This window comes from Bacillus sp. T-10(2022), from assembly GCF_056502895.1.
Map to the genome: position 1 here is coordinate 3757092 of NZ_CP113518.1, position 115343 is coordinate 3872434.

Sequence of the window (115343 nt, forward strand, 5' to 3'; positions counted from 1 at the left end):
TCCCTTTTTTTTATTAAGGAAGGCTTTCAAATTTTTAGGATGTTGCACTGTTCTGTATCAGCGTTCTGTATGTGATTACTTTTCCGGTTGGAAGTCGACCACTACATTTTGCGCATCGCTCACTTCTTTCCTTACGAGGCGGATAATGTTATTAGCCTCTGTTTTCGTTTGTTTATCGGCCTTGACACTCACCTTTACATCCGTTCCGTCCACCCGGACCAGTGCGGCATTGTAATCCATGGCAACAATTAAGTTTTCGATGATATTTTCTTTTACTTTCGTTTCACTTAATTGTTCGATTTTTGCATAAGCCTCGTCTCGTTCTTCAGCTGATAATTCTGTATTGCCCATCTTTGCAGTCAATTCTTCATTCAGCTTCGCCCGTTCATCTTCAATCTGCATCCTTAAGGATTCGAACTCATCTCCAGACGCAATGGTTACAGAGGAACCTTCTGTATTCTTGGACGTTTCTTTTTCACTTTTAGTTTCCCCTTTTGTATCCGCTTTGTTCTCTGTTTTGCTTTCAGTTTTATTTTCTTCCTGTTCCATTTGCTCTGTTGACGTCATATCGGCGGCATTTTCTTCAGGAGCGGTTAAATAATAGACTGAAAGCACAACGACCAAACTTAGCATAGTCAATAACCAAACGGTTTGTTTTTTTAATAACATGTAGATTTTCCCCCTTATTTTTTAGGCATGACAGAAACCCTGTGACTCGGTACATCAAGTGAGCGTGTGACAGCCTCGATGATCCACTTCTTTATTTGAATGTTTTCGGCCCCTTTTGCAACTACCAGTACTCCTCGTACACTAGGTTTTTTCGTTTCCGAAATGATCGGTCCTTCTTTCTCACCGCTCTTGACCAAAACGAGCTGTTCATCAACCGATGTGTCTTCGACCGTCCTTTTGCCGCCTTCCTGGTCGGTTTCTTCGGTGACTTGTTTTTGGGTGACTTTGTTTCGTTCATATACTTTCTTCTCGGATGCATCGACGTAGATTACGACTTTTACATCCTGGACGCCTGCGATGGATTCAAGCGCTTCCTTCATTTCATTCTGTAGATATATTTCATAGTCTTTTGTAGTCTTGAATTCTGATTTCTTCTGACCGAATGTTTCAACATCCTCTTCATCATTTTGCTGTTTATCATTATTGAATACAGTCGTCACTTCAGATGTTTGTCCCGTCTGGTTGGTGGTTAACAAATTCCCGGCCATCATGATTCCCGATCCCAAAAGGACAACTATTAGAGCATAGACATACAGGGAAGGTTTTTTTTCCTTAGGCTCTTTTTGGTCAGGGTCTTTATTTAATAGTTTTTGCAGCCAGGATAATGGACCTTTGTCTTTGTTCAATACTCAGTCACTTCCTTTCCCCGGCGATTTCAATGATCTCTTCATCAACAGACCAACTTGTTGCCAGAAACCTTTTGACAGCATCCAGATTGGCATCATTTGAAGTGGATGGGCTATCTGCATTGATATCAACCTTCGCTACTGCCTCTATCTCCGAGTTTTCTTTCCCTTCTGCCTTTTCCAATGAGATGGTTATGTTCTGCAGATCATCAACACCAGGTTCTTCCTCATTCTTGACCCCTACATCAATTGAACTAATCTTCATGTTATAATCCACCATCAGCTCCTCTTCCACTTCTGTCTGTAATTGGACAGCCATTTGTTCTAAAATATATGCACCCTGTGCTGCTTGTATTTCTTTTTTCTTCATTTCTGTCAAATTTCCTAAATCTTTTTTTTTCTGATCTTCAAATTCACTAGTAGCCGCAGTGAGAATATCATCGAAATCCTTATTGAATAATCCCAATATAGGAGTGATGATGATCGCAATCAATAAAAGCCCGATAACCATTTTGGCATACTTCTGTAAAGCTGAATTCGGAAGAAGCATATCGATCACAGTAGCCAGCAATACAAATATGATGATGTTGGATACCCAGCCAGCTAAAAAACTCACCAAGCCCTCCTCCTTTCTAACGAACCATCAAAGTAATGTTTCCAGAGGCGATAATTACCGTGATACTTAAAAAAAACATGAGTGAGACAATGGCCAATGCAGCGAAAATATAAATCATGCTTTTACTAATAATGTCAAGGCATTTTATTACAGGTCCTCCGCCAAGCGGCTGCAAAAGACTGGCTGCCAATTTATAGACAAAAGAAATCATCAGGATTTTTATGGCGGGAAACGTGGTAATGAGCAAGAGTATGATGACGCCAGACAAGCCGACTGTATTCTTCAAAAGAACGGAGGCACTTATGACCGTATCCGTTGCATCGGTAAACATGCGCCCTATTATCGGTATAAAGTTACCTGTCACGAATTTGGCCGTCCTGATCGTCACTCCGTCAGCTACAGCAGATGATGCCCCCTGAACGGATATCACACCAAGAAATATGGTCATGAAAGCCCCAAGGATACCGATAGCAAAATTACGGAGAAGCTGTGCCAGCTGTGTCACTTTATAATGTTCGGTCAGCGTGCTGACGATGCTTAAAATCGCTGCAAAGAATAATAACGGAAGGACGACAAACTGGATCAAAATGCCGCTTGTATTCATCAAAAACATTAATACCGGGTGAAAGAAAGCTGCTGATACAAGTCCCCCTGAAGCTGCTATCAATGCCAAGAGTAAAGGGATGAGCGCCATTAAAAAGGAAATCATCAAATCTATCGTATCTTTTGTATATTCAATCGCCACATGAAAACTGTTAAGTGCCAAAATGATCAGCACCATATAAACGATTGCATAAGCGACCTTACTCACGGAGCTTTGCTCGAACGCATTCTGCAAAGACTGAAGGAACATGCTGAAAACGGTTAATAAAATGAGTGATCCCAGCAGCTTTCCATTCACGAGCAGTTCATGAAAAATGAATTTTGTCATTCCCTTTATCCATTCGTCAAATGAAAATTTCTTATCGCCGCTTACGAAGTCCATAAAGCTCCCTTTCTGGCTTTCCGGTAGAAATCCTCCATATTCCGTAACGATGTCATCCCAATATTGTTTGAGCTCATCAACACCCAGCCTTTCTATTTGGCCTTGTACCAGCTCGGACTGCATGATCGGCTCTTGTTCGATTTCACCATTTTCAGGATTTTCGGCAGCTTGTCCAATAGATGCATGCAAAAAAAAGAGTAAAACGAATAGAATGGATAAGTAAGGCATCCGCTGCTTCATACATTCACCTCATTGACTAGTAGGAGTAATCCGTTAACTTGGGAGCATCTGTAAAATCGTTTCGATAATGACAGTTAAAATCGGAATCGCCATGGCAAGAATCAAGATTTTTCCGCTTAATTCTATTTTGGAAGCGAGGGAACCTTGCCCTGCATCTTTTGTAATTTGAGAAGCGAATTCTGCAATATAGGCAATTCCGATTATTTTTAAGATGGTCTCTAGATACACGGTATTTACATTCGCATTAACCGCGATTTTTTCTAACATTAAAATAATTTCGTATATTTTGTCAGCCAAAAAAAGAAAAATGGAGCATCCTACAAAAACGACAAGCAGGAAGGCAAAATTTGGTTTTTGCTCTTTGACGATCAGTGCCAAAAAGGTGGCAACTAGGGCAATGGCCACGATTTTTATGATTTCAATCGCGAATCCCTCCCTTACTGAAATAGAAATACAGATTTAATTTTTTGAAATAAATCCTCTACTACAGAAGCTACCATGAATAAAATATAGATGAATCCGAAAAGTGTCACCCACTGGGCATATTCCTTCTTCCCAACCTGATCGAGTATCGTGTGAAGAAATGCCACTACTAGCCCCACACCCGCTATTTTAAATATGATGTCCACATCAATGCCCATTTTCATTCCCCCCACATATTCCTACATCAGCAAGATGATCAATAATAACCCTGATAAAAAACCAAGACTTTTCATCATTTTTTCATATTTCCCCTGTCGGTCGAGTGCATCGCTCTCTTCCCGTTCCAAGTGTGCCATCGTTAGCATGATTTGCTTTTGCTGATGATATTTATCGCTTTTTCCAAGCGTCTCCCCAAACTGTGAAAGAATCTCGAATTCTCCCTGTTTTAAAGCAAGGGATTGCCATATTTTCTTCAAACTATCATCCCATGCTTCCTTGACGGTGGTCTCTCCGGACTCGAGTCGGTTTGCAAATGTATCGAAAAAGATGGATAAAGGTTTGGCCATCTGTTTAGAAAGTTTCCTTGCCGCTTCTTTCAAAGGTGTATGACCAAACATGATTTCAGCTTCAAGCGATTGCATGGCGACTTTCAGCTGTCTCAGTTGACGAGGCCTCATACTTAATTTTTTCGCAGCTTCAAAACCTGCCCATGTCGTCGCAATAATAATTATCGCTGCTCCTATTAACTTAAACATGCGGGTTCACACTTCCCCCCAAGAAAATGGGAACTCCCGCAGCATCAAGGACATTGTAGCTCCTCTTGCCGGATTTACTTCTCTGTAATTCTATAAACCGTTCAAAGATGTTTTGCTTTAATATTTCGGCGATAAAAGGTCGCTTCTTAATTTCATCCAGTGTATGGCCATGTGTAGTTATCATGAGTTTAATACCTGCGTTCACGGCTTCCAGCACAGCCTGCGTATCCGCTGCGCGGCCTATTTCATCCACGATCAATACATCTGGGGACATCGAACGGATCATCATCATCATCCCTTCCGCTTTAGGACATCCATCGAGCACATCAACCCTTGTTCCAAATTGGAGCTGCGGTACTCCATGGACACATCCGGCAATTTCCGAGCGCTCGTCCACTATCCCCACCTTTTGAGGGGCAATGCCGTGTTTTTCATTACCACTGGATATCAGTCTTGCAATATCACGTAATATGGTCGTTTTTCCCGTTTGCGGAGCACCAATCAACATTGTATGCTGCCATTCCCCGTCATATAAGTAAGAAGTGAGCGGTTCAGCTGCACCTATTTTTTCACGTGCAACCCGAATATTGAAGGAGGAAATATCCCTGATCGCTTTGACCGACCCATTTTCCAGAATCACCTTGCCAGCAAGCCCCACCCGATGTCCGCCCGCTATGGTTATATATCCTCGCTTTAATTCTTCCTCAAGTGTATATAACGAAAATTGACCTATTTGATTCAATAATTGATCCGCATCCGAATGGGTCACTTCATATGAAAAGAAGTATGGCTCCCCTCCTACAATGACCTCAAGCGGCCTTCCAACCCGAATTCGCAGCTCTTCCATCTTATCGATCATCATCGGTGTCATACCCCGGAGTTGCTCGTATAATTTTTTCGGTAAAAAAGAAAGAATCGTTTCCATTTTGACAATCCTCCTGTATACACCACTTTCAATAAAATATATGCCGTCCAGCCTCCAATGATGACAGGCTATTAAAGAAACAGACCATTTATTGATTTTTTTATGACTTCGGGGATCTAAAAAACACACAAAAAAAGGCCGAGAAATTAATCTCGGTCTCAGGCTGTAAAAAAAATTCGAACAAAGCGAGTTTGCCTACAGGATGGCTTGTACAATTTGGACGTTGATTGGAACGTAGGGCACTCGCTCCAATCAACTTTGTTTTAACTTTTAGATAGAACCCTTTTGCCTAATAGAATTATTAAAACTTGAGGTGATGAGGATTCTTTCTAAACATGATTCTATTCAGCGAGATCAGCTTGAAATGTTAGGCCAACTGGTGCCAACTTGTAAAATGGAGATTTAAAGTACACAACAACAAATAAAAAGGTCTAAAGTAAAGACCATCAGATAGTGGTGACACGCCATATTCGGCAAGAATATATGGAATCATCTGCGTCATCAAGTCAAATCCACTAAAAAATCAAAAAGGTTTCGGAATGAGTCCATTCCGAAACCTTTTTGTCTACAAACTGAAACCGAGGTCTTCACCTCGGTCTTCTTTCATTTATGCACGTGATACGTAAGAACCTTCATTTGTATTGATCAATAGTTTGTCACCTTGGTTGATGAAGAATGGGACTTGAACCGAAAGGCCCGTCTCAAGTACGGCTGATTTCGTGCCGCCTGAAGATGTATCGCCTTTAATTCCCGGCTCAGTCTCCGCCACTTCTAGTTCCACTGTGTTAGGAAGCTCGACCCCAAGTGTTTCCGCTTGGAAAGTCATGATATGTACTTCCATATTTTCCTTAAGGAACTTAAGTTCACGCTCAATGCTTGATGCAGGCAGCTCGATTTGGTCATACGTTTCGTTATCCATGAATACATGGCTGTCTCCACTTGCATAAAGGTACTGCATCTTGCGGTTTTCGATATGTGCTTTAGCAACTTTTTCACCAGCACGGAATGTTTTCTCCTGGATTGAACCCGTACGAAGGTTACGAAGTTTAGAACGTACAAAAGCTGCACCTTTACCAGGTTTAACGTGTTGGAACTCGATAACCTGCCAAATTCCGTTATCTACTTCAATCGTAACACCCGTGCGAAAATCGTTTACAGAAATCATAAATTTGTCCTCCTACATGTACATGTTTACAGAATGATTAACTCTTTGGTTGAATGAGTAAGTGCTTCGTTACCATCAAGTGTAACGATTGTATCATCTTCAATCCGCACTCCGCCTACCCCAGGTAAGTAAATGCCCGGTTCAACGGTTACGGCCATACCTGGTTCTAAAATGATATCAGACCTAACGGATAATGCTGGACCTTCATGAACTTCAAGACCGATACCATGTCCAGTCGAATGTCCAAAATACTGCCCATATCCCTTTTCTTCAATTAGATTTCGAGTTAGTGCATCCGCTTCCCTGCCAGTCATACCGGGTTTGATCCCAGCCATTCCTCGCAGTTGAGCTTCCAAAACAATGTCATAAATATTAATAAGTTCTTCACTTGGCTTGCCAACCGCTAATGTCCGAGTGATGTCAGACACATACCCATTATAATATGCCCCGTAATCCAATGTGACGAAATCGCCTTTTTCAATGATTTTATCCGTAGCAACTCCATGCGGAAGTGCGGACCTTAAGCCGGATGCCACAATAATATCGAAGGAAGAAGAAGTTGCCCCTTGTTTCCTCATAAAGAACTCAAGTTCATTGGATACATCCAGTTCCGAGATCCCTGGACGCAGGAAATCCAGAATATGTGTAAACGCAGCATCAGCAATAGCAGCCGCTTCCTTTAATATCTTAATCTCTGATGAAGTCTTTATCAAGCGTAAATTCTCAATAACCCCCGACACCGGCAAAAGCTGACCATCAATGACCGCTTCGTATGCCTTATATGTAGCATAAGTCAGGTGCTCTTGCTCAAAGCCCAGCTTGCCGATATTCATCGCTTTAGCCTGCTTGCCGACTTCTTCGATGATGGTTCCTTTGTGTTGAACGACCTCATAGTCCGGTGCCTGCTTGCTCGCTTGTTCCACGTATCTGAAATCAGTGATGAATTTAGCTTCTTTTTGGGAAATAAGTACAACGCCTGCACTTCCCGTAAAGTTGGTCATAAATCGGCGATTATATGTACTGGTAATCAAAAAACCATCAATGCCCGCCTTTTCCATTGAGGCTCTTAAGCGCATTAGTTTATTCATTTAATTTCTCCCCTTTGCAATCTTTGTGATCGCCTGCAACGCCAACTCATATCCGTGTATCCCCAAGCCGACAATCTGTCCCGCCGTTACCGGTGCGGTCACTGATTCATGCCGAAAGCTTTCACGGGCATGTATGTTCGAAATATGCACTTCCACCACTGGAACATCAATTCCGGCTATTGCATCACGAATCGCATAGCTATAATGAGTAAAAGCCCCAGGATTAATGATAATCCCGTCGATCCCATGATCCTCTGACCAATGGAGCTTGTCGATAATCGCTCCTTCATGGTTAGTTTGAAAAGAAGTCAATTCCACATCTAACCCTTGAGCTTGCTGCATTAATTGCGCTTCGACATCCGCAAGCGTCGAGGATCCATAATGCGCAGGTTCCCGTTTCCCCAAGCGATTTAAATTCGGACCATTGATTAGTAAGATTTTTGTCATCATCAAACACCTGCTCATGTTAAAAGAATGCTTTCCATGACATTCTATCATAATTCCAAATTGTCTTACTACTTTTTTACAACCAAGAAGCAATCAGCTTTCCGTATGCTTCTCGGCTTTGTTTTTTTGACGTATATATTCCTGATGATCGTATGAAATAGAAAACCCTACAAAAAGACCGTATATAATAAAAATGCATACACTTGTTATAACCGTATTTGCTGACATTTTATAAAAGGTTGGCAAATCGATGAACATCGGTTTCAGGACAAATACCAGCAAAGCCCAGCAAACCACCCCCAAAATAATACCCGGAAAAATACCCTTCATCCTTTTAAAAAGACTATAGTAGATAAAAGCGATCCCCACGGATAGAATTCCGAACAAAATTATGGTCATTACCGTACCGAGCCAATGATCGATCCAGGTCATATTGGACCACGAGGTAAGTATGAATTTTGGGCTAAAATCCATAAAGTTAATATAATGGGCTATGATTCCGATAAAACTGGCTAAAGCCCCCCCAACAAAACCGACAGCAAGTACATTGTAGATTAACATGCTTTGATATTCCTGTTGAATTTGTCCTTTTTCATTAGAAGACATATCAATCACCTCCGCTACGTAGTATGCCCTTTGTTAAATAGAACTATTTTTTTTTATTCTTAGGAAGGAGAATCACTAGAGGTTTTGTGATTTATTCTGTATGATTAAATCATAAATAATCTGCTTTTTTCAGAGGAAAATACCCATCCTCTGTTGAAGTTTATAATGTACACAGGATACTACCTTCCTGTGATTCAACATTCATAAAGTACTTGCAGGGTTAAAGCTTCCATTCAATTTTGGAGGGGCGCCTTTACCCATGTGATGCTTGTTAATAAACATGTTAGCACCCTTGAGAGAGCTACGTGAATAACTATTAGGTTGGTGTAGAAATGTCTGAGGTTCAAAAACCCGTTTACGGAGGGCAGGCTGTTGTGGAAGGCGTCATGTTCGGCGGCAAACATCACACAGTCACTGCGGTACGCCGCAAAGATTCGACGATTGTATATTATCATCTGCCTCGTGAATCGAAACCTGTCGTCAACAGCTTAAAAAGAGTACCGTTTCTACGGGGTATCGTATCACTTGTTCAGTCAAGTGCCACCGGCTCGAAACATCTGAACTTTTCAACTGAACAGTATGAAGAAGAAGACGGGGAAAAGCAGGAAGAAAAGAAAAATGAAACGAAAGAATCTTCTAAAATGAGTGTATGGCTTGGAGTTGCCGTAATCGGCGTTCTTTCCTTCCTATTCGGGAAGCTGCTTTTCACTTTGATTCCAGTCTTTCTTGCTGAATTGACAAGACCCATCTTCAGCGGCCATATGGCCCAGGTTTTAATGGAAAGCTTGTTCAAATTGATATTATTGCTGGTATACATTTACGTAGTATCCATGACGCCATTGATCAAGCGGGTCTTTCAGTATCACGGAGCAGAGCATAAAGTGATCAATTGCTTTGAAAGCGGAAAAGAATTGACCGTAGCAAATGTGCAGGCAAGTTCACGCCTTCATTATCGCTGTGGCAGCAGCTTTATTTTATTTACAGTCATTGTAGGCATGTTCGTCTATATGTTGGTTCCGACCGATCCATTATGGCTCCGTGTCGTGGATCGCGTTTTGCTTATCCCCGTCGTGCTCGGCATAGCATTCGAAGTCTTGCAGTTGACTAACAAAGTAAGGGATATTCCCATCCTGCGTTACCTTGGCTATCCCGGCCTTTGGCTTCAATTATTGACAACCAAAGCCCCGACAGATGATCAAGTCGAAGTCGCATTAGCCTCATTCCAAGAACTGTTAAGGATGGAAAAAGAGACCAAAAAAGGTTTGGAATCGGATGTAATTGTGTAAAACATCTATACACATTTTGATTATGAAAAATCATATACTAAACTAAGGGAATGACCTTCATTTTTTTCAAATATTTTACATGAAGAATGTTTAAAATAAGCTAAAAATGCTTATGATGCTCTTAAGGAGGTGTCTTTGTTGAAACGTTTCATATCTTTCATGATATACGGAATCATCGCCCTCGGAGTCCTCGGACTATTGAGCCGACTATTTAATGACCCGATTGGCTTTTTTAGAAACATTCTCATAATAGCCATTGTCGCAGGGATTATTTATATGATTTATACCGGATTAACAAAGGGAAAACCAGTTAAGAAAGAGCAGCAAGCATTCCGAAAGGCTGCCCGCCAATCGAAAAAAAGGCTAAAAAATCGAACTTCGAAAAAAGATAATGTGGCTAGCTTCTCTGCAGCAAAATCATCTAAGAAAATAAAATGGAGAAAGAAAACGGATAGTCACTTAACCGTCATCGAAGGGAAAAAGAATAAAAAGAAAAATCGGGCTTCTTTTTAAGAGCCCGATTTTTTTATTCATCATCAATAAGTCCAATTTTTAAGGAATTCTTTCGTGCACTGTCTGCCCCGTTTCATCAATTCACCCTTTTGTTCATCATTCAGATTGAAATCCATTGCAGAAATTCCCTTCATCGGGATAAATACAATATTATGGACGTGTTTCTTGGAGATATATCGTGCATCATGGGAATCTTTCATCGTTTTGAATAGTGCGGAAAATAATTCAACCGCATTATCCACCTCATGCGGTTTCCATATCTCATCGACACTCAGCCGCAAGCCTATGACCGGCCGTTCCTTCCTTACATGATCTGAATTGAATAACCACATAGGAAAATTGCTTAAAACACCTCCATCAACAAAAAGTAACTTGCTTTTTCCGACATCGAGTTTGACTGGCTCAAAGAAATAAGGAATGCTACAACTCATTCTTACTGCCTTTGCAACTGGAAAAGTGATCGGATCAATGCCATAGTTCGGTAGATCATCAGGCAGAACCACCAATTTCCCATTTGTGATGTCAGAGGTTATGATACGAAGGGATTTCGGTCGAACATCCTTAAAGGTGACTACATTCCTTTCGGCAAGTTTACTGGCAACCCAACCTTCCAATGCATCGCCTTTATAAAGGCCAAGTCTCCAGTATACAAGAAGCCATTTGGCAAGCGGGATAGGCAAAAGACCACGCCTTTTATCCAGCAGGCCGCTTAAATCTATATCAATAAATAGCTTTTCCATTTCTTTTCCGGTGTACCCAGCTGCCACGAAAGCTGCAATTATGGATCCTGCACTTGTACCGGCTGTCCGATGGAATACAAATCCCCGTTCTTCTAATTCCTGCAGGGCTCCCACTAAACCATAGCCTTTAATCCCGCCTCCGGAAAAAACGCCGTCAATAATCATAGCTGCCCTCCCCTAATCCGGTCTTTACATTTCTAAGCAGGATTAGAGGAATTTATGACAGTTTTAGATAGAAAATTGCCTTAATCAGGTAAAATACTGAATTTCCGCTTTCGGGAAAAATTCCGCGATATACCCACGAATGGTCGTTTCCAGTTCTGCGGCTTCTTCGGTTTGATAAACATATTTACCAATGCCATATCGGCCCCATTTATATTTACGCTTCGTTTCGTCCAGTTCCAATTTTGTTTTCGGGTAGTTTTTTTGAATCACTTTTTTTGCTGGACCAGTGAACCGATGCTGGATTAATTCAAAAGTCAAATCCGGTATATCCACCCCTTTTAACGCCTCACTCAATCGTTCGAATAATTCGTGATAGCCCTCCTTCCATGCTTCATGACGATATATTGGAGCTACGATAAAACCCAGGGGATATCCGGCACCTGCCACTTTGCGTGCCGCTTCCATCCTTTCCTCGAAGCTCGAAGTGCCTGGCTCGAAATTCTTTATCACAAAACGCGAATTTATACTGAACCGAAATCTCGTTTTTCCATTATGTTCAGCATCCAACAGATGGTCGACATGATGAAATTTAGTTACGAACCTTAAAACCCCATATTCACTTTTTCCAAAATATTCTATGGCCCTTTTTAAAGAATGTGTCAAATGGTCAATTCCGACGATATCCGATGTACAGGCTGCCTCAAAACGGGTAATTTCAGGCTTTCTCTCATTTATATATTTTTCGGCTGCCTCGAAAATTTCGTCAAGATTCACATATGTCCGAATATATGGTTTCGATCCGAGAGTCGTCTGTAAATAGCAATAGTGACAATGCCCCATACACCCTGTAGCAAGAGGGATGGCATATTCAGCAGATGGCTTTGAAGAATCGAATTTCAATGTTTTTCTTATTCCTACCACAAGCGTCGATTTGGCGACACGATATTTTTGCAAATCATTTTCCCCAGGAAGATCCCTAATTTGGTTATGCGATGTGGTCTCACGGATTTCAATGTTCAAATCTTCGAATTTCTTTTTCAATTCCCGGCCAAGCGGGTATTCCAGTGCCCTGGGCTCGATATATACTAACTGTGGCATAAATGGTTTCATTTCGATCTCCATTCTTTTTTCGATTTGTTCATACTTTCAATCGAACTACACAATCTAATTCATAAGGATAGTTTTTCTTTATTCTTTTATCCTCATGATTGTTTTTACTTGGAAATTCAAAATGAAGGAGATGCGATATGGCTAATAAACGAGACTTCTTGACAAATGGAATGGGAAAACAAACGATCACCGTCCAAACAGATAATAAATTTCCAAATCCAAGGAATATACCTGGAGACTCGGTCGATGAATTTTCGGTATTGAAAGATGGCAACCAATATCTAGCCGAAAAGGAAATAGGGCAGCAAAATGAAAATGGTTGATTGAACGCAAAAAGAAGACCGAATTTACGATGATTCGGTCTTCTCTATTGGCATGTAATTGAACAGACTGTCAATAACAACTTTTAAGACACTAAAAAAGCCGTTAAGATAGCTTTGCAGCATACTTAACGACTTCCCTTACATCAGCTTATAGCCCGCATTTTAATTGTGCTCCGCAATTCGTGCAAGTATTGCATCCGCCCATTTCCTGGACTTCGCCTTTACGGCACACCGGGCAAGTGTTGCCCACTTCCGACCCAATCGTAACGTTAGTCGAACGCAGTTCATTTATCGTATCGACCAATACGACTTTTTTCTTTACTTCCACATCTGTCAATTCATCCATTTCAAGCTGCTCGTCCATTTGGTTTTCTTCCGCTTTGAGCGTAAGAACCTGACTGTCACGGCTGCCATCCACATATACAGTACCGCCTTTTGCTCCGCCTTTGTATAGACGTTCATATACTTTTTCAACTTGTTCGACAGTATATCCTTTTGGAGCATTTACCGTTTTACTGATTGAGCTGTCAATCCAGCGTTGAATGATGCATTGAACATCAGCATGTGCTTCTGGAGCTAATTCCATAGCGGAAATGAACCATTTTGGAAGCTCTTCTGTATCGGCTTCTGGATGACGGTCCAAGTATTCCTGTACAATGTCAGCCTTCACTTCAATGAATTTACCAAGACGGCCGCTGCGGAAATACGTGAAGGAGAAATATGGTTCAAGACCTGTTGATACCCCAACCATCGTTCCTGTGCTTCCTGTAGGAGCCACTGTCAATAAATGAGAGTTACGGATGCCATGTGCAGCAATACTTTCCCTGATATCTACAGGCATTTTTTCCATAAATCCGGTTTGTGTGAAACGTGTTCTTAGCTCATCGGTTTCTTTGTCCGTTGACCCGATCAGGAACGGGAAACTGCCTTTTTCTTTAGCAAGTTCCACGGAAGCCCTGTAAGCTGTCGTCGCAATCGTTTCAAACACCTTGTCAACCAGGATATTTCCTTCCTCAGAGCCATATTCCGTCTCACAGTAGATCAAAAGGTCATGCAGACCCATTACACCAAGTCCAACCCGTCGCTCGCCCAGTGCCTGTTTTTTGTTTTCATTCAAGAAATAAGGAGTTGCGTCAATGACATTGTCCTGCATACGTACACCGACTTCGACAGTCTGCTTAAGTTTCTCGAAATTAACCGTTTTGCTTTCTTTATCAGCCATTTCAGCCAGATTGACGGCCGCAAGGTTACATACTGAATATGGGGCCAATGGCTGTTCTCCACAAGGGTTCGTGGCTACGACCTGTTGACCGTATGCTTTGGCATTCGTCATTTCATTAGCATTATCGATAAAGAAAATACCTGGTTCAGCAGAATATGTTGCACAAATGTTTATTAAATTCCAAAGCTCTTTAGCTCGGATTTTACGGTAAACACGGACTTTGTGACCCATTTTCTCCCATTCGCGAACATCACCGACATTATGCCATTCTTCATTGTAAATGGCCATTTCTTCGGCATTATAGCTTTCAACATCAGGAAAACGCAATTCGTATTCCGCATCTTGTTCAGCCGCTTCCATGAATTCCTTAGTCAGGCAAATCGAGATATTGGCTCCAGTCAGAAAATCAGAATTATGGACACTGTACGTTCCCCCTGTACGGAGCTTTTCCTCTGCATCCCTAATGATTTTCTCGCTAAATCCGCCTTGGCCAGGAATCTCCTTATAATTGATGATCCCTTGATACATAGCCGTTTCCTGTTCCGTGTGCGGCGTGAATTTCAATTTATCCGTCGCATATTTCTTGATGGCTTCATCTTTAGTATTTTCCACTAGGTAACGCAAAATCCTCGGATTTTGCATTTTAGAAATGATGAACTCTGCAATATCAGGATGCCAATCAGCAAGCATGATCATTTGCGCGCCCCGTCTGCTACCGCCCTGTTCAACTAGATGCGTCAGTTTTGCAATATCGTCAAGCCATGAGACTGAACCGGAGGATTTTCCATTTACCCCTTTTGCCAGAGTGTTTCTAGGACGCAGTGTCGACCCGTTCGTTCCCACTCCGCCGCCGCGGCTCATGATTTCCATCACTTGTTTCCTATGTTCTGAAATCCCTTCACGTGAATCCGGTACGAATGGCATTACATAGCAGTTGAAATAAGTAACATCCGTATTGGAACCCGCACCGTATAATACTCGGCCTGCCGGGACGAAATTAAGGTTCTTTAATTCTTCATAGAATTTATTGAACCATTCCGTTCTCTTTTCTTCCGTGGTTTCCACTGATGCCAATCCCGTTGCATTACGTTTCGCAATTTGTTCATAGTATATTTCAAGCGGCTTTTCGATTATATCCAACGGACGGTTTACAATTCCCGTCTCCACTTCTTCCGGATTATCCAATACGCCACGGAATTCTTCATCCACCAATACCTTGGCTTTTTTGGTTTCCCAATCAATTTCAACGATGTAGCCGAGACCCCTTGCCGGGAATTTCGGATCTTCCTTAATCGTCAACACGACGAAATCGCCTGCCGAGAGTGTGATTTTTTCAGTATCCTTAAAAGAATAGCGGTCAAGCATGACTAGACGGGACACTCCCTTATGCGCCATTTTCATATCAGCCGTTACAGGGTGAACCTGGGGAAATAAAGAAATATCCTTATTCAACCTTTCTAGATCAACCTTTAAAGCTTCTTTTATTACAACCGACATAATTCCCTCTCCTTTATATGTTTCAAGATCCGTTCTTGCTGCCGCAAAAATCTTTATGTAGCCTTACATGTCCGTTTCGCTTAACAAGTACCCTAAATTTATCATAGCGAAACTCAAAAATCAACATATAGTGTTGCATTAAATATTTCAACTACTATATATTGTGTTTGTTTTGAATGACTTTTAATTTTGTCAAACGGTAAATCAATTAATATAGTTAGCAAAAGGGAGGAAAATGTCGATTTACAATAATTTTTCATCAGATTTCAATTAATTTGGACCTTGCTTTTTCCCCATCCCTTTTAGGGCTTATCCCTGCAAGGGATGTGTTATTTGGTCAAACAAATCTGAAAAAACTTTTTTATTATCCACTCTAATTATGCTTCCTCTATCTCATGAAATTCCATTCATCGCTTTCATATTTGCTTTCTGCAATGGCCTTCACTTCCAGCAATTGCTTTTCGGTGAGGACGTATGGCTTTAAATCGACCGAAAGTCCTTCGGCAAACCCTTTTTCAAAAGCTTCTTTCGCTTCAGGGATGGTAATCTTTCTCCCGGCAATGTCATTTATGGCCACAGCTTTGTTTTTTAGGTTTTTTTGCATTCTTTCTTTTACCCTGTCATTTGAGAATTTAAATACGCTAAAGAGCTTATCATCATCAAGTTCAAGCAAAATGGACCCGTGCTGAAGGATGACGCCTTTTTGCCTGGTTTGAGCGCTGCCAGCGACCTTCCTGCCCTCAACGACCAGTTCATACCAGCTTGGAGCATCAAAGCAGACGGAAGACCTGGGCGATTTTAAAGCCGCTTTTTCCTGATCGCTTCGAGGCACTGCAAAATAAGCATCCAATCCCAGGTTCCTGAACCCCATTAATATTCCTTCAGAAATGACACGATAAGCTTCTGTAACGGTAGTCGGCATTCCCGGATAGGATTCTGGAACGATTACGCTATAAGTCAATTCATGCTCGTGCAGTACCGCTCGTCCTCCTGTTGGCCTGCGAACAAACCCAAGGCCCTGCCTTTTTACCTCTCCCATATCAATTTCCGCTTCTGCCTTTTGAAAATAACCGATCGACAATGTCGCTGGATCCCAGCCGTAAAAGCGTATGATCGGCGGAATTTCCCCTTTGCTTTGCCAGTTTAACAGGGCTTCGTCCAGCGCCATATTAAAAGCCGGTGAACAATACCCCGAATCTATAAAACCCCATTTTTCTTTAGTCATCCTTACCCCTCGTTTCGATAGACGTTTTTCAATCCCCCACAAAAAACTCACATGTAGTAGTTTAACAGACTTTAACACTCTAAAAAAGAAAGTGCTATCAAGTCATGAAGAATTTGATGAAAATTCTTTTTGATTATTGGGTAAAGCAATTATATAATAAAGATTGTCTGTATTCGTTAAGGTAGAAGGGAGTTTTTATGTTTGGAAATATTATATACACTGCTCATCATCTTAGGAGTGGTTATTGCGTATTCACTTTTTAATTGGTACCGCCAGCGTAAAATCGTTAAAACACTAACACAGGACGAATTTATCGCTAACTACAGAAAAGTGCAGCTAATCGATGTGCGGGAACCGAATGATTTCGATAATGGTCATATCTTAGGCGCAAGAAACATCCCTATGACTCAAATGAAAACACGCTTGGTCGAAATTAGGCCGGACAAGCCTGTATATTTGTACGCTCAAAGCGAAATCATCAGCGGCAGAGCTGCAGCCATGCTATACAAAAAGGGCTACAGGGAACTTTTTCACCTAAAGGGCGGTTTCAAAATGTGGACCGGGAAAATCAAAGCAAAGAAATAAGACCCCATCTCCGCATGGGCTCTTTTTAATTCAATAGCTCAAGGAAAAGAAAGTTAACTGTTGGACTTTAATGAAATCTTACATAAACATGAAAAATCCCCGCCGGCAGGCAGGGATTTTTTTCGTATAAGCTATCAATCTAGGCTTGATAACGCAGAACAGGTTTTCTTGCAGCAAGAGTTTCATCAAGCCGCTTTATAACGGTTGTATGCGGAGCTTCCTGGACGATTTCAGGAGTTTCTTCCGCTTCCTTGGCAATCTGGATCATCGCATCGATGAACGCATCCAGCGTTTCTTTTGACTCGGTTTCAGTCGGTTCTATCATCATTCCTTCTTCCACGTTCAACGGGAAGTAAATGGTTGGAGGATGATACCCGAAATCCAGCAATCTTTTGGCTATATCGAGAGTCCTTACCCCCAATTTCTTTTGCCGGCGTCCGCTTAATACGAATTCGTGCTTGCAATGACGATTATATGGAAGGTCAAAATAAGGTTCCAACCTGCGCATCATATAATTGGCATTGATGACCGCATTCTCGGTGACGGCTTTAAGGCCATCCGGACCCATTGAACGAATGTACGTATACGCCCTCACATTTATCCCAAAATTACCATAATAAGGTTTTACCCTGCCAATCGATTGCGGACGATCATAATCAAGAACGAATTGCTCGCCTTGTTTGACCACAAGCGGTTTAGGCAAGTAAGGAATCAAGTCCGCCTTCACCCCTACTGGACCGGAACCCGGACCGCCGCCGCCATGCGGACCTGTGAATGTTTTATGGAGATTTAAGTGAACCACATCAAAGCCCATGTCACCCGGGCGTGCTTTTGATAGGACTGCATTCAAATTGGCTCCGTCATAATAAAGCTTCCCACCTGCATCATGGACAAGTTGTGCCATTTCCAAAATGTTCTCTTCAAACAATCCCAATGTATTGGGGTTCGTCAGCATCAAGGCCGCCGTATCAGGTCCGACAACACGCTTTAAATCTTCAAGGTCGACTAATCCATTTTCATCGGATTTCACTGTAATCGTTTCAAGTCCGGCAACAGTGGCAGAGGCAGGATTCGTACCGTGTGCAGAATCAGGTACAATCACTTTCGTCCGTTCTGTATCGCCATTCGCTTCGTGAAAAGCGCGAATCATCATTAACCCTGTCCACTCACCATGAGCACCTGCTGCAGGCTGTAATGTCACTTGGTCCATCCCGGTGATTTCCGTTAAGTGTTCCTGCAAATCAAATAATAGGCCCAATGCTCCCTGTACGGTAGCCGGATCTTGATATGGATGGATATGGGCAAAGCCGTTGAAGCGTGCCACGTTTTCATTTATTTTCGGGTTATATTTCATCGTGCATGAACCCAGCGGATAAAAACCCGAATCCACCCCATGATTCCGTTTGGAGAGTGCTGTATAGTGACGCATGATATCCAGTTCGGACACCTCAGGCAGCTCTGCCTCTTCTTCACGGATGTAGTCGGCAGGAAGAATTTCTTCGAGCGGAATAGTTGCAACATCCATTTCTGGCAGACTGTACCCGATTCGACCGGAAGTACTGATTTCAAAAATGAGTGATTGATCTTTATTATTCATGTTGATCCCCCAATTCCTGCGCAAGTGCATCAATTTCTTCTTTTGTTCTAAGTTCAGTTACCGCAACCAGCATATGGTCTTTCAGCTCAGGATAAACCGTCCCTAAATCAAAGCCGCCGATCATCCCTTTTTCAAAAAGGTTTTTATTGATTTCTGAAAACGAAGCAGGCAGTTTAATGACAAATTCATTGAACGAAGGACCGTCGAATATCACTTCCACCCCTTTTGCCATAATTGCTTTTTTCGCATAATGCGCCTTTTGAATATTTTGCACGGCCATTTCTTTGACACCCTTTTTACCAAGCGCGGTCATTGCAACAGAAGCTGCCAAGGCATTCAAAGCTTGATTGGAACAAATGTTGGATGTGGCTTTGTCACGGCGAATGTGCTGTTCACGAGCTTGAAGCGTCAGTACAAATCCCCTTTTTCCATTTTCATCCACCGTTTGACCGACGAGTCGGCCCGGAACTTTCCGAACAAGTTTATTAGTAACGGCAAAATATCCACAATGAGGTCCACCGAATGCCGCTGGAATGCCGAATGGCTGAGCATCCCCCGTTACGATATCTGCACCAAGTGCACCAGGAGATGTCAAAGCTCCCAATGCAAGCGGATTACTTGAAACGATAAACATCGACTTGACTCCATGAATGATTTCTTCCATTTCTTTCAATGGCTCGATGCGGCCAAAAAAGTTTGGATATTGCACGATCACTCCTGCAATGTCCTCATTCGCCAATTCCCTTAAAGCAGCTAAGTCCGTCACACCGTCTTTATAAGGAATTTCGATCACTTCCACGCGTTGCCCTTTCGCATAGGTCTTCACGACTTCTTTTGATTCAGGATGAACGGCTCCTGAAATGAGAATCTTCTTGCGTCGTGTCTGTCCTGAAGCAAGCATGGCTGCTTCAGCCAGCGCTGTTCCGCCGTCATACATGGAGGAGTTAGCCACATCCATGCCCGTCAATTCACATATCATCGTTTGATATTCAAAGATGGCCTGAAGCTCGCCCTGTGAAATTTCAGGCTGATAAGGTGTATACGCCGTATAAAATTCAGAACGGGATAGAACATGATCGACGATGATCGGTGCATAATGGTCATAGACACCCGCACCAAGGAAGGAAGCATAGTTTTTAAGATCCGCATTCTTGGCAGCAAGCCTTGATAATTCTTTCATTAATGCAGGTTCCGATTTAGCAGGCTTGATATCGTATTCTCCTTGAAAACGAACGCTTTCAGGGATATCATTGAAAAGTTCTTCAGCAGTGGATACACCTATCACTTTCAGCATTTCTTGTTTATCTTGCTCTGTCATGGGTAAATAACGATGTTTCATCTAATGACCATTCCCCTCTATTTACGTGGTTTTTTATAAAAAGGTGTTTGTATTATAACGGCTTTCAAACGTTTGGAACGGATTTCCACTTCGACTTCCGCATCCAGCACCGAAAATTCCTTATGGATAAGTACCAAACCCACGTTTTTCTTCAACGTTGGTGATTGGGTACCGGTCGTGACCTCACCAATGACTTTATCACCGCTGTAGACCTTATACCCATGACGTGGAATGCCACGGTCAATCATTTCAATTCCCACAAGCTTGCGGGGAGCTCCTTTCTCCTTTTGCTCAGCAAGAACGGCTTTCCCGAAAAAATCAACTTCCTTATCCACTTTTACTGCAAAACCAATCCCGGCTTCTATCGGGGTGATGTCCGCTGAAAGCTCCTGCCCATACAACGGCAGTTTCGCTTCAAAACGCAGGGTATCACGAGCACCTAAACCAATCGGCTGAACCCCCTCTTCCTTTCCGGCATCCATAATCGCCTTCCAAAGGGCAGGACCATTTTCACTGTCACTATATATCTCAAAGCCATCCTCACCAGTGTATCCAGTACGGGATACCATCGTGGAGATACCGTTAATCATGACATTTTCCTTGAACTTGAAAAATCCAATTTCATTTAAAGCAGTATTTCCCGATAGTTTTTGTAAAATCTTCTCTGCAGATGGTCCTTGAAGTGCCAGCTGTGTATAGTCACTAGATACATTCTTAATTTGGACATCTTCCGTTAAATGAGCTTGCAGCCAATTGAAATCTTTTTCTGTGTTCGCTGCATTGACCACGAGCAGATAGTCATCCTCAGCCCTTTTATACACGATGAGATCATCAACCGTGCCTCCGTTTTCATAACACATGGCGGTATATTGGGCACCACCCTGTTTCAGCTTTGATATATCATTAGTCAGCATCTTCTGTAAAAAGGAAAGGCTCCCGGGACCCTTAACATCGACTTCTCCCATATGGGAAACATCGAATAACCCCGCTTTTGTACGTACGGCTTCATGTTCGTCCTTTATACCCGAAAATTGGACAGGAAGTTCCCAGCCGCCAAAATCAATCGTTTTACCTCCGTATTCACGATAAACCTCAAATAGTGGTGTTCTTTTTAAATTGGTCAAAAAATGACCCCCTTCAGATTTTTTAAAATTAATTGGCTTCATTATCAAAAGCTTCTTGTCATTACGCATCAGATATCCTGATTCATGATGTGAAAAAAGCACAAAAAAGGACAGAGAAAGCCCGTTTGAGCTTTTTCTCTGTCCTGAAACCTGAAAGTTTACCTATGTAATAGGTTTTCCCCTTTGGTGGCCGTCCCAAAATGGGCGGCGCTCTCCAGAGTTGCGTCCAATAAGAGTTCTTTTGCCTGAGAGATTCACTGCTAAGTTTGCTCCTTCGGCGCTACATCCGTAGTCTCTCCCCTTATCTTCACCCGCATATAAATGGTCTACCAATGAAAGGAAGCCAATAAGCCACCAAGCATCGGTAAAACCCCTGATCATCGTGGAATGCATTCTCTGCCAATTCTCCTGAAACTTCAGAAACCGTTTGATCGGTCTCCTTCAGTAATTTTGGATAAATTAGGAGCCTAAAGCCCATACTAAGAAAACGCGAACTGCAAAATCGATGTACAAAGATTCTTTGTAGCGTTTGGAAATTGGAATTTTCTAAATATACTTATATCCTACCCTAAGAAACTTATCTCTGCAATATCTTTTGAAGAGAAATATTTTTCTTACTTCACATATGAAATGTTCGGGTTTTGACCTTTTATTAAGGAAATTATGATTTAAGAGGGAGTTATTTCTATGAAAATCAATATATCCTTTAATTCTGAATGGAATGACGAGTTTCTGCAAAAGATGGAAAATGACGGTCCATGGGGAAATTGGGAGCTTTATAAGCTGGCGGTTCAAATGGAGGAAAATCTTATCATCCCTGATTTTGAAGGTTTACAGGCGCCCAAGCACCTTCCGCAGTTAACCCCGCTTCCGCATCAATTGGAAGCAGCCAAGCAAGTGGTGGAAAAGATGAATGGAAAGGCCATTTTAGCTGATGAGGTAGGGCTCGGAAAAACAATTGAAGCTGGATTGATCCTAAAAGAGTATATGATTAGGGGCCTTGTAAAAAAAGTTTTGATCCTTGTTCCGGCTTCCCTTGTCACACAATGGGCTTTTGAATTGAATACCAAGTTCCATATACCGGCAGTCGTTCAGAGAAAAAGTTATGTTTGGGACTCCTGTGATGTGGTCATTTCATCCATTGATACAGCGAAACGCGCTCCACATCGAGATATCATTTTCAAGCAGGAATACGACTTCATCATTATTGATGAAGCTCATAAACTTAAAAATAATAAGACGAAGAACTATGAATTCGTCCAAAATCTGAAAAAGAAATTTTGTTTACTCCTGACAGCCACTCCGATTCAAAATAAAGTCGAGGAAATTTTCCACCTAGTTTCGTTATTGAAACCGGGCCACTTGGGAAATGCCTCACTTTTTTCGGAAAAGTATAAAGGGAAAGGCCGGAACATAATTGAAGATGAACACCTAAAGGAACTTGTCAACACTGTCATGATTCGAAACCGGCGGGCCGATACTGGCATTGAATGGACAAAACGGCATGTGGAGACCATCACCATTGAATTTTCTCCAACGGAACAAGCATTGTACGATGCAGTTTCCAAATTCAAACCTATTTCGGATGGTTCTAAAGGAAGCGCCTTTTCGGCTCTCACTCTCCAAAGGGAAGCATGCAGCAGCAGAGAGGCGGTCTTTTATACATTAAAGAATATGAAAAATAAATATGATCAGCCTTCCCCTGACTTTTTGGCAAAGCTTGATGATTTATTTTCTAAAGTGAATGAAACGGTTCAGAACTCCAAGGCTGAAAAAGCTTTGGAACTGATCAAGAAAATTGATGATAAAGTCATTATCTTTACCGAATATCGGGCAACTCAGCTATATTTACAATGGTACCTACAGCAGAATGGAATTTCTTCAGTTCCTTTCCGAGGCGGTTTTAAGCGTGGAAAGAAAGATTGGATGCGAGAATTATTCCAAAAGAATATACAGGTATTAATTGCAACAGAAGCTGGCGGGGAAGGGATAAACCTTCAGTTTTGCCATCACTTGATTAATTTTGACCTGCCATGGAACCCGATGAGGCTCGAACAGAGAATTGGACGAATACACCGCCTTGGTCAGGAAGAAGATGTGATGATTTATAACTTTGCCACGAAAAATACAGTAGAAGAACATATTCTGAAGTTATTATATGAAAAAATAAATTTATTCGAGAAAGTAATCGGCGAATTGGATGATATTCTAACCAAACTGGATATTAACAACATTGAAGAATATTTGATTGATGTGGTCGGCGAATCCAAAACAGAGGGCGAAATGAAAATCAAGATGGATAATTTTTCATCGTTAATCCAATTCGCTCAATCAATGAAGGAAGGTGAGGTTCATGCAGCAACGGGAAATTCATGATTTTTTAATAACTTACTTTAAAGCCAATGATTGTGAAATACTGGATAATGCACCAACCCACCTTACAGTCCAATTGACGATTGATATGGATAAAGAATTAATGAACAGACCCTTTTATTGGCATTATCTAGAAAAAACAGGTGGCGTTCCGAACCCAGCACAGATGACTTTCATTACCGATCCAGAACAAGCTCCATCCGATTTAAAGGGAGAAATGATTCATTTTGGCTCCCCTCGCCTTCACCAGATTATTCAATCTACCAAAAAGCTGGCTGGGTATACTAGACTTTTTGAGGATACCCCTCCATCAAAAGGGGGAAATAATCCTTTGTTTCCTTGGCTGACACTGAACGTGAAAATATCCTATCAATGCGACCGTAAAAAGGATACCTTCATGTCGATCGGACTGAATTTAATCTCAGGTGAGATCATGGAAAGGTTTCACCATCGGGTTTTACCGATAAAGGTCACCCCAAAAATACCGGATTACTCCTTTACGCTTTCACCGCTCATCATGCCCAAGAGCGGATTGGCAAGACTCGATACATACATCAGGACCAGTTTCGAGGATGATGACCATTCCTGGGCAGAGGAAGCAATGCTTCGCTGGCAGAATGACTTGAATTTATTGGAGCATTTTTACAAGGATATGGACGAAAAAAGTGAGAGCTATTTTACCGAAAAAGATGCCTTAAAAGCTCAATATGAACCCAACATCCGAATATCCATCATCAACGGAGGATTATTTTACCTTTCAGATAGGGCATTGGGATAAGTAAGAACAATAAAAAAACAGATGCCCTAAGTTCAGGACATCTGTTTTATTTTTTGATATTTTTCCTTACGAACATCGACAAAGCAAAAGGGACAATGCCAAACCAATGGGACATACCATGATTTTTATCCTCTTTTCTGTGACGGCGCTTTTCTTTTCGTTCTTTTTTCGTCAGATTAAAATACTCGACAAGTTGCTGAGTCAGATATTTAATATAAGCGTTTGTAGACATATAAAATCATCACCCTATGCAAAGTATGCCCCGTTTACGCTTCTTTTATTCCTTCGCTTGTTCCCTGAACACGTGTACCTGTCGCTTTCCATTATGAAAGAGTGTTGATTTTGCGTATTACACAGCCTGCTTTTCCAACCATTCTTTCACTTCCCCCACTTCTTTATCGTATTGAATGATGACCCTTCCCTCACGGTCATTTTTAGTCGTGGAAGAAAACTCGATATAGACGTAAGGACCTTCTTCTTTCATTAAGGTATACCGCACCACACCATTAGGGTATGAAATTTCCCCCTGGATGATTTTGGGGATCTCTTCGCCCCACTCTGCCGTCACATCCTTGATCGCTAAATGGACAAGATGGTCGGCCACAAGCGATTCTTCCACTTCTTTATAAAACTTTTTATCGATGATAAACTGATCGATCATTAGTATCGTGAACATGATGAAAACACTCGCTACAATCATGACCATCGGGAAAACGACTCCTTTTTGATTATTCATCGACTTTCGTGACATTCCTAAAGAAAGGATGAAATCTTCGACTGAAAGTAGTCCCTGCTTTATCCGTTATATTTATAACAATGACACTGCCATCCTTCTCAACCCCGAATTCCGAAATGTTCTGTAAGATGACCTCATGCCCCATACCATTCACTCGTCTTCGGACCTTATTTTCATATTGTTCAAACGATGATAATTGTTCATCTGAAAGCAGCAAATATAATTTATTTCCCATTACATCCTGAGCTTTGGAACTCCGGACCTCCTGCTTCATTTGCATGGTAAAGACCTCCCACTCTTTAGGATGTAATTCATCAACGGACCCCATCTGGGTGTGAATGATTGAAAAAAGCTGTAGAACAAAAAGGGACGTCGTCATTAATATCATTAAAGAAAAAAACATTTCAATCATCGTAAAGCCATCATTTTTTCGCAGCATCACAAATGGATTCAAGATTACCCGATTCATCTTCATAACGTACACACCCTTCAATCATCCCCGGGAAATCCCCATGGTCCTTCCAAACCAATTCATAGGATTTTTTTTTGTAGAAGATTTCCTGACCAATTGCTTGTATCTCCCCATCCATGAACGCCGTCAATCTTTCATATAATAAATGGTGGGCTTCTGTCCTTACGGCAATATCTTTCCGATGCGTCATTAACTCTTCAAGAATCGGTAAAATGGCAAGGACCAGGAAAATACAAATGGAAAATGCGGCCATCAGCTCAAGGTAAACGTAACCTTTACAATTTCTCAATCCTGAACCTCCCTTTACCGATATTGAGGACTAATTTGTACATTCCTTTTGACGTATCAATCATAATCGTCCCGGCTTTTGAAGCATTTCCATACTGATTAAAATGGAAGCTGAACCCCAAAGTGTCACTTAAAAACTGAATATCCTTTGGTATGCTTCTCTCTAGAACGATCCCCTCCGTATAAGACGAAACGGTATAAACCTTTTTGGCATTATCTATATGGAGGTAAATGAAGCTCTCATGACTGATGGCATACTGTTGTGCATAGAAGAGATCTTCATGGAATTGAGAAAGAAATAGCCTATTTTCCATGCCTTTAGTGAAGCTAGGAAATAGATTAGGACCGATGGAAATCAGGAGTACAACAATAACGAGGACAATAAGGGTTTCAGATAGTGTATACCCCCCATCGGAATGCCGTATATTCCCTTCTCTCCTACTCAACGACCGTTATCTTTCCTTTACTATCCAAACTAATATCATCCCCATTAGGACAGGATGTCTGTTTGAGATAGCCTTGACTTTCCAATTCCCCGATACTTCCGGGCAGTTTAGCATTATCAATCTCATAAGCCTGTACCTGTGCTTGGGCCATCTTCACGAATGCTTCACATCCTTTGGACTGAATCGTAGATTGGTTCTTTGTGATATTGGGGATTGTTATAATCAAAAGGATGGAAATTACCAGTAAAACAATAAGCATTTCAATTAGTGTAAAACCACGTTCATTCATCACTTTCTTCAACATATCCATCATGCTCCTGAAACCACCTGAATACCAGATGGCCTTCGAGCATTTTCACCTCCGGAATACAATAATAAAATTCTATATACTTTCGAGCAGTGAGAACATCGGCAGCAAAACCGCCAAATAAATGGACACGATCAACAGACCTATCAGTGAAAACATGAGAGGCTGAATGATTTTTAAGATTACATTCATTCTCTCTTCAATTTTCTCCAGTATAAAACGACTGTAATGAAGTAGCTCCGCATCAAGTCTGCCGTATTTTTGACCATTTGCAGCGACCACCGGCAAATTACCATCAAAATATGGAAGCTCCCGAAAAACCAATTCAAGTGATCTGCCCTCGATCAGATCATCCTTAATGATATTGCATAGTTTTTGGTAAAAAGGCTGCTGTTGATTTATCGAGAATAATTTAATGCTATCGTTAATCGATAGCCCTCCGGAGAGTAAGCCACTTAATTGGCTTGCAAAAAAATAAGTTTCGTATAATTTGATGAAAGTCCCGAATATCGGAATTCCCATCAAAATCCTCCGCTGCCTTAATGGGCACAATCCGTTAAACCAAAATCGTTTGAGTACATACAAGAATAGGAGCAATCCGAGTAAAAAGAAGGGGAGTGCTGGAAGAATGAATGTGAAAGCTGACATTAATCTCAAGAGTGTATGCTGATCGACATCCATCGTGATATAGATTGTCTGGAATTTAGGAAGGAGAACACTCTGAAGAATATAAAAAACGATACCTACAAAAAAGACTAAGAATACAGGATACACCATTAACTTTTTTACTTTATCCATATCCTCGGTTCTTTTCTTCCAATATCGCCCGCCTTCTTTCAACGCCCGTTCCAGGTCGCCGTATTGTTCTCCATAAAATATATAACTTACAAGCTGCGGATGAAAATTCAGATGGGTCAGCACCAAGTGCAGCGGGAAACCGTTCCTTAAATCGGCTTTAGCCTGAGTGAAGCCTTCCGCTTTCTTCTTTGATTCCTGAAATTCAAGAAAATGTAAAGCCTCCGCCAAGGGATAACCATGCTTCAATAATTCACCTAGCTTCGAAATAAAGACCGCCTGCTCTTTTACCCTCCATTTACTTTTTGGTTTCATGGTATACCAGCCGTTCATATTCCTCTGAATCCACATAGCCCATCGCAACCGCTTTTCCGATTTCATCCTTCAATTGGCGGTAGCCTACCGTTGCCATTCCTTTTTCATCTCCCATTATCCTGAGAACCTCAGCCAGGCTTTTTCCATAGAGCAATTCATATACACTGGCCCTTTTATTCCTGGCAGTCATTTTGCAAGCAAAAGCACAGTCCCCTTTACATGGAAGACATCGCAATTCAACCAGCCGCTGTGCTGTCACGCCAATCAAACTCTGTTCAACCTCAAGCAAGCTGACACCAAATTCCAGTAACCTGGAGATGGCTCCCTTGGCATCCCTTGTATGCATGGTTGTAAGTATCAAATGACCGGTTAATGCGGCACGCACTGCAATTTTGGCAGTTTCTGCATCCCTGACTTCCCCAACCATAATCACGTCGGGGTCATGTCTCAGGACAGCTTTTAGACCTACAGAATACGTAATGCCCGCCTTTTCATTGATTTGGACTTGCAGTACCTTTTCGGATACATTTTCAATGGGATCTTCAAGTGTAATGATATTTCGATTGATCATTTCGTGGGCATGGTGAAGCAGGGAATATAATGTCGTGGTTTTTCCACTGCCGGTCGGGCCGGTAAAAATAAGCATGCCATGGGAATGCTTCAGGAGTGCAATCAATTTTTGGACGGTGTTTGGAAATAAGGATAACTGTTCGAGAGGGAGGATATTCTGTTGGGGTATTAAACGGATGACCAAACTTTCGAGATGGGCAGTGGGTAAAGTGGAAAGGCGGAGTCCGACAACCTGGTTAGCCAATTTAATGGTGAGGGCACCACTCTGGGGCCTCCTTTTCTCCCCTATATCCATCGAGGCAAGGAACTTCAAATGAGCGATCAGCCTCTCAGCTTCAAAGAATGATAATGTTTCCTGGGGTACAAGCTTATTGTCTATCCTGAATTGGATGAGAGGTCCCTCCCTCCGAAAAAAAATGTGGATATCCGATGCAGATTCCTGAATGGCACGGGTTAATATTTTTTCTGCGGTCTTTTCAATCGATATCAATTCATTCATCACCTCCTATATTTCTTGTTGTAAGGATTCGACAATCCACGACAAATTCCTGCTCCAGAATAAAAAAAATTCCCGAAAAGAACTTCGAGAATCATTTACATGCTAACTTTCAATTCAAGCCTTTGGGAAACCAAATTTCTTAAAGCGTCTACATTATGACCTATCACCAGTTTTTCCCCGTCTATGAGGATGGGCCTTCTTAATAACTTCGGTTCTTTTGTTAATAATTGGATGACATCAGAAAGCATCATTTCGTCAATATTAACTTGTAAGTCTTTGTAAGCTTCACTTCTTGTAGCTAATACTTCATCAAGTCCTTCCGTTGTCAATTCAAGGATTCTTTTTAACTCTGCTGCAGTTGGAGTTTCTCTGAATAAATGTCGTTCATCGAAGGAAACATGATTGGCCCTTAACCATTTTTTTGTTTTACGGCAAGATGTACAACTTGGGTACGAAAAGAAAGTTAACTGTGCCATACTAATCACTCCCCGTTCACATTTTGTATACAATTATATTTTATATAATGATTGTATAACATTTGTACAATTAATGTATATTTTTTTGCATTATAAAACAGTTTAATTTGTGAACTTTTTTTAAACTAAAGGGAGTTAGCGCTTTCTATTATTCCATTTTTTTCTGCCTGCATTATAATGGACATAGGTAAACTATGGAATACAGGAGGGGTGTAATGGAACAAACGTTAAAAATAACAAACGTGTTAGCAGATCCCACCAGGTATTATATATATCAGCATATTGTGAACAACCATGGCGCTGTATCGGTACAGCAAATTGCCGATTCTTTTAACATCCATCCAAATGTTGCCCGTCTACATTTGTCAAAACTTGAAGATATCGATATGTTGACCTCGGATGCCCGAAAGACCGGTAAAGGCGGTCGACCGAGCCGGCTTTATCGATTATCTGATAAAGTCATTCAGCTTCATTTTCCATACAGGAACTATCAGCTGCTTTCCAGAATTGCAATCCAGACGATGATGACATTAGGGGAACAAGGAAAACAGGCTTTTTATGAAACGGGAAAAGCTTTCGGGGAGGAACTGATCAAGCAGCAACTAGCCCTGAACTCGAAGTCAATCGATCGAATTGCTTTTGCAGAAAAAGTCAGCATGCTTAAAAATGCGGCTACCATCGCAGGGTTATCTCCTGAAATACAAGCAAGCGAAGAAGAAAATAAAATATCCTTCCGTATCTTCAATTGCCCGTTTAAGGAAGTTACTGAAGTGGATCCAGGGACAATCTGCTCCATGCACAATTCATTTATAGAAGGTATGTTCGAAGCCTTGTTTGATAATGTCAATATTGTGGAATTAGAAAATATGATGTCCAATTGTGCAGCATGCTCATACCAAGCTTCGGTTCTCACATAGAAACAAAAGGCATCCTTTACATTACCTTACAATTTCATTTATAATTATTTAGAATGTACACGACTAGACATAAGGAGGGATTCGGATGGAACGCATGTTCAGAGTATGTGGATTTTGGACAGGAATTATGGCAATTTTCTTTTATCTTGGCCATATGCATCAAACGTCTTTGCTTTTCTTTGCACAAACGATCTTTTTTGTACTTTTAAGTTATTTGAAATTATCTGAGCGCATGTATATTTATGTTTTCGGCGCCTATCTTACCGTTTTCTTTGCAGGATTTTCCTACTGGAGCGTATTTATGATGACTCCTGGTACTGCGCATTAAGAACAAGCAATATTACATAACCCATGAATTTTGATTCATGGGTTTTTACTTGTCACCATTCAGGAAAGATCCTTACATCATTTGCTAAATTCTTCAATTGAAGCAACACTTTGAAATGTTCACTAACTCCCCCTGGAACGATAAGTCCGCGAATTGCACGATTACGCTTCGCCGTTTTCGAGAATGGATCAGTTCCTTGATGGTCCCTCAGTTCCTCTAATATCCCTGCTTTAAGCAAGAATTCATTTTGAAGAAAAAGCCCCTGATTGGAAAGACCCTTTCTTTTTCCAATCTCGATTAATGTGTCAAAATGGATATGTGTCGTCAGATCCATATCACCAGGATACATAAGTGGATCTTTAATCATTTGGTGCTCATAATAGCCCCTCAAGCTCCCTTGAAGATGAGCTGGCTCCTTCCATTCCTTTTCGGTATAGCCATAATCAATTGTAAGGAGTATACCCGATTCGATACAGGAAACGATCTTCTCATATTCACGGACCATTTTTAACGGAACTTCATATCGTTGTTTTTCATTTAAGGTGACAGTTCGTTCTGTAAGGTAAGATAGAATGTCAGGGTTGTCCAAAGGTTCCCTCACCTCTACCAACTCGCCTTCCTTTTCAGTGACGAATACCTCTACGAGGGCTCCCTTATACTTTTCAATCACATGTATAGGCAACGCGTCGAAAAGTTCATTTGAAAAGAGGATACCATTTACCTTCGTCCATTTTTCCAAACTGGCAGCAGAAACTGCCTGTTTGAACATCCCTATACGTTCTTGCTGAAGCCTTCTATGAAATGGACTTTCATCCACAAGGATATAAGTCAAAGAGTCCCATATCTGCGGTTCCATTTCCTTCATGGAAACGAGGATATCATAAGCGAGCTTACCGTCCCCTGCGCCGACCTCGATGATTTTTGGTGAAACTCCGCAGTTTTTTATTAAATAAACGAACCATCTGGCCAGAGATCTCCCAAATGCATCCCCAACATTGCCAGACGTATAAAAATCCCCTCTGGAGCCAATCTTCTTTTTTGCGCGTACATAGTAGCCTATATTTGGCGCATATAAAACAGCTTCCATATAGTCATGATAGGAAATTCTTTTTTGGGGGCTTCCTGCAATCAATTCCTTTAAGTGATTTTTCAACACAATGCCTCCGTCTCCATGCTTCCATCAAATGAAAATTAAATGTCCTTTCTTTACAAAACACATAAATAAGTTTTTATCGACAATCATACTCAAAACAAAATTTAAAGTTCACAAAATGTTCAATTTTTTCATCTCGCAGTCATAAGCGTGCCATGATTACAAAATGAATGTTTCCAAATCTTAGTTCAGAGCCGAATTAAAGTCTGCACACAAGGCAAGGTCCCGGTTTCTATTTTCAGTATAGTTTGGGAAATGACCCATTTCAATATTTTTACATAATTAAGAACTTAAAATAAAACAGGTGCCAAACGGCACCTGCAAAAGTCATTATCTCAAAAAGGGATTAGTATTCTTTTCATCCAGAATGGTCGTGACAGGCCCATGACCAGGAAAAACGATCGTATCATCAGAAAGTGTCAGCAGCTTCGTTTCAATGCTATTTAACAGCACTGCCTCGCTTCCGCCTATTAAATCGGTTCTGCCTACGCTTCCTTGGAACAAGACATCCCCTGAAAAGAGGAGCCGTTCGTCCTTTACATAATACGAAACGCTCCCTGGTGAGTGTCCGGGGGTTTCGAATACTTCGAAAGTGAATCCCCCAATAGTAAGTTGTTGCTCATTTGCCAGGAAGTGATCGGCAGGCTTCATGCGCATTGGATTTTCCGGGAACCAGTTTTGAGAACCATTCAATGCGGGATCAAGTAGCCACTTGGCCTCTTTTTCATGAATATATGCAGGTATCCCATAATGATCCCGAATAGCATCAAGAGCACCGATATGGTCAAAATGTGCATGTGTCAATAAAATCGCCAAAGGCTTTAAATTTTTTGTTTGTATGTACTGTATGATTTTCTGCGGCTCTTCACCCGGATCGAAAATGATGCAATCCTGTCCATCAGAAACTACATAACAATTCGTTTGCAGCGGGCCTAGAGGTATTTGTGTCCATTTCATTTCCATCAACTCCAATATGATTTTCTATCTTCATCTTACACTAATTAAGCTGCTAATGTTAATCCAGTTTACTCAAGTCATAGAAGTGTCACCTATTAAACCTCGACAAATTATTGAAAAAATATTAAGATATTAACAAATGCAATCTTTTCTACATATTTTTGGTAGTTGCTTTATTCTCTGGGTATATTATTAAGGATTAAGTATTCATTACGAAAAAGGGGGTTTTGACATGATATTAATGGTAGTTTTCGGACTTGTGGCTATATTAGGAGTAGTAGCTGTGTTTACCTCATTAAAAAAGAGAAACTTCTTAGGATTCATTTTTGCTGCCGGCAGTGCAGTCGTGTTTGGCTGGTTCACTGTCATGACTGTCATCAACAGCGGTTTTCCAGTTGCCCATTGAAGAAAAAAGCTCGCCAATCCGGCGAGCTTTCAGTTTGTAGACAAAAGGGGTGTAGAATCGACGAATACGCATTCTGCGCTTAACTTTCTATAAGCTGCTGTCTTTAAGAGTGCCTGGAACGGAAATCAACGTCCAATTGTACAAGCCATAAAAAAACTGTAGGCAAACGATTTTCATCGAGTTTCCTACAGTCTGAAAGCTCGCCATCCGGCGAGCTTTTGTTTTAGGTCATCATGTTTGTTTGAACAATCTTTGTATTTGATGGGTTTTCATATCAATGATTTTCTCAAATTGATATCCATATAAGCAGAAGTTGCCATCAAGCGAACAGCTTAATGGTTCATTTTCCATGTCCTTCATCAATTCTTCTTGTGTGCCTTTTTCCCAATTTAATTTAGTTAAGGTAAACCTTCCCTCATATTGGTCCGCATCTTTTGATTCATTAGGAATAAATGTTATCAATTCCTTGTCTTTTTCAATGAAATCATAGGAGGGAATCATCCAATCTGAAAAGCTTTTCAATAGTGGTACGGAAAAAGAGTGGATCGGCTTGTTTGTTGGATCATAAAATGCATATGTACCCCGATCTTGTTTTTCTGTCTCCACTTGAATCGTCATTAGCGCTTGTTTCATTTTTTTAAAGTGAATGACATCGAGCATAAGGCTGTCCGTTCCATCCCCATTAAGCGCTTTTCTTTCTAGGGGTGCCGTCAAAGCAGGTTCTTCCCTGTCCCAATCGAGAAACATCAAATCTTTTTCACTTGCCCATTGAGCAAAGGGCTGTGGAAAGTCCAGAGTTTCCATTGTTTGTTCATCTGGATTCAACACATAACTGTTGTATGTCCAATCTTCATAAAAACTCGATAAAAACAACTGGCCATCTTTAAATGAATTCCACTCATAAGCTAATTCATAGGCTGGGATCGCCACGGAATAAAGTGGATCTCCCGTTTTATCGAGTATTGTGATTGATGCTTTACCCGAAGAGGTGAAGGACGATAACAAAATATGCGTTCCAGACGGACTGATCGATACTTCAGAAAACTCAAAAGCCGGCTGATAGAAAACGGAAGTATCATTCGTTTTCAAATTCCATGCCATCAACTGGGATAATTCATTACCATCCCGCTTCACAGAATATAAAATGGTTTTAGAATCCAGCCATCCAACAACGGCTTCGATTTTATCCGTTTCTGCAGTCGGGACCTTTAGATTGCTTACTGAAGTTTCCAGGTTTGATTGGGAGTGTTCTTTTTCCGTATCATTTACGGGTTTACTAAGGTCCTTGGAAGGCTCACAAGCCGAGATAAGAAGGATAGTGGAGATAAATAATGGGATGAAACACAACATCTTACAAATGGAAAGCCGCATACAAAGTGCTGCTTTGGATACTTTAATCTCCACACACCTCCCACTTCAAAACTAAAACGCCTGGCATATGTGAGCGAGACATTAGAAAGAGAGTAAGGATTAACCAATCGAATCCTTACGACTTTCATTATAAAGTAAAAAAGAGAAAATGTGGCGAATAATGATCTTATATTTTTTTGGAAGTATATCCCTTAGGGGGAAATGTATCACATATAAAGGCCTGCCACCAATATCTTGACGGTATCTTCATATATACCAGGCAAATGGGAAAGCGGAAGCGGATTGATGCCCTTTCCCAATTCGATTGTGAAACCGCCGCGTTTGAATTCCTGAATGAACCAATCTTTATACCCGGCATGGCTGTCAACGTATTGTACTGCCCGATATCCGCTGCGTTCCTCAAACTCCCTTGCAACATTCGCTGCATCTTCAGGTTCATGTCCCTCATATCCCCAATAGAATTCTTTTCCCTGGGTGTGAAGTGCAAGCACTCTTTCAAAATTCCGCTTGATGGCCAGCTCCTTCATGGCCAATGCTTCTGGTTCTGATAAAGCGGTCTCTCCTGGGAAATCTCTTGGGGCAGGTGCTTTTGGAATCTTTCTACGCTTTTCAATTTCCCAATTGGCAGGATATTGATTATTCAGATCTATACCGCGTATATTGGCTTTCCAAGCATAAAAGGCAGGATTGCCATTGTTTATTTTTAAAACATCGACCTTCCCCTCTGCCGCCTCCTCCCCCTTTAGGACAAGCTCGACTCCATCCGGATTCACCATTGGAACCATCGAAATGGTCATATCCCGATAAAAGGGCATACAATCCATTCCGCAAAGTGTACAATCATTCGTTACTGCCAGCAGAAAATCATTCAGCCATTTCATCAAAACCGCCGAAGTGATCCATTCATTAGCATGGAATGAACCGTTATAATGTATGATCTTATCGCCTTGACCGATCCTTACCTCAAGGAGTTCTTTTCCCAACACACTCCTCCCAATCGATTCAACCTTAATAAAGGGGTAATGAAAAGATAGAGTATCAAGATCGTCAAGAAGTGATTGATAATCATAGGGCTTGTCGGTGACAATCATGGGATTCATGACCCGGACGGGTACGGAAAAAGGTTTTTCTCCACCTTGATTCAACAATGATACCCCATCGATGGGCAGGTGATATTGTAAAGCGATTTCGGCAAAATCGATATCTAACCGGGACTCTTCCTGAACAATGTATCCAGGTATCTGTACTTCCATGCCATTTGGCAAAACCCCGCCAGTAATGGCGGGATTGGCATCCTCTATCAAAACCCGGGGAATTTGGAACAATTGACTGTAATATGCCAAATCATCCCCGCTTCTGCTCACGACTTTCATTCAGCCTCCGCCCCTTTCATTGTTTTATCTTTATGAAGGGAAAAACAGAAAGATGTTCAGGAAGTCTCTTGTTTCATAATTGTAATGGGTACTGATTCTCCTGAAAAAACGAAAAAACCTGGATTGCGCCAGGTATCAGAAGACAAACTCGATGAAAATCTCCTACCGTTTTTTTAGGTTTTGTGCAATTTGAACGTCGATTTCCTCTTCAGGCACTCGCTTTCCGCGGGCGGTCCGGGACCCTCCTCGGCGCCTTTGCGCCTGCGAGGTCTCCCCTAGACTCGCTTTTCTAAGCAGGAGTCTCGTATTACGTTCCAATCAACTTTGTTTTACCTTTTAGATAGAACACTTTTGTCCACAGTCTTTTTTGTTTAGTATTAAAACTTGAGGTGACTATAGATTCTTTCAAAACATGATTGTATTCAGCGATATCGGCTTGAAATGATTACTTTAGATAATTGATCCATTTAAAACGTTATTTTTAGCCAGTACGATCGTAACACCAGATACCACCTCAATACCTTTTTATCTACAACTGAAACCTGGATTGCGCCAGGTTTCTTTTTTCAACGCTGCTCATAAAATCGGAGCAAATCCCCGTAAATGATTTTGTCGGAGTAATCAAGCTCTTGTTTCGCCTTTTCCAAATACTTCTCACATGAAACTTTTTCAGTCGCCGCTCCAGTCTTTTTATCATAGCAGGTATCCATCGTATAGAGATAATCCTTCGTGATGAAACTGCTATCGCGAAGAACGGTGAATTCTAATTTCTCTTCAGAAAATAGATCTTTGCCGAATTCGATATAATCATCATTTTCAATCCCCAATAAATGAAGGAGTGTCGGCCTTACATCAATTTGGCCGGAAACGGTGGAAATCGTTTTTCCCTTCTGACCGGGGATATGTATGATGAGCGGGACACGCTGAAGTTGGATGGATTCGAAAGGCGTGATTTCCTTCCCAAGGAACTGGCTCATGGCAGAGTTGTGATTTTCCGAAATTCCATAATGGTCCCCATATAGCACAATTATGGAATCATCATATAATCCATCACGTTTCAAATCGCCGACAAATCGTTCCAAGGCTTCGTCCGTATAACGTACGGTCGGAAAATATTGATTCAATGTTTTGGAATTGGAATCGTATGGCTCCAATGTCCGGTCTTCCTCATTCAAAGTGAATGGGAAATGATTGGTTAACGTTATGAACTTGGCATAAAAAGGCTCAGGCATCCTCTTCAAGTGAGAGATTGATTGTTTGAAGAAAGATTTATCATTCAAACCCCAATTGATGGAATTCCCTTCAGAGACATTGTATTCATCACTGTCATAAAACCGCTGGTATCCAAGAGAATCATACATTATGTCACGATTCCAAAAGCTTTTATTATTGGCATGCAAGGAAGCCGTATAGTAACCTTTTTCCGTTAAGATTTCGGGGGTGGCTTTGTATTCATTTTGGGCATGAGTGAAAAATACTGCACCTCTACCTAAAGGATAGAGGGAATTCTCAATAATGAATTCTGAATCGGATGTTTTCCCCTGGCCAGTTTGGTGATAAAAGTTATTGAAATAATAGCTCTCTTTAATGAATTCGTTCAGAAAAGGAGTGATTTCTTCACCGTTGACAGTTTTATTGATGACAAAGCTTTGAGTGGATTCCAATGATACAAGTATCACATTTTTGCCTTTTGCCAGACCATAGAGATCATCATTAACCTCTTTTTGATTGGCACGGACATAATTTTCAATTTCCGACAATTCACTGCCGTCCGCAAGGGCACGTTGAGCTGATGATTTCGTCTGTAATATTGCATCATAGAGGTGATAATGGTACGTACCGATATTCTTAACGAGGATTTCGCGGTCAAACGTTCTTGTCAATAGTTCAGGACGCGCCGCTTCAGCTAAAGCTAAGTTAAAAAATGTTACTCCTAAAGCGATTAACATAAAGAATTTACGATCCTTTGGATTGTATCGACAATCATGGAATGTTTTTGGTTTGTATTTCACCAGCAGCAGCAAGAAAAGAATATCGGCAAAATACAATAGGTCACTCAGATTGATCAATTCATGTACACTGCTTCCAAGGTCGTTCATATTGCTCGTTTGAAAAAGAACGGGAATGGTTAAAAAGTCATTGAAAAAGCGAAAAAAAACAAGATTGGCAAAGAGGATGAAGGTGATGGAAAAACTCATGATCAATAAATATGCTGTCCTTCTATTTTCTTTTAAAAATATATGCACGCCAAGAGTAAGCAATAGGAAACTGACAGGATTGATGAATAGTATGAATTCCTGGAGCCAATTATCAATATCTATCTCAAAACTTGTTTTATAAGCAATATATGTTTTAAGCCAAAGTGAAATGAATACGGCCCAAAACAATGAATACCCCTGTTTTTTGAAGACCCTTTTCAATCCTGGTCCCTCCTCATCGAAGAAGCGCTGGAGCCATGGTCCGGAGCGCCTCAATCATGGGTCATGGTTCTCCCCTCTATATAAATGCAGGAACGATTGCCCCCACCCCTCAAAACGGGGAACTTTTTTCAAGATTCCATTATTTTCTTATACCCCTGTTACACAGGGCAGCAAGGTATCACGTATTCAGTTGGCTTTTAATGAGCCAGGCTCCACCTATCACTCCTGCATCATTGCCTAGTGTGGCCAAGCTGATTTTCGTTGATTTACTAACCCGTTTGAATGCATACTTTCCGAAGGCAGTGCGGACAGGATCAAGCAAAATGTCCCCAGCTTGTGAAACTCCCCCGCCAATGACGATTTTATCTGGATTCATGACATTCCCAACATGTGATAGTGCCAGCCCCAAGTAATTGCCGACCTTATCCACCACTGCTTTGGACAAAGGATCACCTGATGCAGCGCACTGGAATAACAGTTTGGAAGTAACCGCATTTCCCTCGTCGACTTTCTGCTGAAGCAATGACTTTTCATCAGCGGTATTCAAGGCTTCTAAAGCCATACGGACGATTCCCGTTGCCGAAGCAACCGTTTCCAGACAACCAGTCTTGCCGCAATTGCATGGTGCCCCTCCGTCCGTTACGACCGTTATATGCCCTATTTCTCCAGCAGCCCCACTGGTACCATGGACGATTTGCCCATTATGGATGATTCCGCCGCCTACACCCGTTCCCAGAGTGACACAAACGAGGTCTTTGGCACCATTACCGGCGCCTTTCCACATTTCTCCCAAAGCTGCCATATTGGCATCATTATCGATCACAGCTGGAAGAGATGTCTCCACCTCCAGTAAATCTTTTAAAGGATAGTCCTTCCAGCCTAAATTGACGGCTTCATATATGGAACCGTTAACAAATTTCACAGGGCCTGGAGCACCCATTCCTACCCCTACTATCTTACTCTTCGATTCATTAAGTTCCACGAGCTTCGCATCAATTGCTTTGGCTATATTAATCGTAATGAATTTTCCCTTTTCGGAGATATCCGTGCTGATCTCCCATTTATGAATAATCTCTCCGTATAAATTGATCAGAGCCAGTTTGGTAGTTGTACCGCCTAAATCCACACCCATCAGCCACTTTTCCATCATTCTCACCTTTTTTATCAATTTTTTTTCTGTTTTTCCCTTTCAAGAGACAATTGCTGTCTAATTAAAAGGATCGCCATTTGATAATCTTTCGTATCCATCATCTGCATACGGTGGATTTCCCTTATTTCGGCTTCCATCATTTCAAGCTCGGCTAAGCGATCACCAATATAGATAAATGTACCGAATCTTTTCAAGTATTGTTGAAGATCATAATATGTTTTCATAGTAAACCTCTTTACTCTTTTCTTTAGGAAAGTATATCGAATCAGCCTTTTTGTAACAAGCGACCAATTCCCCTTTTGATAATTTCCCCCATCCCCCTCATACATGTCCAACTGTATTCATATGATGAAATATCAAGAATGTGGACTCTTTCGATTTGATTCAACAGCTTAATGTTTTTAACCACTCATCACGCGCGAAAACGGAGGGGAAAAATGAAAGTACAATTGAAGTATACCGTCTTTTTGGTCTTGACCACCATTTTTGTCATCCTATATTTATCAAATCATAAAAGGGCAGAGGAAACCATCATTTTTTTTCCCATCGATTCCTCGCTCCATTTTGAACATGCTTCCACCCACCTGACACCGGAGGGTACCGGGGATTCAACCTATACCATCACTTGGAAGGTGGATTCTTCATTGGACCAGACAGCTTACTTACGTCAGGACGTATCGCTTTTATACAAAAATGGAAAATTGGCAGGAGCTTTAAAAAATTGGCGCCAAAATAAACAAGAACTCTCTCAAAAAGCGAAAACTAAAGAAACCGATAGTGGTCTTTATGAGGCGGTAACATTTCATTATGCCGAGGTTCACCCAAGTGACACAATTTTCACCAGTGCCCAGCAGCTCAGTAAAGATAAACTCTATACAGTAACGACACCGGTTTTTCAATATTTCCACCGTCCCCTTTCAGAAGAACAGTTTCAGTGGAAAAAAACGCTGGACGGCTTGACAGATCAAACGGTTCGAAATGGTTTGGAAAAAGCCGGTCAAGCATTTCAGGTTAATCTGGATCAGTACAAAATCATCTCTTTAACAGATCTGCCGTCAAAGAAAAATCAATGGCTAGCTGACTTCCCCCAATTCAAACGGGAAGAAATTGTGGGAAAACTGTGGGAAGGACTTTACAAAAATTACGTGTTGGGAATAAAAAAGGAGGATGGATCCACTGTGAGTCCACAAGGCAGCACCATCCCCCTATTACTTATGGCGAAGAATCAAAGTGAAATACTTGTCTTGTTTACCCTGAAAGACGGTTCCCCAATCATGCTGCGTCAAAAGTTATAGTCGCTTTTCAATTTCTGCCAGCAGTTTAGTATATGATTTATTATCCGGGGCAAGCTCAATAGCCTGAACAGCTTGCTCCTTAGCTTGATCGAATGATTCGAGATTCATGTAGACTAAGGCAAGATTGTAATGGGCTTCATGCAAATCCGGATTGCTTTCAATCGCTTTTTCATAATAATCCCTGGCTTTATATATGTCCTTATTATCAAAAGATAAATTTCCCAGCATAAAAAGCGATAGCGGTGCATCAGGATTTGCATCAACATAATTGTTTAGCATCTCTACAGCTTTATCCTCTTCATCATCATCAATATACTTTTGGGCCAGCATGGCCATCGTATTATCATCTATAGCTGCACTTTCCTGATGATTGAAACCAAAGTGAAGCAGGGCATAGGTCAGTATTGCCGACCCGATCAGAAAAGCCAGCTGCCGAAAGATATTCCTGGATTTTGGCAGATGCACCACTCCAGCAGCCAAGAACCCTCCGATCAAACCTCCGATATGCCCTGCATTATCAATTCCCGAAACGGTGAAACCATATATTAAGTTAATGATGATCAACACAATCACCGATGAGCCCATCGAGCGCATGAATAATTTCGGATAGACGATGCCGAAGTACAGAAGTGCCCCAAAGCAGCCAAAAATGGCTCCGCTCGCCCCTGCGGAAAGGTTCGGGGTCATGATGAAGCTGCCTAGAGTTCCAGCGAAACCAGCGAATATATAGATGAAAAGGAACCTGGCATTACCGTAAATCCTTTCAACTTCAGCTCCGATTAAATACAATGAAAATGTATTCATCAATAAATGAATGAACCCAATATGGACGATCATCGGTGTAAAGAACCGCCACCATTCCCCTTGTATGATATAAGGGGAAAATTTAGCGCCAAACTCAATCAAAGTTTTGGAATTGGTGCTGCCCCCATTAAACACCATCAAGATGAACACAGCTATTTGTAACGCCATGAATATATATGTAAAGAATGGCTTATTGGCATTTTGAAATACCTTCTGCTCAGCCTTAGCCTTTTTGACTGACTCCGAGATGGCGTCTTTCTTTACTGCGAGAATCTTTTCCTCATCTATTTCATTATCTTCAAGAACTTGAATTGAAAGTGGTTTTTTCAAAACATGTTCAAGGTTTTGCAAAGAGTCATGAAAGTTTTCACAAGTTAAAAGGAACGTGTTAACATTCGTTTTTTTAAAGGAAGCCACGCGTGAGCTAAAGTCATGATCATCCACCGGGGCGAATTTACTAACATAGATACTTAATATGTTAATGGGCTTTTTATACAATTTCCTTCTGATCCTTTCCCCATTCTGTAAAGTTCGGTCGATATCGCGTTTCAGCCAATTAGCCCAATCCAAATCATGTCGAATGAGTCTTATGACAGGAAATTCTTTATTCTTATCGCTTTCAAGCCAAATCTCCTGATGGTTTTCCGTGACAGTGATCATTCGATAATCATAATGGGCTGACAACTCCCTTATGGTTTCCCAAAACAAATAATCCTCTTTAAATCCCAATGCCTTCCCCACTTTCCAATGAAACTTAAGCTTCTAAAATTCCTGTTTCTTAATTAAAACTATAGACGAAATCATGAAAAAAGTAAAAAAGGAGACTGCTTTCCCGGTCCTTAAAAATAAAAAAGGAACCCCTGATCAGGTTCCTTTTTAAGATGCCGGCATTCTCATTTGGTCTGACTGAACATGCTTTGCATCATTTTATCCCTGAACATTGGCATATCCAAGGATTTAGTCACTAGAAATCTTCTTAAAATGCCGTTGGACAGCGCAACATTTATCAGGCGGTACCGGTTTTTGTAACCTGCATAAACAGCTAAACCAACCAAGAAGATTTGAATAATTAATCGAAGCATAGCAATCCCTCCTATCAATAGTGTGATACAGGACAGGATTTTTATGAGCTAAAAGTGATAATTAATAAACTTCTTCTAATGGGCGTACGTACGTATTACCCTGGATGGGGTAATGAGTTTGCCTACCGCTATATCATGGACTTCTATCGGGAGTTCATCCATTAATTGAAGCTCGTATGTAAGTGCCAATGTATCTCCTCGGTAATAAGATAGGAAACGGTCATAATAGCCGCCTCCAAAGCCTAGGCGATACCCTTCCTTGGTAAAAGCAAGACCGGGTACGATCAATGCATCCAATTCCTCTTTCCGAGCCTTGGCTGTTTCAGCCACTGGTTCAAGCAACCCGTAATAAACAGACTCCAGCTGATTGAAGGACGAGATTTTCTTGAATTCCATTGTCTTTTTTTCAGGATCACATTTTGGTACTGCCACTTCTTTTCCTTCACTCCATGCTTGTTCGATGATCCGTACAGTTGGAACTTCGGGCGGTATGGAGATGGTGATGCCTATGGTTTTTGCTTTTTTCCATTCCTCCAGTGAAAATAAGTTTTCAGCAATTCTATTCGAAAGTTCTTCATGTTCCTCTTTAGTCAGCTCCATTAAACGGGACCTAACTTCTTGGCGGAGCTTATTTTTGTTTTCTCTCATCTCTTCTGACTCCTTTAGTCTGCTTCTATCATTATCTCATAATATTTGTTCATATACGAAAAATACGGTGTCGGAAATCGCCGAACCATTAATTCATCTGAAAATATCCACTAAAGGAAAGAGAGGAAGAATGGATTAAAAAAATGTATAAAAAAAACAACAGGAAAAATCCTGTTGCTTACTTTGTTTCACGGTGAGTCGTGCTGCGTTTTTCTCTTGAGCAGTATTTTTTAAGCTCAAGACGGTCTGGATTGTTACGTTTATTTTTTTTAGAAATATAGTTACGGTCTCCACATTCAGTGCAAGCTAATGTAATATTTACGCGCATTGTGTATTTCCCTCCAAACATATTGACTTTTTCACATAGGACTTTTCTATAATAGCATTATTCAATGCGAATTGCTAGTATGTTTTTTGGGAAATCCAACATTAACTTTTTTGAATTCTTAATTGTTTACGTTTTGCATCGTCAGGAGGAGCTGATTATTTATGACTTTCGCTTCTTCTTTCGTTTCAGCATGAATGACCCAGGCCACAGCTTCCACACATTCCTTCGGCAAAATTTCAGTCTCTAGCGTAAACACGCTGGTAACTTCCCCTTTGGCGAGCGGTGAATAAGCCAGGAGCCCCTCCTTCAATGATTTGAAGCACCCCTCTTGATAAAGGCTTCCCTTACCTTGGATGCAATATTGAGAGATGCTTTTTCCTTTCACCAATCCACCCAATAAGGCAATCGATTGGGGGGCTACATGTAAAATCGCCCGTTCATTCGGGCTGTAAAAAGCCACCGCCTGCCTTTCGAAAGCGTTTTCATAGTGAAAAAACACTTTTGGGCGCTTCGTCTCGAATGAGGTATTTCTAATCGTGAACTTCGAAAAGGTCACCTGCCCTTGGGTATATGTTTGTGAAAGTGTCCGGATCTCTCCATTAGGATGACTCATCATATCTTCTTCAGGATACCAATCAAAACTCTCATCCATCCATAACCCAGCTTTTAATCCCTTACGAAATATATCCTGGTTATCCTGCGGCATATACGCGAATAGCGAATTCATATAATCATCCCTTCCCCTTCTTTATCCTTATATATAGCTTATCGTTAGGCGCTGACAGTGAGACTATCCACTTTAGAAACTGCACACCATTTTCTTATAGGTAAACGATTTTTAACTATTCAAAATATTTTGTTTTTTTCGATTTATTCTATCTTTATGTTAGCACTGAATTGGCTGATGGACAATAAACACATTTTGTCGAATTTTATGTATGTTATCTCTTAAAGGTTTTTTTCCCATTTTAATGCCTAATTTTTTTTCTTCATCGACTGTTTTAAGGATTTTCGACAATATCTGAAACAAAACAGACAATAAATGAAGTTGAAGGCCCACTTCCGAAAATATAAAAATATGAAAATCTCCAATTTTTCTTAAATATGTGTAAAATATAAGTATATTGTCGAAAATTATCTTCTGAGGTGAAAACATGGAAACACTTATCATCCTTCTTTTTTCATTAGCGATCGTCCTTCTCATCATTTCCTTTTTCGGTAAAGATAAAGTTGCCAAATTAGAGGAAGATTTGGAGCAGATGACACTAACGTATATGCAGGATATCTACCAATTAAAGAAGAAGGTGAAGATTCTTGAAGAGGAATTCGTTATCCCGGACGAACCCGTTCCCCCTGAAAAGGTTAAATCAACTGTCAATTCCAATGATAGCGAACCCATTCATGAAATTCTAAAAAGCCAGGTTCTATCTTTATATAGTCAAGGCCTTTCTTTGGACCAGATCGCCAGACAATCCTCGTTAACGAAGGAACAAACCATTGCAGTGATCGAGCAGCAAAGATTGCGTGGTGAATGAGAATGAACAAAGCAAGACTGCAAGGTCTTTCCGCCGGTATCATTTTTACAACAACAATCTTTGCTGGCTTTTATTATGGCACCGGATTATTCGAAGGCACCACTCCGACTGCGGAGGAAGCTAAGGAATTGCTCGTGAAGAAAGGATACGTCGTTACACTCCCTATGGAGGAAACTAAAAAGACCGTCCAACCAAAGGATCCGGATAAGGATTCAATGGAGAAAGGGGCTTCAAAAAAAGATCCCTCCATCGTCACCTATACAATTAAAGTGAAAACGAATATGACCACAACCGAAATTGCCGATAGCCTTGCCACTGAAAAAATCATCGATGATGCTGCTGAATTTGAAGCGTACATGAATGACCATGATTTCTCAAAAAAAATACAAATCGGTGAGTTTGTTGTTACGAATAATATGACATATAGACAATTGGCCAATACTTTGACCCATTAATGAATAAGAGAGACTTTTAAATGGACGATGTCCGAGAAAAAGCCTCTCTTTTTTTTCAATCAGGATGGGTTCATTCATTCCTGCTGATATATCTCCCTCTTACCAGGAAGTAAATATTCTCTGCAATATTCGTTGTATGGTCCGCTGTCCTTTCCAAATATCGAGCAATTAAGGAAAGCTGTGTAACCTGCTGAAGGTTTTTTTCATCTGAAAGGCGAAGGAGACTCCGAATCATATCTCCATAAAAGCGATCAACCTCGTCATCCATTTCAATGATTTCTCTTGAAAGAACAACATCTTCCTTCTCAAATGCTTCTATTGAAAGTTGAATCATCTTTAATGTAATATCATGCATCTGCTTTAATGGTGTTAAAGGCAGAATAAATGGCTGGTCACCGATTCGGATGGCTGATTTAGCAATATTCACACCAAAGTCCGCCATCCTTTCAATATCAGAGGCGATTTTTATGGCAGCAATGATACGCCTTAAATCAATCGCAACCGGCTGCTGCTTAGCAATCAGCAAAATCGCAAAGTCATTAATTTCCTCTTCCAGTAAATCAGCGATTGTATCATCATCAATAACTTCAAGAGCATCATCCACATTATTGTTTTCCAGTGCGGCATATGATTTTGATATGGCACTTGATGCTAAATTAGCCAACTTCACGATTTTCTCCTGTAACTCTTTCAATTGAAGCTCGAAATTTTCACGAACGATCATTATCGCATCTCCCTTTCTCTTTAACCGAAGCGTCCGGTAATGTAATCTTCTGTTCTTTTATCATTCGGATTAGAGAAGATGGTGTTTGTATCAGAATATTCGATGACTTCCCCATTTAAGAAGAAGGCTGTTCTATCAGAGATACGTGCTGCCTGCTGCATGTTATGGGTAACGATGATGATGCTGAAATCCTTTTTCATTTCTTGGACCAATTCTTCTATTTTCAAAGTGGATATCGGGTCAAGGGCAGAAGTCGGTTCATCCATTAATATGACATCAGGTTCGATTGCCAAACATCTGGCAATACAAAGACGCTGTTGCTGTCCACCTGAAAGTCCATATGCATTTTCATGCAGTCGGTCTTTCACTTCATCCCAAATGGCTGCCCCTTTTAAACTCTTTTCGACGATCTCATCAAGAATTTTTTTATTTTTAATTCCATGGATTTTTGGTCCGTATACAACATTTTCATAAATTGATTTAGGAAAGGGATTAGGCTTTTGGAAAACCATTCCCACCTGTGTCCTTAAATCTTCCACCTTATAGGACTGATCGAGGATATTCCTGTTTCTATATTTAATCTGACCTGTCGTTTTCACATCCGGGACTAGCTCTATCATTCGGTTCAATGTTTTGATGTAGGTGGATTTCCCACATCCTGAAGGACCAATGATGGCGGTCACTTCATTTTGGTGCATATCCAGATTAATATTTTTCAAAGCATGGTTTTCTCCATACCATAAATTGAGATTGGATGTTTCATACACCTTTTCCGTCAAGGCAGCTGATCCGACATTTTCGATTCCGATTGCCGGTGACTCTTTTTCTCTCGTTAAGGTCATATTCATGCTTCCTTCCTCCTATCAGTATCTTTTCTGGAATTTATTTCGAATTATAACCGCTATTGAATTCATGAATATTAACAGGATGAGTAAAACGATGATTCCCGCGGCAGCAACCTGCTGGAATTCCTCCTGTGGACGGGATGTCCAATTATAGATTTGCATTGGCAGCACTGTGAATGTATCCATGACCGTTTGAGGTAAAAAGGCGATGAACATTGGTATGCCAACCACCACCAATGGAGCCGTTTCACCGATTGCACGTGATAAAGCAAGTATCCCCCCAGTTAAAATGCCAGGTATCGCTGCAGGCAGGACCACTTTCAATATCGTTTGCCACTTTGTTGCACCCATTCCAAATGAAGCTTCCCTTAAATCACGAGGTACGGCACGTATGGCCTCTTGGGCAGCTACTATGATGACAGGAAGAACAAGTAGGCTCATCGTCAAGCCTGCTGCCAATATGGACCGGTCCAAAGCTAGAGCACGAACGAAAACCGTTAAACCCAAAAGCCCAAATACTATTGACGGCACACCCGCCAGATTGGAAATATTCACTTTGATAAAAGTGGTGATCCAATTCTTCCGGGCATATTCCTCTAAATAAATGGCCGTTCCAACACCAAGCAGCAGGGAAACCGGGGCCACCACTACCATCAACCAAATTGAACCGATCAACGCTGCCTTTATACCAGCCTCTTCAGGTTTCCTGGAAGCGAAATTCTGAAGGAAATCCCCATTCAGACTGCCAATTCCTTGAGTGAATATCCGATAAAATAAGATGGCCAATACGAGGAGGCCAACCAATGTTGCCAAGAAGAATAATCCTTTACAAATCGTGTTAACAGCCAGCCTAGCAGGCATTTTTTTTGCAACATGACTTTTGTTTATCAGTTTCATGTCTTAATATTCCTCCCTGAACTTGCGAGAGATGAACTGCGCCAGTAAATTCATGATAAGCGTAAAGACGAACAGTGTCATTCCAACCGCATAAATGCTGTAGTAAATCGTTGTCCCATATCCTGCATCTCCCGAACTTACCTGTACAATATAAGCGGTCATCGTTTGAATCGATGAAGTTACATCCATGCTCATATTTGGGGTCGAGCCACCGGCAACACTCACAATCATGGTTTCCCCGATCGCTCTGGATAGAGCAAGAACGATGGATGCCACAATTCCTGAAAGGGCTGCTGGCAATACCACTTTAATTGTCGTTTCGAGTTTCGTTGCTCCTAAGGCATACGCACCTTCGCGAATCGACTTCGGTACTGATACAAGGGCATCTTCCGACAAAGAGGCTATCATCGGCATGATCATGATTCCTACAACGATTCCAGGACTAAGAGCATTGAACATGTCAAGGGAAGGAAATAAATCCCGTAAAACCGGTGTTACAAAAGTTAAGGCAAAGAAGCCGTAAACGATAGTAGGAATTCCAGCTAAAACTTCTAAAATCGGCTTGATGATTCTGCGTGTTTTCTCTGATGCATATTCACTCAAGAAAATGGCTGTTGCAAGCCCTACTGGAACTGCAACCACCGCTGCTATGACTGTTATCTTCAACGTTCCCACGATAAGCGGCATAATCCCATAGGACGGTGTAGATGCAAATGGCAGCCATTTAGCTTCTGTAAAAAATTCGACGATAGATACTCTGTCAAAAAAGATAAATGTTTCAAATATAAGGGTCAGGATGATCCCGATTGTAGTAAAAACGGAAATTGCCGCCGTAAGGAACAAAAGCTTAGGGATGACTTTTTCCATATTCATTTTTTTCTTACTTTTCTTTTCCAGAATCATTTGCTGTACAGAATAGGTTTCTGTTTTTCTAAGTTCCAACTTGCATCCTCCATTTCAGACACACAATATTTGGATTTACAAGCTGTTACCCCCGCCTTAATCGAGTCAAGGCGGGATTTCAGTAGCCTGTAATATCGTTTATTTTTCCAGTTCTTTTAATTTATCAAGATCTTTCTGGTACTCTTCTTCCGGCAGGCTGATATAACCCACTTCTTCAGCAAGCTCTCCTGCATTTTCAATGACGAATTGAGTATAATCAGCAACTTGTTCTTTTTCAGCTACCGACTTATTAGCTACATATGTGTAAAGTGGACGTGACAATGGTGCATACTCCCCACTTTTAATCGTTTCATGTGTTGGCTCTACAGCACCTTTGCCGTTGTCGATGGAAATGATCTTTAACTTATCTTTATTTTCAGAGTAGTAAGCATAACCGAAGAAACCAATCGCATTTTTATCACCTTCTACACCTTGTACAAGGACATTGTCATCTTCTGAAAGCGTAGCATTTTCCACCATCGGTTTTTCTTCAAGGATTACTTCATTGAAATAATCATATGTGCCTGAATCTGTTCCCGGAGAGTAGAATTTAATTTCTTCCTTCGGCCATTCAGGACGTATATCAGACCATTTCTTCACCTTTCCATTATCAATCCACAGTTTTTGAAGTTCTTCAACTGTTAGTGAATCGATGAATTCATTATCTTTATTGGCGACGATTGAAATACCGTCAAATGCCAGTTTCAACTCTGTATATTTAACTCCCTTTTCATCAAGTAAGGCAGTTTCTTCTTCTTTGACCGGGCGGGATGCATTGGCTAGGTCCGTATCACCAGCGATGAATTTCTTAAATCCCCCACCTGTTCCTGACGATCCCACTGAAACCTTCACATCAGGCTGTGTAGCCATATATTCTTCGGCAACTGCCTCCATGATCGGAAAGACCGTTGAAGAACCATCCGTAATTACTTCTCCCTGCAGTTGGCCAGATCCTTTTCCTTCACCGCTGCTTGTCTTAGTGTCATCGGATCCACAACCCGCCGCTACTGCAATTACTCCACCCATCATTACAGTCATTGCCATACCTTTGAAACGTCTCATTTGTAAATCCCCCTAAGAATTTTATATGAATATTTTGTCCTACTCTCACATCATACTTTTAGACTGTAAACTCCGTTTGAAGCAAATGTAAATATTCAGTAAATAATTGTGTGTTAATTGTAAAGACGAAAGAACTGTACTGATCTTGGTTTTAAAATGCAAAAAAACACGTTTCCGGTTTTACCCAAAAACGTGTTTTTAATCTTTTATTCATTTTCCTGGCTTTTTCTAACTTCAGCCTGGTCCTTTTGAACGTCTTTACCATTCTCCACTTTCAAATCAGTCGAGGTTTCGGTATTTTCCTTTTTAGCCCGTTCTTTTTTCAGTTCGAAATACTTATCCATAATCTCTTCGCCAATTTTTTTACTCATATCATGACCCGAATGGCCCTGATACGCCCACGGGACAACAACAGAAAAAGCAACTTCTGGATTTTTAGCAGGGGCATAGCCGACCAACGTGATATTCATCGTTGCTTGGGGCTCGCTATAATCCATCCGGTTCGGGCCGTCATAGAATGCTTCCGCCGTCCCGGTTTTAGCTGCCACTGTATACGATTTTTTCCCAAAATAGGTATAAGCCGTTCCGCCTTGTTCCATCGCAACTTTCTCGAAACCGCTCTGCACACGTTCTACCCATTCTTCCTTCATATCAAGACGATTAAGGACAGTCGGTGCAACGTCTTCGGCAACAGGACCCAATTCCTCATTATTATCAACCGGATCACGGATTTCCTTAACCATATGCGGCTTCATGCGGTTTCCGCCATTCGCTATCGTGGAAACGTATTGCACAAGCTGCATCGGTGTGTACGTATCATACTGTCCGATTGAAAGGTCAAGCAACTTACCCGCTAACGTTTCTGAACCTTTGAATCCACTCATCTCATTCGGGAGATCGATTCCCGTACGAACACCCAAGCCAAACTGGGCGAATGAATTCCGGATGGTTGAGAAGGCGCTTGAGCTAATATTTAAAGGTTCATTCGGCACATAATGCGCACCTGCAATATTAATCGCCGTTCTGAACATATAAACATTGGAAGATACTTTTAAAGCCGTTAAATCATTAATGTTCCCAAAGTTTTTATATGAGCCTTTTTCCTTTGTCCCCTTAATCTTCAGCTTTGTATCATAAAAGTATGTCCCCGGCTGGATTGCGCCTTGCTGATAACCGGTCAAAACAGTTGCGCCTTTTACTGAAGAGCCCATTGTATAGGAAGTCGTGATATTCCCTAATGCAAAGTCCTCTATGGAAGATTTCCCTGTTTTTGAATCCTTCTCATATTTCTTACCCGCCATCGTTAAAATTTCCCCTGTATTAGGATCCATCATGACGACAAAAGCCCTATCCAAGAATTTGGTGTTACCCATTTTTTTCTTGGCAATCAATTCCTTTTCAATGATTTCCTCTGTTGCAAGCTGTAAATCCATATCAACTGTCAATATAAGATCTTTTCCTCGCGAACCTTCAGTAATCACTTCGGAATCGACGACATTTCCTGATTTATCGGTCACATTCCTTACTTTCGCTTTCTGACCTTGGAGGACATCTTCATATTGCGCCTCAATATAACTCTTACCTACACGGTCATTCCGGCTATAATCGCGTGCTAAATAATAGTCCAGACTTTCACTAGGCAGGCCTTCTTCAGATGAGGAAACTTTACCCAAAACAGATTTAAGTGTTTTATTATATGTATAAAAACGATCCCAATCTGTAGATATATCGACCCCTGGGAGCGAATCAAGGTTTTCACTCACCTTGGCGAATTCTTCTTTTGTTACTTTCTTGTTTTTCACAATTTGCGGGGTAAGGGCATATCCGCTTGCAAATTCCCTATAGATGGCAAGAACTTCAAGATCTTTTTCCGAAAGCTCTGTTTCTTCTTCAGTAATCCGATCAAGCTGAAGCTTATACAAATCACTTTCTTCCATCTCGCCTTCTTCCACTTTTTTCCTCTCTTTATCGGTAATCTTTTTCTCGGCCAGCTTTGGATTCTTCAAAATCCAAAAATCCTTTTTATCGCGTTCAGTCACTTTGTCTGTTTCCTTTTCGATCAACTTCGCGAGTTTCTCAGCCGTTTCCACCATTTCTGTTTGTTTCGTACCTTGTTTTCGTGTATATGTAATTGCATCCAGTGGTTGGTTATCGACCATCAGTTTCAAATTCCGGTCATACATTTTCCCACGGGGCACCGAATTATTCACGGTCACTTCCTCTGTTCTTTCAATCTCACGGCGGTAATCATCACCATAAACAATCTGTACAACACCCAAGCGTAAAATTAAAGCGGAAAACAAAACAAACACTAAAAAGAAAAGAATATTCAATCTGAAAGGCACATGCGTCTTTTTCTTTTTCTTTTTATTCACACTAAGCCACACATCCTTTTTACATAGTCATAATAGTCCTATACTATTCTATAGAACATTTATATTTTTTTCTACCTTAGTGTTCTAGAAATATTAAACATCTAATGAACTTTACATAAAAAGTGACTTACGGCTCATCAATCCTAAAACCGCAAGTCCTGATAATTGGAAAAGAGGCCCTCTGGCCTCTTTTTTTTCAATCTTGGTCAATGATATCGATTTTCCGTACAAACCAATATATCACGGTATGCCCTGCCCCGACGATTAACAGGTAGATCGGCAGTACTTCCTTTAGGTCGAATAACATGACCGAAAGTATGAATCCTGATATCGATACAATCCTTCCAATATGAACGAACAATTCCCGGACAACGATATATTCAATCCTCATTTCCGCTGCTTTCCAAGCACGGCCTATAATGTCATACGTCAACGATATATAAGGGACCAAAAGAATAGGATAAGCGGTAGCGACAATTGCCCCATAAATGAGAAGCTTCCCGAATGTGATATCAAATGCAATCAATAAGACCCCTGCATACAACAGGATTCCTCCAATAAGAATGGCCTTTTTTCGCATCGGCTGTTTAATATATCGTGAGGCAAAAAAATACGCGACGAATGAAATGGCGGAATTTAACAGACCGTAGCTCCCTAAGGCAAGTTCACTATCCGTCTGAATGAAAACGTTAATCGAAATGATGAACATGAAGGTGCCCTCTCGTATCCCTTGAAAAAAGTGAGCACGTGTGATCAAGAGCCAATTCCGGTTATTTTTCCGTTCCTGCAATATCCGAAGGAAACAGTATCTGCCATGTGCTGGACGTCTTTTTAACGAAAAGCTAAGAAACACCGCAACGGAAAACAATAGCAAAGACAATCCGAATACAATGGAATATCCCGTGAATTTTTCAAGCCTCGAAATGATGAACCCTGAAAGAATCGGACCGACCATTCCCCCAAGGGATGATAAAATCCCTAAAAAACCATTGAAGAAATCCCTTGTTTCTGGTTCAGTTATCTCAAAAGTCAAGACATTATAGGCAAGCCAATAAAACCCATAACCGATTCCTAACAGTCCACCAAGCAACCAAAGGAAATCCGTTGCCCGTGTGCCGACCAATAGGACTGATAAATAAAATAGGGCCAAAAAGATAACACCCAGACGCAAAACAATGATTCGATCCACTTTTTTCGCCAGCCTGCCAGCAAAGACAAAGGTAAGCGGTTGAAAAAGCACCACGGTTAGATTATATACGGCAATATCAACAATTTGACCGGATTGTTTCCACAAGTACACATTAACGAATGTATTGGATAAAGCAATACTTAGGCTGTACAGCCCGCCAATAAACAAAAGGAGGTGCAGATCCTTCTTCCCCCCCGCCTCACCCAACCATCTCTCTAAAATACCCATTGTTTTAACTCTCCTTTAAATTCCACTCTAGTGTTTGAAAAAACAAAAGAATTTATGTAAAAAAAGGTAAAGAAAACTCTTCGATTGGCGAAGACAGGATGGCGAGACAGGATGGCGAAGTCAGAGAAGTAGTTGCCCTTATACTGTTTTCCTTAAAAGCTCTTCCCTGTTAATTCAAGAACAGTATAAAGAAAACTCTTCGATTGGCGAAGACAGAGAAGTAGTTGCCCTTATACTGTTTTCCTTTTGAACTTGAACAGAAACAGTGGAAAGAAAACTCTTCGACTGGCGGAGACGAAGGGGATGTTTGAATTTGGAGTGTTTACTCGTGAATTTGGGCCTTTACTCGTGAGTTTCGAGATTTCACTCAGGAATTGGAGTGTTTACTCGTGAATTTGGGCTTTTACTCGTAAGTTTTAGGATTTTACTCGTGAGTTTCGAGATTTCACTCAGGAATTGGAGTGTTTACTTGTGAATTTGGGCCTTTACTCGTGAGTTTTGAACTTTTACTCGTGAATTTGATGCTTTTACTCGTGAGTTTTGAGCTTTTACTCGTGAATTTGAAGAGTTTACTCGTGAATTTGTGCGTTTCTCGTAAATTAGTAGCTTTACTTGGAATTCGCAGTTTTTACTCGTGAATTTCTTTCACTTTTTTTGGCGAAACAGCAATACGAGTTGCCTTTATATTGTTTTCTTTAATGTTCCCGTTCGGATAAAAGAAACAAAAAAAGACAGGATTCCTTTTCACCAAAGGAATCCTGTCTTTTTAATTACAAATTATTTTGCAGCGCTGTAACGTTTTGCAACCTCATCCCAGTTTACAACATTCCAGAAAGAATTGATGTATTCAGGACGACGGTTTTGGTAGTTTAGGTAGTATGCATGTTCCCAAACGTCCAATCCAAGAAGCGGTGTTTTACCTTCTGATAATGGATTGTCTTGGTTTGGTGTACTTGTTACTTCCAACTCGCCATTGTTGACTGCAAGCCAAGCCCAGCCAGATCCAAAACGAGTAGTAGCCGCTTTAGCGAACTCTTCTTTAAAGCTGTCAAAGCTTCCGAATTTTGAAGTGATAGCATCCGCTAATTCACCAGTCGGTTGTCCGCCGCCGTTAGGTGAAAGGATTTCCCAGAATAAAGTGTGGTTAGCATGTCCGCCACCATTGTTGCGTACAGCAGTACGAACAGATTCAGGTACTGCGTCAAGGTTAGCGACGATTTCTTCAACGCTTTTGCTTAGAAGTTCTTGGTTACCTTCTAGGGCATTGTTCAGGTTTGTCACATATGTGTTGTGATGTTTAGTGTGGTGAATGTTCATTGTTTCTTTGTCGATGTGTGGTTCTAATGCATCATATGCATACGGTAATTGTGGAAGTTCAAAAGCCATAATAAAATTCCTCCCTATGTAAGCTTTTTTTTTTGAGGGCTTCAGTTCTCGAAAGATACCTAAAGCTCGCTAGAAATAGAGTATCAAATTTTTGTAACCGTTTCAAACCTTATGCCTCAATTTTTCATTTTTCGATTATATTTCCTATGAGAATACCACGAATAGAAAATATCCAATCATCAGAAGTTGGATGATGCCTTTTGTAATGACGCTGCTTATAAAGCCTACAACGGAACCAAGGCCGATTTTCGAAGCAGTAACCGGGTCTTTTTTATGTACTATGATTTCTGCCAGGAATGCCCCGATGAATGGTCCTATTAGTATTCCGAGGAACGGGATCACGAATGGCCCGACCAGAAGCCCAATCGTACTGCCCCAAATTCCCGCTTTCGTGCCTCCATACTTTTTGACCCCGACCATGTTCGCAATATAATCAGCTGCGAATAAAAGGATGACGAATAAAATTTGGACCGTCCAGAAAAACCAGCCAAATGGTTCAAAAGAATAAAATAGTCCATAGAGCAATATTCCGCCGAAAATGAATAAAACACTTGGGATGATTGGAAAAATCAGACCGACAAACCCCATTATGAACATGAGGGTAATTATTATCCAAAATAGTGTATCCATTACTAAAACTCCCCTTTCTCATTTGATATATAATTTGACTTTATCTCTCCATAATTACCTCATTACTGATGGTTAAAACCAATGAAGCAGAATACAGGTTGTTTTATTTTTCCCGTATAGTTAAAATTGGTTAGGAATCTTATATAGTTAGGTGCTGAAAACATTGAACATATTCAAACAACTATGGGTAAGCTTGTATTCTCCTAAAGATATCGCTTCCTTTCAAAACCAAGGTATCGGGAAAACGATTTTATTCGTTTTCTTTATAAGTCTCATCGCCTTTCTCCCTTCAGCTTTTTATTTTGGGACAATGATAGTTGACGGGATAGATGCCATGCACGAAACAGTATCCGAAGACTTACCGGCATTTGAAATCAAAAATGGCACGTTGACAACTGAACAAGATAAGCCATTTAGCCTGAATAAAAACGGATATCAAATTTTTGTAGATGGCACGGGAGCCTTGACCCCGGAAGAAGTAGCCGCAAAAGCTGATGAAGCTGTCGCACTTTTAAAGTCTGATCTGGTTTTCGTATCCGGAGGCAACGTGCAATCCTCTCCATATTCAGTTCTGGAGGGAGATAATCAGGAAATATCCACTTGGCTTGATTCAGTTGAATCTGTTCTGCCTATCATCCTTCCATTGCTTCTACTTATATTATACCTGTTTACTGCTACCGGAATCTTCATTAAAGTGACAATCCTTGCCGCTTTCGGTCTTTTTTTCAAAAATGCTCTTGGCCGTCCTCTTTCCTATAGGCATCTATGGAGAATCGGTGCTTACAGCATAACGCTTGCCACCGTATTCTTCACCATCATGGATGCTTTTCAAGCAATGGTACCGTTCGCTTCCATCATTAGCTGGTTTGTGACATTGATGATGTTATATTTATCCATTAAAGAAACATCAGCCAATAAGATCGGAAATTGAAATTTACAAGAATGGACTCAGACTGTAGGCAAACTCGATGAGAATCGAGTTTGCCTACAGTCTTTTAAGGCTTTGTAAAATTCGTGATTGGAACCAGGGCGGTCTTTGCGCCTGCGGGGTCTCCCTAAGACACGTTTTTCCCACAGGGATCTCGCACACCCGTTCCAATCAACTTGTTTAAAATTCAGATAGAACCCCACTTGTCTGCAAACTGAGATTCGACCACCTGGTCCGGCTCTTTTTGCTTAAGCATAAAATCGGGTAATCATGCCTTTGCAGTATATGACTACAGTCATCATTTTTTTATATCTACTTAATTCGACAAAATACTCACTAAGTTATTCCTATACTTATTGTTGAAATAGTATTTAAGAGGTGATAGACGTGAAGGAGAGTCATATTGATGTACAGTGGTTGTTACTCATAACGGAGGCAAAAAAGAGTGGTCTGACCCCAAAGGAAATTCGCTCCTTTCTTAACACTCATTCAAATAATAAGGATGTTACTCAACTGAAATAGAAAAATTTGAATGGTCACTCTCACATTCCATTTGAAAAATCGCCCATTTTTAGGCATATTTTTTGCCCCCTCCAAGTATAGATGAATTAAAGACAAGCTTGGGAGGATGGAAAATTGAAACGGCTACTGCTTTTTATCTCATTCTGTTTCACTTTATTTATTATTTATTTTGATTTGACTACGGGTACCCTGCCGGCTTCCCATCCACCGGCCTCTACAGGCGAACCGGCCGTCCCGGCCAGCCAGCCTGCATCCGCACCATCTGCCGCTTATAAAGAAATTACCATGAAACCGGGTGATACCTTACTTTCCATCGTCGAAACGGAAAAAGGCGGATCCAATCAGCCAATCGAAACGATCATCACTGACTTTCAAAGTTTGAATGAAGGATTGAAGCCCGAGGATATGCAGATTGGCAAAACATATAAGATTCCCGTTTACAAATAACCCCCAAAATAGGAATCTGCCCCTTCACAAGAACCTTTTAGGGGATTTCCCGGCACTGGTTGCATCCATAAATTAGGAGATTTCTCATGATAAAAAAACATTATGCGTCCTATTTCCTTGTCAAGCGGTATGTACATTGATACAATATTTCAGAGAAACAAATAAAAATCAAAACTGATTTTTTCCTAAAGGAGAGAATTCCACTTGAGTGAAATCATACATCGCACCAAGACGCGGCCAATTAAAGTCGGAAACTTAACGATTGGCGGCAATAATGAAGTTATTGTACAAAGCATGACAACGACAAAAACACATGATGTTGAAGCAACGGTTGCAGAGATTCTTCGCCTTGAAGAAGCTGGGTGTCAAATCGTACGTGTCGCCTGTCCGGATGAAAGGGCAGCTGATGCAATCTCTGAGATAAAAAAACGGATAAACATCCCTCTTGTAGTCGATATTCATTTCGATTATAAACTTGCTCTGAAGGCAATCGAGGGCGGAGCTGATAAAATCAGGATTAATCCTGGTAACATCGGTCGCCGTGAAAAGGTTGAAGCAGTAGTGAAAGCTGCGAAGGCTAAAGGAATACCAATTCGCATCGGGGTCAATGCTGGTTCTCTAGAGAAGAAAATCATCGAGAAATATGGCTTCCCGACTGCTGATGGAATGGTAGAAAGTGCTTTACACCATATCAAGATTCTGGAAGATCTAGATTTTCATGACATTATCGTTTCCATGAAGGCTTCCGATGTGAATTTAGCCATCGAGGCATATGAAAAAGCTTCAAAAGCATTCGATTATCCCCTACATCTTGGGATCACGGAATCAGGTACACTGTTTTCAGGAACCGTAAAAAGCGCTGCCGGACTAGGTGCCATCCTAAGTCAGGGCATCGGAAGCACGATGCGTGTTTCCTTAAGTGCCGATCCTGTCGAAGAGGTGAAGGTGGCAAGGGAGCTTCTAAAAGTATTTGGCCTTGCTTCCAACATGGCCACTTTAATTTCCTGCCCTACTTGCGGTCGAATCGAGATTGATTTGATTTCCATCGCCAATGAAGTTGAAGAGTACATCCAGACGGTTAAAGCGCCAATCAAGGTATCAGTGCTTGGTTGTGCGGTAAACGGCCCTGGAGAAGCCCGTGAGGCTGATATCGGCATTGCCGGAGCCCGTGGTGAAGGTTTACTGTTTAGAAAAGGTCAAATTGTTCGTAAAGTGCCTGAAGAGACGATGGTCGAGGAACTTAAAAAGGAAATTGACAAAATCGCTGAAGAGTACTATGAAAAACAAAGAGCCGAAGCTGCTGCTGCAGCTTTACTAAATAAATAAAACAAAGAATCCCGAATTTTCATTATCGGGATTTTTTGTTTTATACCATTTGAAAAACCCTTTGATGCATTTTTGAAAATGACATCAAAGGGTTTACTGATGTTAAAAGAACGGCAGGATGAATATGCCAACGATGATGGAGATTGCACCAATGACGATCGCCCAAGTACCCAAGTTCGATCCCCGGCTTCTGGCCACTATCCCTACAATGATACCCACAATGCCTAAAATGAAAGGCATCATGAATAAAGATAAAATGGAGATGATCAAAGCTATGACACCAATCGCTTTCCCTCTTGATGCCACATCCCCAAAACCATTATCCTCTGCAGGCTCATCATTTTTATATGACCTGATTCGCTGAGGCGGTGTTGAAATTTCGGCAGACGTTTCTTCCTGATACCGGTTATCCATATTGGTTATGGTCCCACGACTTTCATATCGTCTGTCATCTTCAGGTGTATCTTCATTATAATACCGCTCATGATGCTGATCATCCACAACGGTTGGTTCACTGCCCTCTTTCGCCAATTGCATTTCATCGTCAATACTGGAGTATTGATCTTTTTCCATTCGTGCATCCCTCACTTTCATTTGTGAAGCATTTATAGTGTATGTAAAAATCGCGGAACCCATCGTGAAAATGGTTTCATGTCTTGGAAATAAATACGCGTTTTTACCAAAGCTATGATGGGATATGTTACACTATTACAAGTACCTGAAAACGAGGAGAGATTCATCATGAAAAAACGTTTTGGCATCGATATAGACGGGACTGTTACAAGACCTGATTCCATGGTCCCCTTTTTAAATAAAGCTTTTCAGCTGAATTTAGCTTATGAAGATATTACCGAATATGACTTATTCCCCTTCGTGAATGTTCCAAAAGAGGATTTCACTAAATGGTTCATTGAGAGCGAGCCACTTATCTATTCCGAATCATTATTGGCTGAAGGTGCGAAAGATGTATTGGAAAAATGGACAGAACAAGCTAATCTTTATTTCATCAGTGCCAGAAGCAACCGTTTATTGGATGTAACAAAAAATTGGTTCACGTCGAATGAAGTCCTATATGATCATATTGAGCTTGTAGGCTCACACGATAAAGTGGCTGCAGCCAAAAAATTCGAAGTCGATCTCTTTTTAGAGGACAAGCACGATAATGCAGTGGCGATTTCAGAAGAGTGTAAAATACCCGTGATTTTATTTAATACTCCTTACAACCAAGATCCCGTGCCTGAAAGGGTGATTCGGGTCAACAATTGGCAAGAAGCCTCTGCCTGGGTGAATAATTGGATGTCAGGGCAACCGGCAACTATAAAATGAGACAAGAAAAAAACCATTGACTGGAGGTCAATGGTTTTTATGCATCCAAAGATACGCTACATGCGGGACAGCGTCCGTAAATTTCAAATTTATGTCCCGAAACATCGTAGTCCTTCAAGCTTTCCTGAAGTTCCTGCATCGGGCACAATTCGATTTCTTTCGTTTTTCCACAATTCAAACAGATGAAGTGGTGATGGTGGGAAGAATGACCGCAAGTAAAACGAAAACGCTTTTCCCCTTCCAACTCGGTCGCTTCAAAGATGCCCAGTTCTACAAATAAAGAAAGATTTCTATAAATCGTATCGAAGCTTAAACCTGGATAATCCTGCTTCATATTCTCCAATACATCTTTGGCCGTTAAATATTTATCGCTGGAAGAGAAAAGCTGAAGCATTTCTTCCCTCTTTCCTGTATGCTTAAAACCTTTATCTTTTAATAGTTGCATGGCAGTAGTTACGTTCATAATACATCACCCCATCTATCGATTTTTCCACTTATCAAACAAAATTGACAAGATGAGAATTAATACAGCTATTATTACAATGGTCCCCCCAGGAGCGAGGTCAAGGCTGTATGATAAGAATAATCCGCCTATGACGGATACTTCACCGAATAAGACCGAATATCCAATCATCTGCTTAAAACCCTTTGCAAAGCGGAGACTAGCAGCTACCGGGAGCGTCATGAGGGAAGAAACAAGTAATATGCCAATGATTTTCATGGAAGCGGCAATGACCAGTGCGACCATTACAATAAAAATAAAATGAATCGCTTTATAAGGTATCCCAGACGCTTTCGCATGCTCTTCATCAAAAGATAACAGAAATAATTCTTTATACAATAGGGTGAGCATCAAGGCTACGACTATCCCCACTGCCAAAATGACATATAAGTCCGCCCGGCTGACGGCACTGACACTGCCGAATAAATAACCGTATAAATCCGTATTGAAACCATCTGCAATGGATATGAAAATGACACTAAGACCCATGCCGCCTGACATTATGATCGGGATTGCAAGCTCTTGATAATGCTTGTATACCCCTCTTAATTTTTCAATGAATAATGAACCACCTACAGAAAACGCCATTCCTATATAAAGTGGATTCAATCCTGCTAAAGATAGAAAGCTCTTCTGCAGCAATAAACTAAACGCTATCCCAGCTAGCGCTACATGACTTAGCGCATCGGAAATCATCGACATCCGCCTTACCACGACAAAAACGCCCACTAATGGCGCAATCGCTCCGATGATGATTCCGGTCAAGAATGCGTTCTGCAAAAATTCAAATTGCAATATCCCCGATATCATTGGTCTATCCTCCAAAACATATTAATGATCATGATTTAAAAATTGGACCCCATGTCCATAAATGGACGAGAGCTCACCTTCATCCAACTCATTATATTCACAGGCATCCCCGTGAAAATGAAGCTTTTTATTTAAACAGGCGACATGTGTGACTTTATCGGTCACAGTACCAACATCATGAGTTACTAAAATCAGGGTTATTCCTAATTTTTTATTCAACATCTCAAGCATTTCATAAAATTGGTGGACGTTTTTTGAATCAACGCCAACCGTTGGCTCATCCAATATCATCAATTCCGGTTCGCTGACCAGTGAACGGGCAATGAACACCCTCTGCTGCTGGCCTCCGGACAATTCCCCGATATTTCGGTTCTGATATTCAAGCATATCCACGGATTCCAGAGCCTTCTTCACCTTTTGCTTATCCTCTTTGCCTGCAAACTTAAACAAGCCGATTTTTTTGGTCAACCCGCTCTGAACGACTTCAAAAACTGTGGCAGGAAACCCAGAGTTGAAGGAGTTCGCCTTTTGGGAAACGAAACCGACCTTTTGCCAATCTTTAAAGCGTCGTATGTCTTCCCCGAATATTTCAATTTTTCCCTTTTGGAGCTTGAACAGACCAAGCAGCAACTTCAAAAGCGTTGACTTACCGGACCCATTCGGCCCAACGATTGCTAAGAAGGCCCCTCTAGGGATTTCAAGCGAAACATGTTCTAGCACTAGATCTTTTGTATATTTGTAAGATATATCTTCAAATTTAACTATGGGGTTTACTACATTATCCAAAGAGATCACCTATTTTTTTTAAGAATCATTACGATTAACAATCGTTAGTATAAATCAAAGAAGCCAAGATGTAAAGAAACCGGTCCTCTGAACAAGTTCCGGTACGCCCTGAACCATAAAAAAATGTGAGCTGAACCAATCTTACCGTAATCAAACAAAGTTTCATGTTCACATACGTCTTCCTCCTTCATATGTTTTAACAAAGGAGGAGATCGTTTGAAATTATTTGAAATGATGGTCAATCATAAAATCAACAGTATACGCCCTGATGAACTGCTTTCCCTTGCTAAACAGCATAAGGTTGCACTCACTCAAAAACAAGCACAGGATATCACCGCACTTCTAGCAGGTAAAAATATTAACATTTTTGATATACGTCAAAGACAGAACGTGCTTGGTCAAATTACAAAAGTTGCCGGAGCAAGCACAGCCAGGGAAATAGAATCCCTCTTCAACAACCTTACTTCCACTTTTTAAAGATCTTAAGCCAGCTGCAGCTTTATTTGAGCATACTTAATCCAAATGCAAATAAAAGGACGATTCATCTTTTTCGATGAATCGTCCCTATTATGATTATTGTTGAAATCTGATCTTATCCAATAGATCTTCATCAAATTGATTATTCTTGAACATATCAATTTCAAATTTATATGGTGCCTTTTTGTCTTTTTTGTCTTCCCCTACATAAGGTGTTTCCAGGATTTTCGGAACACTGCTTAATTGCGGATGGTGAACAATAGCATTCAACGCCTTAAAACCAATATGACCAAATCCAATGTTTTCATGGCGGTCCTTGCGGGTGCCGCGATCGTTTTTGCTATCGTTTATGTGAAGGACCTTGATGCGGTCAACACCGACCAATTTATCAAATTCATTCAGTACGCCATCAAAATCCTCGATGATATTATATCCGGCATCGTGAGTATGACAAGTATCGAAGCAAACCGATAGTTTTTCATTATGGGTCACACCATCAATGATCATCGCCAGCTCTTCGAAAGACCTGCCACATTCAGAACCTTTACCCGCCATCGTTTCAAGGGCAATCTGAACTTTATCGTCGGCAGTCAGCACCTCATTCAAACCTTCGATGATTCTCTTGATTCCCAGTTCACTGCCTGCACCAACATGCGCACCTGGATGGAGTACGATCTGCCTTGCGCCAATGGCTTCGGTCCGATCGATTTCGCTGCGTAAGAAGTTGACTCCAAGCTCGTATGTGGCTGGATTCGTGGTATTTCCAATATTAATGATATACGGGGCATGGACAACGATATCGCTGATTCCATTCTCCTCCATATGCAGTCTTCCGGCTTCGATATTTAAATCCTCGATTTTTTTACGTCTTGTGTTTTGAGGGGCCCCTGTATAGATCATGAATGTGTTGGAGCCATACGAAGCCGCTTCTTGACTCGCAGCAAGAAGCATACCTTTTCCGCTCATTGAAACATGCGATCCAATCTTCAGCATCTGATTTCTCCCCTATTTCTTTCTCTGTATACGACGTTCGCGTTTTTTAAAGTTTTCCACATCTCGTTGAATTTTCTTCTTGTATCCTGGCTTGACTTTAGTTGGCTTCTTGACGTGCCTGCTCGCTTTAACATCGATTTCAGATTTTTGTTTTTTACGGTTTTTCCGTTTATTACGTTCGTCGATATCAACCCAATCACCGTTTTGGATATCGGCATCATGGAACTCAATGCCCATTTTTTCAAGCCGGTTCAATGAATCTTCATCGGAAGTATCGTAAATGGTAGCGGCAATGCCTGAATATCCTGCACGAGCCGTCCTTCCCGTCCTATGGATATAAAAATCCAAATCTGAAGGCAATTCATAGTTAATGATATGACTTACACCTTCAATATCGATTCCACGGGAAGCCAGATCTGTCGCTACGATGAATTGATACTCCAAATCATTGATTTGCTTCATCATTTTTTTACGCTCACGAGGCGTTAAATCCCCATGTATACGGCCGACGTTCAACCCTTTTTCGATCAAGGAATTAGCCACATGGTCCGCCATTTTCTTTGTGTTCGTGAAAACAATCGCCAAATATGGATTATAACGAACGATGATATCATGAAGTAACTGCTCTCTGTTACGGTGGCGAAGCGGCACGAGAACATGTTCAATTTTCGAAGCGGTCGCCTGCTTGGGATTCACTTGAACATACTTTGGATTCTCCATATATTTATTCAAAAACGGCTTCAATTTTTCTGGGATGGTTGCCGAAAAGACAAGCATTTGAATTTTTTCAGCCATACGTGATGCAAATAAATCGACATCTTCAAGGAATCCCATGTCTAGCATAAGGTCGGCTTCATCGACTACAAGCATTTTTGCTGTATACACCTGTAATGCCTGAGCTTCAACCAAGTCCTTGATCCGGCCCGGCGTACCGATTACCAATTGCGGCTGTGTCTTCAATTTATCTATCATTCGCTGTTTATCGGTACCACCGATGAAACAACGGACTTGAATCTGCTCATCCTCAGGGAAATGGTCAGCAATTTTCAAAGCTTCTTTGTAGATTTGGTTCGCTAACTCACGGGTTGGTGCGGAAATAATCGCTTGAACTTCATTCTTACCGGCATCAAGCCTGTTCATGATCGGCAGCAAATAGGAATGTGTCTTTCCTGTTCCTGTCTGCGACTGTCCAATTAAGCTACTTCCCTTTAAAAGCGACGGAAGCACGCGCTCTTGAATTTCCGTCGGCTTATCGAACCCTAAAGTACGAACCGCATCTAGAATGTAGCTTTTCAAATTAAATCGTTCAAATTGATTTTGTTTCATCAAAAAACTCCTTTATCCTGTCAGTCATTAGACATGTCCTGTTATTATAATAAATTTTACACAAAAAGCGCAAGCGCCTGGGTTGCTCGTGAAGAAAATAGGGATTGACCCATAAGGCGCTTTTTGCCTTATGAGGGCGATCATCTTTTTCACAACGAGCTAGGCGCTGAAGCTGGATTACACAAAAAGCGCAAGCGCCTGGGTTGCTCGTGAAGAAAATAGGGATTGACCCATAATGGGGCAGGCCATCATTTTTTTCATTGTGACCCATTTACTTAACAATAGCGCTTGCGCTGAGGTTAGTTCTCTTAAAATGGACTCTTGCAAACGAAAAGCCCCTGTCCTGGTCATAGCGTATCCCCCGCAGACATGGAGCTAAAAGACTACCGTTACCATCTTACCTTCTTTCCGGTTACTTCACAACTGCCCAGTCACTCTTTCCTCAAACCTTTTTTGTCGAGTTGCATAATTTATATAGAAGAATACACCAGCATATAATATCTGAGGAGGTGAAACCTATGTTCCCAAATAGAAATCGTCAACCCGGACCCGGTTTTCAGCCACCCAACGGCCGAAGGATGCAGCAGCACCCTGCTCCATTCAGACAGTCACCGCAAATCCCCCCTTATCAGCAGATGCAGCGGCCGATGGCACAAAACAGACGGCAGGTGCCTCAGGGCCCTCAAGGTTTCCGCGGCCCTTTCAACCAACCGCAGCGGCAGGAGATGCCGCCAGCAAAGAAAGAAGGGTTATTGGCAAAAATACTCGGTAAGTCGAAACAAAAAGCAGCATCGCAAAATTTGTTTGCGCCAGCCGGGTCCTCAAACCAAAGTTCTTCAAGAAGCAGCGGAGGCGGTATCTTAGAAACATTAAAAAACCCCGATTCCCTTAATAACATGCTTTCCAACACGCAAAAAGTATTGCAAGCAGCGGAACAATTCACACCCATGGTGGAACAATACGGACCAGTGATTAAAAACCTGCCTTCCATGTGGAAAGTTTTCCGGAGCATTTCATCAGCCGGTGATAACGAGGATCAGGAAGCTTCCGTTGAAAGCGAGCCAAATGTTGAGGTACAAAAAAACATTGAGGTAAAAACGGATTCGAAGAAAAAAGAAAAAGCTAAAGAAGCTAACCCCATCGCCCAAGTCCGTACCGAAACCAAAAGGGAAAGATCATCCGGTCCGAAGCTTTATATTTAAAGGCTGCAAAAAATTTACCAATAACTGATTTTATGTAAATATGATGTTTTGTAATATCATCTATGGTCTTATATAATAGAAAGGTATAAAAAGTGAGAGTTTCTTGCCTTGAAGGAGGACACATAGATGAAAGTGATTAAAATTTCACCGCGCGGCTATTGTTATGGCGTTGTCGATGCCATGGTCATCGCCCGTAATGCGGCTTTAGATAAAACATTGCCACGTCCCATTTACATTTTAGGAATGATTGTGCATAACAAACATGTGACGGATGCGTTTGAAGAAGAAGGCATCATCACGTTGGACGGCAGCAACCGCAACGATATCATCGAACAGGTAGACAGCGGAACCGTCATCTTTACTGCTCACGGCGTTTCACCTGAGATCAGGAAGATCGCCGAGAAAAAAGGTCTTGTCACGCTCGATGCTACATGTCCCGATGTTACCGCAACACATGACTTAATTCGGGAAAAACAAGCGGAAGGCTATCAAATCATTTATATTGGCAAAAAAGGCCATCCGGAACCAGAGGGTGCTGTCGGAGTTGCTCCCGATGTCGTTCACCTGGTTCAAAAGGATGAAGATGTGGAAGCCTTGACTTTGAATAGTGATAAGATCATTGTCACCAATCAAACAACGATGAGCCAATGGGATGTATTGGATATCATGGATAAGGTCAAGGAAAAGTTTCCACATGCCGAAGTCCATAAGGAAATTTGTTTAGCGACACAGGTTCGCCAAGAAGCAGTTGCCGAGCAAGCTGGCGAAGCTGATGTTTTAATCGTTGTCGGAGACCCCAAGAGTAATAATTCAAACCGCCTTGCACAAGTTTCCCAAGAGATTGCCGGCACGAGAGCTTATCGGATCGCTGACATTTCTGAGCTGAACCTTGAATGGCTAAAAGATGCAGAAACGGTTGCCGTCACTTCAGGGGCTTCAACACCAACTCCGATCACGAAGGAAGTTATCGCATTTCTGGAGCAATATGAAGCAAATGATGAATCGACTTGGAATACCGAAAAGAAAACGCCATTGCATAAAATTTTACCTAAAATTAAAGTGAAAAAATGATTTCACAAAAAAGAAAGGCAGCCACTAATGGCTGCCTTTTTCGTGTTATTTTAAATGAAACGGAAAGGGTCTGTATTCAGCCGGGATGGAATGAATTCCACATCGTAGTTCTTTTCGCGGCACACTTTTTCAAGGATTCGTGCCACCCCTTTTTTCATCACCTTTTCAACATTGTGGCCTGGATCCACGATATTCAATCCAAGCATCATCGCGTCATGGGCTGTATGGTAATACATGTCACCTGTAACGTATACATCAGCTCCCTTGAACTTCGCTGTCGTAAAGTATTTATTGCCGTCTCCGCCCAACACGGCCACTTTTTTGATCGGGCTTTGCAAATCTCCAACGACACGCACCTTTTCAACATCAAGTGTCCGCTTCACATGTTCGGAAAATTGTTCAAGTGTCATTTCTTCTGGAAGTACACCGATCTTCCCTAAGCCAAGAGACTCCCCTTTATTCTCCAGTTTATATATATCGTGGGCAACTTCCTCATATGGATGGGCTTTGATCATCGCAGATAGCACTTTCTTCTCGATATTTTCCGGGAATATCGTTTCGACCCGCATTTCAGCTACTTCTTCAAGCTTTCCTTGGGAGCCAATTACCGGCTCACTGCCATCACCTGGCAAGAAGCGTCCGGTACCTTCCCCGGAAAACGAACAATTGCTGTAATTCCCGATCGCTCCGGCCCCTGCCTTACCTAGGGCTTCCCTCACCTTTTGTGCGTCGGTCTTTGGAACATATACGACCAATTTCTTTAGAGCTGTCTCGGTAGTTGGAATCAATACTTCTGTGTCTTGCAATTGCAGCGCTTCGGCAAGTAAATCATTAACTCCGCCCTTAGCGACATCCAAATTGGTATGCGCAGCATAAACAGCGATATCATGTTTGATCAGCTTTTCGATGATGCGGCCTCCAGCAGTGTTTGTATCGATTCTTTTCAATGGTCGGTAAATAAGCGGATGATGGGCGATGATTAATTCCGCGCCATGTTCTATCGCTTCGTCTACAACCTCTTCCAGCACATCAAGGGCAATCAGCACTTTAGTAACCGGCTTATTGAGCTGACCGACATGCAGCCCGATCGGATCTCCCTCCATCGCATAATGCTTTGGGGAGAATTGTTCAAACGTTTCAATGATTTTGTGACCATTAACTGCCTTCACCTTTAAGCACCTCCTCAATTACGGAAATTTGAGATTTTAATTCATTGCGCTTCGTTTCCAGTCCGCTTCTTCCGCTTTCATCCAATTGTTCGATGATTCTCTCCAAATGTTTTTTCTCTAGCTGCCATTTTTTTATGAAAATGTCATTGAATTGCTCTTTTAAGTATGGACCGAACGTGATGCCTGCTTGCTTGTTTACCCGATAAGGGCGGAGCGGGTCCCCTTTTTCGGCAATTAAGATTTCATAGATTTTCCCATCTTCCTCAAGGATTTCCTCTCCACTAAGTTCCCAGCCGTTTTCGATTAGCCAGCTGCGAACATTCGCTGCACCGACATTAGGCTGAAGGATAAGCCTTTCTGCCTTGCCGAGTTTCCCTTTTCCGCTTTCCAATATACTTGATATTAAAGTCCCTCCCATGCCTGCAATCGTAATGCAAGTCGCTTCATCGGGCTTCAATACTTCAAGCCCGTCTCCTTTACGGACCTCTATCTTGTCCCCAAGCCCCGTCATTGCAACTTGCTTGCGTGCTGACTGATATGGCCCTTCTACAACCTCACCTGCTATTGCGCTGTCACACAAGCCGTTAGTCACAGCATAGCACGGCAAATAAGCATGGTCGGAACCTATATCTGCAAGGATGCTTCCTTTTGGTATATGTATGGCAACACGTTCTAATCTCATCGATAGTTTTTCATGATTCATATTTATCAACTCTCTTAATTCAAATAATTTCTTACTATAATTAGCTTCCCATTCGATTATACCAAGTTCAATCGAAAAATTACAGAAAGGAGAAAAAGGACTCTTTCTATCAGTGGGCAGAAGAAACTTTCCATCTGGAATCTTCCTTTTCTGAATAAATGAAAAACTGACTCAAAAAGTTCGCTTTCCAACGATTTCTTGAGTCAGTTTCATGAATTATTTCAGTCCATGAATATATTCGGCCATGGCATCAATGTTCTGTTCTTCGACTAAACCTGGTGGCATTCCACCTCGTCCATTAGTGATCACGTCTTTGACCTCGTCCACCGACAGACGATCGCCAACACCTTTTAGGGCAGGTCCGACGCCGCCTTGATAGGCATCACCATGACAAGAGATACAGTTTTGCTTATAGATGTCCTCAGGTGATGCTGAGGCACTTTCTGTTTCTTCTGTCTTTTCGCCGCCCTCTTTTTCCTTAGCAAGATCTTTGGCATCACCCAAACCTTTAAACGAAAGTAAAAACATAAGTCCAATACCAAAAACCATGATAATAATAAAAGGCATTACTGGATTGCGATTCATAGTATTTCCTCCCCTATGTAGAACCTAAACTTACCATATTTAATATTATATACAAACAGCTATATATTATTTTACTTGAAAAGAGTTTCAAGTAAAAGCCCAAAAATAGAAGATATTATATAATTTCTTAAAATTGTCAAAAACTTATGTATATTTCCAAACAGTTTTACTTTTTCTTACATATATTTCATAATACCCTAAAACCACTGATTAAAACCGCTAGAATGTCTTAAAAAAAAAGTAAAGAGTGATCATTGCTCCCAGGCCTCCCGCTATGGAAAAATGGAGCAGCTTCAGTTTTTTGCCCATTAAAATCCAGAGCCCGCAATTAATGAACAAGAAAATATAAAGGATACTCACTTGGCCGGGTGCCATGAATTCGGCAAAACTGACAGTTAATAAAAGCAAAGATAGCGTCATTCCCATCAAGGCCATTTGAAAAATGATTTTCCTGCCGGTAAAGCGGCGGACCGCCAGCCCAAAGACAAGAATTGAAATTGTTGTCATAAGCATTTGCATTCTTATGGGTATTTCAGTAAAATAATTCAAAAATACAATAAATGCAAAAAGGGCCCCAATCAACAACCCGGAAAAGATGTCGTTTTTTACGCTCCCGGTTTTAGCCGAATTGGATGGCGGCAGTTCGCCTTGACAGTATAATGCCAGCAGATAATTACAATATTGCTCCGGAAGCATACGACTTTCCTTCCAGGAGTTTATTTCTTGAATGATGATTTTCTTTCTCATCTCATCCATGAATCTCACATCCTCATGATGATCATTTCTTTTAACGACTTAGCTTTTGAAATTTTTTACATTCAATTAGTAATTTTTGTTCTTGCAGGATATTTTTACATCGAAACTGAAAAAAAGAGCCGCTCCCGAACGCTGGGCATTCAAAGAGGGCTCTGTGAAGGGCATATATTCTATTCCAGGAAATCTTTCAGGCGTTTGCTGCGGCTTGGATGTCTCAGTTTACGCAGCGCTTTCGCTTCGATTTGACGGATACGCTCGCGGGTGACCCCAAATACTTTCCCTACCTCTTCAAGAGTACGGGTGCGGCCATCATCAAGTCCAAAGCGGAGTCTCAAGACGTTCTCTTCACGGTCAGTAAGAGTATCCAATACATCTTCAAGCTGTTCTTTCAATAGTTCATATGCTGCATGCTCCGATGGCGAAGTTGCATCCTGATCTTCAATGAAATCACCTAAATGTGAATCGTCTTCTTCACCTATTGGCGTTTCCAATGAAACAGGTTCCTGAGCTATTTTCAAGATTTCACGAACTTTTTCAGGTGTTAAGTCCATATCCTCCGCAATTTCTTCCGGAGAAGGTTCACGTCCTAAATCCTGAAGAAGCTGTCTTTGGACACGGATCAATTTATTGATGGTTTCCACCATATGCACCGGTATCCGGATCGTTCTTGCTTGGTCGGCAATCGCACGGGTTATCGCTTGGCGAATCCACCATGTTGCATACGTACTGAATTTGAATCCCTTGCGGTAATCAAATTTTTCGACTGCTTTGATAAGTCCCATATTACCTTCCTGAATCAAATCAAGGAAAAGCATTCCGCGTCCGACATAGCGCTTGGCGATACTGACAACAAGACGAAGGTTGGCTTCTGCCAAACGGCGTTTCGCTTCTTCATCTCCATCCTCGATTCTCGTCGCCAGAGAGATTTCCTCTTCTGCCGATAAAAGGTCGACCCGACCAATTTCCTTTAAGTACATGCGTACTGGGTCATTGATTTTAACTCCAGGAGGAACACTTAAATCATTTAAGTCAAACTCTTCTTCTTTTGCAAGCTTCTTCTCATCCGGATCATCTTCATCCTCGTCTTCCTCACCATCAGTGAGAATTTCGACGCCGTTTTCTGCTAACACCTCATAGAACTCATCCATTTGATCGGAATCCAATTCAAAACCGCCAATCATTTCAGCGATTTTTTCTAAAGTCAAAGAGCCTCGTTTTTTACCTAGCTCTAGTAATTTTTCTTTCACCTGTTCAAGGCTAAATTCATTATCAACTTGTTTGGAACGTGCTGGTTTTTCAGCCATTAGTTCCCCTCCTTCCAGGACTTACACCTAAACGACTACAACATTTTACGCAATTTAATGATTTCCATGGCAATTTGTGCAGCTGTGACATAATCACTTCGCCTAACTGCATCTTTTTCTTCAACTTGTTTTTCTTTTATCTTTAACAACTTTTCATATTTCAACACTTGATTTATACAATCGGTCAGTTCTTTATCGGTAACTTCCTCATTAACTGACATCATTTCTATTTCCGAAACGATCCTTCTCAAGTTTGGATCCGGTAAATAAGTAAGGAAAAAGCTTGTATCCGGTTCGTGTCCATCTTCATAGAACGCATATAAATAGGTGATGATTGCCTGATGTTCATCTACATGAAAGACCGTTTGTCCAAGCAATTGCTGAATTTTGAAAGTCGTATCCCTGCTTTTTAGCATATGGGCGATCAACTTCATTTCAGCATTATGGTGAGCAGGCTTTAATTTATGCTCATATTGCAGGGACATTTGCTTTTGGGCTGCCGGCTGCGGCAGTGTCCCCTTCTTGCGTTCCGTAAAGAACACCTGACGCTGCTGCTGTTCCAGAGCATCCAATGATAGGGAAAATTCAGAGGATAGCTGCCGAAGATAATGATCCCTCTCCACTGCATTTGGCAATCGTGAAATTTCTTTAAGGACTTCTTCGATATATTGAATTCGATCTCCTTCATTATTTACATTTTTCCCTCGACGCAAATAATGCATTTTGAATGCCATGTAGGTTAAACTGGCCCCTATTACTTCAGAAACAAAGCTTTTTTCACCGAATTCCTTTATGTAGTCATCGGGGTCCAAGTTATCAGGCATGAGAGCGACTTTCACGGTAAATTCATGGTCCTGTAGCATATTAACTGCACGATTGGCAGCGTTCAATCCCGCTGAGTCCGAATCGTAGCATATAAGTATCTGGTCAGTATTTCTTTTTAAAAGCTGGATATGCTGGTCCGTCAGGGCAGTACCCATTGTAGCGACCGCATTCTCCACACCTGCGCCAACAGCTGAAATGCAATCGGCAAAGCCTTCAAAAATGACTGCTTGTTCTTTCTTTCGTATGTGTGGTCTTGCATGATGGAAATTATATAAAGTTTTACTTTTATTAAAGATTGGCGTTTCAGGACTATTCAAATATTTGGGCTCGTCGTCCCCCATCGCTCTTCCTGAAAACGCAATCGTATTTCCTTGATGATCCATAATTGGAAACATGACTCTATTTCTGAAACGGTCAAAATATGACTCGTCTTTTTCCCTGTAAATAATAAGCCCTGCCTGCTCCATGTATTCGGCTGGAAACCCGCGTTTTAAAAGAAACTTGGACACGAAATCCCATGAATCCAAAGAGTAGCCAATTTGGAACTTTTCTATCGTTTCTTCAGTAAACCCGCGTTTAAGTAAATATTCGAGAGCATCCTGCCCCTCTTTCGTATTAACGAGGAGATGATGATAAAACTTCCTCAGCAGGTCATGTGCCTCAACCATTTGCTGCGAGCCTGCCGGCATGTTAGAACGCTTGGAATCCTTATTGATATCAACATCCAAAGGAACATTTCCTTTTTCAGCTAAAACTTTTGCTGATTCCACAAAGCTGTAGCCTTCTATATCCATTAAGAAGGTAAAAATATTCCCCCCTGCCCCGCAACCAAAACAGTGAAAGATTTGTTTTTCCGTTGAAACGGAAAACGAGGGTGAGTTTTCACCATGAAAAGGACATAGGCCAAAGTAATTGCGCCCCTGCTTCTTCAACTGGACATACTCCCCAATTAAATCAACAATGTCAACAGCTTCACGAATTTGATTAATTTTCTCATCTTCTATACGGCCATTTATCATTTTTCCACCTTGCAATATTGGTGATAGTTTTTAATTCGATACTGTTTCTTAATTCCCTGCAAAGTTCGACAATGTTTTCAAAAGTTTATTTGTAAAACATGCACGATCTTCCTTCGTGAATGCTTTCGGCCCTTTTGTATGCTTACCCTGCCTGCGGAGTTTCGCCGACTGATAGCGCATATCCAAGAGCATGAAAATATTCTCGTCAGTGTATTCTTTTCCCCGTGGCGAAAGGACATAAACGTTTTTAGGAAGCAGGGTCCCAGCCAAACCAATATCTGCAGTAACGACAATATCACCCTTTTTTACTGAGTTTACTATATAAAGATCTGCCGCTTCTTTGTCTGCATCGACATATACCCATTTACCTTCAGGGTTATTCATCATATTTTTATATGATGCAACAAAACAGACTTCAACATCGTGCAAACTTGCACAATGAAGGATTTCGTCTTTCACCGGGCATGCATCGGCATCGACGTGTATCGTAGGTTTATTATTCATACCTTCTAATTCTACATCTTTCTGCATAATCCTTTTTCTCCCCTAAACTTTATGAAGATATGGTGAATTTTCAGCATTATCCAGAGGGTATCCTCAAAAAGAGCACACATTATTCTTCAGGGAATACCTGATCATTTATGTGAAAGCGCATCTTTTGCTTTGAAAAAGACCAGCCCCTCCTGAATTATACGGAACATGTCGAATTATTTTTATGATAAAAACCTTGACATCTCATTAACCTTTAGTTTATTCCTTATTAATTAAGTCTAAACCTTAAGATTACTTTTTTCTCACAATTTTTTATTATAGTCTATTTGATTAGAAGATGCCAACATTTAAATTCCGAATTTGTTTTCATTCAAATCAAAGGATTTACAGTTGGAAACAAAGAGGAATTTTATGTAATTATTTTGAACTTATTCTTTTTATTTCCTTTTAAACCTTGGCATTAAAATGTGAGCTGACACATAAAGTGCCTAGCTCACATTTTGATTTGCCTTAATTTATAAGGATCAACGGTTTTTGTTTTGAAGAATATTGATTATCAAATTGGCTGTCTCTTCAACAGCTTTATTGGTTACATCAATGATAGGACAGTTCAACCTTGATATGATTGTATCAAAGTATGTCAATTCTTCTTTTATGCGCTCCACATTTGCATAAATCGCATGATCATTAAGCCCAAGCGACTTTAATCGTTCTTTACGAATATGGTTCAGCTTTTCCGGACTGATCTTTAAACCAATGCATTTTTCAGGAGGTACCAGGAACAGCTCTTCTGGAGGTTCCACTTCAGGCACTAAAGGTACATTGGCCACCTTATAGCGTTTGTGGGCTAAATACTGTGATAACGGCGTTTTTGAAGTGCGTGAAACACCGACAAGGACGATATCTGCACGTAATATGCCCCGAGGGTCACGTCCATCATCATATTTTACAGCAAATTCAATGGCTTCCACACGCTTGAAATAGTCATCATCCAGCTTTCTTACAAGACCAGGTTCATTAAGCGGCCCTTTTGGCGCCCTTTCCTCAAGGATATCCATGAGCGGCCCTAAAATGTCATAAGCAGACAGGTTTTCTTTCTCGACCTGTGCTTTCATATACGCTCTAATAGCTGGCTTCACAAGAGTATATGCAATGATTGCCCCATCCAACTTAGCCAGCGATATCACTTCATCCACGTTTTGTTCATCTTCAATATACGGAATTCTCTTTATGGAAAATGCAGATCCCGAGAACTGGCTTGCAGCGGCTTTTGTAACCAATTCCGCTGTTTCCCCTACCGAATCCGATACAACATATATAATAGAACCGTTCATATTCTCCGTCATTCCTTTTGCAAGCCCCCTAATAGCCTTCATCAGCCAAAGCTACGAATGCTTTCGTAATATTGGTTTTTGTAATCCTTCCAATTACTTCATAGCCTTTTTCTGTGTCTTTGACGACCGGTAATGAGTCGATTTGTTTATCAATCAATTTTTTGGCCACATCAATCAAAAGGTCTTCTTTTGAACACATTGTAATATTGGGCATCCTAGTCATGATGATATTGACTGGAATGGAGTTAAGCTCTTGTTTCCCAATACTCGCACGCAACAAGTCTTTCCTTGATAAGACACCAACAAGCAATGCATGCTTGTCGACCACGAACATTGTTCCGACATCTTCTAAAAACATCATGACGATTGCATCATATACGGAAATGCCCTCGTCAACAACGACAGGTATCGATTGGTAGTCTCGTACATAAAGATGGTTAAGGCTGTCGGTCAAAAGCTGTGTCCCTGACCTGCCTGTATAAAAATACCCCACTCGCGGCCTGGCATCAAGAAAACCTGCCATCGTTAAAATGGCTAGATCTGGACGAAGTGTCGCCCTGGTAAGGTTCAATCTATCCGCAATATGTTCTCCAGTAATCGGTCCGTTTTCTTTTACAATTTGTAAGATTTGCTCCTGACGCTTATTCAATTGGATTATAATCACCACCCCACTGCTTTCGCAGAGTAAAGTAACAAAATTTATTCATTTAATAATTATATACTAAATTATTTAATAAGGGCATTTTTGTCCTATTTATTGACCATTATCTTTTTAAGAAATCGGAAACCCTATGTAAAGTGTTTCCGATTTCCAAGCATCCTTTCGATCATGTAAGGATGATTTTATTCATGGCAGCAAACCCAGCAACCAAATCACTGATCTCTTTCATTAAGGATAAACGGTTATTACGGATTGCTTCATCATCTGCCATGACCATTGTATTCTCGAAATATGACTCTATTTCCGATTGAAGCGAAACAAGCTGTTCAAACCGCTCATTCTCATCTTTAGATTCCATATAACGGATTGCCACTTGTTGATATTTTACATATAACGCATTTTCTTGATCATTTTCAAAGACAGAAGGATCAACTGTCACCTTATTGTCACATTTTACGGCAATGTTCATGACCCGACTTAATGCTTCCAGGCTTTCTTTAAACCCTGCTTCGTCCTTTTTAGCATCCAAGACATGTGCACGTTCCACGATAGAGTGGATATAACCGATCTCATTGAACAGAACTGCATCAATCAAATCGTAACGGATTTGCTGTTCTTGAAGCATGTGTTTAACACGTGCTTTAAAGAATGTGAACATATTCGCTTTAACTTCTTCAAAATCACGTTTTAAAATGCCTTTTGATTCCAGTCCTTTAAGGCCTAAAACAATAAGCTCCTCTAATGAAATATTCCATTTCTTCTCCGCTAGGATTTGGACGACACCGCTCGCCTGCCTTCTTAATGCGTAGGGATCCTGGGAACCTGTTGGAATGACGCCAATAGCGAAGAATGAAGACAAAGTATCAATTTTTTCAGCTAAACTCACAACCGCTCCAATGACTGAAGGCGGTATATTGTCATCAGCATGTCTTGGCATATAATGTTCATTGATAGCCGCTGCCACTTCTTTGGCTTCGCCTTTTAAGAGCGCATATTTTTCACCCATATACCCTTGCAATTCAGGGAATTCATAAACCATTTGACTCACCAAATCGAACTTGGCAATTGCCGCTGTCCGAAGCGCCATTTCTTTTTCCGCCTTTAAATTCAAAGCATCCGCAAGGGCACCCGTCACTGCGGTTACCCGGGCAGTTTTCTCGGCTAAGGTACCGATTTCTTCATGATAAACGATGCTATCGAGCTTTTTCAAAGCATCCGAAATCTCTTTTTTCTGATCTTCTTTATAGAAGAATGCTGCATCAGATAGGCGGGCACGCAATACTTTTTCATTACCTTTAGAAACCTTATCCAAATGGCGGTCATCGCCGTTACGCACGGTTACAAAGTGAGCAAGCAGTTTCCCGTCCTGATCTTTAACAGGGAAATAACGCTGATGTTCCTTCATCGATGTGATAAGCACCTCAGCTGGAAGCTCAAGGAATTCTTCTTCAAAATTACCAAATAACACCGTTGGATACTCTACCAAATTATTGACTTCTTCAAGCAGATCTTCATCGACTGGGATGATCCAGCCTTTCTCCTGCTCAAGCTCTTTAATCTGATCCAATATAACTTGCCGGCGTTTATCAGGATCCACCATAACAAATTGTTCTTTTAACGTATCTTCGTACAGTTCCGGCAGTTCGATGCTAGCGCTATCGCCCAAGAAACGGTGTCCTTTTGTTTCACGGCCCGTTTCCACATCAGCAATGCTGAATGGCACAATGTCATTGCCGAATAAGGCAATCAGCCATTTAATCGGACGAACGAAGCGGAGCTCCTGATTGGCCCAACGCATATTTTTCGGGAACGTCATACCGCTGATGATTTCAGCAAGCTCAGATAAAAGCTGAACGGTCTGCTGTCCTTTTATGAATTTATTCACATGGACATATTCCACACCCTTGAGTTCTTTAAAATAAATGTCCTCTGTAGTCATGCCTTGACCCCTGACGAAGCCCAATGCGGCTTTAGACCAGTTGCCTTCACTGTCCAAAGCGATTTTCTTAGCCGGGCCTTTTGCTTCTTCTTCGATATCCTTTTGGGATTCTTCCACGTCTTTCACCAGTACAGCCAAACGTCTTGGTGTGGAAAAAGCTTCAACCGTTCCGAATTCAATCGCTTTTTCCGTTAGCCATTGCTGCACCTTATCTGACAACTGCTTCATTGATGCTGTCACAAAACGGGCAGGCAGCTCTTCCAATCCAATCTCCAATAACAAATCACGCTTGCTCATTTGTATTCTCCCCTTTCACTTTCAGAATCGGGAAGCCTAATTTTTCCCGCTCTTCATAGAAGGTTTTGGCAACCTTGCGCGCTAGGTTACGGCACCGGGCAATATAACCCGTTCTTTCCGTCACCGAGATGGCACCTTTGGCATCCAAAAGGTTAAATGTATGTGAACATTTCAAAACATAATCATATGCGGGATGTACAAGTCCTTCTTCCATTTGCCGATGCGCTTCCTTTTCATACATCGTGAAAAGCTGAAACAGCATATCAAGGTCGGAGGTTTCGAACGTATATTTCGAATGTTCGTATTCCGGCTGTCCAAAAATATCGCGAACTGTGAATCCATCTGTCCATTCCAGGTCAAATACGTTTTCCTTATCTTGAATGTATGAGGCGAGACGTTCGATCCCGTATGTAATTTCCACGGAAACCGGCTTGCACTCAAGGCCGCCCACTTGTTGGAAATATGTAAATTGCGTGATTTCCATTCCATCAAGCCACACTTCCCAACCGAGACCAGCACACCCTAGTGATGGATTTTCCCAGTTGTCCTCCACAAAGCGAATATCATGCTCAAGCGGATTTATCCCTAAAGCGCGTAAAGAATCCAAATATAACTCTTGGATATTGTCAGGCGACGGCTTCATGATCACTTGGAACTGATGGTGCTGATACAGACGGTTAGGGTTCTCACCATAACGACCGTCAGCAGGACGGCGTGAAGGCTCCACGTAAGCAACGCTCCAAGGCTCCGGTCCAATGGCTCTCAGGAACGTGTATGGGCTCATCGTTCCTGCCCCTTTCTCGACATCATAAGCATTCATTAATATGCAGCCTTGTTCAGACCAATGCTTTTGTAACGTTAAAATCATATTTTGAATATTCATCGTACACCTCCAAGTTATTTAAAACGGCTCTTTTTAAAATCAGGTCGGAACCCATCACATTTTGGCAAACAAAAAACTCCCGTCCCTATGCGAAATGCATAGGGACGAGAGTATACCCGCGGTTCCACCCTAATTGCCGTTTATAAAACGGCCTCTTTTCAAAGCAACATGCTCCGGAAACGCCCTTCCCTGTAAATCCATATCCCGGCTTCCACCGTCCCGGGTTCGCTTTTTATGGAGAATGACAGATACTCTTTTCCATCAACGCAATCTTCTTATTTTGATGATTAGAATTTTATACAAACTAGCATGGAATGTCAATAGGTCAGATCTTAAAACATATCTTTCATCGTATCAATCTGTTTCAGGAACTTTTTTGATTTCAAGTTCAGACCAGAATATTCCTCATAATAAGCATCGATGATCTTCCGTAGTTCTTTTTTCGTTTCAGGCTTGACGGAAATGTTTCCGAGCCTTGATAAATCGAAATAATAAAAGATCCGCAACAATTTGACGGCTGCAGGTGAAATTTTATAATGATAAGGGTCCTTCCCCAGGCAGCGGTGACAGATAAACCCCGCTTCCCGAAGCGAGAAGGAGAATTCCCCTTCCGTTTCACCACATACAGCACATTGATTCAGCACTGGGTTAATCCCATTGACGGGCAGCATCTTCATTTCAAAAATGAATTTCAATACCTCTGCGTCATATTCTTCGTTTATGTAATGCAAGGTTTGCGAAAGCAACTCATACAAATATGGATTCGGTTTCTTATCCTCGACGCTTTTATCAAGCAATTCAACAATATAAGAAGCATAAGCAGTGGCAAAAAGATCCTCCCTTATGAAACGGAGTGAATCGACCATTTCTCCTTGCTGAAGACTTCCGAGTCCGGTTGATGTAGTTACAAGAAAATACCCGGAGCAAAAAAGCTGTGTGACGGCAGAAAGCCTGCTGTTAGGTTTACTGGCTCCTCTAGCCATAACGCCAATTTTTCCTAGCTCACGGGTATATATAGTAATGATTTTGTTATTTTCTCCATATGCAGTTCGCCTTATGACAATGCCCTCACATTTTTGGAGCATACCAAGACACCACCCATGCTCGCCAAGGCTAACCTATGAAACAGGAAAATCAATTTCTGCTAGCTCATCATTTAATACCAAGTGTCTTTCCTGTCTTTCGACTTCTATCTCCTTAAACAGCAAATAGGTGTCCACATTACCTGTTTCAGTGAATAATTCCCAGGTAAAATCCAACATATAAAGCCCACCTTTCATTTTTAACTAGCAATATGAATATCCGACCATATGATTAGCTTGACCGTTTTCCAAACTTTCATGATGCGTAAATTTTGTTAATTAATACTCGCTCTCATTGAAGCCATAATCGCGAAGCTGGCTTGCTTTATTACGCCAATCCTTCTGCACCTTCACCCACAGTTCAAGGAAAACTTTCGAGCCCAATAAGTTTTCGATATCCACCCTGGCACGGCTGCCGACTTCTTTAAGCATTTTCCCTTGCTTTCCAATGACAATGCCTTTTTGTGAATCACGTTCGACAACGATCGTCGCCATGACATTAATGGTGTCGCTGTTGTCCATCTTTTTAATTGAATCGATGACAACAGCCACCGAATGCGGAATTTCTTCCCGTGTCAGGTGCAGCACCTTCTCGCGGACCAATTCGGAAATGATAAAACGTTCCGGGTGGTCGGTCACTTGGTCAGCAGGATAAAACTGGGGACCTTCAGGCAGATGTTCCTTGATTTGCTCAAGCAGTGTATCAACGTTATTTCCTTCAAGCGCAGAAATCGGAACAACTGCCGCAAAAGGGTAAAGCTGTTGGTATTTTTCAATGATTGGAAGTAAATCATCCGGATGCATCGCATCGATTTTGTTTACAACCAGGAAAACAGGCGTCTTTACGGATTGAAGTTTTTCAATGATAAACTCATCACCGCGTCCGTATCCTTCAGTCGCATTGATCATGAAGAGAATCAAATCGACTTCCTTCAATGTATTCGTGGCCACTTTCATCATGAAATCACCAAGCTTATGCTTTGGTTTATGAATGCCGGGTGTATCGATGAAAATCATTTGTGAATCGTTTTGCGTAAGTACACCTTGGACCTTATTTCTTGTAGTTTGCGGTTTATCGCTCATAATGGCGATCTTTTGACCGATGACCCGATTCAGAAATGTACTCTTCCCAACATTAGGTCGTCCAATAATCGAAATGAAACCTGATTTGTAGTCTTTTACTTGTGTATCATTAAATAATTTATCCATTCAAATCCTCCGGTGAAAAAGCTCCTGGAAGCAATTCCTGTACTGTTAGTTCTTTTATATCCCCATTTAAGTTGGTCAAAACAACCGGCATATCCTTATCGCACAGCTCTGAAATAACCTGCCTGCATGCCCCGCATGGAGCAACGGGACCATCGGTATCTGCCACGACTGCAAGTTTAGCGAATTTTTTATCGTCATGGGCATAAGCGCTGAATAAAGCTGTCCTTTCTGCGCAATTACACATGCTGTATGCAGCATTTTCTATATTACAACCATGATAGACCTTTCCATCAGCGGTTAAAAGGGCTGCCCCCACCTTAAATTTGGAGTAAGGCACATAAGCTTTATCCCTTGCTTTTTTAGCTTCCTCAATCAATTCTTTTGTATTCAATTCACATCTTCCTTTCAAATTGAGTACCATTTCGGCAATCTACAGGCCAAACTTGGGCAAAAAGATAATCAATCCAACTATTATAGAAAATATAGCATATATGAATACAGCTCCGGCTGCAATATCTTTTGCCTGCTTGGCAAGCGGATGGATTTGATCCGTTACCAGGTCCACTACCCTTTCAATCGCTGAATTAACGAGCTCCAACGTAATCGTACCGGCTATGGCCGCCAAAATGAAAAGCCACTCCATCCCATTCAATGAGAAGTACCAACCAAAGAATACGACGATTGCCGTTAACGCGAAGTGAATCTTGATATTGCGTTCAGTCCGAACAGCCTCCAAAATTCCCTGACAGGCAAAAGAGAAACTTTTTAATAAAGGATACCTTTTTTTACCCTTCTCTTGAAAGTCCATATTCTTCCAAGATCTCCTTTTGTTTTGTGAACATCACTTTTTCATCTTTTTCATTCATGTGGTCAAATCCTAATAAATGAAGAAATCCATGCAGTGCCAAAAATCCAAGTTCCCGGTCAAATGAATGACCATATTCTTCAGCCTGTTCTTTCGTGCGTTCAATGGAAATGATGATATCCCCTAGCATGCGGGGCATTTCGGCCCCGACAATTTTCACTTCATCTTCTCCCATTTCTTCAAGCGCAAAAGAAATGACATCTGTAGCTGAATCTTTATGACGATATTCTTTATTGATTTCCCGAATCCTATCATTGTCAACAAATGTAACAGACAGCTCGGTGTCTTTTTCAATGTTTTCTTTTCTTGCCGCAAATTGCAGAATGCTTTCAACAAGGTGCTGAGCTTCCTCCGTTACTTCATTCGTTTCATCCATTAAATCGATAGCTAAAATCATTCTTTCACCTTCTGTCCTAATTTATCCGACTCCGGATATTCAATCCTGGAGTGGAAGATACCATTAAGCGATTCACATAAGGAATGCTTCACGATACTCAATTCTCTCATAGTAATGTCACATTCATCAAATTGACCATCAGAGATCCTGTCCTGAATGATGAAACTTACCAGTTCTTCAATCTTCTCCGGAGTTGGGTGCTTCATCGATCTCACTGCAGCTTCCACACTATCGGCTATGCCGATGACGGCTACTTCCTTCATTACTGCCCTCGGCCCGGGATAACGGTAGTCCGCTTCGAGTGTGGACTCATCTAGTTTTTTTGCCTTGTGGTAGAAAAATTTCAATAAAGTGGTCCCATGATGCTGCTCTGCAATATCCACAATCTCTTTCGGAAATTTGTTACTGCGAAGCATCTCCCCGCCGTCTACGGCGTGGGCAATGATGATATCCCTGCTCGTTTCCGGCTGCAGCCGATCATGCGGATTCTCTTCATTCATCTGATTTTCGATGAAGAAATGCGGCCGCTTCGTTTTACCGATATCATGATAATAACTGCCGACCCTTGCCAGCAATCCATTCGAGCCGATGGCTTCACAAGCCGATTCCGCCAAATTGGCCACCATCACGCTATGATGATATGTCCCCGGAGCCTCAATCAAGATCCTCCGAAGTAAAGGATGATTGGGATTCGCGAGCTCGATAAGCTTAATTGATGATAAGATCCCGAAACCAGCCTCGAAAAACGGCAACAGGCCCATAGTCAAAACGGCTGCACCCACTCCAGAACCCATCGCAGCAGCAGCATAATACAAGTACTCCATTCTAGTATAATGGCTGTCCATAATAAAGATGAGCGAAAAAACAAATGCCATATTGATTAAAGCCAATAGCAGCCCCGCTACCAGCACCTTTGATTTGAAATTGGGCCTCGATAGAATGATGATTGCCGTCAATCCCCCAAATATGATATAAAGCCCCATCGAGAAATCCAGATTTCCAGGTGTATCACCATTGAATATAATCGTACCATACGAACCTAACAATATAATCATTGCTACCGCTAGCTTATCATTCAATAAAATCTTGATGAGCATCGCCGCCATGGCACCCGGGAAAATGTATTCCAAGTTCGAGTTTTTCAGGTCTGCGAGAATGCTGACTGTTTTCATGGTAGCCATTGAAAGGATGAAGACAAGACTGAAAATCAATAACTGATTGTACTTGTTATCCTTTTTGGAAATGGAATAGTAGAAAAAGTAATAAAAAGCGGCAAAAGTCAGGAATATGAATAACAGCAGGCCGATATACGGGTAAATGGTAGACTCCGTATTTAAGAAGCCCGCCAGTTCAAGCTGCCTATATACATCCCTGTCCACTAATTGATTTTCTTCAACGATGATCTGACCTTGAAGGATCCTGATCGGCTCCACGCTTTCAACCGCTTTCCTACGCTGTTCCTCGGTTTTGTCCTTATCGAAAAATACATTCTGAATGATTGCCGTACGCGCAAGGGAAGTGGAGGCTTTTTTCATATCGCCGCTAATGCTCATATAACCCAATTCCTCTACAACCTTTTTCTTGGCATTTTCGACGTCACTTGCAGCGATTCGGGAGCTCATCACATTATTCACGGCTGTAATGGTTGAATCCTTCGCTATTTTCAACTCATCTTCATCCGCCTGCACTAATGCAAGGAAAACGGATTCCTCGATATTTTTATTCACTTCATCGGTCAATTTTTCTTTTAATATGGAAACTTTTTGAGCATCCGTCTTTACGGTCTCTTTTTTATCCTCCTTTTCCTCATCTTCTTTATGATTTTCATCGGGGTCCGTTTCTTGATTCACCTCTATCGCTGAATCGAAAATGGATGAAATCAGATCGACTTTATTTTTGGCATATTCTTTTTTTAAAGAATATACATCCGCCACCTGTTTTGAAATCTCTTCTTTTTCCTGTTCCGTCTTATAGGTATCTTCCACAGTCTTGGTTGAACGGATCGTTTGTTCTGCAGGCTTAAACAGCTCTACCTGGACCCTTTCAGGTTTAACATTGGAGAACATTAACACATAAGCAAACAAACCAAGTATGATGAACAATAACACTTGAAAAAAACGATGGACCAACAGCCCTTTTATTTGAGTGAAAAATTTCTGAATACGATTCAAGGAAGGTCCTCCTAATAAAAATGATGTTTATTATTCTAGATATGTAAAATCATAACAGTTTTTATGTGAATTTTCACCTTCGTATTAATAAATGTAAAGCTTCTTTCATTCCATATCCACTTTTTCACGATAAAGTTTGTCATTTAGACACATCACGAAAAATCCGCCGATTGAAATGGCGGATTTCTTCTTATGACTTCGCCTGCTCGTAAGCAGTAATGATTTTGGCGACAAGCGGATGTCTTACAACATCACTTTGTTCAAAATAAACAAAGGATAGACCTTTAACATTCTTCAAGATCTCTTCTACCCTGACAAGACCTGACTTCATGCCTTTTGGAAGGTCAATTTGGGTCCTATCTCCCGTAATGACCATTTTCGATCCGAAACCAAGCCTGGTCAAGAACATCTTCATTTGCGCTTCCGTCGTATTCTGGGCTTCATCCAATATGACAAAGGCATCTTCAAGCGTACGGCCCCTCATATAAGCCAGAGGAGCTATTTCGATCGTTCCGCGTTCTATCATCCTTTGTGTCTGTTCCATCCCTAGAAGGTCATGGAGAGCGTCATACAGCGGACGTAGATATGGATCTACCTTTTCCTTCAGATCACCAGGCAGAAAACCAAGGCTTTCCCCTGCTTCGACCGCAGGCCGTGTCAGGATGATCCGTTTAACATGTCCATTTTTCAACGCATTGATGGCCATCACTACAGCAAGATAGGTCTTCCCGGTTCCGGCAGGCCCAATTCCAAATACAAGGTCCTGTTTCTTTATTGCCTGGATATAGTATCTCTGCCCGATTGTTTTGACTTTAATGGATTTCCCCTTAGCCGTTTTTGCGATTTCCTCATCATATAATTCACCGAAATACTCCAATGTGCCTTTTCTTGCCAATTCAATTGCATAAAGCACATCTCTGGAACTGATTGCAATTCCTTTTCTGACCACTGTCAATAATGCCTTGAGGATTTCCTCCCCCATCGTTACCCGCTCGATATCACCGGCAACACTCACCGCTTCACCTCGGGTTATGACAGAAATGCCTAGCTCCTCTTCGAGCACTTTTACATTTGAATCTCCATTGCCCAATAAAGCGATCGCTTCATTAGGTGATTCTATTTCCAGCTTAATTACTTTCACATCATCTGCCATTCGTTAGTCTCCTTGAATGATTGGTTGTCCAATCGCTATATCTTCAATAACTTGGTAATGTATAGATAATTTAACTTTACCATTCTCCATGCTTTCGTGCAAAATTTTTTCTTCGACGATTTCATCTTCCTCGTCTAAATGCTTTTTCAATTCAGCTTTAGCCATTTTCCTGCCTTCCTCCACCGCTTCTTTCTCCGTATAACTTCGTACAATATCTTCCTTGCTCCTTAAGGTCACTTGTTTATAGGAAATGGGCAGTTCCCATTGAAGAAAGTGAAACGGCCTCATTGTCGTTTCTTTTTCCTGTTTTTCATATCCCGGATCCTTGAAACCCCATACCGGAAGGGAAAAGCCCCCCATTTTTAAAAAGTGCCTGCTCGTTTCATCTCCGTTAAAAACAGAAAACTTGGTTTTTAACGGAACTTCCACTTTCGCTTTATACCACGTTTTCCCTTTTATTACTCCCTGTGCGGATACAATTTCCTGTTTATCCTCTTTTCCAATAAATCCTGAAACAAGAAGCTGTCCCTTTCCTACATAATCATTCACATTAACAATAGATTGTCCTTTTTCAACGAACATATCAGTGATGATCGCTTTTTTAGAAGCTACCAAATTCTGTGGAGATGTTTTCTCGACCTCTTTAGGCTGCCGTTTTTCTACAACCCGAAAATGGTAAGTCGTTCCCTTCAGCTCTACCCCTACCCATGTCAATGCACCAATCCGGTCCGACAGCTTACGCTGAATCGTATCCACATCATCAACAAAGAATTGCACTTTACCAATTTTCACGCCCATCTTGTCCAATTCTTTCCGGATGGCATGCTCGGTTGCCGGTTTGGCATCTTGAACCTCGATGCCCCATACCATATTGGAAAGTACGAATATGCAAAGCAGGAAAGCGATCATCCCCGCTAAAAACCCGCTGTTTTTCATGACTCTCTTCAATAGGAAAGGGAAACCCTTTCCCTGCATGAACTTTACTTTACAATCGCTCTTTCGCATGACCTGACGGAGTTTTGGGATATCCCTGATATCCATATGGAAAATCAGGGATTCACTTCCGACACGCTTCACTTCCCAGATATGAAGCCCCCTTCTCGTCAGCATATTGATCAGCCGTTCTGCACCTTTGCCATAAGCCTTCACCTTTACATAGCCTGTATAATAGTTTGTCCATTGGTTTTTCATGGAGACCTCCCGGGATCATTCATTGATAAAATAAACCTTATCAATTTTGCCTTCGAGCATGATTTCTTCCGGCAAAATCGTCTTTATGACAAAGGCATTTCCCTTTATCAGCAACTGCCCATTTTTCAGCATCAATCGCACTTCGCTGTCTGTAAAAGCCAATAAGCCACGATGGTTTTCAATATAAATATGTAATTGTCCAATCATTGTAATTCGCGGCAGGTCCATCATGACATCTTGCGGAAGGTCCATTGTTTTGGTCATAAGCTGTTTCACTTTTTTTCCCCAATTGCGTGCCATAAAAAAGAACCCCCTTTCATCTCAATGTATGAAATGAAAGAGGGTTCTAGCACAAAATTATAAGGGAATGAAAGTCTATTTTTTCAGGCTTTTAATGACGGGCTTAAAAAAGCCCAGGCTCCGAATCACCTTCTGGATCTGTGAAGACTTCTCTTCGCCCTTGGCGGTCCCAGCACTTCTGACATGATGATGCCATCAATCAGCTGTTTTTTGCCAAAAGACGGTCCTTTGCGATAGACCGGACTGTTATTATCAGAAATCGTTGATGTAAGTTGATCCGCTTTCGCTTTTTGATATAAACGGTCTTGATCGTACCTCTGCTGAAGCCGTCTAAGCTCCGTAATCCTTTTGTTCGCTTCGTTCTTCGTCTCATCGATCACTTCAACAGCCTGTGCTGCCTGGTGTTCGACTTTCCTTACGGGAGGAGGTGCATGCTTTTGCTGCTGATTCCCTTGCGGCATTTCACCTTGAAGCTCCCGCATGACCTCCTGCCATTTCTTTTTCGGAGGGGTGTTAGGATCTTGAGTCTGCTTTTTCTTTCCTAACATGGACGTTAAAACACCGATCAAGACAATGATAAGGAATGGGTTCTCGAGAAAGAAATCAATAAAATCTCCCATTTAAAGACCTTCCTTCCCTGACCTAATTATTATTTTGGTTATTGTTGTTATCTTTTGGATTTTCGGATATTTTACTGATGGAATCGCGCATATCCGTATCAGCCGTGATATTTTGGATATTCATATAATCCATCACTCCAAGGTTTCCGCTTTTCAGTGCATCAGCCATGGCCAACGGAACTTCGGCTTCGGATTGAACAACCTTCGCTCTCATCTCCTGAACACGGGCAACCATTTCCTGTTCAAGTGCAACAGCCATCGCACGGCGTTCTTCGGCCTTTGCCTGGGCTATCTTCTTATCGGCTTCGGCTTGGTCAGTCTGTAATATGGCCCCGATATTTTTACCGATATCCACTTCAGCGATATCAATGGAAAGTATTTCGAATGCCGTTCCTGAATCCAACCCTTTTGATAAAACCGTTCTTGAAATCAAATCGGGATGTTCCAGTACATCCGTATGCATTTTCGAAGCACCGATCGTCGATACGATCCCTTCCCCTACACGCGCAATGATCGTCTCTTCACCGGCACCACCGACCAAGCGTTCAATATTGGCTCGGACCGTAATCCTTGCCTTCGCTTTCACTTCAATACCATTCATCGCCACACCAGAGATGAACGGCGTTTCAATCACTTTCGGGTTAACGCTCATTTGAACGGCTTCCAGTACATCACGGCCGGCAAGGTCAATAGCTGCACCCCGTTCGAAAGGTAACGTGATATTGGCTCGTTCTGCAGCAATTAATGCATTCACCACTCGATCGACATTACCGCCTGCTAGGTAATGGCTCTCCAATTGATTCGTTGAAACATTGATTCCAGCCTTATGGGCCTTGATAAGCGGGTTGACGACCCTGCTTGGTATAACACGGCGAAGCCTCATCCCAACTAATGTAAATATACTGATTTTGACTCCTGCCGCTAAAGCGGAAATCCATAGCATCACTGGTACGAATGTGAAAAATACTGCCAATACGATGATAGCAGCAATCACTGCCAGTACAATAAATATCGTTCCTGAAGTTATCACTTAATGATTCATCCTTCCTGTATCTTTTAATTTTAATTTGAATCCGGAATTTCCCGGACGACTACCCTTGATCCTTCAACTTTCACGATAACGATTGACGAACCTTTGGAAATAAAGCTTCCTTCAGTCACGACATCCACTCTTTCTTCTTTGACCAAAGCTGTTCCTGAAGGCCTCAAATCTGTAAGGGCCTTCCCTTCAACACCTAATAAATCCAAACGATTCGGATTGCTGACATACCCTTGTTCCGTTTTTGTTGCATCGGTTAATATCATTTTCCTGAAAAATTTCATCTGTTTTCCAAACACCTTTACAAGTAGGATGAATACCAAAATGGATACGGTGACCGCAATTAGCAAGGATATCGTCATATGGACCGGATCTCCTGTCGCGAGGAACAGACTCCCCACTATCGCTGTAAATCCGAGCAGCCCGATAATCCCCCCAGGGATAAAAAATTCAATCAGTACGAGAATGACCCCAATGATGAACATCGCTAACGATTCGTATCCGGTGATACCGGCGACAAGATGACCATAGAAGAATAAAACAAGACTGGTGATTCCAATGACCCCCGGAATTCCAAAACCGGGTGAAAACAATTCCATCACAATCCCGATTCCGGCTATCGTTAATAAAATGGGAACGACGATCGGGTTGGTCAAAAAGCGGGCAAGTTTCTCAGGAAAGCTTTCTTCGATTGACCGAATATCAGCATCCTCAACTCCAAGTATACTATACAGCTCCGCTTTCCCAGAGACGGTGCCTTCACTATATCCAGCCTTTTTTGCCTGTTCGGCTGTAAATGTCAGCAACTTTCCTTTTTCCGCTCCATATTCTGGTAGATCGATGTCAACATCCGCCATCGCCTGGGCGTATATGGGATCACGTCCATTTTGTTCTGCAGCAGTCTTCATGGCAGCTAACCAATAAGATTGCGCTTTCTTACCTGCAGCGTTTCCTGTTGAATCAATTACAGCCGCAGATCCCATGGTGGCACTCGGAACCATATAGATCTCATCTGCACTTAGAGAAATGTATGCCCCTGCAGATAAGGCCCTGTTATTGACGTAGGCAACTGTCTTGATTGGTGAATCGGACAGTAACTTTGCAATTTCCCCTGCTGCATCAACAGCGCCTCCAGGGGTATTCACCTCGAAAACGACAAGATCTGCATCAGCTGCTTCAGCAGTGGTAAGCGCGCGTTCCAAAAAGGCCGAAAGTCCCTTTTCCACCGTTTCTTCTATTGGTACATGGTAAACGATCTTCTCGTTTGCAGATACCGTCGATCCCCCAAAAGAAGACATGGTGAACAGCAATCCAAATAAGAGTACAGATAAATAACGCCAAATTTTCAACGGAACGCCCCCTTTCCCGTATTAAACGCGGTAAGTGCCTCCAATATCAGGAGGAAAACCTACCAGTAAATTCAGCACTCAACTAAATTCGAATAAGGAGCAAATGAGCAACCCTTTACTCTGTTCTTTAGTTATTACGTATGTATATGAAAAAGGTTTCAAAAAAAAGCAAATAAAATTAAAAGTGCCCTATTATCTTAGGCTTCGTTTCAATAATATACGCATAAAATTCATGAAATACACAAAAACCACAGGCAATTTGCCTGCGGTTAGGTTTCGAGTTTTAAGTTTAGAGTTTAAGATAGATGTTGTTGTACTAATTTGTTTACTAGAGAACCATCCGCTTTACCTTTAACTTTAGGCATTAAAGCTCCCATAACTCGCCCCATATCTGCTTTGGATGTTGCATTGACTTCTTCAATCGTTTGTTTAACGATATTAGAAATGTCTTCTTCTGAAAGTTGCTCAGGCATATAAGCCTCTACGTATACTAGTTCGGTGCGGACTTTATCCACGAGATCTGAACGACCTGCGTTTTCAAACTCCTGGAGGGAGTCTTTGCGTTGTTTTAATTCGCGAGAGAGCACTGTCAATTCTTCATCATCTGTTAAATCTTGCCTCTGCTTCAAGGCTTCGTTTTGAATGGAAGCCTTCAGCATCCGAATAACAGATAGTTTGTCCTTTTCCTTGTTCTTCATCGCTTGTTTCATATCATTATTTAAACGCTCGAGAAGACTCATCTTTCCACCCTCTCTTAGAATTTACGTTTTCTTGCAGCTTCAGACTTTTTCTTACGTTTTACGCTTGGTTTTTCATAAAATTCACGCTTCCTAGCTTCCTGAAGCGATCCTGCTTTAGATACAGTACGTTTGAAACGACGAAGAGCATCTTCAAGCGATTCGTTTTTACGAACGACGGTTTTAGACATCTCTTTCCCTCCCTCCGAAAACAACACACTAACTCAAGTTGTCAACATGTTATACATGTACTAAACAATTATAATATATCATCTTTAGCAGGTCAACCAATAAAATCAAACTTATTTTGAATATCATCATGTTATTATCATAATTTTTCACTAAGCAATCATTCAACTTGCATGAAAATCCAATTTATAGCATGTCTCCCGTTAATGGGCCATAAGCTTACTAAGAGGTGACAGTCATGCATGAGCTATTTTTATTCCTATTATTCATTGCGATATTTTTGGCCGGTATGTCAGTTTTACGAATCGGACTGTTCAATATGTCCGGTGCAGCATTAAAAAATTTTCTCTCGAAAGTTACGGATAAGCCATGGAAAGGCTTCATGGCCGGAACCATCTTTACGGGGATCCTGCAGAGCAGCTCGGCGGTCATGGTCATGACGGTCGGCCTCGTTTCCGCAGGAAGCTTAACGTTCCCGCAAACAATCGGGATTATTCTTGGAACGAATATCGGATCCACCTTTACAGCAGAGTTCATGACCATTTCCTTGGATCGTTGGATCATTCCCGGTGTCGTAAGCGGCGCTTTCCTTTGCTTCATGCCAAAAGCATTACCGAGAAGCATAGGGATGTCCCTGATTGGAATCTCGGCCATCTTCGCGGCGATGAGTGGTTTTAAAATGCTTTCGACACCGATTGCAGCCTATTCTTCGATACAAACGCTCATCCATTACATAGAGGGCCATATGATTTATGCCCTATTATCCGGGATATTATTAACCGCACTCATTCACTCCAGTTCGGCAACCATCGGGATAGCCATGAGCTTTTTGATGAACGGGGAGTTATCCGTCTCCTCCGCAATCATCATCATGCTCGGATCGAATATTGGCACTTGCATCACCGGATACATGGCCAGCATCGGTTCTGGCAGACAAGCTGCCTTCACAGCTTATGCACATATTTGGCTAAACGTCATCGGGGTTGCCGCATTCCTGCCTTTTGTGGACATTCTGGAAAGCGCTGCTGCCTTTTTCACCGAAAACAAAGGGACACAGCTCGCCCATGCCAGTGTCATTTTCAATATCTTGACTTCCTTGGCCGTCTTGCCATGCGCACGGCAATTCTCCAACCTCATTCTTTTGGTGCATCGGCAACACTTAAAGAAATAAGGGCTGTCCTAAAAGTCAATGGCTACTGACTATGGGACAGCCTTATATAAGATAGACCCAAACGCATTCCTCCCCCTACTTTATGAATTTAATATAATCACGTTTACTTCCTCATGCCCCTTAATATCCATTGAATCCACAATAAACTTTTTTTTGAATGTATGGGTTCCAAAAATGACAAGTAAAAGTCCAAAATTGATACGTTTCCTCTTTTTCAAGGAAATAAGCGCAATGCACTCCACAAAGGCATGGGCACTCGACTTATACTCCGTTTTATGGAAGTAATAAAAAACAGGCGGAGAAAAATAATTCATTTTTCTCCGCCTGTTTTATTTCAGGGACTTATTATACGGTCCTTACAAAATCAATAATCGGAATCAGCCGTTAAGCCCTTTACGATTGAGACACCTGCACTCGCACCAATTCTTGTTGCACCAGCTTCAATCACTTTCTGGGCATCGCTCGTGTTGCGGACTCCGCCTGAAGCTTTGACACCGATATCCGGGCCAACTGTTTTTCTCATAAGCGTGATATCTTCAACAGTCGCTCCGCCGGTCGAAAAACCAGTTGATGTTTTCACATAATCCGCTCCGGCTTTTACGGCCAATTCACATGCACGGACTTTTTCTTCATCAGTCAATAAAGAAGTTTCAATGATCACTTTTGACAGAGCCTTACCAGTGGATGCCGCTACAACAGCACGAATATCCCGCTCTACCAACTCGTCATCCTTGTCCTTCAAAGCGCCGATATTGATCACCATATCGACTTCATGAGCGCCATTGGAGATGGCGTCTTTCGTTTCAAAAGCTTTGGTTTCCGGTGTGGTTGCACCTAGAGGGAAGCCGATAACGGTACAAACTTTCACTTCTGAACCTTCCAAAAGTTCGCTTGCATATTTTACCCAAGTTGGGTTCACGCATACGGAAGCAAAGTTATACTCTCTCGCTTCTTCGCATAATACCTTTATTTGCTCTTTGGTTGCATCTGCTTTTAATAACGTGTGGTCAATTAAACCTGCTACATTTTGTGACATTAATAAATCCTCCTCAAAAACAATCTATACCTAGTTGTACGTACCTCTCATAATACCATAGTTTATCCACTTTGACGATATATATAGTCTTTACCCGAAAGTGCCAAGATAACACATTTAAAAGAGGATAAAAAAAAGACAGCGATTTACCGCTGTCTTAGATTAGATATTGGATGCTTGTTGCAACGGAAAATCCTTCACGACCGTCACGAACTGACCTTCACTAAATGGATAGCCAGACTTTGAAATCTTCACTTTGACGATTTCACCGACCATTTCTTCCGAAGCCGGGAAGACGACTTTCATGTAATTATCGGAATAGCCTTCATAAAGGCCATTTTCCAACTTCGTTTCAGGAATGACTTCAAGAACTTCCCCCTCGAATCGGGAGGCATACTCTTTTGCCAGCTGATCCGACAACGTGATAAGGCGATGTACGCGTTCATTCTTGACATCTTCATCCACTTGATCTTCCATACGGGCAGCCGGAGTCCCTGTCCGTTTTGAATAAGGGAAAACATGAAGTTCGGAGAATTTATATTTTTCTATAAAGTTATATGTCTCCATGAATTCTTCTTCTGTTTCACCTGGGAAACCTACGATGACATCAGAGGTAACAGCAAGACCCGGAAGCGCAATTTTCAACTTCTCGATCCGATCACCGAAGAAATCCATCGTATATTTACGTCTCATCCGTTTTAGAACTGTATCGGAACCCGATTGGATTGGTATATGCAAATGACGTACCACTTTTTTCGAATTCGTCAGCACTTCAATGATCTCATCTGTAATCTGGCTGGCTTCGATGGATGAAATACGGATACGCTTCAATCCATCGACTTTTTCCAAGTCACGCAGCAGCATCGCCAAATTATAGTCTTTCAAATCGTCTCCGTAGCCGCCAGTATGAATTCCGGTGAGGACTAGCTCTTTATAGCCTGCCTCGACAAGCTGTTCAGCTTGGTTAACGACTTCCTTTGGATCGCGGGAACGCATCAAGCCACGTGCCCAAGGGATGATGCAGAAAGTGCAGAAATTATTGCAACCTTCCTGGATCTTAAGTGAAGCTCGTGTACGGTCTGTAAAAGCAGGTACATCCAACTCTTCGTAGACACGGTTTTTCATGATATTCCCTACGGCATTGATTGGCTCACGCTCAACCTTGAATTGCTCGATGTAATCAAGGAGTTTAACCCTGTCCTGTGTTCCTACAACAATATCCACACCTGGTATGGCCATGATTTCTGCCGGTGATGTCTGTGCGTAACATCCCGTTACCGCTATGACGGCATTCGGATTTTTACGAATGGCCCGACGGATGACCTGACGGCTCTTCTTATCGCCAGTGTTTGTCACCGTGCATGTGTTGATGACATATACATCGGATGTATTTTCAAACTCAACACGATCATATCCTCCAGTTTTGAATAATTGCCATATAGCCTCTGTTTCATAATGATTCACTTTACAGCCTAATGTATGGAAAGCGACCGTTGCCATTTTTCATCACCTCAAAAGTTCTACATGATAAGAAACAGCGGAAAGTGCATATAAAGGTGCTGTTTCAGTTCTTAATATTCTTGGTCCAAGACCGCAAGCCATAAAACCGGCATCAGTCAGTTTTTCAATTTCCTTATCTGCTAAACCACCTTCAGGCCCAAAAACGAATAGGATGGATTGCCCAGCGGTAATATCTTTCAAGACAGAAGCGAGTACAGAAGTTTCCCCCCGTTTTGCCACTTCTTCAAAAGCGATTAATTTATGATCGAAACCAGTTGCATAACCAGCTAGCTGATCTGCCGTCATCGGTTCCTTGATGGCAGGGATAACCGTGCGGTGAGATTGCTCAGCCGCCTCTTTTGAAATCTTCTGGAGCCTCTCCAATTTCTTACCTACCTTTTTGTGGTCCCATTTTACCACCGAACGAGCAGCAATAAAAGGGATAAATTCAACAGCACCCAGTTCAGTGCCCTTTTGAACGATATATTCCAACTTATCCCCTTTAGGCAGACCGCTCGCTATCACAACCCTTACAGGAAGTTCCTTTTCTTCATTCTTCCATTCGGAAACTGTCCCTATAACAGCATCATCAGTAATTTCCGAAATTTCCGCGACAGCTGTCATACCATTACCTTTTACCGTAATGATCCGTTCCCCTGGTCCCATTCTCATCACCCTGGCGATATGGTGAAAATCATCGCCTGATATCGTCACCGTGTTTCCATTGATGTCTACATCGTTAAGAAAATACCGTTGCACACTGCCACCCACTTCGTCTAGTCTAAAAAAAACACAGGCTAACAGTCAGGAATCCAGAATGCAAGCCTGCAAAGATTCAAGCTAAAAAAAGGTACTCTGACTATCAAAATACCCGATAATCAGAGTAACTTTTTCAATTAATCATTTCTTTTCGCTATTATTGCCACCCAATCTTCCATCAAGATCGTTTCCTCAACGGTGAAACCAGATGCTATAATCGCATCCTTCACATCTTGTTTCTTAGTTTGAATGATTCCGGAAGCGATGAAATGTCCGCCAGGTTTAACGACTTTCGCTACATCATCCGTAAAACGCATGATCACCTCGGCAAGAATATTAGCCACGACGATATCCGCTTGTTCATTCACACCATCCAGCAAATTGCCTTGTGAAACGGACACTTTATCCTGCACGTTATTTATTTCAACGTTTTGGATGGCTGACTGTACTGCCACTTCATCCAAATCAAGGGACTGGATTCGTTTTGCGTCCAATAATGCAGCTGCAATGCTTAGAACACCAGAACCCGTTCCTACATCAACGACTAAATCCCCAGGCCGTACTGTACGCTCCAGCGCTTGGATGCACATGACCGTCGTCGGGTGTGTACCCGTTCCGAAAGCCATGCCTGGATCAAGTTCAATGATCAATTCGTCACTGCTTACTGGAGTGTAGTCTTCCCATGTTGGCACGATGGTAAAACGTTCGGATATCTTGACGGGGTTATAATATTTTTTCCAAGCCGTCGCCCACTCTTCCTCATTCACTTCACTAATTGAAACAACATTTTTCCCAAGGTCTATATCAAAAAGAAGGAGATTATTGATTGATTCCTTAATAGCATCAACGGTATCGTTAAGGAAGCTGTTAACGGGCAGATAAGCCTTGATGACTACACCTTCATCCGGATAATCATCTGGGTTTAAATGGTAGATTTCGCCAAAAACATTTTCACGTTCCTTGACTAATTCTAGAGGATCCTCAATGACAACACCGCTCGCACCTGCCTCATGAAGAATATTCGAAACAGGTTCAACCGCTTCATTCGTTGTTTGGATTGCAAATTCAGACCACTTCATAATCTACCAACTCCCAATTTGTTCTTTTACTTTTATTCACCTATCTTTGAAAGCACGCTTTACTTTTGAGAAAAAGCCATCATCTTGTTCATCTACGCCTTGTCCGCTGATATCACTGAACTCACGAAGCAAGTCCTTTTGTTTTTCCGTTAATTTCTTAGGGGTGACCACTAATACGACCACATGCTGATCTCCTTGGCCATATCCTCTGACATTCGGAACACCTTTGCCTTTTAAACGGAAACGAGTGCTTGTTTGTGTACCTGCTGGAATCTTCAGCTTCACTTTTCCATGCAGCGTCGGAACTTCTATTTCATCGCCCAATGCTGCCTGGGCAAACGTAACCGGCATTTCACAATAAATATCATCGCCATCCCGCTCAAAGAATTCATGGCTGCGTACATGGAAGACTACATACAGGTCTCCTGCCGGACCGCCATTGATTCCTGGCTCTCCTTGACCGGTTACACGCAACTGCTGGCCATCATCAATTCCTGCTGGCACCTTGACTTGGATCTTTTTACGTTTTTGGACTTTTCCGTCGCCGCCGCATGTTGAACATTTATTAGGAATGATTTTTCCTGTACCTTGACAATGGTGACATGCTCTCCGGTTCACAATCCTTCCGAACGCTGTGTTTTGTTCAACATTCAATTGACCGGTTCCATGACAATGTGAACAGTTTTCCACTTTTGTACCAGGTTTGGCACCGGATCCTTTACATGTATCACAATTCTCTTCACGCGGAATTTCAATCTCAGTTTCTTTTCCGAATGCAGCCTCTTCAAAAGAAAGCGTCATCGTATACTGTAAATCCGCCCCTTGACGCGGTGCATTAGGATCTCTCCTGCGACCGCCGCCACCGAAGAAGCTACTGAAAATATCTTCAAAACCGCCGAAACCGCCAAAGTCCTGACCGCCAAAGCCCTGATTGGGATCTGTATGTCCGAATTGGTCATAATGGGCCTTTTTCTGTTCGTCACTCAATACTTCGTAAGCTTCCTTGATTTCCTTGAATTTATCCGCAGCATCGTCCGCTTTATTAATATCAGGGTGATATTGTTTGGAGAGCTTTCGATACGCTTTTTTGATTTCATCCTTCGAAGCACTTTTCGAAAGGCCTAACACCTCATAATAATCGCGTTTACTCATATCTAAAATCCACTCCCGATTCGATTCACATAAAGGTAATATTATCACTGAACGAAGATAATAATCAACTAGAAAAGTACAAACGGCTTTGACACATTTTTGTAATTGGTACTGCCAGCCCCGATTTGCACATCTTTTTCTCTAAAATCCCATGATTCCCCACCAGCGATTGCAACACTTCCTGACAATGATTCCATCCATTGTAAAAAAAGCCAAAGTCAAGATAACCTGACTTTGACTTTTTTACAATGGCAGGCAGAAACTAACTGCCCAATATTTCAGTGCCCCGATTGGGCCACTTTTTATTTTTTCTCTTCTTCGTTAACTTCTGTGTATTCAGCATCAACCACATTATCGTCTTGAGCTGATTCGCCAGCACCGGCTTCTCCAGCTTGCTGAGCTTTTGCCGCTTCTTCATAAAGCTTCATTGTCAAAGCTTGAACGATTTCGTTAAGCGCATCTTTTTTCACGCGGATTTCTTCAAGCTCATTTTTCTCAATTGCAGCTTTCAGTTCATCCTTCGCTTCATTCGCTTTTGTTACTTCCGCTTCGTCCACTTTACCTTCTAGATCTTTAAGCGTTTTTTCCGTTTGGAAAACTAATTGATCAGCTTCGTTACGAAGTTCAACTTCTTCTTTACGCTGTTTATCGCTATCAGCATTTTCTTCTGCTTCACGGACCATGCGTTCGATCTCTTCATCAGAAAGTCCTGAAGATGATTTGATGGTGATCGCTTGTTCTTTGTTCGTGCCAAGATCTTTCGCACGAACGTTCACGATACCGTTTTTATCGATATCGAATGTCACTTCAACTTGCGGAATTCCACGCGGTGCCGGTGGAATGTCACTCAATTGGAAACGGCCAAGAGTTTTGTTATCCGCAGACATTGGACGCTCACCTTGAAGGACATGGATATCAACTGCCGTTTGATTATCAGCCGCTGTCGAGAACACTTGTGATTTACTTGTCGGAATCGTAGTATTACGGTCAATCAGTTTCGTGAATACTCCGCCCATCGTTTCAATTCCAAGTGAAAGTGGAGTTACATCAAGAAGGACAACGTCTTTAACATCCCCTGTTAATACGCCACCTTGAATTGCTGCACCCATTGCAACCACTTCATCAGGGTTTACACCTTTGCTTGGTTCTTGACCGATTTCCTTTTTGATCGCTTCAACAACCGCAGGAATACGTGTAGATCCACCAACAAGGATTACTTTGTCGATTTCAGATGCTGAAAGACCAGCATCTTTCAATGCTTGACGAGTTGGTCCCATAGTGCGTTCCACAAGACCTGAAGAAAGCTCATCGAATTTAGCTCTAGTCATCGTTACATCCAAGTGAAGCGGGCCAGCTTCTCCAGCTGTGATGAATGGTAATGAAATTTGAGTTGACGTTACGCCGGAAAGATCTTTTTTCGCTTTTTCAGCTGCATCTTTCAAACGTTGAACCGCCATTTTGTCTTTTGAAAGGTCGATTCCGTTTTCTTTCTTGAATGCTTCAACCAGGTAATCGATGATGACTTGGTCGAAATCATCCCCACCTAGACGGTTGTCACCGGCAGTGGACTTAACTTCGAAAACGCCATCTCCAAGTTCCATGATCGATACGTCAAATGTACCGCCGCCAAGGTCGAATACAAGGATCGTTTGATCTTCTTCCGTTTTATCCAAACCGTATGCAAGTGCTGCAGCTGTCGGTTCGTTGATGATACGTTCCACTTCAAGGCCGGCAATTTGACCAGCATCCTTAGTTGCTTGGCGTTCTGCATCATTGAAGTAAGCAGGTACAGTGATAACCGCTTTAGTAACTTTTTCGCCAAGATACTCTTCAGCGTATGATTTCAAGTATTGAAGGATGATTGCAGAAACTTCTTGAGGTGAGTATTCTTTTCCTTCAATTACTTCTTTATGGTTGGTACCCATATGGCGTTTAATGGAAATGATCGTGTTAGGGTTTGTAATCGCTTGGCGTTTTGCCACTTCCCCTACTTGCCTTTCTCCATTTTTGAATGCCACTACGGATGGTGTTGTACGGTTTCCTTCTGGATTCGGGATTACTTTTGGTTCCCCGCCTTCAAGTACAGATACACAAGAGTTTGTTGTACCTAAGTCAATACCAATAATCTTGCTCATAGTTTCACTACCTCCCAATTATTTATATGTAAAAATCCTATTCGTTCACTTTTACCATTGCAGGTCGAATCACACGGTCTTTAAGAAGGTATCCTTTTTGGAATTCCTCGACGACGATGTTCGAACCGAAGTTTTCATCTTGAACTTGCATGACCGCTTGATGCAAACGCGGATCGAACTCTTGGCCAACCGAACTGATCGGTTCGATGCCTTCTTTAGACAATGCATCAGTAATCGCTTTATAGACCATTTCCATGCCGGATAGCAAGGATTTCGTCTGTTCATTTTCCGCTTCGATTTTTGTAGCTCTTTCAAAATTATCAAGAGCCTCCACTAAATCACTAGCAATGCTTTGAACTCTATATTTTTGAGCCGCCTCCATATCAAGCTTGGCACGGCGTCTTGAATTATCAAAATCGGCCTGCAGACGAAGATAACGGTTATCCATTTCCTCGATTTTCGCCTCAAGTTCAGCAATCTTTTCATGAGCCAATTGAAGTTCATCTTTTTCAACCGGACCTTGGTTTTCTTCCGCTGGAATTTCTTCTTCAGCGAAAACTGCTTCTGCAGCACTTTCCTCGATTGTTTCATTTTCCAATGTTTGTTCTTCGTTTTTATTTTCTGTCACAATCTCACCTCCCTAAAAGGGTTTATACAATTTATGCTAAAGTAATATGCCAGGCCGCGGAATATGCTCCCCCGCCACCTTAACAATATTACCTTTGCTACTATTTTTGATACAGTTTTGTCATTAGGGCCGTTAAATCTTTCGAGAAAAACGAAAGCAAACTGATCACTCTCGAATATTCCATTCTCGTTGGACCCAATATAGCCAATGTGCCCACTTGCTCCTGCCCGATTGAGTAGGTCGCCGTTATCAAACTGCAGTCATCGAGCACTGTATTTTGATTTTCACGGCCAATCTTGACGTGGATGCCCGATGGATTTTGAGTAATCAGCTCATAAAATCCCTGTTCCTGCTCAATCATCGATAAAAGCGTGCTTACTTTAGCAATATCATGAAACTCCGGCTGCCTCAGCATATTAGTTTTCCCGCCGAAAAATATTTTTTCGGGCTTTGTGTCCGTCAGGGTCTCCGCAAGGACCGAGACCATCGATCCATAGTTATGGATATGGCGGCTCAACAGAACTGCCACTTCCTTATAAATCTTATCCTTCAGATCAACTAACGGAACATCGACCAAACGGGAATTCAATATGTTCACCATCTTTTCAATTTCGTTTATATCAAAAGAAGGCGGTAAGGAAATCATTCGATTTTCCACATGACCTGTATCGGTAATGATGATGGCTATTGCCGTTTCAGGACTTAAAGGAATGATCTGGATTTTTTTCAGCTTATGCTCATTCACTTTTGGCCCCAGTACAATCGCCGTATAATTCGTCAGTTCCGAAAGTATTTTCGCTGACTTCTGAACGATCTTTTCCAATTCATAAATTCGTTCTACGAAAACGGATTTTAATATCTTCACTTCATTCTTTTTCGGAGCTTGAGGAGAAAGTAAATGATCCACATAATATCTATACCCTTTTTCAGAAGGGATCCTACCGGAAGAGGTATGGGTTTTTTCTAAAAATCCCATTTCTTCAAGATCGGACATTTCGTTGCGAATTGTGGCAGAGCTGAACGTAATTTCATCTTTCTTCGACAAGCTTCGTGACCCGACTGGCTGGGCAGAATGGATGAAATCCTCGATTATCACTTGTAGAATCAATAATTGACGATCAGTTAGCATGTATGATCACCTCTGTTAGCACTCTGTCTCATCGAGTGCTAATATACTAATAAATTATCAAATGAAGCTTATGATGTCAACAATGAAAACCGCTAATTCACCGTTAAAATAACTTGAGTTTCCTTCAGTCGGAATCAATAACGCCCAAAAATGATTGGAACACTTCATTTCCAAGCAGTTTGCCCTGCTCAGTCAAGCGCACGAACCCGCCTTCCACCTTAAGCAGACCCTTTGCCGATCCTTCTTCGAGCGGTTTCCTGAAAATCTCCGTCATTTCAACAAAAAATTTATTCTTGAAGATTTCCAATGATACACCTTCCGTTTTCCGGAGCCCCAAAAACATCTCCTCTTCCATCCGTTCATGAAGAGGTACTGGGTGTTCTTCCAATACTGGCAGCTCGTTCTCCAGCAATGGCGTAATATATTTCTTCACAGGACCATGATTGGCCACCCTTTTTCCTCCAGTATAGCCATGTGCACCGGCACCAATCCCATAATACTCCACATTATCCCAATATGTCAGGTTGTGCCTGCTTTCAAACCCAGCTCGGGCAAAATTACTGATTTCATATTGATGCAGACCATGCTTCTCCATCTCTTCCATTAGCCTCTCATACATCGAAGCCTCGAGCTCCTGCGGCGGCAGGTTCAATTTACCCCTTCTCATCTGGTTATAAAAAACCGTCTTCGGCTCAACGATCAATGAGTAGCTGGAATAGTGGGGCAATTGAAGGGCAATCGCTTTATCCAGCGTATCCTTGAAATCTTCCATCGTTTGGCCTGGCAATCCATATATCAAGTCGATGCTGATATTCGTAAAGCCAACCTCTTGAGCCAAATGAATCGTTTCATAAACTTCTATAGCCCGGTGAGTCCGGCCAATTCGTTTTAACAATTCATCATTGAAGCTTTGCACTCCAAAGCTAAGTCTATTGACTCCTGAATCATAAAGTATCTCGAGTTTTTTCCTCGAAAGATCCCCTGGATTGGCTTCGAATGTATATTCAGCCTTTTTAGGATCAAAGGGCAGGGTTTCATTGATCGCTTCACATAAGAATGCAAGCTGCTTTTCATCCAGAGAGGTCGGTGTCCCTCCACCGACGAAAACCGTATCCAAACCGGCAGTCGGGTATTTGGAAAGCTGCATCTCCATTTCCCTTTTCATCATCTGTAAATATTCGTCCACCGGCTGTCCCTGCAAAAATACTTTATTGAAATCACAATAGTGACAAATATGTTCACAAAATGGTATATGGAGGTAGGCGCTTTTGATCATTGTGTTCACAACCTTTTAATCGAATGAGTCGATAGAAAAAGAGGCTAGATTTCCTCTACCCTCTTTTTTCTATCTATCGTTTATTTTATTTATTTCTTTGGTGTCGTATCATCCATTTTCAAAACAGCCATGAAAGCTTCTTGCGGAACTTCAACGGAACCTACCTGTTTCATCCGCTTTTTACCTTCTTTCTGTTTTTCGAGCAACTTACGTTTACGGGAAATATCGCCGCCGTAACATTTAGCCAATACGTTTTTGCGCATTGCACTAATTGAAGAACGGGCGATGATTTTTTGCCCGATTGCTGCTTGGATCGGCACTTCAAATTGTTGTCTTGGAATCAATTTCTTCAATTTTTCAACGATGACTTTACCGCGTTCATAAGCAAAGTCCTTATGAACGATGAAACTTAAAGCATCGACAGTTTCAGCATTCAGCAAGATATCCATTTTCACAAGCTTGGACGGTTTATAGCCGATCAGCTCATAATCGAATGAAGCATAGCCTCTTGTATTGGATTTCAATTGATCGAAGAAATCATACACGATTTCCGATAATGGTATTTCGTAATGAATGCTTACACGGGTCTCATCGATATATGCCATATCAATGAAGTTACCGCGTTTATTTTGACAGATTTCCATGATGGCACCGACAAACTCCGTCGGTGCCATCATCGTTGCTTTGACATATGGCTCCTCGACCCGTTCGATTTTTTGAGCATCAGGCATATTAGACGGGTTATCCACTTTCAGGACCGTTCCGTCCGTTTGGACCACATCATAAATAACACTCGGTGCAGTGGTGATCAGATCGATTTTGAATTCACGTTCAATCCGTTCCTGGATAATTTCCATATGAAGGAGTCCAAGGAATCCGCAACGGAAACCGAAGCCCAATGCTTGCGATGATTCCGCCTCGAACTGCAGCGCTGAATCGTTCAATTCCAATTTCTCCAACGCATCCCGTAAATCATTGAATTTCGATGCGTCAATTGGGTATAGACCGCAATATACCATCGGATTCATCTTCCGGTAACCCGGCAATGGTTCTGTCGCACTATTCACGGCACTGGTAATCGTATCACCAACAGTCGTATCACCAACGTTTTTAATGGATGCCGTAAGGAAACCTACATCACCTACGTTCAGTTCATCCAACAGCTGGGTTTTAGGGTTGAAGACACCCAATTCGGTAACATCGAATTCCTTGCCAGTGGACATCATTTTGATTTTGTCGCCCACTTTAATGGAACCCTCAACAACACGGATATAGGCAACTACACCGCGGTACGCATCAAACAGTGAATCGAAAATAAGAGCCTTGAAAGGAGCATCTGGATCACCTTGTGGAGCTGGAACCAATTCAACGACCTGTTCCAGAATCTCCTCGATTCCGATTCCCGCTTTAGCCGAAGCCAAGACTGCATCGGAAGCATCCAACCCGATCACTTCCTCGATCTCTCCACGCACCCGTTCCGGATCTGCACTCGGCAAATCGATTTTATTGATGACCGGAATGATTTCCAGGTTGTTGTCCAATGCTAAATAAACGTTTGCAAGCGTTTGGGCCTCAATACCCTGTGCCGCATCGACAACAAGGACAGCTCCTTCACAAGCTGCAAGGCTTCGTGACACTTCATACGTAAAATCGACATGTCCCGGTGTATCAATAAGATGGAAGATATATTCTTCTCCATCTTTCGCATTATATTTCAATTGAATCGCATTCAATTTAATCGTAATTCCACGCTCACGCTCTAAATCCATGGAATCCAACAACTGACTCTTCATTTCACGCTGAGTCATGGCGTTCGTTTTTTCAATGATCCGATCCGCCAATGTAGATTTACCATGATCAATATGAGCGATGATGGAAAAGTTACGAATTTTTGATTGTCTTTTTAATTTTTCTTCTCTATTCATGACGTTCACTCCCACTTGTCGACACAATACACTATTTTTTATTATATCAATAGAAAATGCAAGATTCAACAGAATAGTTACAAAAGAAGCATCATTACAGGGCAACGGATAAAAAAAGGCTGCATTCCGGATTCGGATGCAGCCTTTTGGCAGGGCACACTCAACTTATTTCATACCTAAATCATATCAATAAGTGCTTGAAAGGCACCTGATATGGTCTCTCCAAGCGTTTTGCCGATCGATGAGAAAAAGTTGAAGGCCTTCATTTCTTCAAGCTTTTCTTTTTTCGTCTCCAAATCATGACTCGTTACTTTTTGGCCAAGGATATCCGCTTCCATCTCGCCTTGGTCCGATTGGTTAATAATGAATGCACTATTCAAAGAGGGATCTTCATACCCCTTCATTTTTTTCATCCCGTCGTTCGCTTGCTGCATCCCGATTAGAACACCTAAAAATAATACGAGCACAATCCCTGTACATTTCAACCAAAATCGAACCATGATAAGAGAACTCCTTTCAAATTACTGCGCTTCCGAATCCCCGGTCGGGTTATCCACTGCTTTGGCATCCCAGTAAAATTCACTGAAAACCTCGGTAAAGGCATCAACGGTCAAGTACATTTCCTCGAAAGTATTATCAACACCGCCAATTTCCAAGAGCATGGCATTGCCTGACAAATCCTGATTGTATACTCCATTATGTCCCGCTCCGCCTTGTTTCATAACCCCTCGTGAAATGCCAGGGTATTTTTTCTCCAAAGCTTTATGAAGCTTATTGGCAAGCGCTGCATTTTTTTCGAAGTTCGGGTTATTGCCCCCAACCACGAAGGCAATCTTGGCATAATCTTTACCTTTAATGTTAATGGTCGTATGTTTTTTTCGTTTAGAATCACGATGGATATCAATGATATATTCTAAATCTTTGTTATTGGCCAATGCCGTCTGGACGGATTTTCGTGATTCTTGATAGGATTTGGCATAATTCAATCCTTTATTATTCAGATTCCCCATGATATCCGTTTTATCGAGCGAGGAGCCAATCCCCTTATCAGCCATATCTTCAACCATCCGTTCCCCGAGTTTCGTAATATTGATTTTCGAATGATAGGCTAGATCCGGGTTGGTCACTCCTTTTAAATATGGAAGATATGACTCCCGGTTATGGCTATGGTATATCTCGACCACTTTCCGTCCATTCGTCGTTTGTTTCGGCTGATCGGCGACTCCTTTTTCCGGTTCTTCAATCTCATCCAGGTTTTGCAGGGACGCATCCCTTTCTTCATTCAGGACGTCCACTGGCGGCGAGGATTCGTATGGCATATTCGTATAATTCGTTCCTTCCCCGGCAACGAGGATCTCATTATCAAAAATCGAAAAGCCAGGAAGTTCCCTGCCAAGTAAGCTTCGCGGGTCCTCCAGCGAAATGTTGGTCGAAGCTTTTATCAATTGATTCGTGATCATCGATTCCTGCTTACCTTCCGGCAGGGCATTAAAAAGATAATGATTTTCGTTGGCCAGCATCGAGAACAGCATTTTTCCCGAGAATTGGTTGGCTACAGTATGTACGGAATTAGAAGATATCCGATACTCCGGTCTTAGGGAAGTCATGACCCCACTGACTGAAAAAACAAAAAGAAGCAAGGCGAGAATACCTAGAAAAGTTTTTATTATTGTTGATCCGTGAACGGCTGTTATGATTCCTGGGGAATTTCTTCTTTTCATCCTTCCACCCTCTCTATAGCTTGTCTATTAATACCTATGACTTTGCTAGAAAGGGTAGAACACCATTTTTGGGCACTAAAAATGATTTAACGGGTGTAATAGCCGGTATTATCTTGATTTATTGAATGATGCAAGGCTGCATTTAACCCATTGGCTATTAAATTGGCCATATCCTCAATGAAAACATCGACTTCTTTCGGTGTAACCATTAAATTTTGACCAAGCGGTGACAGTACCTCATAAATCAATTTCCGTTTCTCTTCATCAGGGAGGACACCTATCATTCCCAAGAAGGTTTGGCGCTCCTTTTCACCTGGCATATCCTCTTCGGTCAGCTTTGTGCGCTTTCCAAAACTGAATCCAGCGGGCGCCAACGAACGTGATGGTCTGTCCCCTTCATTCAGTTCCTTGCCAAAGTGCTTCAAGATATAATCTATCGTATCGCTGGCAATTGATACGGCATCCACGACGGTAGGTATACCAATCGCTATAACAGGAACTCCCAGTGTAGACTGGCTCAATTCTTTTCGTTTATTCCCAACACCAGACCCAGGATGGATGCCTGTATCCGTTATTTGAATCGTCGAATTCACTCGTTCGATCGAACGGGCAGCCAATGCGTCAACGACGATCAGGAAATCCGGCTTACTTTTTTCGATGACTCCTTTTATGATGTCACTCGTCTCGATTCCCGTAATCCCCATCACCCCGGGGGAAATCGCACTGACCGGCCGATAGCCTTCCTTGACGGACTCCGGCTGCAATTCGAACAAATGTCTTGTGACCACAAGGTTCTCAACGACTGCAGGTCCAAGAGCATCGGGAGTAACATTCCAATTACCAAGACCGACAACCAAACAACTGCTTTCTTTGGTGATTTTATTCCGTTTCAAAAAGGAAGCCAGTTCGTTGGCGAACACCTTTTCCACCCGTTGCTGCGTATCCGTATCCTGCTGGCGGATCCCCTGCACTTCGATGGTCAAATAGCTGCCCTGCTTCTTCCCGATTTCTTTTTCACCCTCAGCCGTGACCTCGACTAAGGATACCTTCAGATCATCCACTTCTTTTTCCTTAATAATGACCCCTTCGATACGGGATACATCCACTTCCTCTACAACACCTTTATGTTCAAGGGCAATTTCCTTTGCTTCAATCGCCAAATCTGTACGAATTCCGTATTCACTAAGGTCCAAATTATTTTCCATAACGGCCTCCTGATGTTTGAATTGAATCTAATCTAGTATTTTCAATAGTCTCTCTTAAACATTCTGTCGTTTTTGCTTTTTTATTATTCATTTTTTTGGTACAATGAGTGATGACGAGATGAATTTATTCCCGAAATTATAATTACTTTTCGATTCTCAATCTGAAGTATTGCATATTTATGGGCAGTCTGATAGAATATCACTTGTGCTATTTGATATGGATTTGAAAAGTCGAGTTCATATAATCTCGATTTCTTTGTAGGAGGTGAACGGAATGCCAAACATTAAATCTGCTATTAAACGTGTAAAAATCAACGACAAAAAACGCGTTCATAACATTACTGTTAGATCAACTATGCGTACTACAGTGAAAAACGCTGAAGTTGCATTAGCTGGTGAAAACGTTGAAGCTGCTAAAGAAGCTCTTTTAACAGCTGCTGTGAAATTAGACAAAGCTGCATCTAAAGGATTAATCCATAAAAATGCGGCAGCCCGTAAAAAATCTCGTTTAGCGAAAAGACTTAACGCTCTTAACGCATAATGACAAAAAATTAAACGATCCAACCGGATCGTTTTTTTTGTGCCGTTTTTTGCATAAAAAAGGCAGCAGGATATCTGCCGCCTTTTTTTATCATCTAATTTTTAAAAGCAGCAGCTCAAGCGTGATTGCCTTATCGGCTTGGCCCGTCTTCATTTTATAATCCGCTTCCGCTAAGTCGTTGATGATGCTCAATAGCTCGCGTTCCTGGAATTTCCCCGTCTTTTCAAGTGCCAGCTTTACCCTGTATGGGTGCACCTTCAGTTGACCTGCAATTTTTTGCTGGCTATAGCCCTGACGGGAAAGCTCCTTCACTTGATACATGAGCCTGACCTGACCCGCCATGACACTCAAGATTTTGATCGGCTCTTCATTCTGCCTGAGAAGATCGTGCAGTATCGTCATCGCACTCTCCATTTTTCGCTGTAACACATGATCAACAAGCGTGAAGATATTCTGTTCAAGGGATTTAGCAACCAGCTTTTCCACTACCTCGACCGTAATGTGTTTATCAGCTTCTACATAAAGCACCATTTTATCCAGTTCATTCGTAAGCATCATCAGATTCGTTCCTGCAAGTTCAAGTAAAAGCTCTGTAGCCTGCTCATCTATTTGGACTGAAGAAGCTTCGACCCTCTCCTTCACCCACCCTTTTAACTCATGATCACCAAGCTTTTTCGCTTCAACGAGAACCGCCTTACGCTTAAGTTCCTTGGTGATTTTTTTCCGTTCATCCAGTTTCTCATAAGGTGCGGTCAATACGACAATTGAATAAGGAACCGGGTCAGCCAAATACGCTTCGAGTCTTTTCACATTATGTTCAACTCTTGATTTCGTTTTTTCAGCTGTCAAAAAAAATGGGTTTTGCATGAAAACAAGGCGCCTTTCCCCGATAAACGGGAGGGTTTCGACATCTTCAAGTGCAGTTTCAACAGGCGTCTCTTCTAAATCAAATTGAGAAAAGTTAAAATCCATCTCATCCTCGTGAAGGACATTCTCGATCAATAGCTGCTTCGTTTCATTAATTAGATAGGCTTCCGACCCATATAACAAGTATACCGGCGCAAATTGCCCTTTTTTTATACTTTTCCAAACATCTAATACCAATAGAATCCGCCTCTTTACTATGTATTCTTCTCTAATGGTATAGGTGGATGGACCATTTGACAAGCTATAAAGGGAACTAGCCCTTTAAAAGGGCTAATTCCGGATCTATATGAACACTTTCAAGAAAGGCCCGGGTAATCTCCCTTGAAAGCGGGTAGAGTATTCATGTAGAACAAAAATCGAGCTTTTCTTTTTCGCTTGCTTTGTTTGTACTGTTATTTTGACCTCAAAATCCCAAACTATTTGTGACAACTCTTGTCAGTAAAGGAAATGAAGGAATGAAGCCTGTAGATTTTTTTTTGGTAATGTTTTATACTATTAGCAGAAATAGGAGGGGTAAACAATGAACGAATTCGAAAAGAATGTTCAATCAAAGACAGATGACGTCGCTGATTCCGCTATAGGATTCATCGGTTCTTTTGTATTTTTCGCTGCCATGTTCACCATAGCTGTCGTCATTAAAGCTGTCGGATCCTGATTTCATTTACTACATGCACTTATTTTTCCTGATGGAGGCTGCCGCTGCAGTCTCTTTCTTTTTGATTTTCTACATACTATGGGAGAGTCTTCCGAAAGGTTCCACTGCTTTTGTAATACTTGTAAATAATAGAACCATCCTCGTCCGTCCTGAACACCTTTATGCCATTTCTCTCCAGATTCCCAATTACGTCTCGATGAGGGTGACCGTAGCCATTATCTTTTCCAACTGAAATAAGCGCCGCTTTCGGCTGCAGCTGTTCAAGGAAGGGCGTGGAAGAAGAAGTTTTGCTGCCATGGTGACCGACCTTCAAGATATCCGCCTGCAACTGCGGAAATGTTCTCAAAAGTTCACTTTCCCCTTCTTCTCCCATATCGCCGGTCAATAACCATGACAATCCCCCAAGCTCCGTGAATAGAACTATGGATGAATCATTCTTATTTTCTTCTTTCTCATATGGACTTAGCACAGCAAACGGCGCTCCGCCCGCCACCCAATGGTCCCCCCTTTTCAGGACAGTCATTTTCATTTTTTTATCTCTTGCCACAGTCACAAAATCCATATCCCTGTATTGCTCTTCACTCCAGCCTCCAATGATGATCTCCCCAACTTTAAAATTTTCTATTAATTCTTTTGCACTTCCCATATGATCTGCGTCCGGATGGGTTAAAATCAGTTTGTCCAATTGGTGGATTCCCTTACTTTTCAATAATGGAACAATGATATCATCCGCGGTGTTGAACTTCTTTCGCTTTTTTGCCCACGTGTCGATTGGAAATGTAATTTGTCCACCCGTATCAATCAAATAGTTACCGCGATTGAAAGGCAGGATAATTAAAATGGAGTCACCTTGCCCAACGTCGATGATCTGCACTTCACCAAAAGGCGAGAACCTTTGTAAGTTATATTGCAAAAGTAAAAGGACAATTATTATTCCGCACCAGATTTTACTTTTTTCAAAGGATACTTCCCATGTCAGGTATAACCCTAAAAGCGAAATAACAAGTAATCCCATCATGATGAAAGGCGGTTTTCCAAACGGAATGGAGGCCAGCGGCAAATCCGATGCAGCATCCGCAGCTTTATTGCAGAGTATGAAGGTATAATTCAATAATGAGATGAGGGGTTGCCCCAAGGAAGGCAGTAATATATGAATGAAGAGGGAAATCAGTGAAAATGGCAGCAATACGATGGAATAAAGCGGAACATACAATACGTTCAGAAACACCCCAAGAAAGGATGCTTCAAAAAAGTGAAAAAGCAGAATCGGAAGGGATGCCAATTGGCAGATGGAGCTGACGATGAATAGCTGCGTTGTTTTCTTCGGGTATTGCAAGAAAATGCTTGAAGACATGATAATGGAGAAAGTGACCGCGAATGAAAGCTGAAAACCTATATCAAAGAGCATATTAGGCCGAAAAAACAAAAGTGCCATATAAGCCGATCCGATTGCGATACCCGCCGAGATTCGCTTCTTGAGAAGCAGCAGTAGAAAGAAAAGCATAGCCATTAAACAGGATCTCACCACTGATGGACTGGCACCTGAAAGTAACATGTAAACCGGAAGGAAGAATAAGATGGCCATCATCATTCTTTCCCGTGTAATCCCGACCCTGATGCCGAAGTAAAATAACAGCCCCGTTAAAAAACTGACATGAAGACCGGAAATAGCCAGTAAATGAACCAGTCCGAGCCGCTGATAATTAGTAAGGTCGCCTTCATCTATATATGTCTGGTCGCCGAATATGAGGGCTGTGACAAAACCGCTGGATTCTTCCGGAAAGTGTTCTCTAATATACGTAATCCCCTTCAGGCGCAAATTACGAATCGAAACAAGAATCGGGTTTCCAACCACTTTACAATCTTGAAATGAAATTGAATCCGCTTTGAAAATCCAATGGGTGCCTTGACGCAAAAGATAACGCTGATAATCGAAACTGTTTTCATTTCTGTTTTTGTCGGGAATTTGCAATGTCCCTTCGGCCGGACATGATAAACCGATTCGCAGAAACCGACCCAGCTTTTCCTGTTCCAGTTCTGTGGTGATTTTATAACGCAGCACTAACCGTTCGCCTTTCTCACTGGCAACGAATCCTTTTAAAGAATTTCCATCTATATTCGGTTGATCGGTAAATGTAATGATAAATTGGCTTTCCGTTCCATGATAGGCAGTTTTGTTGCGGTGATCGGTGAAGGAGGCGGACCCTAAAAACACCCCCATGATCACCAAATGAAAACTAAGGGCCTTCACACTTAATCCCACCGAAAAGTAAAGTAAACAGAGAAAAATAAGGATGATGATCAGCAGCCTTACATTTATAAAAGAATGGGCCGTAACACCAAATGAGGCCGAAACGGCTAATAAGATAAGGTGTCGAGCCATGCCTGCCCCCCTGTCCTATTTAATTTTCAAAAATCTGATTGGCCTGCTTTTCCAGCTCCAATACAGCTTCTTTTCCCAGGCCTGTTCGTTCAAGTTGAGCTAACAATGAGAATACAAAGTCCTTTTTTTGTTTTCCATTAACATCGATGGCCCCTTTTGCTTCAACCTTCTCGGTCTTGACGCCAGCCTGTTTAAATAATTCCAGGGCATATGGATGATTTTTGTAATCTTCCGCATAATAAACAGCCTTGATACCAGCTTGGATGAGTGATTTACAGCACTGAAGACACGGAAAATGCGTCACATATATTTCCGCCCCATCAGTAGGCACCCCAAATTTCGCACATTGTAAAAGTGCATTCATTTCTGCATGTATCGTTCTGACACAATGATTATCAATTACATAACAGCCGTCATCAATACAATGCGTCCCACCCGCAATGGACCCATTATATCCCCCCGCAATGATTCTGTTGTCCCTGACGATGGTCGCCCCTACAGTGAGGCGAGTACATGTGCTTCTTAAGGCTAATAAATGGCTTTGCGCCATGAAATATTGATCCCAACTAATTCTGTTCATGTTGTATCCCCTTACCACTAGAATGATTTTCTTCAATTTTACCCTCTTCCTGTCCATTTGTGTAGCATATTAAATCATTCATTTCACCGAAATGGAATCCCGTAACCTTTCAAACGTTTTATCGCCGATTCCCGTTACCTTCTTCAATTCATCGACCTCCTTGAATTTCCCTACCGTTTCCCTGTATTCCAGGATCGCATTCGCTTTGGATGGTCCAATCCCCGTCAAGGTTTCCAAATCTTCCTGTGTAGCTGTATTCAAGTTCACCAGTCCTCCTGACGCCCCCATAGTGGCGGCATCACCATACGACCCGACTGGTATATTCTCCAAGCTCCCCGTGACTTCTTCACCTATTTCCGGAACATAAATGACCATTTGGTCTTCGACGATTTGGGCAAAATTCACTTTATTTTTATCGGCCTTGTCCGTAAAACTGCCTGCAGCCGAAATTAAATCAATCACCCGGTCACCTGCCTGTGCAGTAAAAATCCCAGGGGACTTGACCGCTCCTTTAACGTCCACTTTAATGATGACAGGTTCGGCAGCTGTTTCATTTTCACTTTGTTCGATTTCAGCTTCTTTTTCAGAAATGGAAAATATATCTTCCGTATCCGCCGGATCCTCCCCTTGTTGCAAAAAAAAGTAAATACCAGCTGCAACAAATGCCACCGCAACGGTAATCTTCGGCATTTTCCTTTTTAAAATTTCATCCATTTCTTTGCCTCCTTGTTGGATTTCGCACGATACATAGTCATAGGACAGATTAAAAATACATAGTGTTTTTAGGAGAATCAATCGCTTTAAGTGAGAGGAGTTGAAAGGAATTGAAGAAAATCGGTGTTATCGGAACCGGAAATATGGGTACCATTTTAATCGAGGCATGGCTGGAGGCAAAAATATTGAATCCGGCAGATCTAGTCATTACAAATCGCACACTTTCCAAAGCATTGGTGCTGAAAGAAAAACACCCTGGCATCAAGGTTGCGGAAAGCGCAGCCGAAACCGTCCAACAAGCCGACTTTATCTTTCTATGTGTAAAACCATTACAAATTAACAGCCTATTACAAGGCATCAAACATCATATAAAAAGGGATCAGCTGGTCATTTCCATCACAAGCCCGCTTTCAGTCTCCCAGCTTGAATCGGCAGTGAATGCCCCCTGTGCCCGTTTTATACCGAGCATAACGAACCGTGTCGGTTCAGGGGTATCGTTACTGAGTTTCAGCAAGAGCTGCAGTAAAGAGAAAGTGTCAGCTTTATATGATTTGGCCTCCGCCATATCGGCACCGGTCATCATTGAAAATGATATAACCCGGGTAGCTTCCGATATCGTCAGCTGCGGTCCTGCCTTCTTCAGCTATTTAGCACAAGCTTTTATTGACGCGGCCTGCCAAACGACGAAGATAGATAAAGAAACGGCTACGACTTTGACTGAGAATATGCTGGTTGGCTTAGGGGAACTGCTTGGTAAAGGGGTTTATACATTGCCGACCTTGCAGGAAAAGGTTTGTGTAAAGGGTGGAATAACGGGTGAGGGGATCAAGGTTTTAGAAGCTGAAACAGGGGAAATGTTCCATCATCTTTTTCAAGCGACACACGAAAAGTTTGCAGAGGACCTATACGAAGTTGAAAAGCAGTTCGGCCATCCTTATTAATATTCGTAATTTATA

General features: G+C 41.6%; 123 protein-coding genes, 2 riboswitches and 1 other annotated feature. Of the genes, 24 read left to right on the plus strand and 99 right to left on the minus strand.

The features are described 5' to 3' along the window. Nucleotides 1-75: 75 nt before the first annotated feature. The 12 genes from OSJ91_RS18300 to OSJ91_RS18355 all read right to left on the minus strand — a co-directional run bounded on the left by OSJ91_RS18300 (nucleotide 76) and on the right by OSJ91_RS18355 (nucleotide 8605). Complete coding sequence (locus OSJ91_RS18300) at nucleotides 76-669, minus strand: SpoIIIAH-like family protein (protein WP_137016195.1); 594 nt, start codon at nucleotides 667-669, stop codon at nucleotides 76-78. Between the two features lie 14 nt (nucleotides 670-683). Then, complete coding sequence (gene spoIIIAG / locus OSJ91_RS18305) at nucleotides 684-1355, minus strand: stage III sporulation protein AG (RefSeq protein WP_350299446.1); 672 nt, start codon at nucleotides 1353-1355, stop codon at nucleotides 684-686. 7 nt (nucleotides 1356-1362) lie between these two features. Next, nucleotides 1363-1971 carry a stage III sporulation protein AF gene (gene spoIIIAF, locus OSJ91_RS18310; RefSeq protein WP_485890195.1) on the minus strand — a complete coding sequence of 203 codons (609 nt, stop codon included), beginning with the start codon at nucleotides 1969-1971 and terminating at the stop codon, nucleotides 1363-1365. A 16-nt stretch (nucleotides 1972-1987) separates the two neighbouring features. Next, entirely contained in the window at nucleotides 1988-3196 is a 1209-nt protein-coding gene (gene spoIIIAE, locus OSJ91_RS18315) for a stage III sporulation protein AE (protein WP_485890196.1), read from the minus strand. Nucleotides 3197-3229: 33 nt separating this feature from the next. Beyond that, nucleotides 3230-3619: a stage III sporulation protein AD gene (gene spoIIIAD, locus OSJ91_RS18320; RefSeq protein ID WP_094246647.1), complete on the minus strand. Its 390-nt coding sequence runs from the start codon at nucleotides 3617-3619 to the stop codon at nucleotides 3230-3232. A 14-nt stretch (nucleotides 3620-3633) separates the two neighbouring features. After that, nucleotides 3634-3837 carry a stage III sporulation protein AC gene (spoIIIAC, locus tag OSJ91_RS18325; protein ID WP_034308319.1) on the minus strand — a complete coding sequence of 68 codons (204 nt, stop codon included), beginning with the start codon at nucleotides 3835-3837 and terminating at the stop codon, nucleotides 3634-3636. 21 nt (nucleotides 3838-3858) lie between these two features. Further along, a complete protein-coding gene (spoIIIAB, locus tag OSJ91_RS18330) occupies nucleotides 3859-4374 on the minus strand; it encodes a stage III sporulation protein SpoIIIAB (RefSeq protein ID WP_350299449.1) in 516 nt (171 codons plus the stop codon). Further along, nucleotides 4367-5299: a stage III sporulation protein AA gene (gene spoIIIAA, locus OSJ91_RS18335; RefSeq protein ID WP_350299450.1), complete on the minus strand. Its 933-nt coding sequence runs from the start codon at nucleotides 5297-5299 to the stop codon at nucleotides 4367-4369. Before spoIIIAA ends, spoIIIAB begins: the two co-directional genes overlap by 8 nt. A 607-nt stretch (nucleotides 5300-5906) precedes the next feature. After that, entirely contained in the window at nucleotides 5907-6464 is a 558-nt protein-coding gene (gene efp / locus OSJ91_RS18340; RefSeq protein ID WP_034308328.1) for an elongation factor P, read from the minus strand. A 26-nt stretch (nucleotides 6465-6490) separates the two neighbouring features. Beyond that, nucleotides 6491-7552, minus strand: coding sequence for a M24 family metallopeptidase (locus OSJ91_RS18345; RefSeq protein ID WP_350299451.1), 1062 nt, complete (start codon nucleotides 7550-7552; stop codon nucleotides 6491-6493). Then, nucleotides 7553-7999 (minus strand): type II 3-dehydroquinate dehydratase, encoded by a 447-nt coding sequence (gene aroQ, locus OSJ91_RS18350; RefSeq protein WP_137016305.1) that lies wholly within the window; start codon nucleotides 7997-7999, stop codon nucleotides 7553-7555. Nucleotides 8000-8092: 93 nt separating this feature from the next. After that, entirely contained in the window at nucleotides 8093-8605 is a 513-nt protein-coding gene (locus tag OSJ91_RS18355; protein WP_350299452.1) for a YqhR family membrane protein, read from the minus strand. Between the two features lie 332 nt (nucleotides 8606-8937). Here OSJ91_RS18355 and OSJ91_RS18360 point away from each other — a divergent pair, with 332 nt between their 5' ends. Then, on the plus strand, nucleotides 8938-9891 hold the full coding sequence (locus tag OSJ91_RS18360) for a DUF1385 domain-containing protein (RefSeq protein WP_350299453.1): 954 nt from the start codon (nucleotides 8938-8940) through the stop codon (nucleotides 9889-9891). A gap of 138 nt (nucleotides 9892-10029) precedes the next feature. Next, nucleotides 10030-10404, plus strand: coding sequence for an SA1362 family protein (locus OSJ91_RS18365; protein WP_048677789.1), 375 nt, complete (start codon nucleotides 10030-10032; stop codon nucleotides 10402-10404). Nucleotides 10405-10427: 23 nt separating this feature from the next. Here the strand turns inward: OSJ91_RS18365 and OSJ91_RS18370 are convergent, their stop codons facing one another. Together OSJ91_RS18370 and splB are read right to left on the minus strand one after the other, a co-directional pair. After that, nucleotides 10428-11309: a patatin-like phospholipase family protein gene (locus OSJ91_RS18370; protein ID WP_350299454.1), complete on the minus strand. Its 882-nt coding sequence runs from the start codon at nucleotides 11307-11309 to the stop codon at nucleotides 10428-10430. A gap of 84 nt (nucleotides 11310-11393) precedes the next feature. After that, nucleotides 11394-12419 (minus strand): spore photoproduct lyase, encoded by a 1026-nt coding sequence (gene splB, locus OSJ91_RS18375; protein ID WP_350299455.1) that lies wholly within the window; start codon nucleotides 12417-12419, stop codon nucleotides 11394-11396. A 137-nt stretch (nucleotides 12420-12556) separates the two neighbouring features. On the opposite strand from splB, the gene OSJ91_RS18380 reads away from it, so the two are divergent. Next, nucleotides 12557-12742, plus strand: coding sequence for a hypothetical protein (locus OSJ91_RS18380; RefSeq protein WP_048688331.1), 186 nt, complete (start codon nucleotides 12557-12559; stop codon nucleotides 12740-12742). 148 nt (nucleotides 12743-12890) lie between these two features. Here OSJ91_RS18380 and OSJ91_RS18385 read toward each other — a convergent pair whose 3' ends face one another. Beyond that, entirely contained in the window at nucleotides 12891-15461 is a 2571-nt protein-coding gene (locus OSJ91_RS18385) for a vitamin B12-dependent ribonucleotide reductase (protein ID WP_485890197.1), read from the minus strand. Nucleotides 15462-15849: 388 nt separating this feature from the next. After that, nucleotides 15850-16686, minus strand: a complete 837-nt coding sequence (locus OSJ91_RS18390; protein WP_485890198.1) for a lipoate--protein ligase family protein — start codon at nucleotides 16684-16686, stop codon at nucleotides 15850-15852. Nucleotides 16687-16887: 201 nt separating this feature from the next. On the opposite strand from OSJ91_RS18390, the gene OSJ91_RS18395 reads away from it, so the two are divergent. After that, nucleotides 16888-17271, plus strand: coding sequence for a rhodanese-like domain-containing protein (locus OSJ91_RS18395; RefSeq protein ID WP_076365383.1), 384 nt, complete (start codon nucleotides 16888-16890; stop codon nucleotides 17269-17271). A gap of 139 nt (nucleotides 17272-17410) precedes the next feature. Here the strand turns inward: OSJ91_RS18395 and gcvPB are convergent, their stop codons facing one another. Genes gcvPB through gcvT form a run of 3 tightly spaced genes read right to left on the minus strand, consistent with a single transcriptional unit; the run spans nucleotide 17411 to nucleotide 21331 of the window. Further along, a complete protein-coding gene (gene gcvPB / locus OSJ91_RS18400) occupies nucleotides 17411-18868 on the minus strand; it encodes an aminomethyl-transferring glycine dehydrogenase subunit GcvPB (RefSeq protein WP_485890199.1) in 1458 nt (485 codons plus the stop codon). Further along, complete coding sequence (gene gcvPA / locus OSJ91_RS18405; protein ID WP_485890200.1) at nucleotides 18861-20207, minus strand: aminomethyl-transferring glycine dehydrogenase subunit GcvPA; 1347 nt, start codon at nucleotides 20205-20207, stop codon at nucleotides 18861-18863. Before gcvPA ends, gcvPB begins: the two co-directional genes overlap by 8 nt. A 17-nt stretch (nucleotides 20208-20224) precedes the next feature. After that, nucleotides 20225-21331, minus strand: coding sequence for a glycine cleavage system aminomethyltransferase GcvT (gene gcvT / locus OSJ91_RS18410; RefSeq protein WP_485890201.1), 1107 nt, complete (start codon nucleotides 21329-21331; stop codon nucleotides 20225-20227). A gap of 136 nt (nucleotides 21332-21467) precedes the next feature. Further along, a riboswitch (glycine riboswitch) is annotated at nucleotides 21468-21551 on the minus strand. Between the two features lie 3 nt (nucleotides 21552-21554). Continuing rightward, nucleotides 21555-21642, minus strand: a riboswitch (glycine riboswitch). A 376-nt stretch (nucleotides 21643-22018) separates the two neighbouring features. On the opposite strand from gcvT, the gene OSJ91_RS18415 reads away from it, so the two are divergent. Next, nucleotides 22019-23707 carry a DEAD/DEAH box helicase gene (locus OSJ91_RS18415; RefSeq protein ID WP_101222549.1) on the plus strand — a complete coding sequence of 563 codons (1689 nt, stop codon included), beginning with the start codon at nucleotides 22019-22021 and terminating at the stop codon, nucleotides 23705-23707. Then, nucleotides 23685-24482 carry a YqhG family protein gene (locus OSJ91_RS18420; RefSeq protein WP_485890202.1) on the plus strand — a complete coding sequence of 266 codons (798 nt, stop codon included), beginning with the start codon at nucleotides 23685-23687 and terminating at the stop codon, nucleotides 24480-24482. The genes OSJ91_RS18415 and OSJ91_RS18420 overlap by 23 nt, the downstream gene beginning before the upstream one ends. A gap of 46 nt (nucleotides 24483-24528) precedes the next feature. Here the strand turns inward: OSJ91_RS18420 and OSJ91_RS18425 are convergent, their stop codons facing one another. The 9 genes from OSJ91_RS18425 to OSJ91_RS18465 form a co-directional block, all read right to left on the minus strand. Next, nucleotides 24529-24714: a YqzE family protein gene (locus OSJ91_RS18425; RefSeq protein ID WP_063233067.1), complete on the minus strand. Its 186-nt coding sequence runs from the start codon at nucleotides 24712-24714 to the stop codon at nucleotides 24529-24531. Between the two features lie 117 nt (nucleotides 24715-24831). Next, nucleotides 24832-25218, minus strand: coding sequence for a competence type IV pilus minor pilin ComGG (gene comGG, locus OSJ91_RS18430; RefSeq protein WP_485890203.1), 387 nt, complete (start codon nucleotides 25216-25218; stop codon nucleotides 24832-24834). Then, nucleotides 25211-25693, minus strand: coding sequence for a competence type IV pilus minor pilin ComGF (gene comGF / locus OSJ91_RS18435; protein WP_485890204.1), 483 nt, complete (start codon nucleotides 25691-25693; stop codon nucleotides 25211-25213). The genes comGG and comGF overlap by 8 nt, the downstream gene beginning before the upstream one ends. After that, complete coding sequence (locus OSJ91_RS18440) at nucleotides 25641-25979, minus strand: hypothetical protein (RefSeq protein ID WP_413018872.1); 339 nt, start codon at nucleotides 25977-25979, stop codon at nucleotides 25641-25643. The genes comGF and OSJ91_RS18440 overlap by 53 nt, the downstream gene beginning before the upstream one ends. Next, on the minus strand, nucleotides 25966-26424 hold the full coding sequence (gene comGD / locus OSJ91_RS18445; protein WP_485890205.1) for a competence type IV pilus minor pilin ComGD: 459 nt from the start codon (nucleotides 26422-26424) through the stop codon (nucleotides 25966-25968). The genes OSJ91_RS18440 and comGD overlap by 14 nt, the downstream gene beginning before the upstream one ends. Further along, nucleotides 26417-26728, minus strand: a complete 312-nt coding sequence (comGC, locus tag OSJ91_RS18450) for a competence type IV pilus major pilin ComGC (RefSeq protein ID WP_063233178.1) — start codon at nucleotides 26726-26728, stop codon at nucleotides 26417-26419. Before comGC ends, comGD begins: the two co-directional genes overlap by 8 nt. A 78-nt stretch (nucleotides 26729-26806) precedes the next feature. Next, entirely contained in the window at nucleotides 26807-27841 is a 1035-nt protein-coding gene (comGB, locus tag OSJ91_RS18455) for a competence type IV pilus assembly protein ComGB (RefSeq protein WP_485890206.1), read from the minus strand. Then, nucleotides 27825-28910 carry a competence type IV pilus ATPase ComGA gene (gene comGA, locus OSJ91_RS18460; protein ID WP_413018874.1) on the minus strand — a complete coding sequence of 362 codons (1086 nt, stop codon included), beginning with the start codon at nucleotides 28908-28910 and terminating at the stop codon, nucleotides 27825-27827. Before comGA ends, comGB begins: the two co-directional genes overlap by 17 nt. A gap of 95 nt (nucleotides 28911-29005) precedes the next feature. Continuing rightward, nucleotides 29006-29386, minus strand: a complete 381-nt coding sequence (locus tag OSJ91_RS18465; protein WP_350299468.1) for a Spx/MgsR family RNA polymerase-binding regulatory protein — start codon at nucleotides 29384-29386, stop codon at nucleotides 29006-29008. 215 nt (nucleotides 29387-29601) lie between these two features. Here OSJ91_RS18465 and OSJ91_RS18470 point away from each other — a divergent pair, with 215 nt between their 5' ends. Together OSJ91_RS18470 and OSJ91_RS18475 are read left to right on the plus strand one after the other, a co-directional pair. Further along, nucleotides 29602-30303 carry a helix-turn-helix transcriptional regulator gene (locus OSJ91_RS18470; RefSeq protein WP_485890207.1) on the plus strand — a complete coding sequence of 234 codons (702 nt, stop codon included), beginning with the start codon at nucleotides 29602-29604 and terminating at the stop codon, nucleotides 30301-30303. 85 nt (nucleotides 30304-30388) lie between these two features. Beyond that, a complete protein-coding gene (locus tag OSJ91_RS18475; RefSeq protein ID WP_076365317.1) occupies nucleotides 30389-30631 on the plus strand; it encodes a DUF2626 domain-containing protein in 243 nt (80 codons plus the stop codon). 52 nt (nucleotides 30632-30683) lie between these two features. Here OSJ91_RS18475 and OSJ91_RS18480 read toward each other — a convergent pair whose 3' ends face one another. Together OSJ91_RS18480 and OSJ91_RS18485 are read right to left on the minus strand one after the other, a co-directional pair. Continuing rightward, a complete protein-coding gene (locus OSJ91_RS18480) occupies nucleotides 30684-31784 on the minus strand; it encodes a class I SAM-dependent methyltransferase (RefSeq protein WP_350299470.1) in 1101 nt (366 codons plus the stop codon). A gap of 330 nt (nucleotides 31785-32114) precedes the next feature. Then, the gene (locus OSJ91_RS18485) at nucleotides 32115-32741 is read right to left on the minus strand and encodes an MBL fold metallo-hydrolase (protein ID WP_350299471.1); all 627 of its coding nucleotides are present in this window, start codon (nucleotides 32739-32741) and stop codon (nucleotides 32115-32117) included. Nucleotides 32742-32973: 232 nt separating this feature from the next. On the opposite strand from OSJ91_RS18485, the gene OSJ91_RS18490 reads away from it, so the two are divergent. After that, nucleotides 32974-33147, plus strand: coding sequence for a DUF2759 domain-containing protein (locus OSJ91_RS18490; RefSeq protein ID WP_101222560.1), 174 nt, complete (start codon nucleotides 32974-32976; stop codon nucleotides 33145-33147). A gap of 231 nt (nucleotides 33148-33378) precedes the next feature. Here OSJ91_RS18490 and OSJ91_RS18495 read toward each other — a convergent pair whose 3' ends face one another. The 5 genes from OSJ91_RS18495 to OSJ91_RS18515 form a co-directional block, all read right to left on the minus strand. Then, on the minus strand, nucleotides 33379-34551 hold the full coding sequence (locus OSJ91_RS18495) for a YqgU-like beta propeller domain-containing protein (protein ID WP_485890208.1): 1173 nt from the start codon (nucleotides 34549-34551) through the stop codon (nucleotides 33379-33381). Between the two features lie 173 nt (nucleotides 34552-34724). Continuing rightward, a complete protein-coding gene (locus OSJ91_RS18500; RefSeq protein WP_485890209.1) occupies nucleotides 34725-35891 on the minus strand; it encodes a M14 family metallopeptidase in 1167 nt (388 codons plus the stop codon). A gap of 566 nt (nucleotides 35892-36457) precedes the next feature. Next, the gene (locus OSJ91_RS18505; RefSeq protein WP_485890210.1) at nucleotides 36458-38311 is read right to left on the minus strand and encodes an LTA synthase family protein; all 1854 of its coding nucleotides are present in this window, start codon (nucleotides 38309-38311) and stop codon (nucleotides 36458-36460) included. Nucleotides 38312-38489: 178 nt separating this feature from the next. Next, entirely contained in the window at nucleotides 38490-39461 is a 972-nt protein-coding gene (locus tag OSJ91_RS18510; RefSeq protein ID WP_485890211.1) for an ROK family glucokinase, read from the minus strand. A gap of 14 nt (nucleotides 39462-39475) precedes the next feature. Then, a complete protein-coding gene (locus OSJ91_RS18515; RefSeq protein WP_101222565.1) occupies nucleotides 39476-39685 on the minus strand; it encodes a YqgQ family protein in 210 nt (69 codons plus the stop codon). A gap of 213 nt (nucleotides 39686-39898) precedes the next feature. Between OSJ91_RS18515 and OSJ91_RS18520 the strand changes: the two genes are divergently transcribed. After that, the gene (locus tag OSJ91_RS18520; RefSeq protein ID WP_485890212.1) at nucleotides 39899-40756 is read left to right on the plus strand and encodes a hypothetical protein; all 858 of its coding nucleotides are present in this window, start codon (nucleotides 39899-39901) and stop codon (nucleotides 40754-40756) included. Here OSJ91_RS18520 and OSJ91_RS18525 read toward each other — a convergent pair. From OSJ91_RS18525 to OSJ91_RS18545, 5 genes are all read right to left on the minus strand, one after another. After that, on the minus strand, nucleotides 40751-42289 hold the full coding sequence (locus OSJ91_RS18525; RefSeq protein WP_485890213.1) for a rhomboid family intramembrane serine protease: 1539 nt from the start codon (nucleotides 42287-42289) through the stop codon (nucleotides 40751-40753). The two genes, OSJ91_RS18520 and OSJ91_RS18525, sit on opposite strands and share 6 nt — an antisense overlap. A 164-nt stretch (nucleotides 42290-42453) precedes the next feature. After that, a complete protein-coding gene (locus tag OSJ91_RS18530; RefSeq protein WP_101222568.1) occupies nucleotides 42454-42642 on the minus strand; it encodes a hypothetical protein in 189 nt (62 codons plus the stop codon). 75 nt (nucleotides 42643-42717) lie between these two features. Beyond that, entirely contained in the window at nucleotides 42718-43290 is a 573-nt protein-coding gene (locus OSJ91_RS18535) for a 5-formyltetrahydrofolate cyclo-ligase (RefSeq protein ID WP_350299478.1), read from the minus strand. A gap of 178 nt (nucleotides 43291-43468) precedes the next feature. Then, on the minus strand, nucleotides 43469-43618 hold the full coding sequence (rpmG, locus tag OSJ91_RS18540) for a 50S ribosomal protein L33 (protein WP_028391797.1): 150 nt from the start codon (nucleotides 43616-43618) through the stop codon (nucleotides 43469-43471). 118 nt (nucleotides 43619-43736) lie between these two features. Further along, the gene (locus OSJ91_RS18545; protein WP_101222570.1) at nucleotides 43737-44345 is read right to left on the minus strand and encodes a hypothetical protein; all 609 of its coding nucleotides are present in this window, start codon (nucleotides 44343-44345) and stop codon (nucleotides 43737-43739) included. Nucleotides 44346-44772: 427 nt separating this feature from the next. On the opposite strand from OSJ91_RS18545, the gene OSJ91_RS18550 reads away from it, so the two are divergent. Both OSJ91_RS18550 and OSJ91_RS18555 read left to right on the plus strand, forming a co-directional pair. After that, nucleotides 44773-45153 carry a hypothetical protein gene (locus OSJ91_RS18550; RefSeq protein WP_413018895.1) on the plus strand — a complete coding sequence of 127 codons (381 nt, stop codon included), beginning with the start codon at nucleotides 44773-44775 and terminating at the stop codon, nucleotides 45151-45153. Between the two features lie 2 nt (nucleotides 45154-45155). Beyond that, complete coding sequence (locus OSJ91_RS18555; protein ID WP_413018897.1) at nucleotides 45156-45608, plus strand: hypothetical protein; 453 nt, start codon at nucleotides 45156-45158, stop codon at nucleotides 45606-45608. Between the two features lie 70 nt (nucleotides 45609-45678). On the opposite strand, the gene phoU is transcribed toward OSJ91_RS18555, so the two are convergent. The 9 genes from phoU to OSJ91_RS18600 all read right to left on the minus strand — a co-directional run bounded on the left by phoU (nucleotide 45679) and on the right by OSJ91_RS18600 (nucleotide 55886). Next, a complete protein-coding gene (gene phoU / locus OSJ91_RS18560; protein ID WP_137016279.1) occupies nucleotides 45679-46332 on the minus strand; it encodes a phosphate signaling complex protein PhoU in 654 nt (217 codons plus the stop codon). Nucleotides 46333-46352: 20 nt separating this feature from the next. After that, a complete protein-coding gene (gene pstB / locus OSJ91_RS18565) occupies nucleotides 46353-47180 on the minus strand; it encodes a phosphate ABC transporter ATP-binding protein PstB (RefSeq protein WP_350299481.1) in 828 nt (275 codons plus the stop codon). 15 nt (nucleotides 47181-47195) lie between these two features. After that, nucleotides 47196-48074 carry a phosphate ABC transporter permease PstA gene (gene pstA, locus OSJ91_RS18570; RefSeq protein WP_063590620.1) on the minus strand — a complete coding sequence of 293 codons (879 nt, stop codon included), beginning with the start codon at nucleotides 48072-48074 and terminating at the stop codon, nucleotides 47196-47198. A 3-nt stretch (nucleotides 48075-48077) separates the two neighbouring features. Then, on the minus strand, nucleotides 48078-48977 hold the full coding sequence (gene pstC, locus OSJ91_RS18575; RefSeq protein WP_350302911.1) for a phosphate ABC transporter permease subunit PstC: 900 nt from the start codon (nucleotides 48975-48977) through the stop codon (nucleotides 48078-48080). Between the two features lie 138 nt (nucleotides 48978-49115). Then, complete coding sequence (locus tag OSJ91_RS18580) at nucleotides 49116-50078, minus strand: PstS family phosphate ABC transporter substrate-binding protein (RefSeq protein ID WP_137016284.1); 963 nt, start codon at nucleotides 50076-50078, stop codon at nucleotides 49116-49118. A gap of 206 nt (nucleotides 50079-50284) precedes the next feature. Then, entirely contained in the window at nucleotides 50285-52453 is a 2169-nt protein-coding gene (locus tag OSJ91_RS18585; RefSeq protein WP_350299482.1) for a peptidoglycan D,D-transpeptidase FtsI family protein, read from the minus strand. Nucleotides 52454-52649: 196 nt separating this feature from the next. Beyond that, nucleotides 52650-53870 (minus strand): MFS transporter, encoded by a 1221-nt coding sequence (locus OSJ91_RS18590; protein WP_413018908.1) that lies wholly within the window; start codon nucleotides 53868-53870, stop codon nucleotides 52650-52652. Nucleotides 53871-54647: 777 nt separating this feature from the next. Beyond that, nucleotides 54648-55256 carry a superoxide dismutase SodA gene (gene sodA / locus OSJ91_RS18595; RefSeq protein ID WP_350299484.1) on the minus strand — a complete coding sequence of 203 codons (609 nt, stop codon included), beginning with the start codon at nucleotides 55254-55256 and terminating at the stop codon, nucleotides 54648-54650. 144 nt (nucleotides 55257-55400) lie between these two features. Further along, entirely contained in the window at nucleotides 55401-55886 is a 486-nt protein-coding gene (locus OSJ91_RS18600) for a DUF456 domain-containing protein (protein WP_350299485.1), read from the minus strand. A gap of 163 nt (nucleotides 55887-56049) precedes the next feature. Here OSJ91_RS18600 and OSJ91_RS18605 point away from each other — a divergent pair, with 163 nt between their 5' ends. The 4 genes from OSJ91_RS18605 (at nucleotide 56050) to ispG (ending at nucleotide 59109) form a co-directional block, all read left to right on the plus strand. Next, entirely contained in the window at nucleotides 56050-56817 is a 768-nt protein-coding gene (locus OSJ91_RS18605) for a DUF1189 domain-containing protein (protein WP_350299486.1), read from the plus strand. A gap of 384 nt (nucleotides 56818-57201) precedes the next feature. Continuing rightward, entirely contained in the window at nucleotides 57202-57336 is a 135-nt protein-coding gene (locus OSJ91_RS18610; RefSeq protein ID WP_241665149.1) for an anti-repressor SinI family protein, read from the plus strand. Nucleotides 57337-57450: 114 nt separating this feature from the next. Then, nucleotides 57451-57783: a hypothetical protein gene (locus tag OSJ91_RS18615; RefSeq protein ID WP_350299487.1), complete on the plus strand. Its 333-nt coding sequence runs from the start codon at nucleotides 57451-57453 to the stop codon at nucleotides 57781-57783. Between the two features lie 204 nt (nucleotides 57784-57987). Then, on the plus strand, nucleotides 57988-59109 hold the full coding sequence (gene ispG, locus OSJ91_RS18620; RefSeq protein WP_063233036.1) for a flavodoxin-dependent (E)-4-hydroxy-3-methylbut-2-enyl-diphosphate synthase: 1122 nt from the start codon (nucleotides 57988-57990) through the stop codon (nucleotides 59107-59109). Between the two features lie 102 nt (nucleotides 59110-59211). Here the strand turns inward: ispG and OSJ91_RS18625 are convergent, their stop codons facing one another. Continuing rightward, nucleotides 59212-59682 carry a DUF308 domain-containing protein gene (locus OSJ91_RS18625; protein WP_350299488.1) on the minus strand — a complete coding sequence of 157 codons (471 nt, stop codon included), beginning with the start codon at nucleotides 59680-59682 and terminating at the stop codon, nucleotides 59212-59214. A gap of 168 nt (nucleotides 59683-59850) precedes the next feature. Between OSJ91_RS18625 and OSJ91_RS18630 the strand changes: the two genes are divergently transcribed. Further along, the gene (locus tag OSJ91_RS18630) at nucleotides 59851-60435 is read left to right on the plus strand and encodes a 5' nucleotidase, NT5C type (protein ID WP_350299489.1); all 585 of its coding nucleotides are present in this window, start codon (nucleotides 59851-59853) and stop codon (nucleotides 60433-60435) included. Between the two features lie 37 nt (nucleotides 60436-60472). Here OSJ91_RS18630 and OSJ91_RS18635 read toward each other — a convergent pair whose 3' ends face one another. The 3 genes from OSJ91_RS18635 to OSJ91_RS18645 are packed head-to-tail and all read right to left on the minus strand — an operon-like array spanning nucleotide 60473 to nucleotide 62533. Beyond that, entirely contained in the window at nucleotides 60473-60898 is a 426-nt protein-coding gene (locus tag OSJ91_RS18635; RefSeq protein WP_101222584.1) for a Fur family transcriptional regulator, read from the minus strand. Between the two features lie 15 nt (nucleotides 60899-60913). After that, entirely contained in the window at nucleotides 60914-61747 is an 834-nt protein-coding gene (locus OSJ91_RS18640; protein WP_350299490.1) for a metal ABC transporter permease, read from the minus strand. A gap of 21 nt (nucleotides 61748-61768) precedes the next feature. Continuing rightward, nucleotides 61769-62533, minus strand: a complete 765-nt coding sequence (locus OSJ91_RS18645) for a metal ABC transporter ATP-binding protein (RefSeq protein ID WP_053535720.1) — start codon at nucleotides 62531-62533, stop codon at nucleotides 61769-61771. A gap of 216 nt (nucleotides 62534-62749) precedes the next feature. Between OSJ91_RS18645 and OSJ91_RS18650 the strand changes: the two genes are divergently transcribed. Next, a complete protein-coding gene (locus tag OSJ91_RS18650; RefSeq protein WP_063233031.1) occupies nucleotides 62750-63010 on the plus strand; it encodes a DUF2624 family protein in 261 nt (86 codons plus the stop codon). A gap of 96 nt (nucleotides 63011-63106) precedes the next feature. On the opposite strand, the gene OSJ91_RS18655 is transcribed toward OSJ91_RS18650, so the two are convergent. Both OSJ91_RS18655 and OSJ91_RS18660 read right to left on the minus strand, forming a co-directional pair. Then, nucleotides 63107-64003 (minus strand): deoxyribonuclease IV, encoded by an 897-nt coding sequence (locus tag OSJ91_RS18655; protein ID WP_485890214.1) that lies wholly within the window; start codon nucleotides 64001-64003, stop codon nucleotides 63107-63109. 12 nt (nucleotides 64004-64015) lie between these two features. Beyond that, nucleotides 64016-65329, minus strand: coding sequence for a DEAD/DEAH box helicase (locus tag OSJ91_RS18660; RefSeq protein WP_350299492.1), 1314 nt, complete (start codon nucleotides 65327-65329; stop codon nucleotides 64016-64018). A gap of 518 nt (nucleotides 65330-65847) precedes the next feature. On the opposite strand from OSJ91_RS18660, the gene vrrA reads away from it, so the two are divergent. Continuing rightward, on the plus strand, nucleotides 65848-66531 hold the full coding sequence (vrrA, locus tag OSJ91_RS18665) for a VrrA/YqfQ family protein (protein WP_413018928.1): 684 nt from the start codon (nucleotides 65848-65850) through the stop codon (nucleotides 66529-66531). 126 nt (nucleotides 66532-66657) lie between these two features. Then, nucleotides 66658-67602, plus strand: a complete 945-nt coding sequence (locus OSJ91_RS18670; protein WP_048685698.1) for a 4-hydroxy-3-methylbut-2-enyl diphosphate reductase — start codon at nucleotides 66658-66660, stop codon at nucleotides 67600-67602. A gap of 50 nt (nucleotides 67603-67652) precedes the next feature. On the opposite strand, the gene OSJ91_RS18675 is transcribed toward OSJ91_RS18670, so the two are convergent. From OSJ91_RS18675 to rpsU, 26 genes are all read right to left on the minus strand, one after another. After that, nucleotides 67653-68771, minus strand: a complete 1119-nt coding sequence (locus tag OSJ91_RS18675) for a Nif3-like dinuclear metal center hexameric protein (RefSeq protein WP_413018930.1) — start codon at nucleotides 68769-68771, stop codon at nucleotides 67653-67655. Next, on the minus strand, nucleotides 68758-69474 hold the full coding sequence (locus OSJ91_RS18680) for a tRNA (adenine(22)-N(1))-methyltransferase (RefSeq protein WP_485890215.1): 717 nt from the start codon (nucleotides 69472-69474) through the stop codon (nucleotides 68758-68760). Before OSJ91_RS18680 ends, OSJ91_RS18675 begins: the two co-directional genes overlap by 14 nt. A 216-nt stretch (nucleotides 69475-69690) precedes the next feature. Then, a complete protein-coding gene (gene cccA, locus OSJ91_RS18685; protein ID WP_095389799.1) occupies nucleotides 69691-70059 on the minus strand; it encodes a cytochrome c550 in 369 nt (122 codons plus the stop codon). A 219-nt stretch (nucleotides 70060-70278) separates the two neighbouring features. After that, a complete protein-coding gene (locus tag OSJ91_RS18690; RefSeq protein WP_350299496.1) occupies nucleotides 70279-70815 on the minus strand; it encodes a hypothetical protein in 537 nt (178 codons plus the stop codon). A 170-nt stretch (nucleotides 70816-70985) separates the two neighbouring features. Further along, complete coding sequence (gene rpoD, locus OSJ91_RS18695; RefSeq protein WP_034308477.1) at nucleotides 70986-72119, minus strand: RNA polymerase sigma factor RpoD; 1134 nt, start codon at nucleotides 72117-72119, stop codon at nucleotides 70986-70988. Nucleotides 72120-72154: 35 nt separating this feature from the next. Then, complete coding sequence (gene dnaG / locus OSJ91_RS18700; protein ID WP_350302912.1) at nucleotides 72155-73960, minus strand: DNA primase; 1806 nt, start codon at nucleotides 73958-73960, stop codon at nucleotides 72155-72157. Between the two features lie 51 nt (nucleotides 73961-74011). Beyond that, nucleotides 74012-74467 (minus strand): YaiI/YqxD family protein, encoded by a 456-nt coding sequence (locus OSJ91_RS18705; protein ID WP_101223469.1) that lies wholly within the window; start codon nucleotides 74465-74467, stop codon nucleotides 74012-74014. 512 nt (nucleotides 74468-74979) lie between these two features. Next, complete coding sequence (locus OSJ91_RS18710; RefSeq protein ID WP_101223470.1) at nucleotides 74980-75789, minus strand: pyruvate, water dikinase regulatory protein; 810 nt, start codon at nucleotides 75787-75789, stop codon at nucleotides 74980-74982. Between the two features lie 28 nt (nucleotides 75790-75817). Continuing rightward, a complete protein-coding gene (gene ccpN, locus OSJ91_RS18715; RefSeq protein WP_161784850.1) occupies nucleotides 75818-76453 on the minus strand; it encodes a transcriptional regulator CcpN in 636 nt (211 codons plus the stop codon). A 163-nt stretch (nucleotides 76454-76616) separates the two neighbouring features. Further along, nucleotides 76617-78686: a glycine--tRNA ligase subunit beta gene (gene glyS, locus OSJ91_RS18720; protein WP_485890216.1), complete on the minus strand. Its 2070-nt coding sequence runs from the start codon at nucleotides 78684-78686 to the stop codon at nucleotides 76617-76619. Continuing rightward, nucleotides 78673-79569: a glycine--tRNA ligase subunit alpha gene (glyQ, locus tag OSJ91_RS18725; RefSeq protein WP_034308488.1), complete on the minus strand. Its 897-nt coding sequence runs from the start codon at nucleotides 79567-79569 to the stop codon at nucleotides 78673-78675. Before glyQ ends, glyS begins: the two co-directional genes overlap by 14 nt. 97 nt (nucleotides 79570-79666) lie before the next feature. Next, nucleotides 79667-79843 (minus strand) — a binding site (T-box leader). 58 nt (nucleotides 79844-79901) lie between these two features. Next, nucleotides 79902-80654 carry a DNA repair protein RecO gene (gene recO / locus OSJ91_RS18730; RefSeq protein ID WP_241589829.1) on the minus strand — a complete coding sequence of 251 codons (753 nt, stop codon included), beginning with the start codon at nucleotides 80652-80654 and terminating at the stop codon, nucleotides 79902-79904. A 33-nt stretch (nucleotides 80655-80687) separates the two neighbouring features. Further along, on the minus strand, nucleotides 80688-80831 hold the full coding sequence (locus tag OSJ91_RS18735) for a YqzL family protein (RefSeq protein ID WP_076365246.1): 144 nt from the start codon (nucleotides 80829-80831) through the stop codon (nucleotides 80688-80690). A gap of 99 nt (nucleotides 80832-80930) precedes the next feature. Further along, nucleotides 80931-81860, minus strand: a complete 930-nt coding sequence (gene era, locus OSJ91_RS18740) for a GTPase Era (RefSeq protein WP_101222597.1) — start codon at nucleotides 81858-81860, stop codon at nucleotides 80931-80933. After that, nucleotides 81853-82251, minus strand: coding sequence for a cytidine deaminase (locus OSJ91_RS18745; protein WP_413018941.1), 399 nt, complete (start codon nucleotides 82249-82251; stop codon nucleotides 81853-81855). Before OSJ91_RS18745 ends, era begins: the two co-directional genes overlap by 8 nt. Nucleotides 82252-82290: 39 nt before the next feature. Continuing rightward, on the minus strand, nucleotides 82291-82668 hold the full coding sequence (locus OSJ91_RS18750) for a diacylglycerol kinase family protein (RefSeq protein ID WP_089361538.1): 378 nt from the start codon (nucleotides 82666-82668) through the stop codon (nucleotides 82291-82293). Beyond that, the gene (gene ybeY / locus OSJ91_RS18755) at nucleotides 82646-83122 is read right to left on the minus strand and encodes an rRNA maturation RNase YbeY (RefSeq protein ID WP_413018944.1); all 477 of its coding nucleotides are present in this window, start codon (nucleotides 83120-83122) and stop codon (nucleotides 82646-82648) included. The genes OSJ91_RS18750 and ybeY overlap by 23 nt, the downstream gene beginning before the upstream one ends. Continuing rightward, nucleotides 83119-85293 carry an HD family phosphohydrolase gene (locus OSJ91_RS18760; protein ID WP_350299500.1) on the minus strand — a complete coding sequence of 725 codons (2175 nt, stop codon included), beginning with the start codon at nucleotides 85291-85293 and terminating at the stop codon, nucleotides 83119-83121. Before OSJ91_RS18760 ends, ybeY begins: the two co-directional genes overlap by 4 nt. 190 nt (nucleotides 85294-85483) lie before the next feature. After that, on the minus strand, nucleotides 85484-86446 hold the full coding sequence (locus tag OSJ91_RS18765) for a PhoH family protein (RefSeq protein WP_034308506.1): 963 nt from the start codon (nucleotides 86444-86446) through the stop codon (nucleotides 85484-85486). Between the two features lie 3 nt (nucleotides 86447-86449). Beyond that, nucleotides 86450-87637, minus strand: coding sequence for a sporulation protein YqfD (gene yqfD, locus OSJ91_RS18770; protein ID WP_413018946.1), 1188 nt, complete (start codon nucleotides 87635-87637; stop codon nucleotides 86450-86452). Between the two features lie 15 nt (nucleotides 87638-87652). Continuing rightward, nucleotides 87653-87937, minus strand: coding sequence for a sporulation protein YqfC (gene yqfC / locus OSJ91_RS18775; protein WP_034308511.1), 285 nt, complete (start codon nucleotides 87935-87937; stop codon nucleotides 87653-87655). Nucleotides 87938-88062: 125 nt separating this feature from the next. Beyond that, the gene (locus tag OSJ91_RS18780; protein WP_485890217.1) at nucleotides 88063-88557 is read right to left on the minus strand and encodes a hypothetical protein; all 495 of its coding nucleotides are present in this window, start codon (nucleotides 88555-88557) and stop codon (nucleotides 88063-88065) included. Between the two features lie 22 nt (nucleotides 88558-88579). Beyond that, entirely contained in the window at nucleotides 88580-89569 is a 990-nt protein-coding gene (gene floA, locus OSJ91_RS18785) for a flotillin-like protein FloA (RefSeq protein ID WP_413020384.1), read from the minus strand. Between the two features lie 50 nt (nucleotides 89570-89619). Further along, complete coding sequence (locus OSJ91_RS18790) at nucleotides 89620-90894, minus strand: NfeD family protein (protein ID WP_485891923.1); 1275 nt, start codon at nucleotides 90892-90894, stop codon at nucleotides 89620-89622. A 347-nt stretch (nucleotides 90895-91241) separates the two neighbouring features. Continuing rightward, nucleotides 91242-91685 carry a GatB/YqeY domain-containing protein gene (locus OSJ91_RS18795; RefSeq protein ID WP_101222605.1) on the minus strand — a complete coding sequence of 148 codons (444 nt, stop codon included), beginning with the start codon at nucleotides 91683-91685 and terminating at the stop codon, nucleotides 91242-91244. 14 nt (nucleotides 91686-91699) lie between these two features. After that, nucleotides 91700-91873, minus strand: a complete 174-nt coding sequence (gene rpsU / locus OSJ91_RS18800; RefSeq protein WP_028391853.1) for a 30S ribosomal protein S21 — start codon at nucleotides 91871-91873, stop codon at nucleotides 91700-91702. 236 nt (nucleotides 91874-92109) lie between these two features. Here rpsU and OSJ91_RS18805 point away from each other — a divergent pair, with 236 nt between their 5' ends. Beyond that, complete coding sequence (locus tag OSJ91_RS18805; RefSeq protein WP_485890218.1) at nucleotides 92110-93042, plus strand: Na/Pi symporter; 933 nt, start codon at nucleotides 92110-92112, stop codon at nucleotides 93040-93042. Nucleotides 93043-93122: 80 nt separating this feature from the next. On the opposite strand, the gene OSJ91_RS18810 is transcribed toward OSJ91_RS18805, so the two are convergent. From OSJ91_RS18810 to gpr, 14 genes are all read right to left on the minus strand, one after another. Continuing rightward, nucleotides 93123-93356 carry a hypothetical protein gene (locus tag OSJ91_RS18810; RefSeq protein ID WP_485890219.1) on the minus strand — a complete coding sequence of 78 codons (234 nt, stop codon included), beginning with the start codon at nucleotides 93354-93356 and terminating at the stop codon, nucleotides 93123-93125. 50 nt (nucleotides 93357-93406) lie between these two features. Further along, the gene (gene deoC, locus OSJ91_RS18815) at nucleotides 93407-94078 is read right to left on the minus strand and encodes a deoxyribose-phosphate aldolase (RefSeq protein WP_241589839.1); all 672 of its coding nucleotides are present in this window, start codon (nucleotides 94076-94078) and stop codon (nucleotides 93407-93409) included. Nucleotides 94079-94240: 162 nt separating this feature from the next. Further along, complete coding sequence (mtaB, locus tag OSJ91_RS18820; protein WP_350299513.1) at nucleotides 94241-95578, minus strand: tRNA (N(6)-L-threonylcarbamoyladenosine(37)-C(2))-methylthiotransferase MtaB; 1338 nt, start codon at nucleotides 95576-95578, stop codon at nucleotides 94241-94243. Nucleotides 95579-95584: 6 nt separating this feature from the next. Next, complete coding sequence (locus OSJ91_RS18825; protein WP_413018952.1) at nucleotides 95585-96337, minus strand: 16S rRNA (uracil(1498)-N(3))-methyltransferase; 753 nt, start codon at nucleotides 96335-96337, stop codon at nucleotides 95585-95587. A 137-nt stretch (nucleotides 96338-96474) separates the two neighbouring features. Continuing rightward, a complete protein-coding gene (prmA, locus tag OSJ91_RS18830; protein WP_137019093.1) occupies nucleotides 96475-97416 on the minus strand; it encodes a 50S ribosomal protein L11 methyltransferase in 942 nt (313 codons plus the stop codon). 36 nt (nucleotides 97417-97452) lie between these two features. Further along, entirely contained in the window at nucleotides 97453-98568 is a 1116-nt protein-coding gene (gene dnaJ, locus OSJ91_RS18835) for a molecular chaperone DnaJ (RefSeq protein WP_101222611.1), read from the minus strand. A 302-nt stretch (nucleotides 98569-98870) separates the two neighbouring features. Beyond that, a complete protein-coding gene (dnaK, locus tag OSJ91_RS18840) occupies nucleotides 98871-100703 on the minus strand; it encodes a molecular chaperone DnaK (protein WP_485890220.1) in 1833 nt (610 codons plus the stop codon). Between the two features lie 37 nt (nucleotides 100704-100740). Continuing rightward, complete coding sequence (gene grpE / locus OSJ91_RS18845) at nucleotides 100741-101331, minus strand: nucleotide exchange factor GrpE (protein ID WP_350299516.1); 591 nt, start codon at nucleotides 101329-101331, stop codon at nucleotides 100741-100743. A 100-nt stretch (nucleotides 101332-101431) separates the two neighbouring features. Continuing rightward, nucleotides 101432-102460, minus strand: coding sequence for a heat-inducible transcriptional repressor HrcA (gene hrcA / locus OSJ91_RS18850; RefSeq protein ID WP_048682856.1), 1029 nt, complete (start codon nucleotides 102458-102460; stop codon nucleotides 101432-101434). Between the two features lie 124 nt (nucleotides 102461-102584). Then, nucleotides 102585-103736 (minus strand): radical SAM family heme chaperone HemW, encoded by a 1152-nt coding sequence (hemW, locus tag OSJ91_RS18855; protein ID WP_350299517.1) that lies wholly within the window; start codon nucleotides 103734-103736, stop codon nucleotides 102585-102587. An 89-nt stretch (nucleotides 103737-103825) separates the two neighbouring features. Next, entirely contained in the window at nucleotides 103826-105661 is a 1836-nt protein-coding gene (lepA, locus tag OSJ91_RS18860) for a translation elongation factor 4 (RefSeq protein ID WP_057278852.1), read from the minus strand. A 176-nt stretch (nucleotides 105662-105837) separates the two neighbouring features. Further along, nucleotides 105838-106161: a YqxA family protein gene (locus OSJ91_RS18865; RefSeq protein WP_187049762.1), complete on the minus strand. Its 324-nt coding sequence runs from the start codon at nucleotides 106159-106161 to the stop codon at nucleotides 105838-105840. A 21-nt stretch (nucleotides 106162-106182) separates the two neighbouring features. Next, entirely contained in the window at nucleotides 106183-107382 is a 1200-nt protein-coding gene (spoIIP, locus tag OSJ91_RS18870; RefSeq protein WP_350299518.1) for a stage II sporulation protein P, read from the minus strand. Nucleotides 107383-107468: 86 nt separating this feature from the next. After that, on the minus strand, nucleotides 107469-108587 hold the full coding sequence (gene gpr / locus OSJ91_RS18875; RefSeq protein ID WP_350299519.1) for a GPR endopeptidase: 1119 nt from the start codon (nucleotides 108585-108587) through the stop codon (nucleotides 107469-107471). A 274-nt stretch (nucleotides 108588-108861) separates the two neighbouring features. Here gpr and rpsT point away from each other — a divergent pair, with 274 nt between their 5' ends. Further along, nucleotides 108862-109128, plus strand: a complete 267-nt coding sequence (gene rpsT / locus OSJ91_RS18880) for a 30S ribosomal protein S20 (protein WP_034308554.1) — start codon at nucleotides 108862-108864, stop codon at nucleotides 109126-109128. 90 nt (nucleotides 109129-109218) lie between these two features. On the opposite strand, the gene holA is transcribed toward rpsT, so the two are convergent. Beyond that, on the minus strand, nucleotides 109219-110232 hold the full coding sequence (gene holA, locus OSJ91_RS18885; RefSeq protein ID WP_350299520.1) for a DNA polymerase III subunit delta: 1014 nt from the start codon (nucleotides 110230-110232) through the stop codon (nucleotides 109219-109221). A 343-nt stretch (nucleotides 110233-110575) separates the two neighbouring features. Here holA and OSJ91_RS18890 point away from each other — a divergent pair, with 343 nt between their 5' ends. Next, the gene (locus OSJ91_RS18890) at nucleotides 110576-110710 is read left to right on the plus strand and encodes a YqzM family protein (protein WP_034308559.1); all 135 of its coding nucleotides are present in this window, start codon (nucleotides 110576-110578) and stop codon (nucleotides 110708-110710) included. A 76-nt stretch (nucleotides 110711-110786) separates the two neighbouring features. Here the strand turns inward: OSJ91_RS18890 and OSJ91_RS18895 are convergent, their stop codons facing one another. From OSJ91_RS18895 to OSJ91_RS18905, 3 genes are all read right to left on the minus strand, one after another. Next, a complete protein-coding gene (locus OSJ91_RS18895) occupies nucleotides 110787-113093 on the minus strand; it encodes a DNA internalization-related competence protein ComEC/Rec2 (RefSeq protein ID WP_350299521.1) in 2307 nt (768 codons plus the stop codon). Between the two features lie 19 nt (nucleotides 113094-113112). Next, nucleotides 113113-113673 carry a ComE operon protein 2 gene (locus OSJ91_RS18900; protein ID WP_350299522.1) on the minus strand — a complete coding sequence of 187 codons (561 nt, stop codon included), beginning with the start codon at nucleotides 113671-113673 and terminating at the stop codon, nucleotides 113113-113115. A gap of 78 nt (nucleotides 113674-113751) precedes the next feature. Further along, entirely contained in the window at nucleotides 113752-114387 is a 636-nt protein-coding gene (locus tag OSJ91_RS18905; protein WP_350299523.1) for a helix-hairpin-helix domain-containing protein, read from the minus strand. Between the two features lie 110 nt (nucleotides 114388-114497). Between OSJ91_RS18905 and comER the strand changes: the two genes are divergently transcribed. Continuing rightward, entirely contained in the window at nucleotides 114498-115328 is an 831-nt protein-coding gene (comER, locus tag OSJ91_RS18910) for a late competence protein ComER (RefSeq protein WP_350299524.1), read from the plus strand. Nucleotides 115329-115343 lie beyond the last annotated feature (15 nt).

Excerpts from the sequence above, each read along its gene's own strand:
- OSJ91_RS18300 (WP_137016195.1), bottom strand. The coding sequence starts at position 669 with ATGTTATTAAAAAAACAAACCGTTTGGTTATTGACTATGCTAAGTTTG.
- spoIIIAE (WP_485890196.1), bottom strand. The coding sequence starts at position 3,196 with ATGAAGCAGCGGATGCCTTACTTATCCATTCTATTCGTTTTACTCTTT.
- spoIIIAC (WP_034308319.1), bottom strand. The coding sequence starts at position 3,837 with ATGGGCATTGATGTGGACATCATATTTAAAATAGCGGGTGTGGGGCTA.
- OSJ91_RS18905 (WP_350299523.1), bottom strand. The coding sequence starts at position 114,387 with ATGGATGAAATTTTAAAAAGGAAAATGCCGAAGATTACCGTTGCGGTG.
- OSJ91_RS18470 (WP_485890207.1), top strand. The coding sequence starts at position 29,602 with ATGGAACAAACGTTAAAAATAACAAACGTGTTAGCAGATCCCACCAGG.
- OSJ91_RS18545 (WP_101222570.1), bottom strand. The coding sequence starts at position 44,345 with ATGAATTCGCTATTCGCGTATATGCCGCAGGATAACCAGGATATATTT.
- hemW (WP_350299517.1), bottom strand. The coding sequence starts at position 103,736 with ATGATCAAAAGCGCCTACCTCCATATACCATTTTGTGAACATATTTGT.
- OSJ91_RS18510 (WP_485890211.1), bottom strand. The coding sequence starts at position 39,461 with ATGATGGAAAAGTGGCTGATGGGTGTGGATTTAGGCGGTACAACTACC.
- phoU (WP_137016279.1), bottom strand. The coding sequence starts at position 46,332 with ATGATCGTTCGTGAAAATTTCGAGCTTCAATTGAAAGAGTTACAGGAG.
- OSJ91_RS18900 (WP_350299522.1), bottom strand. The coding sequence starts at position 113,673 with ATGAACAGAATTAGTTGGGATCAATATTTCATGGCGCAAAGCCATTTA.
- OSJ91_RS18660 (WP_350299492.1), bottom strand. The coding sequence starts at position 65,329 with ATGAAACAAAATCAATTTGAACGATTTAATTTGAAAAGCTACATTCTA.
- OSJ91_RS18550 (WP_413018895.1), top strand. The coding sequence starts at position 44,773 with ATGGAAACACTTATCATCCTTCTTTTTTCATTAGCGATCGTCCTTCTC.
- hrcA (WP_048682856.1), bottom strand. The coding sequence starts at position 102,460 with ATGCTAACTGATCGTCAATTATTGATTCTACAAGTGATAATCGAGGAT.
- dnaK (WP_485890220.1), bottom strand. The coding sequence starts at position 100,703 with ATGAGCAAGATTATTGGTATTGACTTAGGTACAACAAACTCTTGTGTA.
- rpoD (WP_034308477.1), bottom strand. The coding sequence starts at position 72,119 with ATGGCTGAAAAACCAGCACGTTCCAAACAAGTTGATAATGAATTTAGC.
- OSJ91_RS18385 (WP_485890197.1), bottom strand. The coding sequence starts at position 15,461 with ATGTCGGTTGTAATAAAAGAAGCTTTAAAGGTTGATCTAGAAAGGTTG.
- OSJ91_RS18345 (WP_350299451.1), bottom strand. The coding sequence starts at position 7,552 with ATGAATAAACTAATGCGCTTAAGAGCCTCAATGGAAAAGGCGGGCATT.
- OSJ91_RS18710 (WP_101223470.1), bottom strand. The coding sequence starts at position 75,789 with ATGAACGGTTCTATTATATATGTTGTATCGGATTCGGTAGGGGAAACA.
- OSJ91_RS18790 (WP_485891923.1), bottom strand. The coding sequence starts at position 90,894 with ATGTCTTCTTTTGGGGGATCGACGGTATCTGCAAACGAGAAGATCGTT.
- OSJ91_RS18355 (WP_350299452.1), bottom strand. The coding sequence starts at position 8,605 with ATGTCTTCTAATGAAAAAGGACAAATTCAACAGGAATATCAAAGCATG.
- OSJ91_RS18765 (WP_034308506.1), bottom strand. The coding sequence starts at position 86,446 with ATGGCAGATGATGTGAAAGTAATTAAGCTGGAAATAGAATCACCTAAT.
- OSJ91_RS18520 (WP_485890212.1), top strand. The coding sequence starts at position 39,899 with ATGAAAGTACAATTGAAGTATACCGTCTTTTTGGTCTTGACCACCATT.
- prmA (WP_137019093.1), bottom strand. The coding sequence starts at position 97,416 with ATGAAGTGGTCTGAATTTGCAATCCAAACAACGAATGAAGCGGTTGAA.
- OSJ91_RS18640 (WP_350299490.1), bottom strand. The coding sequence starts at position 61,747 with ATGATATCGGGGATATTGCAATTTGAATTTTTGCAGAACGCATTCTTG.
- sodA (WP_350299484.1), bottom strand. The coding sequence starts at position 55,256 with ATGGCTTTTGAACTTCCACAATTACCGTATGCATATGATGCATTAGAA.
- era (WP_101222597.1), bottom strand. The coding sequence starts at position 81,860 with ATGGATAAATTATTTAATGATACACAAGTAAAAGACTACAAATCAGGT.
- rpsU (WP_028391853.1), bottom strand. The coding sequence starts at position 91,873 with ATGTCTAAAACCGTCGTTCGTAAAAACGAATCGCTTGAAGATGCTCTT.
- OSJ91_RS18485 (WP_350299471.1), bottom strand. The coding sequence starts at position 32,741 with ATGAAATGGACACAAATACCTCTAGGCCCGCTGCAAACGAATTGTTAT.
- OSJ91_RS18865 (WP_187049762.1), bottom strand. The coding sequence starts at position 106,161 with ATGGTTCGATTTTGGTTGAAATGTACAGGGATTGTGCTCGTATTATTT.
- OSJ91_RS18500 (WP_485890209.1), bottom strand. The coding sequence starts at position 35,891 with ATGAAAGTCGTGAGCAGAAGCGGGGATGATTTGGCATATTACAGTCAA.
- mtaB (WP_350299513.1), bottom strand. The coding sequence starts at position 95,578 with ATGGCAACGGTCGCTTTCCATACATTAGGCTGTAAAGTGAATCATTAT.
- OSJ91_RS18360 (WP_350299453.1), top strand. The coding sequence starts at position 8,938 with ATGTCTGAGGTTCAAAAACCCGTTTACGGAGGGCAGGCTGTTGTGGAA.
- spoIIIAB (WP_350299449.1), bottom strand. The coding sequence starts at position 4,374 with ATGTTTAAGTTAATAGGAGCAGCGATAATTATTATTGCGACGACATGG.
- spoIIIAA (WP_350299450.1), bottom strand. The coding sequence starts at position 5,299 with ATGGAAACGATTCTTTCTTTTTTACCGAAAAAATTATACGAGCAACTC.
- yqfC (WP_034308511.1), bottom strand. The coding sequence starts at position 87,937 with ATGGCACGCAATTGGGGAAAAAAAGTGAAACAGCTTATGACCAAAACA.
- deoC (WP_241589839.1), bottom strand. The coding sequence starts at position 94,078 with ATGTCACAAAATGTAGCAGGTTTAATTGACCACACGTTATTAAAAGCA.
- ybeY (WP_413018944.1), bottom strand. The coding sequence starts at position 83,122 with ATGATTTTAGCTATCGATTTAATGGATGAAACGAATGAAGTAACGGAG.
- OSJ91_RS18705 (WP_101223469.1), bottom strand. The coding sequence starts at position 74,467 with ATGAATAATAAACCTACGATACACGTCGATGCCGATGCATGCCCGGTG.
- OSJ91_RS18420 (WP_485890202.1), top strand. The coding sequence starts at position 23,685 with ATGCAGCAACGGGAAATTCATGATTTTTTAATAACTTACTTTAAAGCC.
- OSJ91_RS18750 (WP_089361538.1), bottom strand. The coding sequence starts at position 82,668 with ATGGACTTTCAAGAGAAGGGTAAAAAAAGGTATCCTTTATTAAAAAGT.
- yqfD (WP_413018946.1), bottom strand. The coding sequence starts at position 87,637 with ATGAAAAACCAATGGACAAACTATTATACAGGCTATGTAAAGGTGAAG.
- rpsT (WP_034308554.1), top strand. The coding sequence starts at position 108,862 with ATGCCAAACATTAAATCTGCTATTAAACGTGTAAAAATCAACGACAAA.
- OSJ91_RS18890 (WP_034308559.1), top strand. The coding sequence starts at position 110,576 with ATGAACGAATTCGAAAAGAATGTTCAATCAAAGACAGATGACGTCGCT.
- OSJ91_RS18805 (WP_485890218.1), top strand. The coding sequence starts at position 92,110 with ATGCATGAGCTATTTTTATTCCTATTATTCATTGCGATATTTTTGGCC.
- OSJ91_RS18555 (WP_413018897.1), top strand. The coding sequence starts at position 45,156 with ATGAACAAAGCAAGACTGCAAGGTCTTTCCGCCGGTATCATTTTTACA.
- OSJ91_RS18390 (WP_485890198.1), bottom strand. The coding sequence starts at position 16,686 with ATGACTAAAGAAAAATGGGGTTTTATAGATTCGGGGTATTGTTCACCG.
- OSJ91_RS18530 (WP_101222568.1), bottom strand. The coding sequence starts at position 42,642 with ATGCTTCGATTAATTATTCAAATCTTCTTGGTTGGTTTAGCTGTTTAT.
- lepA (WP_057278852.1), bottom strand. The coding sequence starts at position 105,661 with ATGAATAGAGAAGAAAAATTAAAAAGACAATCAAAAATTCGTAACTTT.
- OSJ91_RS18490 (WP_101222560.1), top strand. The coding sequence starts at position 32,974 with ATGATATTAATGGTAGTTTTCGGACTTGTGGCTATATTAGGAGTAGTA.
- OSJ91_RS18625 (WP_350299488.1), bottom strand. The coding sequence starts at position 59,682 with ATGGAAAAAGATCAATACTCCAGTATTGACGATGAAATGCAATTGGCG.
- OSJ91_RS18655 (WP_485890214.1), bottom strand. The coding sequence starts at position 64,003 with ATGCTGAAGATTGGATCGCATGTTTCAATGAGCGGAAAAGGTATGCTT.
- OSJ91_RS18680 (WP_485890215.1), bottom strand. The coding sequence starts at position 69,474 with ATGAATCATGAAAAACTATCGATGAGATTAGAACGTGTTGCCATACAT.
- OSJ91_RS18465 (WP_350299468.1), bottom strand. The coding sequence starts at position 29,386 with ATGGCACAGTTAACTTTCTTTTCGTACCCAAGTTGTACATCTTGCCGT.
- OSJ91_RS18515 (WP_101222565.1), bottom strand. The coding sequence starts at position 39,685 with ATGAAAACATATTATGATCTTCAACAATACTTGAAAAGATTCGGTACA.
- OSJ91_RS18590 (WP_413018908.1), bottom strand. The coding sequence starts at position 53,870 with ATGGGTATTTTAGAGAGATGGTTGGGTGAGGCGGGGGGGAAGAAGGAT.
- pstC (WP_350302911.1), bottom strand. The coding sequence starts at position 48,977 with ATGATTCTGGAAAAGAAAAGTAAGAAAAAAATGAATATGGAAAAAGTC.
- glyQ (WP_034308488.1), bottom strand. The coding sequence starts at position 79,569 with ATGAATATTCAAAATATGATTTTAACGTTACAAAAGCATTGGTCTGAA.
- OSJ91_RS18535 (WP_350299478.1), bottom strand. The coding sequence starts at position 43,290 with ATGAGAGAAAACAAAAATAAGCTCCGCCAAGAAGTTAGGTCCCGTTTA.
- OSJ91_RS18810 (WP_485890219.1), bottom strand. The coding sequence starts at position 93,356 with ATGAATTATTTTTCTCCGCCTGTTTTTTATTACTTCCATAAAACGGAG.
- gcvPB (WP_485890199.1), bottom strand. The coding sequence starts at position 18,868 with ATGAATAATAAAGATCAATCACTCATTTTTGAAATCAGTACTTCCGGT.
- OSJ91_RS18370 (WP_350299454.1), bottom strand. The coding sequence starts at position 11,309 with ATGATTATTGACGGCGTTTTTTCCGGAGGCGGGATTAAAGGCTATGGT.
- efp (WP_034308328.1), bottom strand. The coding sequence starts at position 6,464 with ATGATTTCTGTAAACGATTTTCGCACGGGTGTTACGATTGAAGTAGAT.
- OSJ91_RS18670 (WP_048685698.1), top strand. The coding sequence starts at position 66,658 with ATGAAAGTGATTAAAATTTCACCGCGCGGCTATTGTTATGGCGTTGTC.
- spoIIP (WP_350299518.1), bottom strand. The coding sequence starts at position 107,382 with ATGAAAAGAAGAAATTCCCCAGGAATCATAACAGCCGTTCACGGATCA.
- OSJ91_RS18795 (WP_101222605.1), bottom strand. The coding sequence starts at position 91,685 with ATGAGTCTTCTCGAGCGTTTAAATAATGATATGAAACAAGCGATGAAG.
- pstA (WP_063590620.1), bottom strand. The coding sequence starts at position 48,074 with ATGAAACTGATAAACAAAAGTCATGTTGCAAAAAAAATGCCTGCTAGG.
- rpmG (WP_028391797.1), bottom strand. The coding sequence starts at position 43,618 with ATGCGCGTAAATATTACATTAGCTTGCACTGAATGTGGAGACCGTAAC.
- aroQ (WP_137016305.1), bottom strand. The coding sequence starts at position 7,999 with ATGACAAAAATCTTACTAATCAATGGTCCGAATTTAAATCGCTTGGGG.
- pstB (WP_350299481.1), bottom strand. The coding sequence starts at position 47,180 with ATGAATATGACCTTAACGAGAGAAAAAGAGTCACCGGCAATCGGAATC.
- OSJ91_RS18425 (WP_063233067.1), bottom strand. The coding sequence starts at position 24,714 with ATGTCTACAAACGCTTATATTAAATATCTGACTCAGCAACTTGTCGAG.
- OSJ91_RS18895 (WP_350299521.1), bottom strand. The coding sequence starts at position 113,093 with ATGGCTCGACACCTTATCTTATTAGCCGTTTCGGCCTCATTTGGTGTT.
- OSJ91_RS18475 (WP_076365317.1), top strand. The coding sequence starts at position 30,389 with ATGGAACGCATGTTCAGAGTATGTGGATTTTGGACAGGAATTATGGCA.
- gpr (WP_350299519.1), bottom strand. The coding sequence starts at position 108,587 with ATGGAAAATAATTTGGACCTTAGTGAATACGGAATTCGTACAGATTTG.
- comGF (WP_485890204.1), bottom strand. The coding sequence starts at position 25,693 with ATGAAGATGAATCGGGTAATCTTGAATCCATTTGTGATGCTGCGAAAA.
- comGB (WP_485890206.1), bottom strand. The coding sequence starts at position 27,841 with ATGAAACCAAAAAGTAAATGGAGGGTAAAAGAGCAGGCGGTCTTTATT.
- gcvPA (WP_485890200.1), bottom strand. The coding sequence starts at position 20,207 with ATGAAACATCGTTATTTACCCATGACAGAGCAAGATAAACAAGAAATG.
- OSJ91_RS18635 (WP_101222584.1), bottom strand. The coding sequence starts at position 60,898 with ATGAACGTAACTACTGCCATGCAACTATTAAAAGATAAAGGTTTTAAG.
- OSJ91_RS18690 (WP_350299496.1), bottom strand. The coding sequence starts at position 70,815 with ATGGATGAGATGAGAAAGAAAATCATCATTCAAGAAATAAACTCCTGG.
- glyS (WP_485890216.1), bottom strand. The coding sequence starts at position 78,686 with ATGAGCAAGCGTGATTTGTTATTGGAGATTGGATTGGAAGAGCTGCCT.
- recO (WP_241589829.1), bottom strand. The coding sequence starts at position 80,654 with ATGCTCCAAAAATGTGAGGGCATTGTCATAAGGCGAACTGCATATGGA.
- comGG (WP_485890203.1), bottom strand. The coding sequence starts at position 25,218 with ATGAATAATCAAAAAGGAGTCGTTTTCCCGATGGTCATGATTGTAGCG.
- OSJ91_RS18735 (WP_076365246.1), bottom strand. The coding sequence starts at position 80,831 with ATGTTGGATTTTACCTGGGAATTATTCACTGAAACAGGTAATGTGGAC.
- comGC (WP_063233178.1), bottom strand. The coding sequence starts at position 26,728 with ATGTTGAAGAAAGTGATGAATGAACGTGGTTTTACACTAATTGAAATG.
- OSJ91_RS18380 (WP_048688331.1), top strand. The coding sequence starts at position 12,557 with ATGGCTAATAAACGAGACTTCTTGACAAATGGAATGGGAAAACAAACG.
- OSJ91_RS18630 (WP_350299489.1), top strand. The coding sequence starts at position 59,851 with ATGAAAAAACGTTTTGGCATCGATATAGACGGGACTGTTACAAGACCT.
- OSJ91_RS18600 (WP_350299485.1), bottom strand. The coding sequence starts at position 55,886 with ATGGATACACTATTTTGGATAATAATTACCCTCATGTTCATAATGGGG.
- OSJ91_RS18780 (WP_485890217.1), bottom strand. The coding sequence starts at position 88,557 with ATGGGAGATTTTATTGATTTCTTTCTCGAGAACCCATTCCTTATCATT.
- cccA (WP_095389799.1), bottom strand. The coding sequence starts at position 70,059 with ATGAATCGCAATCCAGTAATGCCTTTTATTATTATCATGGTTTTTGGT.
- vrrA (WP_413018928.1), top strand. The coding sequence starts at position 65,848 with ATGTTCCCAAATAGAAATCGTCAACCCGGACCCGGTTTTCAGCCACCC.
- comGA (WP_413018874.1), bottom strand. The coding sequence starts at position 28,910 with ATGAATGAATTGATATCGATTGAAAAGACCGCAGAAAAAATATTAACC.
- splB (WP_350299455.1), bottom strand. The coding sequence starts at position 12,419 with ATGAAACCATTTATGCCACAGTTAGTATATATCGAGCCCAGGGCACTG.
- OSJ91_RS18580 (WP_137016284.1), bottom strand. The coding sequence starts at position 50,078 with ATGAGACGTTTCAAAGGTATGGCAATGACTGTAATGATGGGTGGAGTA.
- dnaJ (WP_101222611.1), bottom strand. The coding sequence starts at position 98,568 with ATGAGTAAACGCGATTATTATGAGGTGTTAGGCCTTTCGAAAAGTGCT.
- OSJ91_RS18415 (WP_101222549.1), top strand. The coding sequence starts at position 22,019 with ATGAAAATCAATATATCCTTTAATTCTGAATGGAATGACGAGTTTCTG.